This is a genomic window from Agrobacterium sp. CCNWLW32, from assembly GCF_037083425.1.
In the GTDB taxonomy this organism is placed as follows: Bacteria; Pseudomonadota; Alphaproteobacteria; order Rhizobiales; family Rhizobiaceae; genus Agrobacterium; species Agrobacterium radiobacter.
In genome coordinates this window covers 1-113,475 of sequence record NZ_JBAOJM010000006.1, presented here as the reverse complement: position 1 = coordinate 113,475, position 113,475 = coordinate 1, and the positions used below count along the sequence as shown (strand labels likewise).

Sequence of the window (113,475 nt, the reverse complement as noted above, 5' to 3'; positions counted from 1 at the left end):
GCTTTGGATATGATGATGCAGGAATCCATTCTTATTCAGGGCGAACTTCATGTTTCTTTCGGTCTTTGACGTCTTCAAGATCGGTATCGGTCCTTCGAGCTCCCACACGATGGGGCCGATGACGGCTGCAAACCGCTTCCTGGCGCTGATCCTCAGCGATGAGTGGCCGCGACCGGCGGGTGCAGCCGTTGCGCAGCTGAAGGTCAGCCTGCATGGCTCTCTCGCCTTTACCGGCATTGGCCACGGCACGGGGCGTGCCGTCATTCTGGGCCTCACCGGCGAGCGGCCGGACCTTGTCGACCCCGATGCGATGGACGCCATTATCGATGCGGTGGAGAAGGCCGGCACGGTAACGCCGCCCGGCCATCCGTCCTATGAGTTTCGGCCCGCAGAAGATCTGATCTTCGACAAGAAGAACCCGCTGCCCGGCCATGCCAACGGCATGATCTTCTCCGCCTTCGACAATCAGGGCAGGCTGCTCATCAAGCGCATCTATTATTCCGTCGGCGGCGGTTTCGTCGTGACCGATACGGAACTTGAGGCGATCAAGCAGCGCGGCAAGACCATCGATAATGGTCCGCGCGTGCCTTATCCCTTCGGGACGGCGCGGGAAATGCTTGAGATGGCGGCCCGTTCCGGCCGCACCATCGCCCAGATGAAGCGCGCCAATGAGGAGACGGTGGTTTCCCGCGAGGAACTGAACGAGCGCCTCGACCAGATCTGGGAAGCCATGAACGGCTGCATTGAGCGCGGTCTGAAAGTGGACGGCATCATGCCTGGTGGCCTGAAGGTGCGCCGCCGCGCCCGCTCCATTTACGAGAAGCTGAATGCGGAATGGCGCAGCAACCGGCTGAACCCTGTGATGGCCAATGACTGGCTGAGCGTTTACGCCATGGCCGTGAACGAGGAAAACGCCGCCGGCGGCCGCGTGGTGACCGCGCCGACCAATGGTGCGGCAGGTGTCGTTCCGGCGACCGTCAGATATTTCCGGCATTTCCACGAGGATGCGAGCGTCGACGACGTGCGCGACTTTTTGCTGACGGCGGCCGCCATCGGCGGCATCATCAAGCACAATGCCTCGATTTCAGGCGCGGAAGTGGGCTGTCAGGGCGAGGTGGGTTCGGCTTCCGCCATGGCGGCGGCGGGTCTTGCCGCGGTCATGGGTGGATCGCCGGAACAGGTGGAAAATGCCGCGGAGATCGCGCTCGAGCATCATCTCGGCATGACCTGCGATCCGATTGCCGGGCTTGTGCAGGTGCCGTGCATCGAACGTAATGCCATGGGCGCAGTGAAAGCGGTGACGGCAGCCTCGTTGGCGCTAAAGGGCGACGGCCAGCATTTCGTGCCGCTCGACGCCTGTATCGAGACGATGCGCCAGACCGGCAATGACATGAGCGAGAAATACAAGGAAACCTCCACCGGCGGCCTTGCCGTGAACGTTGTGGAGTGCTGAACGGGCAGGGCGTCCGGCATGGTTGCCATGCTTGACGCCCGCTGCAAAAAGGCATTGATAGAACCATGCCTTTACATCTCATCAAACTTTGCGTCGGCGCGGATTCAATCCAGGACTTGAGAGACTGGGTCGCGCATCGCGCGCTGACCGCAATTGCCGCAGGCCTCGAGCCGCATAGTGTTCACACCACCCGGATGATCCCGAAACGGGTCGAGGAATTGCTCGAGGGCGGTTCGCTCTACTGGGTCATCAAGGGACAGGTACAGGCGCGGCAGAAACTTCTCGATATCCGTTCCTTCAAGGGCGAAGACGGTATTTCCCGCTGCGATCTCATTCTCGGCCCAGAGGTCATCGAAACCTCACCTGCGCCAAAACGCCCGTTTCAGGGCTGGCGTTACCTGAAGGACGACGAGGCGCCCCGCGATCTCGGCGGCGGTGCAGGCGGCGAGGACATGCCTTCCGATCTCAGGCGTGAACTGGCCGAGCTTGGTCTGCTCTGACGCCTGACGGATGAAAACGAAAAAAGCCGGCCCCTTCTCGGGAGCCGGCTTTTTTCGTTTGGGGAGATGGGTTGTTTTCTGGCTTCAGTTGATGCCGCCGACCGCAGTGGTGGCGCGACCATCCTGAATTTTGACCCAGCGGCCGGGGTTGGCGGTGTCCTGGCGCTTCAGGTAGGTATATTCGGTTTCCGACCAGTTCATGACCTTGTTACGCATGTTGTCGAGAACGAAATCGCCACGATCGGTGCGGACGGTCAGAACGGCATGGCCTTCGCCATTCGGCTGCAGAACGACCGTGATCAAGAGGTTGGAGGCGGAGAAGCCCTTGTTCATCAGCATCTTGCGCTTCAGAAGCACGAAGTCTTCGCAATCGCCCACCGTGGTCGGATAGGCCCAGCGCTCTTCGACGCCATAGATTTCCATGTCGGTCATCGGCGTGATGGTGGTGTTGACGGTGTAGTTGACGTCGAGCATCGTCTTCCAGCGCTCTTCGGTCAGTTTCATCGGGCCGTTGTCCAGCGATGTCGGCTGGCATTCGCTCTGATAGGTCTGGCAGAATTCATAGTGGCCGATCGGCGGATTGGCCTTGCCGATGACGCGCATGACGGCGGCCGGCGACGCGCTTGCCTGATGCGCGAAGGCACTGACGATGAATGCGATCAGAGTGAAAACGAAACGGTTGTTCTTGTTCATTGCTTGTCTCCCCGTGTTGAGGAGACATTCGCAGGTATATTTTGACCCGGCGGAAATTTGCGAAGCGCAATTTGAGCTTAAATTTCAGCAAATTAGCCGTTGTTTTGAACTGTATTCGAATTAGTTTTTATGCGTGTTTGAAGCAAATTTTATTACAATTTTACGCATCTCACCCTTAGGCTTTTGGTAGCCATTTAGGCCCCTGTATTGAAAGCAATTTTCGGCACGGAGATATTTCCGGAGCGCTGTACAGCCAGTTGGCGAACGGTACCGAAGGCGTGGATTTCTCGTTTTGGGATGGCTGTTTCAGGCTGGGTCAGGCCGGAAAAAGCGGAAAAAAAACTTCAAAAAAACTGCATTTTTTCTGGAAAAAGTTCTGCGGGTCGATTTTCGTGCCGTGGATGATCTGATCAAGGGCGCGACATGTTCCGCCGCGTTTATCCTTTTCGCCGAATATGGTGGACCGATCTGCCGCACAGCTGTCCCTGGTAGTTACGTTTTCCGTCCGGCACGCTGAGCATGCGCAGGATGTCGTGCGCGGTCGGGGCATGAAAATGGAAAAGTTCGGCAGCGAGAAAGCAGAGAATGGAGCGCCGGAAGCTATCAGCGGCTCGTGAACCCGATACAGCCGCGAAGGACAAAGCATAGACTGCCAAACTGCGGTCCGGGAAACGTCTCAATCATGCGACTAGGTTGAGCGCAAAGCACGCCAAATGCCGTACGTATTCGTACGGGCGCAGAACCTGCCGCGTTTGGTGGAGCGTCCTAGAGAAATTCAATCAGTGCGTCGGGCGACTGGACGCGGTCGAATTCGACGGCGACGCCTTCCATGAAATGGCGCACGATCTTGCCGCTCATGTTTTTGCCGAGCTGGACCCGGCTTCCGAGCGGCGGCCGGTTTTCGATCTCGATTGCCGCACCCGACAGGGAAAGGTCAATCAGTCGGCAGGCGACAAGCACGCCGTCTTCCAGAACAAGCTGGGCTCTCGCGTTGCGCGGCGTCAGGCGGTCGTGGCGGCGGTCTTCCGGCAGGCCGAGCAATTGACGCTTGGCGATCCATGCCAGCTGGGCGGCAAGTTTTTCCCGCTTGCGCTCCGGCGCGTTGATGGCGATGAGAAAACCCGATGCGGTGAGCGATGTCACCGTGCCTTCGATCCGGCCGATATGCTGGAGATAAGCGATGACGCGGTCCCCGTGGCGGGCAATACCCGAGCAGGTGAACTGCGCTCTTTCGGCGGTCATCTCGGTCGCGGTGCAATCATATTCTTCATGGTCGGGCAACATGAGGCGGCCGGTGAAGGACACGCGGACGGCGTCGTCAAGATGAGCTTCCTCAACCGGACGCAGGATTTGGGCGGTGTTGACCGAACGGGACGAAAACATGAGCAGCGCAATTGTAATGAATGATGATGGTAAGTTTCTACCTTGCGCGAGTTAACAGACTGTATTGTTTAATCTCTACAATTTTTCTGATCGGCAATATCGTTACAGTTCTGACCTATTTTTTTGAGGTTTCGACGCCGCCGCACCTTTTCCAGACGGGTTTGGGAGCGGTGAAACAGGTCGGTCAGCAGCTTTCGGCGCGCTGCGTATCCATCGGATATTCTACGGGCGCGATGTCCAGGCGCAGCAGGCGGCTGCTTTTCATTGACAGATGCTGGATGGGCGCGGCGAATTCGTGTCGCGGCCGCTCCGCAAGCAGGGCCCCGAGCAACCTTGGAGCGGCGTCCGGATCCGTGCGCAGCGGCAGGAGCAACATTTCATATGCCAGCGGTGCGGCGCCATGGCTGTCCTCCGCCTCGAGATCGAAGACCACGGGCAACTGATGATGAAGGATGCCGCGCGCGACACGGCAGGGGAAGACGGCATTTGCCTGATGCCACAGTTCCGAAAACGGGCGATCCCGCAGCTCGCGGCCGAAGAGGTCGCAGAGACGTGTGCCGGCAAGGCGGAAGAACGGGGTGTTCTCTCCCTTGTCGGTGAGGATGAAAAGATCGCCCAGGTGATGTTTCAGCTTTGCGGGATCGATGTCCTCGCGTCGAGGGGCCGATCGCTTGCCGCGCAATTCATCCCAATAGGCATATATGTCCAGTCCGGCCATGCTCTTCATAGCATCTCTCCATGTTCGTTTTTGGGACATCATGTCCATCCGAACGTCTGTATTCTGAGGTGTAGCGATTTTCGTGCCAACTGGATTTGTTAAGGTTAACAAAGGGTTGATGTTGAATGGCGGCAATGGCCGTGGCATCGGTGCGGCCATGTCGGGGAAAGCTCCGTCAGCACAATTCGATGGCGCCGCCCGTTGTTTTACGGCGGGCCCGCAAGCCGGACCGTCCCTGGCCCGGCGTCTTGACCGATTGCGGTTTGGGCGTCGCGCGCTTCAAAGGCGGGACGGCTTTTTTTTCGTTCGGGCTTCCTATATTGCTCGGGGAACGCAAAATTCGACCAAGACAGGGATGGGATCATGTCCTACGGGGACGGCGAACAGCCGCCGGTTTCGGAAACACCGGAGCCGAAAGACGATACGAGTAATCCCGTCTTCAACCTGCCATCGCTGCTGGTCGGCATACTGGCCGCGCTGATCATCGCTTATGTGGTTCCCGCCTATCTTCTGTCGGAGGAAGGCAATGGCTGGTTCATCTTCACCTTTGGCTTCATTCCGCTGCGTTATGCGGTGCCTTTTTCGCAGCAGGGCCTGGAATGGCTCTGGACGCCGGTGACCTATTCTTTCCTGCATGGCGGCATAGAGCACATTCTCTTTAATGGCCTGTGGCTGATGGCCTTCGGCGCGCCGGTTCTGCGCCGGATCGGAACAGTGCGCTTCGTGCTGTTATGGTGCATTTCCGCCGCTGTTTCGGCCTTTGGTCATGCCGCGTTGAACTGGGGTGATGTGACGGTACTGATCGGCGCATCCGGCGTCGTTTCGGCGCTGATGGGGGCGGCCTGCCGCTTCGCTTTCCCTGCGCGTGGCGGATATAGCGCCTCCTTCGGCCATCTGATGCCGCGGCAGAGCATTCTTGCGGCGCTTTCCAACCGCACGGTGCTGATCTTCACGCTGATGTGGCTGTTCGGCAATGTGCTGATTGCGGTGGGCGTGCCGCTGTTCGGCGATGTCGGCGGTCAAATCGCCTGGGATGCCCATGTTTTCGGCTTTCTGCTAGGCTTTATGTTCTTCGGCCTTTTCGATCGACGATTGGTCTGAGCCGATCACGCTCCTTGTCGGCCATGGCGCAAATTTGCTTTCGCAAGTCCCATGCGGGATTGCATTCATGCGGGCCTCAGCGCACCATATCTCATGATTTGCAACCGCCGGGGGAGACTGCGGCACTGCGGATCGCTGAAAAGAGGAGGAAGGCATGCCAACATTCGTAAAGGATCTTCTCGACCGCAAGGGCCGGGACGTCGTGACTGTCGGTCCGGAGGTCAGCATCGGTGAAGCGGCGGCAACGCTTAATGCGCATAAGATCGGTTCCGTCGTCGTGACCGACGCCGACGGTGTCGTTCTCGGCATCTTCACGGAACGCGATCTGGTGAAGATCGTGGCGGGCCAGGGTGCCGCTTCCCTCCAGCAATCCGTTTCGGTGGCCATGACCAAGAATGTCATTCGCTGTCATCACAATTCCACCACCGATGAGCTGATGGAAATCATGACGGGTGGACGTTTCAGGCATGTTCCTGTTGAAGAAAACGGCCGCCTTGCCGGCATCATCTCCATCGGTGACGTGGTGAAGGCGCGGATCGGCGAGATCGAAGCAGAAGCGGAGCACATCAAGGCTTATATTGCCGGATGATTTTGCGTCCCGGCGTCAGATGGCTGGAAAAGGTTCAATCTCGGGCCGGGACTCACGCATCGCCCTTGGTAACAAGTCGCCATTGAAGAAAGTCGGCTATTTTCGCCGATATTTCCACGTAGAAGTTTTGCGTCTCATAATCAGAGCAGACAATTTCAACCCGATTGAACTGTGAAATGAATTTGCCGCTGCTGGACCAGTTGCCATCGGCCGCTTCTTTCACGATGACGATGTCGATCCAGGGCTGACCGTCCGCCGACGTAAAGGTGACGTCGCTTGTCCGTTTGAGCTCAGGCTGTCCCTCCAGAAACCCGATCAATCGATTCGTGTCGCACAATATGTTTTTGTCGGTCGGGGGCAGGACCGAGATATACCAATACATGGTCTCACCATCTCCGGGCGTTTCATCTATTCATTCTGGGCTTTGGAGACGTTTTTAAAAGTAGCGTATTAGCGCCGGAACGCCTGCTGCATGCGCTCAAGCTCCGGAATACGGGAGCGCGTCTCCTCATATCCGCGATCGATAGCTTCGCTGGCGCGATGGAATTCCGAGAGGCCGATATGGTTGATGCGGGGATGAAGCATCAGATCGGGCGGGTCGCCAGCCAGACGCGAGCGGGAAATCCGGTCCTGAATGATGTTGAAGGCCTGCACCATGACGCCGGGCAGGCCGGGACGCGGCGCCGTTTCCACCGGCGGTGTGCCGCCGCCATGCGGTGAGGCCGCGTGCTTGACCACGGCGGAACGGCCGAAGAGATCGTAGTTGAGGTTGACGGCGACGACCAGCGCCTGCTCATAGGCGCGGCAGACGGAAACCGGCACGGGATTGACGAGCGCGCCGTCAATCAGCGTGCGGCCGTTGCATTGCACGGGTTCGAAAATGCCGGGCAGGGCATAGGATGAACGCAGCGCGGTAACGAGGTCGCCCTGATGGATCCACACTTCGTGGCCGGTGCGCAGCTCCGTGGCGACGGCGATGAAGGGATGATCGAGGTTTTCGACGCGCAGGCCTTCGAGATGCTCCTGCATGCGCTTGGTCAGCCGCATGCCGCCAAAAAGGCCGCCGCCGCCGATCGTCAAATCGAGCAGGCCGGCAATGCGGCGCATCGTCAGCGAACGGGCGAATTCCTCCAGCTCATCGAGCTTGCCGGCGAGATAACAACCGCCCACGAGCGCTCCGATCGACGTGCCGGCGATCATGCCGATCTTCACGCCGGCCTCGTCCAGCGCCCGCAGGACGCCGATATGGGCCCAGCCGCGGGCCGCGCCGCCGCCAAGGGCGAGCGCTATGCGGTGTTTGTCGACGATCTGGGTGACGGGCGGCTCATTGCCGGTGGCTTCGGGATTTCCAGCCGCAAGATGATTGTGACGATTTCCCCATCCCAACATGACCGCACTCCCTGCCAATTCTGTGAAGCTCCGCCCTTATCCCCGGAGCCCGCTATATTGGTAGCAAATTGGTGCGGCCGATGGAAGGTGGCCGTTTATTTGTCCGAATAGGTGGTGGCCGGATCGAAATGGCGGGTGTCGTCGGTGATCTTCGTCACAGCATCGCCATTGGAGAGCTCGACGGTGCGATAAAAGCACGAGCGGCGACCGGTATGGCAGGTCGCATCATGGCCGGCGACGGAGACCTTCAGCCACACCGCGTCCTGATCGCAATCAGTGCGGAATTCCTTCACCGTCTGCAGGTTGCCCGATGTTTCGCCCTTCTTCCAGATCTTGTCGCGTGAACGGCTGTAATAGTGGGCGATGCCGGTCTCGAGCGTCAGCGACAGGGCTTGCGCATTCATATGGGCGACCATCAGCAATTCGCCGTCGCGTGCATCGGTAACCACGGCGGTGACAAGGCCGTGGGCATCGAATTTCGGCGAAAAGAGACCTGCGTTTTCGAGCACTTCCTTGTCCGCAGGCGCGGACGGAAACGAAATGGACATGGCTACCCCGGGAGAAAAGCGGAAGGTTTCAGAGCGGCGGGGAAAATGAGATCACTCCGCCACTCCAAAATTTGTCTGAGCATCGGGTTTTCAAAAACCCGCGCTACACTTTTCGGTCCGATGCCTAGCGGTTGCGCACCATGGTCATGAAGCGGACCTGCTCGGCCGGATCGTTCTTGAACGTGCCGGTGAAGCTGGTGGTCAGCGTCGTCGACCCCTGCTTGTTCACGCCGCGCATGGACATGCACATATGTTCGGCGTCGATCATGACGGCCACGCCGCGCGGTTTCAGGGTTTCTTCGATCGATCTTGCGATCTGCGCTGTCATGTTTTCCTGCGTCTGCAGGCGGCGGCCGAAGATTTCAACGACGCGGGCGATCTTCGACAGGCCGAGCACGCGGCCGGCCGGAAGATAGGCCACATGCGCCTTGCCGACGATCGGCACCATGTGGTGCTCGCAATGGGAGAAGAAGGGGATGTCGCGCACCAGCACCACATCGTCATAACCGCCGACTTCCTCGAAGGTCGTGCCGAGCACGTCCTGAACGTTCAGCTCATAACCGGCAAAAAGCTCGCGATAGGCCTTGGCGACGCGCTTCGGCGTATCCAGAAGTCCTTCGCGGGCGGGATTTTCTCCTGCCCAGCGCAAAAGAACGCGCACTGCTTCTTCCGCTTCGGCCTGGCTTGGGCGAGCTTCTGCCACGTCGGTTTTTGCGCCAGCGCCGGGGAAATTCTTCACGATCGCATCCATTCCGTCTCTCCCGATGCGGGTAAAGGCCGCACCTGAATTCGTTTTTCATCGCGAACATTTGTTCGCAGTTGCTGCTATCTGGTTGTTTTACAGCATTTTGGCAAGACCGATGCTGTTATTTCGGTATCGGAGCCGTTAATTTCATCACGGCTTGATGTCCAGAAAGCTCGTTAGCATATAATGAGAATGAAGGGCAGGAAAGCTTCACTGCGACAAACGCTGTGTTTGAAAAATTTGACCTGTCCTGTTTTTGGGCAATCTTGAGCGCGCCGGGCACCTGACGATGGACGACATCTACAATAATCGCATTCTGGACTTTGCCGGGAATATTCCGCTGACGGGTGTTCTTGAAGATGCCGACGCCAGCGCCGAAAAACACTCGCGCCTGTGCGGCTCTAAGCTCAAGGTTTATCTGAAGGTCGAAGGCGGCATCGTGACGGCGTTTTCCCACGAGGTGCGTGCCTGCGCGCTCGGCCAGGCCTCCGCCTCCATCATGGCGCATCACATCATCGGCGCTTCCAGCGGCGAAATCCGGCAGGCGCGGGAAGACATGCTCGCCATGCTGAAACAGGGCGGCGAAGGGCCGGCGGGCCGTTTCGAAGATATGCGGGTGCTTCAGCCCGTGCGCGATTTCAAGGCGCGCCATGCCTCCACCATGCTGACCTTTGAAGCGGTGGTCGATGCTCTCGACCAGATCGAAGGCCGGCCGGCTGTCAACGCTGCGGGTTAGGTGATGTGCGGCGAACCGGGCTGCCGGCATCAGCAGACGGCGGAAAAAGCGGGCCGATCCCGTAACTGGGCGGGCAGCTTTGCCAAAACGCCGGGGCGGTTGTTTGGTGTCGGCCTTATCCGGCTTTATCAATTGACGCTTTCCGGCTTCATCGGAAACTCCTGCCGTCACATCCCCACCTGTTCCGAATATGGCTATGAGGCCATCGCCCGCCACGGGCTGTGGGCCGGCGGATGGATGACCCTGTTTCGCGTTGCGCGCTGCGGCCCTGGCGGCACGAGCGGACTGGACCCGGTGCCGGAAGCGCTCGGCAGCACGAGGCGCTGGTGGGCGCCGTGGCGTTACTGGAGCCTGCATCGATGAAGGATCATGTGGCGCTGCTGCACAGCATCGTCCTTGGCGCGGGCAAGCGGCTCATCATGGCCGATCTGCGCGCAATGGCTGAAGAACTGGGATTTGCCGAGTGCCGGACGCTTGTAGCCACCGGAAACCTGGTCTTTCGTGCGGAGGATGCTCCCGTTCGCGAGATTGAGGACAGGCTTGAACGCGCCTTCGAAAAGCGTTTCGACAAACATGTCGATATCATGGTTCGCCCGGCTCGCGACTGGCTGAAACTGGCGGCTGAGAATCCGTTTCCGGATGGCAATCCATCCGATGTCTGCGTTCGGGTGATGCGCGAACCGCTTGGCAAGGACGTTCTCGGATTTCTCGAAAAATATCGCCGGCAGGAGAAGATCGCCGTGATTGGTGGCGATTTATGGATCGATTTTCTGGGAAAGCCGAGCGAGAGCCGGCTTCTCCCGGTCCTGACCACCAGGAGGCTCGGCATAGGCACGACCCGCAACGCCAATACCGTCAATGGTCTCGCGGAAATGCTTCGCTGAGAGACCCTTCACCTTTGACTGGAATGGCAAAAGCCTTTATCAGGCTGCCTGTCCGTTTTCAGCGGGCAGATCATTATTCCAACACCACCCGCATTCGTTGGCGGGACTGGACAGGAGCACTAGACGATGTCTGAAGCCATTTCCCTTACATTTCCCGATGGATCCGTCCGCAGCTACGCCCCCGGTACGACCGGCCGCGAGGTTGCCGAATCCATTTCCAAATCGCTTGCCAAGAAGGCCGTCGCCATTGCGCTTGACGGCACCGTGCGCGATTTGTCCGATACCATCACCGATGGCAAGATCGAGATCGTCACGCGTGAAGACAAGCGTGCGCTGGAACTCATCCGCCACGATGCCGCCCACGTCATGGCCGAGGCAGTGCAGGAGCTTTGGCCCGGCACGCAGGTGACGATCGGCCCTGTCATCGAGAACGGCTTCTATTACGACTTCGCCAAGAACGAGCCCTTCACGCCCGAAGATCTGCCGAAGATCGAAAAGCGCATGAAGGAAATCATTCAGCGCAACAAGGCGTTTACCCGCGAAATCTGGTCGCGCGAAAAGGCCAAGGAAGTCTTCGCCGCCAAGGGCGAGAATTACAAGGTCGAGCTGGTTGATGCGATCCCCGAAGGTCAGGACCTGAAGATCTATTACCAGGGCGACTGGTTCGATCTTTGCCGTGGCCCGCATATGGCCTCCACGGGGCAGGTCGGCACCGCCTTCAAGCTGATGAAGGTGGCGGGTGCTTACTGGCGCGGTGACAGCAACAATGCGATGCTGTCACGCATCTATGGCACCGCCTGGGCGACGCAGGAAGAGCTGGACAATTATCTGCATGTTCTGGCCGAAGCCGAAAAGCGCGACCATCGCCGTCTCGGCCGCGAAATGGACCTGTTCCATTTCCAGGAAGAAGGTCCGGGCGTCGTCTTCTGGCACGGCAAGGGCTGGCGCATGTTCCAGACGCTGACGGCCTATATGCGTCGTCGGCTCGCCAACACCTATCAGGAAGTCAACGCGCCGCAGGTGCTGGATAAGTCGCTGTGGGAAACCTCCGGTCACTGGGGCTGGTATCAGGAAAACATGTTCGCGGTGAAATCCGCCCATGCCTTCACCCATCCCGATGACGAGGAAGCCGATCAGCGCGTTTTCGCACTGAAGCCGATGAACTGCCCGGGGCACGTGCAGATCTTCAAGCATGGCTTGAAGTCTTACCGCGAAATGCCCGTCCGCCTTGCGGAATTCGGCACCGTGCATCGTTATGAGGCTTCCGGGGCCCTGCATGGCCTGATGCGCGTTCGCGGCTTCACGCAGGACGATGCGCATGTCTTCTGCACGGAAGAGCAGATGGCGGCGGAATGCCTGCGCATCAACGACCTCATCCTCTCCGTCTATGAGGATTTCGGTTTCAGCGAAGTCGTCGTCAAGCTCTCCACGCGCCCTGAAAAGCGCGTCGGTTCCGACGATCTCTGGGATCGCGCCGAAAGCGTGATGATGGATGTTCTGAAGACCATCGAGGAGCAGTCTGGCGGCCGCATCAAGACCGGCATTCTGCCGGGAGAGGGTGCGTTCTACGGGCCGAAGTTCGAATATACGCTGAAGGACGCCATCGGCCGTGAATGGCAATGCGGCACGACACAGGTGGACTTCAACCTGCCGGAACGCTTTGGCGCCTTCTATATCGACCAGAACTCCGAAAAGACGCAGCCGGTGATGATCCATCGCGCCATCTGCGGCTCGATGGAGCGCTTCCTCGGTATTCTCATCGAGAACTTCGCCGGCCACATGCCGCTGTGGTTTGCGCCGCTTCAGGTCGTCGTCGCCACGATCACCTCGGATGCGGACGATTACGGCCGCGAGGTCGCCGAAGCGCTGCGCGAGGCGGGCATGGCAGTCGAGACCGACTTCCGCAACGAGAAGATCAATTACAAGGTCCGCGAGCATTCGGTGACCAAGGTTCCGGTCATCATCGTCTGCGGCCGCAAGGAAGCGGAAGAGCGCACCGTCAATATCCGTCGTCTCGGTTCGCAGAACCAGACGTCGATGTCGCTCGAAGACGCGATTACAAGCCTCGTGGACGAGGCGACGCCGCCGGATGTGAAGCGCAAGCTTGCGGCGAAGAAGCAGGTTGCGTGATAAATGACAACGGCCCCTTCGGGGGCCGTTTTTGTTTGTGAACGATGTGCTGTAGCAGCGCTATGATTGGCAGAGGGCGGGGCATCCGCACTCCGTCACCCCGGACTAGATCCGGGGGCCAGTGCGATCAAGTCCTTGATCGCGAAAGACTCGTCCCTCACGGCGCAGACGCGCCGTGGCTGGATGCCGGATCTAGTCCGGCATGACGGAAGAGAAGTTTCGGACGTTATCGCTGGCGTCGCGGCCGGCTCAATCAGACTTACTCGAAATCCCCGGTCATATCTTCCGGCGCCTGATCTTTCATCAGCACTTCCACATCCGAATCCCGGCCCGACGTGACCTTGAAGTTACGCTGGTAGACCTTTTCCTTGTTACGGGCGATGGCGGTATATTCGCCTTCCGCCAGAACCATGGTCGAAAACGCGCTGACGCTTTCGTTCACCACATCGCCGCCGCCGTTCAGCACGGACCAGGCCGTATCGGCAATGGCTTCGCCGCCCTCTTCGGACACGAGCTTGAGGGTGATCTGCGCGGCCTGGTGCTGCAGCGTCGCTTCGGTCAGCTTGCCGGCTTCCACCTGAATGTCGGCGCGCACCACCGCATTGACGTTGCCGTATTCGGAAACCACGTGATAGGTGCCGGCATTCAGCCGCACGATGGTGTTGGGCTTGATATCGGCCATGACGAGGCCGCGTTCGCCATCCGGCCGGGCGTCCGACGAATAGACGGAAAATTTGAGCTGGGTGCCGGAAATCTGCTTGTCGGACCCTGCGACCGCGTTCAGCACGAAGCCGCCGGCATCGAGAATCAGCACCTGTTTCTGAACGTTGCCAGACGTTGGGATATTGAGTTTCTTGGTGACGCCGGCGCGGCCGAAGGCGACGTTGACGAAATATTCGCCGGGTACCAGATTGAAATGGGCCGAGCCGCCCTCGGAGCTTGCCAGCATCGGCAATTTGCCGTCAGCGCCGGGAATGGGGCTGAAAACGCGCCAGGACAGGCCTTCTTTCACCGCCTCGCCTTCGCTCGTCAGCTTGGCTTCCATGGCGATATCGCGGGCGGTGCTTGCGGGGGCATTGGGTGCGGAAGGGGCGGTGAAAGCGTTGAGTTTCGGCATTTTCGGCGTGCCGCCGAGTTGCTTGAAGTCTTTAAAGGCATCCTGCGAAAAAGCGGCCTGTGATAAAAGACCAAGCGCAGCACATGCAATGGCCAGACGTGCCGCGATTTTGATTGCCGACATTTTCGATACCGATTGACTTCTTGATTTTCCCGCATCACTTCAAAACCAATGCCATGGCTATTTCAAGGCCCATGTTTCGCGATGACAGCAGAATGGAAGATTTTTGATCATGACAAGTGATATCAAGCTCCTCGATTATCTCAAGGCTCGCCGCTCTACGCCGGCCCTGCAACTTGCCGAGCCGGGACCTTCGAAGGGGCAAATCGAGGAAATCCTGCGCCTTGCCGTGCGCGTGCCTGACCATGGCAAGCTCGCGCCGTGGCGTTTCGTGGTTTATCGCGGCGAGGAGCGTGTGCGTCTCGGTGAAACGGCGCTCAGGATCGCGCTTGAAAAGAACCCGGAACTGGACCTGCAACAGCAGGAAGCGGAGCGCACGCGCTTCACCCGCGCGCCCGTCGTTATCGCCGTCATCAGCACCGCCAAGCCGCATTTCAAGATCCCGGAATGGGAGCAGGTCATGTCCGCCGGCGCGGTGTGCCTCAACGTCATCTTCGCGGCCAATGCCAGCGGTTTTGCCGCGAACTGGCTGACGGAATGGCTTGCTTTCGATCCGGCATTCCTTGCTGAGACCGGCGTCGGCGGGGAAGAGAAGGTCGCGGGCTATATCCACATCGGCTCAACGACATTCCCGCCGGTGGAGCGGCCGCGGCCGGAGCTTGCCGATGTCGTCACCTGGGTCGGGGACGTCTGATGTTCTACACCACGGACACCAACCAGCATGGCCTGCCGCATGATCCGTTCAAGGCGATCGTCGCACCGCGGCCGATCGGCTGGATTGGCTCGAAGGGCAGGGACGGTTCCATGAACCTCTCGCCCTATTCCTTCTTCAACGCGATCTCGGACCGGCCGAAGCTGGTCATGTTCTCGTCCAGCGGCAGGAAGGACAGCCTGCGCAATGTCGAGGAAACCGGCGTCTTCACCGCCAATCTCGTCAGCCGCCACCTGGTGGACCGGATGAATGCGTCTTCTGCGCCTGTCGCTTATGACGTCGACGAATTCGCCCTTGCCGGCCTTACCGCCGTCGACGGGCGGGTGGTGGACGCGCCTTTCGTCGGCGAAGCCCTGGCTGTTCTGGAATGCCGGGTGACGCAGATACAGCAACTCGGGGATGTCGACGGCAAGCCGACGGATTCGTGGATGGTGATCGGGCAGGTCATGGCGATCCATATCGATGAAACGATCATTCGTGATGGTCGCATCGATATGGGGCTGTCGCGCCCCGTGGCGCGCATGGGCTATATGGATTACTGCGATGGCGGCAGCGATGTATTCCAGCTGCAGCGCCCCTCTACTGCGCCGTAAATATAGTCCTTCTTCGGATGCGGTTAATTTTTATGGTGAACCAAACGTAAACCATTTGCGCCTAGAGTTTTATACATGGTGGCGGCGATGATGCCGCCATCCATTGTATGAATGTGTTTCGAGGCTCAGGTGATCGTACAGGCATTTCTTCGCTGGTCTGAAAAGGCTGGATCGACCGAGCGGGCGAAAGCTGCCAATGCGCTCGGCCGTGCCTATCTGCAGTCCGACATGGCGCGGGAAAACCGCGATGCCGCCTATATGGCGATGACCTATCTTCTCGATGACCCTTCACCGCGTGTGCGGCTGGCGCTCGCCGAAGCGCTGGCGGATGCCCAAGACGCACCGCGCGCCATTCTCGTTTCACTTGCCGAAGACCAGCCGGAAATCGCCTGCACGGTGATTGCCCGCTCGCCGGTTCTCGGCGAGGCCGACCTGGTTGATCTCGCCGGGCGCGGCGAAAGCCTGACGCGCGCGCTCATTGCCGCAAGGCCCGGTCTGCCGCGCGGGGTCTGCGCCGCCCTTGCCGAAGTCGGCGATCTGCCTGAGACCATCATCCTGCTTGAAAACGACGATGCCTTCATCACGCCATTCTCGCTGCGGCGCATTGCCGAGCGCCATGGCTGCGACGCCGATATTCGCGACCTTCTGCTTCGCCGTGAGGCGCTGCCGGCCGATGCGCGCCACCTGTTGATGGGTCGCATCAGCGAGGCGCTCGCCGGCTCGGCGCTGGTTCACGCGATGATCGCGCGCAACCGCGCCGACAGTCTTTTTCGCGAGGCGGAAGATTCCGCCACCATTCTTATCGCATCAAGCGTTTCTTCGCCGGAACTGCCGGCGCTGGTGGAGCATCTGCGCCAGCGGCTGGAACTGACGCCGGCGCTGCTCATCCACGCCGTCTGTTCGGGCCGGCTGGAATTCTTCACGGCGGCGATGGTCAATCTCTCCGGTCTCGATGACCGCAAGGTGCGCGCCATTCTGGCGACGGGGCGGCCGCACGCGCTGAAGGCCCTGTTCCAGTCCGTCGGGCTTTTTGGCGATGTCGTTGACGTTTTCATCGAGGCGACGCTGATGTGGCGCCGTGCCGCCCGCTCGCAGCTTTCTGAGGCGGCGGCCTCCGTCTCGGCCGAGTTGCTGGCGCATTTCCGCGAGGTCAACGGTTCCGAGACATTGTTCGAACTGCTGCATGCCGTGCGCAAGCTGGCCATTGCCGAAGAACGGCAGAAGGCGCGGTATTATGCGGAAGCGCTGACGGTCGAGGCGGCGTAAGGTCCTGGGGGCCTCCAGACGCAATTGCTGCGTTCCCCGCAATTACTTGTCAAACCGCTTGGCGATCCACGAATAGCTGTTTTCGACCATCCTGACCGGCGTTCCCAGGAGGTGCTTTATGCCTTCTGTGGACGGCAGAATGCGGCTGACGCGGCCGATCGCCTGTTTGGTGAGGCTCTCTTCTTCCTTCGGCGTTACCTCTGCGGTCGCCTGCTGCGTTCCGGCAGGTGCCGCCGCGGCGGGAGGCTGCGCGCCGGGCGTATTGCTCGCCGTCTGCGGAGCCTGCTCGCCCGGTGTCTGGCACACGGCCACCACGACCGGGTAGGGCGCATTGGCGTAACGCTCCAGCTCCTTTTCCGACACGGCGTCACATAGCTCGATGCTCGTCCAGCGCTGCTGCGAGGTGGCGATGTAATGGCAATCGGTGGCGCTGTCGTCACAGCCAAGGAAGGTCATGAGAACGAGGGCTGTTTTCATGGGGTGTGTTGCCTCTGTCGGGAATAATGCTCTAGAAACTCATCTATCCCGATTGCAGTGACATTACGACGAAATACGCATTTTTATAGAGAAGGCAGGCATCGCATTGGCCACCGAAATCAAGCTTGAAACACCACGGCAGGACGCGGTTCTGCGCCTCATCGATCTCTCCAATACCTATATGGCGTCGCTTTATCCCGCCGAGAGCAATCATCTGGTCGATATCGGCCAGCTGGAAAAGGACAATGTCTCCTTTTTCGTGGTGCGACACGATGGCCGCGTGGTCGGCTGCGGCGCGCTGGTGGAGGCGGGTGATGGCACGGCGGAGGTCAAGCGCATGTTCGTTGATCCCGAGGCGAGGGGATTGCGGATCGGCAAGCTGATCATGGATACGCTTGTCGCGCGCGGTACCGAACTCGGCCTTTCCGCCATCCGGCTGGAAACCGGGATCAGCCAGCCGGAGGCGATCGGCCTTTACCGCAAGGCGGGGTTTGTGGAGATCGAGGCCTTTGCGCCTTATAAGCCTGACCCGCTCAGCCTGTTCATGGAAAAGGCGCTTTAAGGAGAAGGCACCGATCGGTCGGATGGGCTGGCGATGTGACTGTTTGAGGTATAGCCGCAGCATTCGCCCACGTCACCTCGGACTAGATGCGGGTCCAGCGCGATCAAGTCTTTGATCGCGGAAGACTCTTTCACTGCGCAGATGAGCCATGGCTGATGCCGGTATCCAAGCCCGGCATGACGAAAGAGAGGGAAGCGGCCTTGGCCTGTCGGCTGGCGCTCCACGTCATCGCCGCCCACCGCAGGCTTCACCAGTCAAAAAGCAGCTTTCCGAAATGCCGTCGTTTCCTCGCTATCCTCTTCGAGCGCGGCAACCTCATCAACGGGATCGTCCTCTGTTGGCGGCGGGGGCGGAGCCTCGGTGGTGGTGGCGGCGGACAGTTCCACCTCGCGCACCCATTCGCGCCAGATTGCCACCAGCAGCGCCATCAGCACCGGGCCGATGAAGAGGCCGAGGAAACCCATGGTCTTGACGCCGCCGACAAGGCCGAAAAAGGTGGGCAGGAACGGCAGCTTGATCGGTCCGCCGACGAGTTTCGGCCGGATGGTCTTGTCGACGATGAAGAGTTCGACCGAGCCCCAGACGAAGAGCGCCAGCCCGTGGGCGGGCGATCCACTGGCGACCAGATAGATCGACACCAGCGTAAACGAGAGCGGCGCGCCGCCGGGAATGAGCGCCATGACGCCGGTCAGCACGCCGAGCGTGACGGGCGAGGGCACGCCGGCGATCCAGTAGGCGATGCCGAGGATGATGCCTTCACCGATGGCGATCAGCGTCATGCCGGTTACGGTCGAGCTGATGGTGGCGGGCACGACCCTCGAAATGCGTTCCCACCGTGTCGGCAGGATGCGTTCGCCCACCAGATCGACCTGACGGGTGAAGCCTGCGCCGTTGCGGTAAACGAAGAACAGCGCGATCAGCATGAACAGCAGGGTCAGCACGAGATGGAACGCGCCGTTGCCGGCGGCGAGGATCGCCCGGTAGATATTACCGATATTGGCGCCGCTGACGAGCTGGATGAGCTCGCCGATGGCGCCCGGCGTGCCGATATATTTCACCCATTGTTCGCCGAGCCAGGGGCCGACGGCGGGAAGGGCGGCGATCCAGTCCGGCACGGGGGCGCCCGTCTTGTTGACGTGCACCGCCCAGCCGAACCATTCGCGGATTTCGGTTGCCGTATAGGAGGCGGCGATGAAGATCGGCACCACGAGGAAGGCAATGATGAGGATGATGGCGATGGTGGCACCGAGCGTCGTGTTGCCGCCCACCTGCCGCAGAAGCCGCGTATAGACCGGCCAGCTGGCGAAACCGATGACGAGCGCGGCGAGAACCGGAACCAGAAAGCCGTTGAAGAAATAGATGCCCGCAAGGACGACCAGAAGGAGCAGCCAGCGCGCAGCCGAAATAGGCGGGATCAGGGCGATCCGCGTCGGGCTGGCGGGACCAAGCCATCTCGGTTCGCCACTGGGCTTACGGCTGTCAATGTTACTCACGGCAGGCTCTTTCTCGCATTCTCCCCGCAAGGGGTGCATTCACTCTGTCACACCGATACATATAAGTGCAATATAACCCGATCACATTACCGTTGTGTGTTTATTGCTGAACCTATTGAACGATTTTGGTAAAAATAGAACATCGGTCTTGGCGCGCGCATTGAAATATGACAATTAAACTCCGTTTTTATTGCGGCGTAAGGTTGCCGCGCCCGATCTCCAGGTCATGCCATGCTGCGCCGTTTCTTCGCCTATTACCGTCCCTATCGCGGTCTGTTCATTCTCGATTTTTCCTGCGCGGTTTTGTCGGGCGTACTCGAACTTGGCTTTCCGATGGCCGTGAAGACCTTTGTGGACGTGCTGCTGCCGGGCGGTGAATGGGCCATCATTCTCGCCGCTTCGGTCGGGCTGCTCGTCATCTATGTGCTGAATACCGGGCTGATGGCGACCGTCACCTATTGGGGGCACATGCTCGGCATCAATATCGAGACCGACATGCGGCGTCTGGCCTTTGACCATCTGCAAAAGCTTTCCTTCCGTTATTTCGACAACCAGAAAACAGGCCATCTGGTCGGGCGGCTGACGAAGGATCTGGAAGAGATCGGCGAGGTGGCCCATCACGGCCCCGAAGACCTGTTCATCGCCATCATGACCTTCATCGGCGCCTTCCTGCTGATGCTGTCGGTGAATGTGCCGCTGGCGCTCATTACCGCCGCCGTCGTGCCCGTCACCGCCTGGGTGACCAGCCGTTACGGCGGCCGCATGACGCAGAATTTCCGCGCGCTTTATGGCCGCGTGGGGGATTTCAACGCCCGTATCGAGGAAAATGTCGGCGGCATGCGGGTGGTGCAGGCCTTTGCCAACGAGGACCACGAGCGCGCGCTGTTCGAGAAGGACAACCAGAAATACCGCCGCACGAAGCTCGATGCCTACAAGATCATGGCGGCCAGCACCTCGCTGAGCTACATGAGCATGCGGCTGACGCAGATGATCGTGATGATCTGCGGCGCATGGTTCGTGCTGACGGGCGGTCTCACGGAAGGCGGCTTCGTTGGCTTCCTGCTGCTGGTCGGCGTGTTTTTCCGCCCGGTGGAAAAGATCAATTCGGTCATCGAGACTTATCCGAAGGGCATTGCCGGTTTCCGCCGCTTCACCGAACTTCTCGACACAGCGCCTGACATTGTCGATGCGCCTGATGCGGTGGACGCGCCGCTGCTGCGCGGCGATATCGAATATCGTCATGTCGGTTTCGGTTATGCCGAGGGCAAGCAGGTTCTCACCAATATCGACCTGAAGATCAGCGCCGGCGAGACGGTGGCCTTCGTTGGTCCTTCGGGCGCGGGCAAGACCACGCTCTGCTCGCTTCTGCCGCGATTTTATGACGTTACCAGCGGCGCGATCACCATTGACGGCATCGATATCCGACAAATGAAACTCGCTTCGCTGCGCAACCAGATCGGCATCGTGCAGCAGGATGTCTTCCTGTTCGGCGGCACGATCCGCGAGAACATCGAATATGGACGGCTTGGCGCTTCGGATGCGGACATCATGGAGGCGGCGCGGCGCGCCCGTCTCGATGGCGTCATCGAGGCCATGCCGCTCGGGCTCGACACCGTCATCGGTGAACGCGGCGTCAAATTGTCCGGCGGCCAGAAACAGCGTCTCGCCATTGCCCGAATGTTCCTCAAGAACCCGCCGATCCTCATTCTCGACGAGGCGACCTCCGCGCTCGACACGGAAACCGAGCGCGCCATCCAGCAATCGCTGACCGAGCTTGCCAAGGGGCGCACCACGCTCGTCATCGCCCACCGGCTGGCGACGATCAGCGATGCCTCGCGCATCGTGGTGGTGGACCAGACCGGCATTGCCGAAACCGGCGCCCACGCCGAGCTGCTGGCCGCCAAGGGCCATTACAGCCGCCTGCATGAGGCGCAGTTTAGCGGCCATCTTGCGGGCTTGAGCTGAGAGCGGCGCGTTTGCGCCGCAGCTTACCCGCCGTTCTCCGCTGCCTGTTCCTCCACGATGCCGGGGTTTGGCTCCGGCTTGCCGGGATGGCTGGTGACGAGATAACCCATGGCAACCGCGGCGGCGACGATGAACAGCAGCACGATGCCGCTGATCGTCATCAGCCAGTCGCGCGGCCTTCGATACGCCATGATATATTTCGGCCATCGGCTCGGATGGTTCACCAGGCTGAATTTATGGCCATGTCGCATGAACTTCCCCGGTATTAGAGTGTTCCTGAAATATAAACGCAGACAAGTGCGGCGCTGTTCCGCAAGGGCGGAGCAGGGGCGATGACAAGGCCGTGAGCCCGGCTGGCTGTAGCTCCGTCGTCTACACCTGTCGGCATGGCGGTTTCCGTATTTGCTACCACCCTTTCTCATCCGACCTCCGTCATTCCGGCCCTGAGCCGAATTCAGCAGAGGCGCGTCTGCGCGGCAAGACGAGTCTTTTTAACGGCAGGAACTGGGCTGGGCACTGGCAAGGGTCGGAAGGACGGGAAGGAGGGGTGTCGGCCCCCCAACGGGAACGTGGAGGTGCGCCGGATTGCGTTCAAACCGTACAGGTTCCCCCGGCACCGTCTGCATGGCTGCAAAAACTCCCCTTGTCAGCCGCTATTGCTTATGCGAATGATTTGCAACTGCACCAATTCAACCTTCCCTTTGAAAGCGCATAAAATGGACAAGCCAGTCTTTGGATGGCGACGAAACGGCGACGACCTCTCGTTATCCGACGTTCACAGTTCGATCAGGATCAATCCGAATGCCGGCACGTTTCGCCGGGCGATGGCGTTTTTCGGCCCCGGATATCTCGTTGCCGTCGGTTATATGGATCCCGGGAACTGGGCGACGTCGCTCGCCGGCGGATCCAAATTCGGTTACACGCTGCTGACGGTTGCGCTGGTCTCGAACATCATGGCGATTGTGCTGCAATCGCTCTGCGCGCGTCTTGCGATCGCATCCGGCCGTGATCTTGCACAGGCCTGCCGTGACGCCTATCCGAAACCGGTGGCAATGGTGCTCTGGCTGCTCGCGGAAATCGCCATTATCGCCACCGATATTGCCGAGGTCATCGGCACGGCCATCGGCCTCAACCTCATCTTCGGCATTCCGCTCGAACTCGGCGTCCTCATCACCGCGCTCGATGTGTTTCTGATCCTCTATCTGCAGAAGCTCGGCTTCCGCTGGGTGGAGGCGCTGGTCATCACGCTGCTTGGCGTCATCGCCGTATGTTTCGCCATTCAGGTGGCGCTGGCTGATCCCGACTGGGGGCAGGTGATTCTCGGTTTTGCGCCGACGACTGAGATCGTCACCAATCCTGATATGCTCTATCTGGCGCTCGGTATTCTCGGCGCCACCGTCATGCCGCATAATCTCTATCTGCATTCGGGCATCGTGCAGACCCGCGAAATCGGCGAGACAGTTGCCGAAAAACGCGAGGCGCTGAAATTCGCCACCCTCGATTCCACCATCGCGCTGATGTTCGCCCTGCTCATCAACGCCTCGATCCTCATCCTCGCAGCGGCGACCTTCAACAAGACCGGGCAGACGAATGTCGCCGAACTCGGTGAGGCGCATAATCTGCTCGCGCCGCTGCTCGGCCTTGCCATTGCGCCGACGCTGTTCGGCGTGGCGCTCTTATGCTGCGGCATCAATTCCACCGTCACGGCAACACTCGCCGGCCAGATCGTGATGGAGGGTTTCCTCAAGATGCGGCTCGCCCCCTGGCTGCGCCGCCTCATCACCCGCGCCATCGCCATCATCCCTGCCGCCGGCGTCACCATCTTCTATGGCGACAGCGGCACGGCCGAACTCTTGATCCTGACGCAGGTGGTGCTCAGCCTGCAACTCTCCTTCGCCGTCTTCCCGCTCGTCATGTTCACCGCCGACCGGACGAAGATGGGCGAGCTGCGCTCGCCGCTCTGGCTTTCGGCCTTCGCCTGGCTGATCGCGGTGGTGATTGCGGCGCTGAATGTGAAGCTGCTGTTGGATTTTATGGGATGATAGAGGGGGGCGGGCCGCGCCTTTTCGAGGCGCGGCTGCCACATCCCGTACGACGTTACATAATCGTCTTGTCGGCCTCGATAATCTGCGTTATCCATCGATACAATAATTCAAGGATTGTTGAAATATGGATGAGCGTCAGGCCCTGCTGTCATTTTCGGCTCTCTCTCAGGAGACCCGTCTGTCCATCGTGCGAGCACTTGTTATCGCGGGACCTGAAGGATTGGCCGCGGGCGTGATCGCCGAGCGCATGGGCGTCTCGGCAACGAATGTGTCGTTCCATCTCAAAGAGCTGGAACGGTCTGGTTTGATCTCACAGCGACGCCTGTCGCGATCGATCCTCTATAGCGCGAGCTACGATACTCTGGCGTCCCTCGTGAAATTCCTGATGGAAGACTGCTGCGCCGGGCATCCGGCCGTCCGGGAGGATGTCGAGCGTGGCAACAGCTGCCACCCTGCCGATGGCCGTGCTGAAGAGGGCAACATCGTTGCGTGATTTCAGGGCGTCTGCGGCCACCGTTTCTGCGCTCGGCCTTACACAGATCGTGGGTTATGGCACCCTCTATTATAGTTTCAGCATCCTTGCGCCCGGCATGGCGAAAGATCTGGGCCTGACGCTTTCTCAGGTTTTTGCGGTTTTTTCGGTGTCCCTTTTTATCGGCGGTCTTTCGGCAACCTATATCGGTAGGCAGATGGACCGGATCGGCGCCGCAACCATGATGACAATCGGTTCGTTTCTTGCGGCATTGACACTGGCGCTCTGCGCTTTATCGCCCTCGGTTGCGATCTTTGCCGCTGCGGTCATCCTGCTCGAAATATCCTCCGGTATGGTGCAATATCAGGCGGCGTTTGCGGCTCTGGTGGAAAACAATCCTCGTTCGGCGTCCCGAAACATCACCTATCTCACTCTCATCGGTGGTTTCGCATCGACCATTTTCTGGCCGATCTCGGCTGCGTTAGCCGTCCACCTCGATTGGCGGGAGATCTATCTCGTCTTCGCGGGACTTAATCTTTTTCTTTGTATGCCGCTTCACTTCTGGATTATGCGCGCAGGAAAGACGGGATCGAGTGCCGACACGACGAGCCGCGCGCGCGAGACCGTCGTGGGTGCGCTCCCTTCGCATACGAGACGCCGTGGGATGATCTTGGTCTCCTTCGCTTTCGCGATACTGGGTTTTACTCTCTCCGCCATCCTCGCCCATATGGTGCCGATGCTTGGAACCGTGGGGCTGGGAGCGGCAGCTGTCGTGATCGGCTCTCTTTTCGGTCCGGCCCAGGTTCTCAGTCGCTTGATCAACATGATCTTCGGCAAGAGCCTCCCGCCGCCAGCACTTGCGGTGCTTTCCGCTGTTTTAATCGTGCTGGGCATATTGATCCTGCTGGTGACAGCCAGCTGGCTACCGGGGGCGGTTGCCTTCGCCATCTGCCTTGGTCTGGGCTCAGGCATCAACAGCATCGCACAGGGAAACCTGCCGCTCTATCTATTCGGATCCGAAGGCTATGGGGCAATTACAGGAAAGATGGCAGCCGCTCGGCTTGCGGTGGGTGCCGGCGCGCCGTTCGTCTTTGCGGCGCTTACGGAGAATCTTGGCTTGAGCTTCGCACTGACGCTTAACGCGTGTCTCGGGCTGGTCAGTATTGCCGCATTCGTTGCGGTTGCGGTTTATGCGAAGGCATCTGGAACGCCAACTATTTGATCCAATCGATGTCAGACTAATGGCGCTTCAAGGCCCGTTGCTTCTTAGCCGCTCCGGTGTAGCGGGTCGCAGGTGGCAGGTCATGGTCATTCTAAAAGAAAAATCCGGGCACTTTTCAGTGTCCGGATTTCCATCATTTGCGCGATTGGCCAATTTCAGGTGCCGAGAAACCTTGTTGCCCCTGCTTAGCTGCAACCACTCGTCGCACCGCAGGTATCGCACTTCTCGCAAGTGCCGTTCCGCACCATCGTGAAGTTCTGGCATTCCGAGCACATGTTGCCCGTATAACCCTGTGCAATGGACCGCATGCGGCGTTCGTTTTCCTTCTTCTTGGCTTCCGCCTTGGCCGATGCCGCGTCGGCGGCGGCCTTGTCGGAGAAGAGGGCGGTGGCGGTCTGCTTGGCTTCCTGAACCACGTCGTCGATTACCTCTTCGGCAATCTCTTCCGCCAGTTCCTTGGCGCGTTCTTCATAATCGCGCTTGAAGGAGACGATTTCCGAGGTGGAGATCGCGACTGTCGGTTCCAGCTTGCGGGCGGCTGAGCCTGCAAAGGAAGTGACGTTGGCCGAGGCGCGGGCGGGGGCTGCCGTTGCCGAGCCCTTGGGTTCGGAAGCAGCACGTTCGCCTTCGTTGTTGGAAACCAGCGTCGGCTTGTAACCGCGTGTCCAGCCGGTGGAGAGCAGATTGGTCTTGCCTTCCTGGATACCCTTGCCGAGTGCCGTATTGGAGAAGTCAGACGTATCGACATGAGCGAGGTCGTGGCGGCCGAGATAGGATACGGCGAGTTCGCGGAACACGTAGTCGAGGATCGACGTGGCGTTCTTTATCGCGTCGTTGCCCTGCACCATGCCGGCCGGCTCGAACTTGGTGAAGGTGAAGGCCTCCACATATTCTTCCAGCGGCACGCCATATTGCAGGCCAAGCGAAATGGCGATGGCGAAGTTGTTCATCATCGCACGGAAGGCAGCGCCTTCCTTGTGCATGTCGATGAAGATTTCGCCGATGCGGCCGTCACCGAATTCACCGGTGCGCAGATAGACCTTGTGACCGCCCACCGTTGCCTTCTGGGTGTAACCCTGACGGCGGTTCGGCAGCTTTTCACGCTCGCGCGATACCCGCTCGATGACGCGCTCGACGATCTTTTCGGTGATCGTCACGGCCTGCTGGGCGAGCGGCTGCTGGACCAGTTCCTCGACGAAATCTTCGTCGTCCTCGTCTTCCACCAGCGAGGCGTTGAGCGGCTGGGAAAGCTTGGAACCATCGCGGTAAAGGGCGTTGGCCTTCAGCGCCAGCTTCCAGGACAGCATGTAGGCTGCGCCGCAATCTTCCACCGTCGCGTCATTCGGCATGTTGATCGTCTTGGAGATTGCACCCGAGATGAAGGGCTGTGCCGCCGCCATCATGCGGATGTGCGATTCGACCGAGAGGTAACGCTTGCCGATCTTGCCGCAGGGGTTGGCGCAATCGAAGACCGGCAGGTGCTCGTTCTTCAGGAACGGTGCGCCTTCCAGCGTCATCGCGCCGCAGACGTGAACGTTCGCCGCTTCGATGTCCTTCTTGGCAAAGCCGAGATGCTCCAGCAGGTTGAAGCTCATGTCGGAGAGCTGCTCGTCGGAAACCTTGAGCGTCTCCTTGAGGAAGTCAGCGCCGAGCGTCCACTGGTTGAAGACGAACTTGATGTCGAAGGCGCTCTTCAGCGCAGCGTTGACGGCTTCGATCTTCTCATCGGTGAAGCCCTTGGCCTTCAGCGTGGAGGGGTTGATGGCCGGCGCCTGGTTGAGATTGCCATGGCCGACGGCATAGGCCTCGATCTCGGCGATCTGGCTTTCGGAATAACCGAGCGAACGCAGGGCATCCGGAACCGCGCGGTTGATGATCTTGAAGTAACCGCCGCCGGCGAGCTTCTTGAACTTCACCAGCGCGAAGTCGGGCTCGATGCCGGTCGTGTCGCAATCCATCACGAGGCCGATCGTGCCGGTCGGCGCGATAACTGTCGTCTGGGCGTTGCGGTAGCCGTTCTTTTCGCCAAGTTCCAGCGCCTTGTCCCAGGCGGCTGTCGCATGGGCGATAAGGTCCTGATCCGTGCAATCGGCGTGGATGAGTGCAACCGGGTTGACCGAAAGGCCCTCATAACCATCCGACAGGCCATGGGCGGCGCGGCGGTGGTTGCGAATGACGCGCAGCATGTTGTCGCGGTTCGGCGCAAAGCTCGGGAAGGGGCCAAGCTCGCCGGCCATTTCAGCCGAAGTTGCGTAGGAGACACCGGTCATGATCGCGGTCAGTGCACCGGCAATGGCGCGGCCCTCATCGCTGTCATAGGGAATGCCCGACGACATCAGCAGGCCGCCGATATTGGCGTAACCGAGACCAAGCGTGCGGTATTCATAGGAGCGTTCGGCAATCTGGCGCGACGGGAACTGCGCCATCATCACGGAAACTTCGAGCACAACGGTCCACAGGCGGACGGCATGTTCATAGTCGGCGATGTCGATGCGCTTCGTCGCCTGATCCTTGAACTGCAAGAGGTTCAGCGAGGCAAGGTTGCAGGCCGTGTCGTCGAGGAACATGTATTCCGAGCACGGGTTCGAAGCGCGGATCGGGCCTTCGGCCGGCGAGGTGTGCCAGTCGTTCATGGTGGTGTTGAAGTGCAGGCCGGGATCGGCCGACGCCCAGGCGGCGTGGGAAATCTTTTCCCAGAGGTCGCGGGCCTTCAGCGTCTTCATCACCTTGCCGTCCTTGCGGGCGGTGAGGTTCCAGTCACCGTCATTCTCGACAGCGCGCAGGAAGTCATCCTTCAGCGAGACGGAGTTGTTGGAGTTCTGGCCTGAAACCGTGAGGTAGGCTTCTGAATCCCAATCCGTGTCATAGGTCTTGAACTGGATGTCCTTGTAACCCTGTTCGGCGAACTGGATGACGCGCTTGACGTAGTTTTCCGGCACCATGTCCTTCTTGGCAGCGCGGATCTCACGCTTCAGGGCAGGGTTCTTGGCCGGGTCGAAGCAGTCACCATTGTCAGCTTCGCAATTGACGCAGGCCTTCATGATCGCCTTCAGGTGCTTGGCGACGATCTTGGAGCCGGTGACGAGCGCGGCAACCTTCTGCTCCTCGTTCACCTTCCAGTCGATATAGGCTTCGATATCGGGATGGTCGGCATCAACAACCACCATCTTGGCGGCGCGGCGGGTGGTGCCGCCGGACTTGATGGCGCCGGCTGCGCGATCGCCGATCTTGAGGAAGCTCATCAGGCCGGAGGAGCGGCCGCCGCCGGAAAGCTTTTCGCCTTCGCCGCGCAGATAGGAGAAGTTGGAGCCGGTGCCGGAACCATATTTGAACAGGCGCGCTTCCCGCACCCACAGGTCCATGATGCCGCCTTCGTTGACGAGGTCGTCTTCGACGGACTGGATGAAGCAGGCATGCGGCTGCGGATGTTCGTAAGCGGACTTGGACTTGGTCAGCTTGCCGGTGAAGGGATCGACATAGAAATGGCCCTGGCCGGGGCCATCAATGCCATAGGCCCAGTGCAGGCCGGTGTTGAACCATTGCGGGGAATTCGGCGCAACGCGCTGGGTGGCGAGCATATAGGCAAGCTCGTCGCGGAAGGCGAGGGCATCTTCTTCGGACGAGAAATATTTGCCCTTCCAGCCCCAATAGGCCCAGGTGCCGGCCAGACGGTCGAAAACCTGACGCGCATCGGTCTCGGAGCCGAAACGTTCGGCTTCCGGAACGTCCTTCAACGCCTTTTCATCGGGAACGGAGCGCCACAGGAAGGAAGGAACGTCGTTTTCCTCGACCTTCTTCAGGAACTTCGGCACGCCGGCCTTGCGGAAATATTTCTGCGCCAGAACGTCGGTGGCAACCTGGGAAAACTGCGCGGGAACGTCGATGTCAGCCAGACGGAACACGATCGATCCATCCGGGTTCTTGATTTCACTGACGGCCTTGCGGAAGTCGATTTCCGCGTAAGGCGATTGGCCGGGCTTCGTGAAGCGGCGTTCAATGCGCATGGTTTCTGTCCTCGTCCATTGGGCGCCCGGTGAAGGGCGCAAAAATCCGGTCCAGCCGTGCGATGCCTTCGCGCAGCCGGTTGTTGCCGATCTGTAAGGGATGTTCATCCTTGGATGTCATCCCTGTATCTCGTGGCTTATTCGGCTGCAAGCATGTCATGGAATACTAAATATAGTATCAACAGCTTCCTGCCGCCAGTCCCCGCGTCATGTTTTTGGCGGTTTCCGAAAGGCGCGCAAAAGCCTGCGGCGAACCGCCCCCTCATGGTCGGGACCGCCGTTTGGACATGCGCGCTGAAGATGGAGAGGAACCGGCCTCGTTACTTTCCGGTCCGTTGCCGCCGCAACATAAGTGTCACTTTCCTCTCGCGGCACAGATTCGTCAAGCCATAGATTGAAACCCATTTTTAACCACAAGATATTGTGTGAAGTGCCTGTGGAAAACGGGGATAGGAAAAGCGATTAGAAAAATCAGTGACTTGGCGGGAAAATTTGAAGCTTGCGCGAGACTGGTTTCCGCAACGGAAAGACAAAACCCCGCATTTCCGGGGTGAGGCATAATGGCGACACTGCGGTTTTTCCGTGTTTTTCCGCCGTCATCAAAGAAGGATTTTCTCCCAAAAAAACCGCCCTCGGCGGGGCGGTTTTTCCTGTCCGATTTTTTAATGACGGCCGGCAATCAGCCGCGCGATCCCTTGGCGATCGGCTCCTGATAGGTGAAGCCCATGTCCCAGGGAAAATAAATCCAGGTATCCTGGCTGACTTCGGTGACGAAGGTGTCAATGGTCGGCACGCCCTTCGGCTTGGCGTAAACACAGGCAAAATGCGCCTTCGGCAGCATTTCACGCACTTCCAGCGCCGTCTTGCCGGTGTCGGTCAGATCGTCGACGACGAGCACGCCTTCGCCGCTGTCGGACATCAGCTCCGGCGCTACGCCCTTCAGCAGAACCGTATCGCCCTGGTTGACGTAATCGTGGCGGGTGGCGATGCACACCGTGTCGATCATGCGGATGTTGAGTTCGCGCGAGATGATCGCCGCCGGAACGAGGCCGCCGCGGGTGATGCAGACGATTGCCCGGAACTCTTTGTCGAGACCGGCAAGACGCCAGGCAAGCGCACGGGCGTCGCGGTGGAACTGGTCCCAGGAAACGGGAAAGGCTTTATCGGGAAGGGACATGTCGTCTACCATCTGGTCAAAATTGTCGATGGCTTTGGCTAATAGCCGCAAGACCGGCAAAAAGGCAAGCTTTCCGCATAACAGGCGTTGTTTTGATTGCGAGATCGCGCCTTGTTTCTTCTCCCCGCCGGGAAAAGGTGGCCCGATGGGGGGAACGTTGACTAATATCTCTACCCTTGCCACCTCATCCCGCTGCCGCGGACTTCTCCCCGGCGGGGAGAAGAAACAAGCGGTAGTCGCTCGCTCCATGCGGGATGCCGAGGGAGCTTGCGGCGCTGTTTGCGCCGCATCCATTTTTAACGAGACAGCAGCGTCATCGCCGTCATGGAATCGAGCAGGGTGCGCGTCACGCCGCCGAACAGCAGCTCCCACCAGCGGGAATGGCCATAAGCGCCCATGACCAGAAGGTCGATGCTGTTGTCCGACAGGCGGTTCTCGATGGCGGCCTGCGGCGAGATCCCTGCGATCTTTTCCTGCGAGGTGACGGTGACATTGACGCCGTGGCGGGCGAGGGTGGCGGCCAATTCCGCGCCGGCAAGGCCGGAAGACTGGGTTTCGCTTTCGGCCTGATCGACGGAGAAAATCTCGACACTGTCTGCGGCCTTCAGGAAGGGCAGGGCGTCGAAGGTGGCGCGGGTCGCCTCGCGGGAGCCGTTCCATGCGATCAGGACGCGCTTGATGGGTTTCGCAACGGTCAGCACATGCGGCACGAGGAGAACGGGGCGGCCGCTTTCATAAAGGAAACCGTCAATATCTGAGCGGCTGTCTGAAAGTGCAGAGGAGTTGCTCTGGCGGGCGACGATGAGATCGGCGCAGCGCGCGCTGTCGATCGCCGATGCGGAGGCGTAACCCACCGAGGTGACGAAGCTGCGCCATTCATGCGAGATGCCATTGGCGGACAGGGTGTGCTCGAAAGCGGTTCCCACGTCGGTGGTTTCCTTGTGCGCCACATCCTGCAGCGCCTGCACGGTGGCGGGATCGGGAATTTCCATCGGAGCGACAAGCGGAACGGCGGCCAGCGTTTCCATGTGCAGGCCAATCACATGCGAGGAAAACTGGTCGGCAAGGCTCACCACGAATTCGCCGAGCTTTTGCGTGTTCGCAACATTGTCGACCACTGCCAATATCGTTTTGTAACCCATTTCTCTCTCCTCGGTGACATCTAGTTTCTAGGGGGAGAGTGGCCGTCTTCGCCGATGGCCACCTTGATTTTGGTCAAACCTTTTCGTCTCAGGCCTTTTCCGTTTCAGGCGGTTGCGTCGCCCTGGCTTGCCGCCAGTCTTTTTTCCTGGCCGATGGTTTCGATCATGGCCGCAACCGCTTCGGTTGCCGCCTTCAGCACGCCGGCGTCGCGGGCGCGCACGACGATCTCGGTCGAAAAACGCTGCCCGTCATATTTCGGATAGGAGCCGATGCTGGTTTCGGGATGGGCTTTCTGGATGGCTGTCAGCGGCGTGCCGATATCACCTTCGCCATAGGGCGAACGCACCGCCTGCGACATGACTTTCGCGCCGGTGCGCAGCGTCGGCATGACATTGTCGAGCATGGCCTGGAACACCTGCGGCACGCCGGCCATGACGTGGACATTGCCGATGACGAAGCCGGGGGCGACGGAAACGGGATTGGCGATGTGGGCGGCGCCTCTCGGCATGCGCGCCATGCGCTTGCGCGCCTCGGTGAATTCCATCTCGCGGACGCGATACATGTCACCGAGCAGGCGCAGCGCCTCGGCGTCGTGTTCGCAGGGCAGGCCGAATGCCGCAGATACCGCATCCGCTGTGATGTCGTCATGGGTCGGGCCGATGCCGCCCGAGGTGAAGACATAATCGTAACGGCTGCGCAGCGCGTTCAGCGCTTCCACGATCGCTTCCTCCTCGTCGGCGACGATGCGCACTTCCTTCAGGTCAATTCCGGACATGGTGAGCACATCCGCGAGGTGCCCGATATTCTTGTCCTTGGTGCGGCCCGAAAGCAGTTCGTCGCCGATCGCAAGCATGGCGGCGGTAACAACGGAGGAGGTGGAGGAGGGGTTGGACATGGGTGCACTCGTCATCTGTTTTGTCAGACGTTAACGCCGCGCCAGTGCGAATGCAAAGCGGTTTTAAAGAAACGCAAAACGGGGATTGGTTGACGATGGCATCGAGTGTTCACTCATCGTGAACAGTGCGTATGCCAATCCCCGGCTGGCGAGAGACCGATCCGTCCGCTACGTTTTTGTCATACGGTTTTTACAGGTCAACGCCGATGATCATCGAGTTTTTAAAGAAGCTTGTCGCCGGTACGCCGGAAACAGTTCCAGCAAAGGAAACGAAGAGAATGACGAAGGTTTTGGTACTTTATTACTCCTCTTACGGCCATATCGAGAAAATGGCCTATGCGGTTGCCGAGGGCGTGAAGTCCACCGGCGCGGAAGCCGTGGTCAAGCGCGTTCCCGAACTCGTTCCGGAAGAGGTTGCCAAGTCCTCCCACTTCAAGCTGGACCAGCCGGCTCCGGTGGCGACGGTGGACGAACTGGCGGATTACGATGCGATCATCGTCGGCGCCGGCACGCGTTTCGGCACGGTGGCGTCGCAGATGCGCAATTTCTGGGACCAGACCGGTGGCCTGTGGTTCAGTGGCAAGCTGGTCGGCAAGGTCGGCTCGGCCTTCACCTCGTCCGCCACCCAGCATGGCGGTCAAGAATCCACCATTCTCGGCTTCATCCCCACCTTCCTGCACCACGGCATGGCCGTTGTCGGCCTGCCCTATGCTTTCCAGGGCCAGATGGGCGTTGATGAAATCAAGGGCGGTTCGCCCTATGGCGCCTCCACCATCACCGATGGCGATGGTTCGCGTCAGCCTTCCGAAATCGAGCTGGAAGCCGCTCGTTATCAGGGCGCCCATGTCGCCAAGCTGGCCGCCAAGCTTTCTGCCTGATGTGATGATTTGTTGAAACAGAAATGCGGCCCAAAAGGCCGCATTTTTTATGCCGGAACGTCAAGTCGCCGGTTCTGTCGGAGATAGATTTTTGAGGTGGGTCAAATCGGCAGGTTGACCATGAAAAGGCAGCTTGCGACCACGAAGCCGATCATCGAGATTTCGAGAAAACCGTTCAATCCGTCACGCATTCCAACCCTCCTCCTGTTGAGTGAAAAGAGAACGGTCAAAGTTTATCGCGGTTCCATAACGAAAGAATGAAATTCAGGAAATTCTAAAATCCAGCCTCTCCGCCTTTCGACGGAGGGCGTTTTCACGCTTCAGCCTGTGACGACGAAGGCGACCACGAGGTGGCCGAGAAGGCCGATCGCCAGGCAGGAGAGGAGAAAAATGAACAGGGCTTTTTTCATGTTTCCGGAAGCTTCCATCTGTTGCGATCCATCGAACCTGTCTTGTTGAAAACGTAGCGCTGCAGGCGGCATTTATAGTCTGCGGCCCCAGTTATTGCGCCATCAGGCCTTGATATCGAGGCCCGCTTCGATTGCGGCTGCGATGAAGGCCTTGCGCGCGTCCTCGGGCTTTTTCCGGCCTGCATCGACGGCGGCGCAGATCAGCAGCGCCTTGTCCAGCGCATCACCGTCTTCTATCGGCCAGTCCTCGATCAGCGCCCAGGAGGCGGCCTGCGTGGTTTCGATGCTCGTGTAATCGCCCGGCGTTTCGAAGGCGATCAGGACGGGTTTTTGCCAGCGCGTATTCATCGCCTATCCATCTTGGTTGTTGCGCCCGGCTCTAAACGAACCGGTCAGGATGCGCAATCCCGTTGCGGATGCGTTTCTGCCGGTTGCGGTGCGGTCAGTCGTCGCGCCCGAACAGCCAGTCGCGAATGATGCGCCGGTCGATGAGTTCCAGCGAGCGGTCGGGCGCAATGCGATAGGTTTCCACCGCCCTTGTGCTGCCGTCGATGCGGAATTCATGGCTGAAGGTACTGCCGATCGGCGATTTCGTCAGCTTGGTGCGCGGCTGGCCCCTGTAGATGATGCTGCCGGGGATGGGTTCGACATAGGGCGCGGGGCCTACATAAGCGGTCGGGCCGGCGGTGCATCCGGCAAGTGCCAGTGCAAGCGCGATAGTGGCCGATGATGCGAGCGTTTTCATCCTGTCCTCCGAAGTGCGTCTGTGAAAACGAGATGGAGGCGCGGCGGTTCCCGGCGGGCAAGGGGCCGGAGAGGATTTCCCCGACTATTTGCTTTTCGGATTCTGAATGTCGCGCGCGACCCAGCGAAAGAAAAAGTAGACGAGCAGGCCAAAGATGAAAAGCGGGATGAGGTTCGCAAAACCGGACATATGATTCTCGTTTCTCCCTCCCTGCACGGGGTCTAACCGGACTGAAACCGGCAAGGCAAGGCAAAGGCGTGACACGACCGGTAAAATATCCGTGTGCCTGCAAAGGAGAATTTGAGGGCCTTGGGGAGGGGCGGGAGAGATCTGGCGCACTGCCAGTGATGCCAGATCTCTCTGTCTCCCGCCAGTTTCAGGGTACGGGGGACTGGCCCTTAATATGACGGACAACTGCCGATAGACATAGGCCGAGAAATTACCACGAATAAATCGCTGGTTTGGTGGGTCCGCGTGAAGGCTGGCCTGTCATTCGCATCCCGAGCTTCCCGCCGCGATATAATTAGCCAGAGAATTACTTCAGGAGAGGAGAGAATGGGCCGTATCCTTGAATTGCCGGTGTAACCCGTTGAAACGGAACAGGATGCCCATCTGCAATTATGGTGCCGGACCCGCAGGAAAGGGAACTTTTTGCGCGTTTCATCATTCAATCAGGCAGACACATGCCAACAGCGGAGGGTTAAACATGCTCGGCACCATCCTCGTCATCCTGCTCATTCTTTTCCTGATCGGCGCGCTGCCCAGCTGGGGTTACCATAATTACGGCTACGGCCCCTCAGGTGGTCTCGGACTGGTTCTGGTCATCGTCTTGATCCTGGTCCTGCTTGGACGGATCTGACCGATCGGCATATAAGATGCAGTATTGCCCGCGACGGCGCAAACGCGCCGGATGCGGGCTTTGTTTTCTTCCGAGATATGAAGCAGATACAAAAAGCTTCGGAATCTTAAGCGCTTAGGTGACCCACCTTTGCTGCGTGCCGGTCCTATCCGAAAAAACACTACATTCGGAACGAACCCTCTTGCGCCCATAATGGATTCGTTCTAAATGCCCGCCATCGCTTGATTGATGAGCGTGTGAGGCCTCGTGGCGGAGTGGTGACGCAGAGGACTGCAAATCCTTGTACCCCGGTTCAATTCCGGGCGAGGCCTCCAAATTTCTCCACCATCGGCCTTACATCAGATCTGCGACCCGTAGATGACGCGCATGCGCGCTGTTTTTTTGGCCAGAATGCAGGAGAAGAGCGTGGATCAGGATCGGCAGGACAAGGCGGGCAACGGCGGGAAGCGAAGGCTCTGGCCATGGCTGCTCCTCGGTGTCGTGACTGTCTTGGCGATCTATGCCTATGTGACGACGATCCAGATGATCGAGGACCTGACGCAGCTTTGGAGCGATCTCGTTCAGCTTTTCTGGTGGATCATGCCGGATATTCCTGCTTCCTGACGATGCGATTCATGCCAATCGCGGGAAATTTGCATCACCCTCCGGTGCTTTTTAGGACCGCAGCCAATGAGCGCGCTTGAAAGCGCAGCCTCTGGCAATTATGAGATTGTTTTAACGGTCGGCTGCATCTTCCGACTTGGGCTGGTTTTTGGCCCCTATCCGTGAAATTGAGGCGATAAGAACATGATGGATTTCGAAACCGCACGCGCCAATATGGTCGACAGCCAGTTGCGCACGACCGACGTGACGTCGCATTCCGTGCTGAAGGCGTTTTTGAGCGTGCCGCGCGAGGCTTTCGTGCCGGCGGGCGTGCGGCAGATTGCCTATGTGGACGAGGATCTGCAGATCTGTCCCGCCCGCGATGGCCGCCCGGCCCGTTATGTCATGAAGACTTCGCCGCTGGCGAAGCTGCTGCAGCTTTCGGCCGTATCGAAGGAAGACGTCGTCCTGGAAGTCGGCGGTGGTGCAGGTTATGCGGCTGCCATTCTTTCCCAGCTTGCCGGTTCGGTGGTCTCGCTCGAAAGCGATGAGGCCCTGGCCGCGCAGGCGACCGAGACGCTGGTTTCGCTCGGATATGACAATGTCGCCGTCGTGACCGGCGATCTCGAAAAGGGCTATGCGGGCGAAGCGCCCTATGACCTCATTTTCATCAATGGCTCGGTGGAAGAAGTGCCGGCGGCGTTGACCGACCAGCTGCGTGACGGCGGACGTCTGGTTGTCGTTGTCGGATATGGCGGAGCCGCGAAGGCCACCGTCTATCGCCGCGATGGCAACGGCACATCGGCCGCTACCTTCTTCAATGCGTCGGTCAAGCCGCTGCCGGGTTTTGCCAAGGCGGCTGAATTCGTTTTCTGATCGGCAAACGATCATTGTCTTTTTGACGCCGGGGTGGACTTTCCGCCCCGGCGTTTTTGCGTTTGGTTTGCCGGAAGAGCGCTTCCTTCCGGCCGCTCTCACAAAGCTGTGCATCATCACGAAACTTGTCGAATCAGTGATTTAGTTCCTCGCTATGCTGACCTAAACTAAGGGTGATTCGGGGTGTGCGTATTTCTGCCCCGCATGATCCTGCGACTAGGACGGCAAAATTGCTCAAGCGCTTTGGCCGACCATGTTTCAGAACATCGGTTTGACGATCGATTTTGGTTGTCTGAAACGCGATGTGCGAATTGAACAGGTCAAGGAGCGCTTTATCCGATGTCCGTGGGATGCGGTAGGGCGCTCGAAGAGTGGAAACCGGGGATTGATATGGCTCAGCCAAGCGTAGCGCGTGAACCGTCCATGGAAGAGATTCTGGCGTCTATCCGCCGGATCATCGAAAGCAACGAGACCGGACCCACCGGCGCGTTTTCCGGGCAGTTGCCGCCGGTCTATGACGATGAAGACGAGGCTGCAAGCGAAGCGGCTTTCGTGGCGGAGCCCATCAGCCCGCCGGCACGCGTCCCCCCCGCCGCAAACCAGGCTTTTGGCGCACGGCCTGCGCAGGATTTTTCGCCGATTTCTGAAGGGCCCATGGTTGAACGGCAGGAAAGCTCTGCCGAAAAGACCATGTCGCTTGCCGATGTCGCCGCCCGCGTGCGTGCCGCCGCCGACCGTAACGCCGCCATGGGACCGCAGGCTTTCGCCGCGCAGGCGCAGCGTGGCGCGGCTGAGACCGCGTTGCCGGCCGCAGCCGCCCCGAATGTATCGCAGCCTTCGTCGGTATCGTCTTCCGACCGCGCCGCGCCGCAGCGCCCGACGGATGTTCGGCCGCTGATGGCAGCCGTGACGGCCGCAGGTGTGAACGAGCAGCCGGCGTCTTTTGCCGCTGAGGATCGCGCCGCCGCTGCCGCCGTCGAAAGCGCGCCTTCGGCCGAAAGCCGCTTCGATCAGCTTACGCTGCGCGGCGCCATTGAAACGCCGCTGACAGCGGAGCGTTTCGACATCGCGGTGCTGAACCCTGTCGGTGAGACGCCGACATTCGATCTGGCCGAGGTGCAGGCAAAAGACGAGGCGGATGTTGAGGGCGGCCTGTCGCTCAATCTGCTTTCCGCCGCTGCCGGTGCGCAGATCGCCCGTTCCTTCAACGAGCTGGCGGAGGTTTTTGACGGTGTCGAGCGGCGCTCGATCGAGGATATGGCCGCCGAGATGCTGCGCCCGATGCTGCAGGACTGGCTGGAAGACAATCTGCCGACGCTGGTGGAGCGTCTCGTGCGCGAGGAAATCGAGCGCGTGGCGCGCGGTTCGCGCCGCTAAGTCCCGCTCTTGTCGCATCTGCAATTGCTGATGATGCGATGAAACAGCGGCCGCTCCGGCAACGGGGCGGCTTTTTTGTTGAAGATGAAGGTGTTATGGGGTCATAGTCACCCGTGGGTCCGCTCAATGGTTGGCTCGCGGGCGGGTTTCTGTTGACTCTCTCCCGTCCATCCTTATTTAAAAAAATCCACACAAGAACTCTAAAATTCAGGTCAGGAAATGCTCGAAAAGACCTACGATTCCGCATCCGTCGAACCGAAGATCGCCAAAGCCTGGGACGAGGCTAATGCTTTTCGTGCCGGCGCCAACGCCAAGCCGGGCGCGGAAACCTTCACCATCGTCATCCCGCCGCCGAATGTGACCGGCTCCCTGCATATGGGCCACGCGCTCAACAACACGCTGCAGGATATTCTGGTCCGCTTCGAGCGTATGCGCGGCAAGGACGTGCTGTGGCAGCCGGGCATGGACCATGCCGGCATCGCCACGCAGATGGTCGTCGAGCGCAAGCTGATGGAAAGCCAGCTTCCGGGCCGCCGCGAGATGGGCCGCGAGGCTTTCGTGGAGAAGGTCTGGGAATGGAAGGCTGAATCAGGTGGCCTGATCTTCAACCAGCTGAAACGCCTTGGCGCATCCTGCGACTGGTCGCGTGAGCGCTTCACCATGGATGAAGGTCTCTCCGAAGCTGTACTCGAAGTTTTCGTCACGCTCTACAAGCAGGGCCTGATCTATAAGGACAAGCGTCTGGTCAACTGGGACCCGAAGCTGCTGACCGCGATTTCCGACATGGAAGTCGAGCAGATCGAGGTCAAGGGCAATCTCTGGCACCTGCGCTACCCGCTCGAAAAGGGCGTTACCTATCAGTATCCGATCGCTTTCGATGAGGAGGGCAAGCCCACCGAGTTCGAGACCCGCGATTATATCGTCGTCGCCACGACGCGTCCGGAAACGATGCTCGGCGATACCGGCATTGCGGTGAACCCTGAGGATGAGCGTTACAAGGGCATTGTCGGCAAGCATGTCATCCTGCCGATCGTCGGCCGCAAGGTCCCGATCGTTGCCGATGACTATGCCGATCCGACCGCTGGCACGGGCGCCGTGAAGATCACGCCTGCGCATGACTTCAACGATTTCGAAGTCGGCAAGCGCTGCAGCCTGCGCGCCATCAATGTCATGAATATCGACGGCACGATCACCATCAAGGAGAACGAGGATTTCCTCGAAGGTCTCAGCCATCCCGCTGCGCTGCACGGCGCATGGGATCGTCTGGAAGGACAGGATCGCTTTACCGCGCGCAAGATCATCGTTGAAATCTTCGAAGAGGCCGGGCTGCTCGACAAGATCGAGCCGCACAAGCATGTGGTGCCGCATGGCGACCGCGGCGGCGTGCCGATCGAGCCGCGCCTGACCGACCAGTGGTGGGTGGACAACAAGACGCTGGCGCAGCCGGCGATTGCCTCGGTTCGCGAAGGCCGCACCAATTTTGTGCCGAAGAACTGGGAAAACACTTACTTCCAGTGGATGGAGAATATCCAGCCGTGGTGCATCTCGCGGCAATTGTGGTGGGGACACCAGATTCCCGCATGGTATGGCCCGGACGGGCAGGTCTTTGTTGAGAAGACCGAAGAAGAGGCCCTGCAGGCCGCCATCCAGCACTATATCGCCCATGAAGGTCCGTGGAAGGCCTGGGTCGAGGAGAAGCTCGAGAACTTCGCGCCGGGCGAAATCCTGACGCGCGACGAAGACGTGCTCGACACCTGGTTCTCGTCGGCGCTCTGGCCGTTCTCGACACTCGGCTGGCCCGAACAGACGCCGGAACTGGCGCGTTATTACCCGACCAACGTGCTGGTCACCGGTTTCGACATCATCCCCTTCTGGGTGGTGCGGATGATGCAGATGGGCCTGCATTTCATGAAGGACGACGCCGGCAATCCGGTTGAGCCCTTCAGCACGGTCTATATCCACGCGCTGGTTCGCGACAAGAACGGCCAGAAGATGTCGAAGTCCAAGGGCAACGTCATCGACCCGCTGGAACTGATCGACGAATACGGCGCGGATGCGCTGCGTTTCACGCTGGCCATCATGGCGGCGCAGGGTCGCGACGTGAAGCTCGATCCGGCACGTATCGCCGGTTACCGCAACTTCGGCACCAAGCTTTGGAACGCTACGCGCTTTGCCGAGATGAATGGCGTCAAGCGCGATCCGCACTTTTTGGCTGAAACCGCGTCGCTGACCATCAACCGCTGGATCCTGACCGAGCTTGCCAATACGGCGCGCGACGTGACGGCGGCGCTTGAGAATTTCCGCTTCAACGATGCGTCAGGCATTCTCTATCGCTTCGTCTGGAACCAGTTCTGTGACTGGTATCTGGAACTGCTGAAGCCTGTCTTCAGTGGCGAAGACGAAAAGGCGAAGCGGGAATCCCAGGCCTGTGCGGCCTATGTTCTGGAAGAAATCTACAAGCTCCTGCATCCCTTCATGCCCTTCATGACCGAAGAGCTGTGGGCGCACACGGCGGGCGAGGGCGAGGAGCGGGATGATCTGCTGTGCCTCACCGACTGGCCGACGCCGGAGTTTCGCGATGATGCCGCAGCTGCGGAAATCAACTGGCTGATCGATCTCGTCTCCGGCATCCGCTCCGCGCGCGCCGAAATGAACGTGCCGCCGGGCGCCACCGCGTCGCTTGTGGTCGTCGGTGCCAATACCTCCACCGAAGCACGGCTCGACCGCCACGCCGCCGCCATCCGGCGTCTGGCGCGGGCGGATGAAATCCGTGCCGCCGAGGTTGCGCCGAAGGGTTCCGCGCAGATCATCGTCGGCGAGGCGACGGTATGCCTGCCGCTCGGCAACCTCGTTGATCTCGCGGCTGAGCAGACCCGTCTCGAAAAGGCGATCGGCAAGGTGGATGCGGAAATGGAACGCATCGACAAAAAGCTGTCGAACGAAAAATTCGTGGCCAATGCCGATCCGGAAGTGGTTGCTGCCGAGCGCGAGCGCAAGGCCGAGCTGGAAGTGCAGCTTGCAAGCCTGAGAACGGCGCTCACACGGGTCAGCGAAGCGGGGTAATACCGCTTACGGCTTTGGAGAAACAAAAACGCCCCGTTTGAAACGGGGCGTTTTTTTGCTTTGGCGTAACAAGTCGTCTCGATTGATTGCTGCACTGCAATGGCGAATCATGTGCGCTCGAATGAGCGATTATTTCACGCCATTTTCAGCAAGAAACTGTCCGAACAGTTAAAAAAGCCAACAAAAACGGCCTGATAAGCGCGTTTCCTCGGGAAACCCGTGAGTGTGGTTATTTGGAGACAATTCCTGTCTCAAGTGGGAATTTGTTTCATTTTATGTCGGATTGCTTCAATTGGATTAGAAAAATAACCTAAAATGACTATGCAAGGGGATCGACATCAAATTCTTACGTAAAAAATGGAGAAGTGTCGCAGAACTGTGCCAGTGTGCGGCAGATTGTCATTTGCTGCGAAGCGCTTCACTCTTTTGATGATCACATTGCCTTGATTGGGGAGAGAGATGGCAAAAACTGCAATTTTTCGCGGCGCGGTATGTTTCGCAGTCAGCATCGCGGCGGTAACGCCTTCACTGGCGGGTGGCCTTGAGCGCGGTGGTTACAATATCGACCTGCTGTTCGATCCGTCCGATTATGTTCTCGACAGTTCCGCGACCTTTGTCGCGCCGCAGCGCAAGGTGGAGAATGCGCGTGACAATCCGCTGAAGAGCGGTCCTTTGCCTGCGGCCTGGTCAAGAAGCGCAGATGACTCTGAAAACTTCTGGTCGACCCGCGTCGGCGCCAAGGCGGCAATCGGCGATTTCGGCGACTGCATGTTCGACTATTCGCAGCCATGGGGCGCGCATCTCAATCCCGGCATCTGGCAGGGATCGAGCTACAATATCGAAACCAAGGTCAAGTCGCACAATTACGCCACCACCTGCCGGGTGAAGTTCGATCTTGGCAAGGGTGACTTCTCGATCATCGGCGGCGGCTTCTATCAGGAATTGAGCGGTTATAAATACCGTCAGGTTCTCGGCCCGGCCGTTCTGGGCCTCAATCCGGCCTGGTCCAGCTTCAGCGGCGTCGGCAAACTTGAGATGGAAGGTGACGGCTGGGGCTGGCGCGCCGGCATGGCCTATGAGATTCCCGAGATCGCGTTCCGTGCGAGCCTCGTTTATAACAGCGCTGTCGATCACGATTTGACCGGCTTCGCCGATGTGAGAGCGATCCCACAGACACCGCCGTCCATATCTCCGACGCTTGCAAAATACGGCGGCAAGCTCGTGCCGATCTATGGCTCTGTTTCCATGCCAGACAGTATCGAACTCAAGCTGCAATCCGGTATTGCGCCGGACTGGCTTGCTTTCGGTTCGGTCAAGTGGACGGACTGGAGCCAGATTCAGGTCATTCCTTTCTGCGCGGTCGGCACGTCGCCCTGCGTTCCGAGTGGCGCAGACACGCTGAATACGCTCGACCTGTTCTATCGCGACGGCTGGACGATTTCCGGCGGCGTTGGTCACAAGTTCAACGAACAGTGGAGCGGTGCTGTGAGCCTGACCTGGGATCGCGGTACATCGACCGTCATCGGTACCCAGACCGACACCTGGACGCTGGGTACGCAGATCGTCTACTCCCCGAACAAGAACATCGAGTTCAAGATTGCCGGTGCTCTCGGCCTTCTCACCTCGGGTAGCTCGTCCATCAATGGCGGACCGTGCGGCGCAGGCTTCACCTGCGGCAACGAGGCGGGCTACGACTTCGGTAACGACCTCGTCGCAGCAATCTCGACCGGCGTGAAGGTCAAGTTCTGATACCATCCTTCCGCAGATGCTAAAATAAAGGTCCGGTTTACCAACCGGGCCTTTTTTTATGCGCGACTATGATTCTTGCTCGATAAAATTTTCTAGCCCGAAAGTTTTGTGACGATTTGGCAACACTTTTCTGCAAGCGTGTGGTCGCGTTGGAATGTGAGCATATCTGTCCATTTCCCGCCACAAACAGGGTGCTTGGCTTATGTTTAGGGACGCGGGAATGAAAGAACATGCAGGCGTTTGATGTGGTGGTGCGCAAGGCCGGAAAGTGAAAACGGGTTTGGATTCAGGGTTTAAGCAAGTAATACGGGAATTTGGTCCGGCTTTCTTGCTTGGCGCTGACCGGTGGACGGTGAAATGCCGTTATATTGCCGGAAATTATGCCTATATCTGTCTCACTGGAAAATGAGGGCAATTGCCGCAGATGACCACCGGTGGTGCGCTGGAAAGTGCTGCCGGAAAGACGCAGTGTGTTCGAAAAATCGCGACCCGGCGGAGTTCGTATTCCGCAAGTATTGGCTATATGCCGGGAAGAGTGAGAGAAGTTCGCTGAAATGCTGAAATGTGAAGCCAACGTTTTAAAGCCGCTCCTCATGGGCATGTTGCTTGCGTCGCTCGCAATGCCTGCTGCGGCTTTTGACATCAATGCGGGCGTGACCAAGGAATCCGGCCCCTTCGACCTGTTCAAGTTCGGCTTCAAAGCCTACAAGAACGGTAACAAGGGTGAAGCCGTCGAGGCCTATCGCTACGCGGCTGAAAAGGGTCATACCGGCTCGCGCTGGGCGCTGGCCAATATGTATGCCTATGGCGACGGCGTCGCCAAGAACGACTTCGAAGCTTTCAAGATCTACAGCGAAATCGCCAATCAGGGCGTCGAGCCGGGTTCGGAAGATACCGGCTTCTTCGTCAATGCGCTGCTTTCTCTCGCCGATTATTACCGTCACGGCATTCCCGGCAGCCCTGTCAAAATGGACCTTTCGCAGGCCCGACAGCTTTATTTCCAGGTGGCCTCCACCTTTGGTGTTGCTGAAGCGCAGTTCCGTCTGGCGGAGATGATTCTCGCCGGCGAGGGCGGCCGTGCTGACGTGCAGCAGGCCAAGAAGTGGCTCAATCAGGCCCGCAAGCACGGCCATGCCGGCGCCATGTCGATCTTTGGCAACCTGATCTTCCAGGAAGGCCAGACGACGCAGGGGCTGGCCTTCATGACGGCCGCGCTCGACAAATGCACGGCGGCGGACTGCACCTGGATACAGAACCTGCAGGAGCAGGCTTTTTCGCTCGCCGGCGAGAATGATCGCCGCGCGGCAATCGCCATGGCGCAGAACATGCAGTTCAACGATCCGGATTGAGAATCGCGATCAGGGCGGCTTTTTCCGCCTGAAGAGGGCCGGTCGTCAGCCGGCAGGACTGAACGCGAAATAACCGCAGACCGGCACATGGTCGGACGGTTTTTCCCAGGCCCGCACATGTTTTTCGATGCTGACGGATTGCAGCCTGTCGGCAGCTTCCGCCGACAACATCAGATGATCGATGCGGATGCCGTTGTTTTTCGGCCATGCGCCGGCCTGATAATCCCAGAAGGAATAAAGTCCTGCTTCATCCGTCGTCGCCCGCGCGGCATCGGTGAAGCCCAGATTCTCCAGCTTGCGGAAGGCTGCGCGGGTCTTTGGCAGGAACAATGCGTCGCCTTCCCACACGCGTGGGTCGTGGCAATCGAAGGGCTCGGGAATGACGTTGTAGTCGCCGGCCAGAATGAGAGGTTCCTCGAGCGCGAGGCGATCTTCGGCAAAACGCCGCAGCCGCTCCATCCAGGCAAGCTTGTAGGGATATTTGACCGGATCGTCAGGCGGATTGCCGTTCGGCAGATAGAGCGAGCAGACGCGGATCGCGCCGCCTTCCACGGAAAACACGCCTTCGATGAAACGCGCCTGTTCATCGGCATCGTCACCCGGCAGGCCGCGATTGACCTCGTCGGGCTTTACCTTCGAGAGCAGCGCGACGCCATTGAAGCCCTTCTGGCCGTGAGTCTCGACGTGATAGCCGAGCGCTTCCAGCTCAAGCCGGGGAAAACCCTCATCGACCGATTTGATTTCCTGAAGGCAGACGATGTCAGGCGATGAATCCTTCAGCCACTGGCAGAGGTTTTCGATACGCGCCTTGACGCCATTGATGTTCCAGGTGGCAATCTTCATCGGAGTTTCCCTTTTGTGAGGGTACTTTTACCCGATGCAAAATCGATTGCCACCGTTTTTGGGAAATGGCCGTGCGGATGTGGTGGAAAGACGCCGGGCGGGCGGCATCGCTGCGTTTTTTCCTCCCTCATTCCTGTGCTTGGCACAGGAATCCAGCCAATCCAAGTCCTTGGGGTGAAGGACACTTCCCGCCGCACAGACGTGCGTCGACCGGCCTCCTGCGACAGGCACAGGAATGAGGGGAGGAGAGAGATGCGAGTTATTTCAAAGCTTGGTGGCTGGCGTGCGGATTGCGCGCCGGTATTTCCCACTCAAATCGAGAAGCTCGTGCCACAGCCGCAGCTTGCTACGGCATTGGGGTTCTTGATCTGGAAGGATTGGCCGAGCAGATTATCCACAAAGTCGATTTCGGAGCCGGCCATATAGACAACCGACAGGCTGTCGATCAGCACCTTGGCGTCGCCGCGCGCAATCACGATGTCGTCATCGGCTTTGTCTTCGGCCAGATCGAACTTGTAGGAGAAGCCCGAGCAGCCGCCGCCTTCCACCGAAACGCGCAGCGCCTGTTTGCCGGCGTCGGCCGCGACGATCTGGGCGATTCGCTTCGCCGCTGCTTCCGAAAGGGTAATGTCGCTGTTTTCCATGTCGTTTCTCCTGCCGGGGTCAAGAACCGGAGAGCAATAATCTCGTTGTCACCATTATAAACCGGTCAAATTACCGGTCTATAGCCTGTGTGAAGGCGGTCAGCGCGGCGATGATGCTTTGCGCTGACCTCTGCGATAGGTATGAAGGGTGAATGAAAAGGTCAATGGCCGAGACCAAAGGAAGTGCCGGCCAGAGAAGACAACAGGTGGATGCATGATCATAGACCAGCGCGCATTGGGTTTCGGAAGCGGCGAGAGGGCGGTTTTCGCCTCTGATCCATGGACCACGCGCGGACGTCTTTTTCCGGAAGAGGGAAGCCTGACGCGTTCCGAATTCCAGCGCGACCGTGACCGCATCGTCCACACGACAGCTTTTCGCCGCCTGAAGCACAAGACGCAGGTCTTCATCAGCCCTGACGGCGACCATTATCGCACGCGTCTCACCCACACCATCGAAGTCGCGCAGATTGCGCGAGCGCTTGCCCGCGCGCTGAAGCTGGACGAGGATCTGGCTGAGGGCGTGGCGCTGGTGCATGATTTCGGCCACACGCCTTTCGGTCATACCGGCGAAGACGCGCTGGATGCCGTGCTGTTGCCCTATGGCGGTTTCGACCACAATGCGCAATCGCTGCGCATCGTCACCAAGCTGGAGCGCCGCTACGCCGAATATGACGGTATCAACCTCACATGGGAAACGCTCGAGGGTCTCGTCAAGCACAACGGCCCGCTGGTCAATGCCAAGGGCGAGGGGATCAAGGGACCGGTTCCGCTGCCCATCCTCGAATATTGCGAGCTGCAGGATCTGGAAATCGGCAGCTATGCCAGCCTCGAGGCGCAGGTCGCGGCGATTGCCGATGATATCGCCTATAATACCCACGACATCGATGACGGCCTGCGCGCCGGTTATCTCACCTTCGAGATGCTGGAGGAGGTGCCTTTCCTCAGTGGACTGATGGCGCAGGTGCGGGCGAAATATCCCGTGCTCGACAAGGAGCGTTTCGCCAATGAGATCATGCGCCGGCAGATCACCCACATGGTCGAAGATGTGATCGGTGTGGCGCAGCAGAATCTTGCCCGCCTGAAACCGCGAAGCGCCGCCGATATCCGCGCTGCCGATTTCACCGTCGCGACCTTCTCGCCTGAAATGGCCGAAACCGACCGGCAGATCAAGAAGCTGCTGTTTGGCCATATCTACCGGCATCCGGAAATCATGCGCATCCGCGCCGGTGCGACACAGATCGTTACCGATCTTTTCCACCGTTATATGGAAACGCCGGCGGAAATGCAGAGCCACTACTGGGTGGACAGCATTTCCGGCATGAGCGTGGCCGCAAAAGCCCGGCATGTGGGCGACTATCTGGCCGGGATGACCGACAGTTATGCACTGCGCGCCCACCAGCGCCTGTTTGACCACACCCCCGATTTGAGATAGGGCAGCGGGCAATCGCGGAGCCGACCCGGTTATGATGGCCGGACATAAACAGAAGCCCTTCGCGCAGGTTGGAACGATGAACATTTTTGCTGATTTCGATACCAGGATCAAAAACGCGCTCGAGACCCTCGATCTCGTGAAAGAGAACCGCGAAAAGGTCGATTTCAGTCGAGTTACGGTCGAATCCCCGCGTGATCTGAGCCACGGCGATGTAGCAACCAATGCCGCCATGGTGCTGGCGAAGCCGCTCGGCACCAATCCGCGCGCGCTTGCCGAACTCATCGTGCCCGCACTTCAGGCGGATGGCGATGTCGACAGCGTCAATGTCGCCGGTCCGGGCTTCATCAATCTCAAGGTTTCGGTCGGTTACTGGCAGCGTCTTCTGGCCGATATGATCAGTCAGGGCATCGATTTCGGCCGCTCCACCGTCGGTGCTGGCCAGAAGATCAACGTCGAATATGTCTCCGCCAACCCGACCGGCCCGATGCATGTCGGCCATTGCCGTGGCGCCGTTGTCGGCGACACGCTGGCGAACCTGCTCGCTTTTGCGGGTTACGGCGTTACCAAGGAATATTACATCAACGATGCCGGCTCGCAGATCGATGTGCTGGCCCGTTCGGTGTTCCTGCGTTACCGCGAGGCGCTTGGTGAAGATATCGGCACCATTCCGTCCGGTCTCTACCCCGGTGACTATCTCGTTCCCGTTGGCCAGACGCTGGCGGATGAATATGGCATCAAGCTGCGCGCCATGCCCGAGGAAAAATGGCTGCCGATCGTAAAGGACAAGGCGATCGACGCGATGATGGTGATGATCCGCGAGGATCTGGCCCTGCTCAACGTCAGGCACGATGTGTTCTTCTCGGAGCGCACGCTGCATGAGGGCAATGGCGGTCCGATCCTCTCGGCCATCAACGACCTCACCTTCAAGGGCCATGTCTACAAGGGCACCCTGCCGCCGCCGAAGGGCGAATTGCCTGAGGACTGGGAAGACCGCGAACAGACGCTGTTCCGCTCCACGGAAGTGGGCGACGATATGGACCGCGCGCTGATGAAGTCGGACGGTTCCTACACCTATTTTGCCGCCGACGTTGCCTATTTCAAGAACAAGTTCGATCGCGGTTTCTCCGAGATGATCTATGTGCTCGGCGCTGACCATGGCGGTTACGTCAAGCGTCTTGAAGCCGTTGCGCGCGCCGTCTCCGAGGGCAAGTCGAAGCTGACGGTTCTTCTGTGCCAGCTCGTCAAGCTGTTCCGTGACGGCGAGCCGGTGAAGATGTCGAAACGCTCCGGCGACTTCGTCACGCTGCGCGATGTTGTCGATGAAGTGGGTCGCGATCCCGTGCGATTCATGATGCTTTATCGGAAGAATTCCGAGCCGCTGGACTTCGATTTCGCGAAAGTGACCGAACAATCGAAGGATAATCCGGTTTTTTACGTGCAATATGCGCACGCCCGCTCAATGTCGATCTTCCGGCAGGCGCAGGAAGCGTTTCCGGGGCTTGCTCCCTCTGCGGAAGAGATGGCGGCATCTGTCACTTTGATCAGTGATATCAATGAGTTGCAGCTGGTTGCAAAGCTCGCCGAATATCCGCGCCTGATCGAATCCGCAGCCCTTTCGCATGAGCCGCACCGGCTTGCTTTTTACCTCTATGATCTCGCCAGTTCCTTCCATGGACACTGGAACAAGGGTAAAGACCAGCCGGAATTACGTTTTATTAACGATAAAAACCGAGAATTGAGCATTGCCAGACTTGGGCTGGTGAATGCTGTCGCAAATGTTTTGAGGTCCGGCCTTACGCTTTTAGGAGCGGACGCACCTGCTGAAATGCGATAACATATCACCATTATTTGCTCACAATACGCTGGCAAGAGCTGCAATGCGTAGATGGTGGAACACGTAATGGTCGAAAAAAATGTCGCGTATAACCGGGACACCCGGTCCGAAGGCTTCGCTGACAACGATCCTCTGGCAGAGCTGGCACGTATCGTCGGCTTCGAAGATCGTCCTTCGCATGCGGGTTCCGAAGCTGCGCCACGCGCTGCCTCACCGGCAACCCGCCGCGAACCCGAATTCAACCTCGAAGACGAGCTGCTTCGGGAGTTCGAGGTTTACGATGCGCCGCACGCCGATCCGGTCGTTCTTGATCCGGCAAACGATGTCCGTGCGGGCATCCATCCCAACGATTTCATGCAGCGTGTCGAATCCGTTTTCGCCCGCCGCGAGCCGGAGCTTGCGCCGGTGGCCGAACCCGTGGCCGCGTCTGCGCCAGAGGTGAGGGAAGAGCCGCTTCCGGAAATCGATCAGGCCTATATTCACAACTACGTCGAAACGACCACCCAGGATATTCGCGCGGATTTCCGTGATGATGCCGGCGCGGTGGCCGAAGTTTTCGATGTGCATTCGCGCCAGTCGCGTCCCGCCGAGCCGATGGTTTATCAGCCGGCCGCCCAGCAAGTGGCATGGGAAGAGCCGCAGGCCGCTGAGCCCGTGCAGCCCGAATGGCACGCCATGCCGGAGCTCCCGGCCGATGTTTCGAGCAATGTTCAGACCTATGCGCCGGAGCCGCAGGCTTTCGATCTCGCCGATGAGGTGGAAATAGCTGTCGCCGAGGAAGCGCCCGCACCGATTTCCGTGCGTCCGCCGTCGCATGGCGGCCGGTCTTCGCTGGAATTCTCCAGCCTGCGGCTGCCGCTTGCCAATTTCGGCGCGCGCCGGGATGTTTCGGCTGTCGATCCGAAGCGGGTTGAGCCGCGCTCCGAGCAGCAGCCTGCCGCGGCCCGTATCGAGCCGCAGGTCGAAGCCGCTCCCGCACCTGCCTTCGTTCAGGCGGAAGACACCGCTCCGTCCTTTGCACCGCCGGTTGCCGAGACCTTCACGCCTGCCGTGGAGCCTCTGGCGTTTGAGGTTGCCGAGAAGCCGGCATCGAAACATCTCTCGCCGATGGACGAGCTGATTTACGACGTCGCGAAATATTCCATTCCCGGTCGCGGTGAAACACCGCTCGTGCAGGACGTTCCCGCTGCGCAGGCTGCGGAAGTGGAGCTGCCCGTGGTCGCCGCCGCGCCGGTGAAGGCAGCGCCGATTGTCGCTGCTGCGCCCGCAGCACCCGTCGAAGAGTTGGATTTCACGGATTTCGCTGGCTTCAACGATGATGATTTCGAGCTCGCGCTCGACGATCTCGATCTTGATCTGGATTTGTCTGAAATCGTCGAGGCGGAGGTTGCACCTGCGCCCGCGCCGCAACCCGTTCGCCAGCAGCCGGCCGCTCCGGTTGCCGTTGCTGCCGTCGCGCCGCAGCCCGTGAGAGAACAGCCCGCGCCGCAGCCGCGCCCGGCTCCCGTTGCCGCACCGGTCGCTGCTGCTGTTCAGCCGCGTCCCGCTGCTGCAGCACCGCAGCCGGCACCACAGACGCTGGAAAGCCTGCCTTTCGATCCTTCGCAGATCGGCGAGACGGAAGAACATCCGGAAACCATCGTCGAAATGGATGTGCCGGAACTGCCGGTCGGGGTTTTTGAACCCAAGCCGGCCGCGCGCCGTCACGAAGAAGATCTCGATATCGATACCGAGCTTGCGACGCTGTTTGCGCCTGCTGTCGCCGGTGGTCTCGACCGTCACAAACATGCGGAAAATCGCGGCGCCGCCCAGGCGCGTCCTGTTCAGGCTCCGGAAGAGGCCGATGAATTCGAACGGGCGCTGGAAGAGGATTTCCGTCGTTCCATGCAGGAGGCTGCGGCGTCCCGTGGCAACGCGTCCCGCGACGCCGAGAATACCTATGTGGAGCATCCGGCGGCTTATCGTGACGAGGATGAACGCGGCGGTCGCCGCTGGATCATGCCGGTTGCAGCCGCAATCGGTCTGGTGCTGATCGGTGGCGGCGTTTACGCGCTGGTTTCCGGCGGCTCGTCCAGCACGGGCTCCAATGGCGCACCTGTCATCATCTCCGCCGACAATGACCCGATGAAGGTCGTGCCGGAAAATCCGGGCGGTCGCGTCGTGCCAAATCAGGACAAGGCGGTTTATGACCGCGTGGCTGGCGGCAGCGCTGCCGATCCGAAGCAGCCGGCGCTGATTTCCAGCAACGAGCAGCCGGTGGATGTGGTTCAGCGCACGCTGATCCCCGAACAATTGCCGCTTGAAGGCGAAAACGACGCGGATATGGAAGCCGCCGGCACGCCGGTTGGCGAGACCGAGGATCCGCGTCTGCTTTCGCCGGAAGAAAAGGCCGCACAGAACGAAGGTTCGGCTGCAACCGGCGTTTCGCCGCGCAAGGTCCGCACCATGATCGTCAAGCCTGATGGCACGCTGGTTGCCCAGGAGGTCGAGGTACCTGCAGCCCAGCCGCCGAAGGCCGACAAGGTCGAGGAGCTTGCAGCGCCGCAGACCGCGAAGCCCGGTGAGGGCGCTCCCGCCGTCATCGCCGCATCGCGGGTTCCGGTCGCGCCGGAGCAGGCTCAGCCGCAGGCCAACACACCTGCCGCCGCCGCCAAGCCGGCAGCGCAGTCGGCAGCACCGCTTCCAGCGGCACGTCCGTCCTCGCAGCCTGCCAATGTGGTGGCAACGGTGACCAACCAGGGCAATGTGCGCCCCGCGACCGCTCCGGCACAGCCGCAGGCCGCGCAGCAGCAGGCGGCAGCCGCGACCCCGGCAGCGACCAGCACGCCTTCTGCCGGTGGCTACTACATCCAGATCGCCTCGCTGCCGAGCCAGGCGGAAGCCCAGAAGTCCTACCAGAACATGTCGGCCAAGTTCGGCTCGGTCATCGGTGGACGTGGCGTCGACATCAAGGCCGCCGAAATCGCCGGCAAGGGCACGTTCTACCGCGTCCGCATCCCGGCGGGTGACAAGAACGAAGCTGTGGCGCTGTGCGAAAAGTTCCGCTCAGCCGGCGGCAGCTGCCTGGTAGCGCGCTGATAGAGGCTGATCCGGCGTAGAAAGATTGGGGCTGCCGCATGAGGCAGCCCTTAGAGTATTTGGACCTTCCATCACACTCTGCATCATCCTCGGGCTTGTCCCGAGGAACCACAACCCGGAGCGATGAATCCTCGGATCAAGCCCGAGGATGACGGCGGAGAGGTTATCGGACGATTTTCGCAGTCCCGATGGCGCAGTCTCCTTACCCTTACCCCTATCTTCCCTGAGAGCGTGACATCATGACTGATTGCAAAGCTATGATCCTCGGATGCAGCGGGCTTTCGCTGACCGCCGACGAGATTGCCCTTTACCGCGATGAACAGCCCTGGGGCTTCATCCTGTTCGGGCGCAATATCGGCGAGCCGCAGCAGATCACCGATCTCGTCGCCGCCATGCGCGACGCCGTCGGGCGGCCAGACGCGCCGGTTCTGATCGATCAGGAGGGTGGGCGTGTTCAGCGCATCAAGCCGCCGATCCTGCAGGCCTATCCGAATGCCCGCATTCTCGGTGAAATCTATGAGCGCGACCGGGGGGCGGGTCTGCGTGCCGCCTGGCTGATGTCGCGCCTGCATGCCTTCGACCTCATGAAATTCGGTATCAATGTCGATTGCCTGCCGGTGCTTGACGTGCCGGTGGAAGGCGCCAGCAACGTCATCGGCAACCGCGCCTATGGCTACACGCCGACCATGGTGGCCGAGATGGGGCAGGCGGCCGCCGATGGCCTGAAGGCGGGCGGCATGCTGCCTGTCATGAAACATATGCCGGGTCACGGTCGCGGCATGGTGGATTCGCATCATGAACTGCCTGTCGTCGACGTACCGCTCGATGAGCTGGACGCCCATGATTTTGTGCCGTTCCGGGCGCTGAACCACGAATTGATGGCGATGAGCGCGCATCTGGTATTCAATGCCGTCGACCGCGAACGGCCTGCTACGACCTCGCCGAAGGTCATCGAGGAGATCATTCGCGGTCGTATCGGCTTTGATGGCCTGCTGATGTCCGACGACAGTTCCATGAACGCGTTGAAGGGTACGCTGGGCGAGCGGGCTGCGAATATTGTTGCGGGTGGCTGCGATATAGTCTTGCATTGCAACGGCGTGATGGGTGAAATGCTTGAAGTCGTGAAGGAGGTTCCCGTTCTTTCCGGCCGCTCGCTGGAGCGGGTGCGGGCAGTTGAAGCGGGTTTCCCGACTGCGGACCCGTCCGACGAAGCGGAACTGAGAGCCGAATTCAACGCCATGTGGGCCGTTTCCTGACGATCTTGGGGGCGGCCGCTCACTCGGGATCAAGGCCGGACGCCCGGCGGATGGAACAATGGCCGCAGACAAGTCTCGCAATTCAACGCCGATGGACAAGCTCTGGCAGGATGTGACGCCGGAGCGGTTGACGGGTGAGGCCGGGCTGGTCATCGATGTCGCGGGTTTTGAAGGCCCGCTCGATCTTCTCCTGCATCTTGCCCGCACGCAGAAGGTCGATCTGTCGCGCATTTCGGTGCTGGCGCTCGCCGAACAATATCTGCAATTCGTGGAAAGTGCGCGCCGCGTGCGCATCGAGCTGGCGGCCGATTATCTCGTGATGGCGGCGTGGCTCGCCTTCCTCAAATCCAAGCTCCTCATTCCGCAGCAATCCAAAGATGAAGGCCCCTCGGGCGAGGAAATGGCCGCGACGCTGGCCTTCCGGCTGAAACGCCTGGAGGCGATGCGCGAGGCGGCGGAACGCCTCGTCAACCGCGCCCAGCTCGGCCGCGATGTTTTTGCCCGTGGCGCGCCGGAGCATATTCCGCATATCAACCGCTCGGCCTATGAGGCCAATCTTTACGATCTGCTCAGCGCCTATGCCAATCTGCGGCAGCGTCAGGCGATTACCCAGGTCACGATTGAAAAACGGCAGGTCTGGTCGCTTGTCGAGGCGCGCGAGCTTCTGACCCACCTCCTTGGCGATGTCGGGGAATGGACCGTGCTCGATCAATATCTGCTGCAATATGTGCCCGATCCGGCCATGCGCGTGACGGCGATTGCCAGCGCCTTTGCCGCTTCGCTGGAGCTGGTGCGCGAGGGCTCGCTGCAAATCCGGCAGGACGGTGCTTTCCAGCCCATCTATATGCGCCGCGGCGCAAGGGACGACCGTGCCGTGAATGCCGAAAGGACTGATAATGATGAATGACGATGAGACCGCCGAGGCCACCATTGCGGCAGATGGGGCCGAGCCCGAACAGACGGTGTTTTCCGAACGGCAGGTGAAGGAGGCCGAGCGGATCGCCGAGGCTTTGGTCTTCGCCTCGTCCGAGCCGGTTTCTGTCGGTTTCATCGCCGAGCGCCTGCCGCGCGGCATGGATGTCGTCGCCATTCTGCAGCGTCTCAAGGTTCTCTATGCGGAGCGGGGCGTCAATCTCGTGCAGGTGGGCGGGCAATGGGCTTTTCGCACCGCCGGTGATCTTTCTTTCGTCATCCGCGCCGAGGAGAAGGAGCCGAAGAAGCTGTCGCGCGCGGCGCTGGAAGTTCTTGCGATTATCGCATATCATCAACCGGTGACACGCGCCGAAATCGAGGAAATCCGCGGTGTTCAGACCTCGCGCGGCACGCTTGATGTGCTGATGGAGGCGGGCTGGGTCAGGTTCCGTGGCCGCAGGCGTACACCCGGCCGGCCCGTGACGATCGGCACCACGGTGGAGTTTCTCGACCATTTCGGCCTTGAGGAACTGCGCGATCTGCCGGGCCTTGAGGAATTGAAGGGCGCAGGGCTGCTTTCCGGCCGCATTCCCTCCAATTTCGGCGTGCCTCTGCCGATGATGAGCGACGAATTGCGTGAGGACGAAGACCCGATCACGCAGCTTGATCTTGAGGAACTGGGCCTGCTTGCGCCTGGCGGCGGCGATGGCGACGATTGATATCGCCATCCTGTTGGCGCGGCCACGAAAACTTTATGCGCACTCGCTGTTGAAGCGACGATTTGTCGTTTGAAAAAGCCTTTCAAACGTCTTACATCGTCTGAAAGCGAAATTCAGGAGTTTCAGTTATGGGTTCTTTTAGTGTGTGGCATTGGCTCATCGTGCTGGTGATCGTTCTCGTCCTCTTCGGACGCGGCAAGATTCCGGAATTGATGGGTGATGTTGCAAAGGGCATCAAGAGCTTCAAGAAGGGCATGGCTGACGAAGACCAGACGCCGCCGCCGGCCGATGCCAACACGAAGACCGTCGACCACAAGGCTGACGAGATCAAGTAAGCGGCCTTGCCGCTTGGTGTGAGACTGACGGGCGTTAGGGTCTCGGGAGCATTTTGATGTTTGATATCGGCTGGAGCGAGCTTCTGGTGATTGCGGTCGTTTTGATCGTGGTCGTCGGACCGAAAGACTTGCCGCCCATGATCCGCGCCTTCGGCAAAACGATGGCCGGCCTTCGCAAGATGGCGGGGGACTTCCGCACGCAGTTCGATGAGGCGCTCAAAGAGGCCGACATGGACGATGTGCGCCAGACGATCTCCGATGTCCGCAATCTCAACCCCACCAACTCGCTGCGCGATGCGATGAACCCGCTTCGCCAGCTCGGCAACGAGATCAAGTCCGATCTTCAGAAGGCGACGGCTGCGCCGGATGGCCTTTCGTCCACGCCGGCGCCGGCGACAAGCGAGCCGGTCGCGCCGCTGGTCAGCGTGCCTGAGCCTGAAATGAAGCTGCCGGATGCGCCGCCTGTTGTAGCCGCACCCGCTGCGCCGGTTGCCGCGGCCCTCGCTGCGGAGGAGAAGCCGAAGCGCGCGCGGGCGAAATCTATTGCTACTGTTGAGGCCGAAGCGGTTGCCGCCAAGCCGAAACGTGCAGCCCGGAGCAAGGTTGCCGCAGCGCCCGAAACCGCCGTCACCGCGAAAACCAGTGAGCCCGCCGCCTCGAAGCCCGCCGTGAAGACCGTCGCCAAAAAGGCGGCCGTCCGGAAGTCTTCCGCAGACAAGGCGGCGGTGGCCGATGCCAAGCCGGCGAAGACGGCAAAAACCAAGGCTGCAAAGCCCACAAAGGATGAAGTATGAGCGGGGATATCGAGGATAAGCCGCAGCCGCTTATTGAGCATCTCATGGAGTTGCGCACGCGGCTGATCTGGGCGCTCGGCGCGTTCTTCATTGCCTTCATCGGCTGCTTCGCCGTTGCCAAACATCTCTTCAACCTGCTTGTCATTCCCTATAAATGGGCAGTGCTCTGGGCGGGGCTGGATGTGACGAAATCGTCACTGATCTATACTGCGCCGCAGGAATTCTTCTTCACGCAGATCAAGGTTGCGATGTTCGGCGCCATGGTGATCTCCTTCCCGGTGATCGCCTCGCAGCTTTACAAATTCGTGGCGCCCGGTCTCTACAAGAACGAGCGCGCCGCCTTCCTGCCATTCCTCATCGCTTCCCCGATCCTGTTCCTTATCGGTGCGGCGCTCGTCTATTTCTTCTTCACGCCTATGGTCATGTGGTTCTTCCTCGCCATGCAGCAATTGCCGGAAGATGGCGAAGTCGCGATTTCACTGATGCCGAAGGTGTCGGAATATCTGAGCCTCATCATGACGCTGGTGCTGTCCTTCGGTCTGGTGTTCCAGCTGCCCGTCGTCACCACGCTTCTGGCGCGCGTCGGTCTTCTGACCAGCGACTGGCTCAGGGAAAAGCGCAAGTTCGCCATCGTCATGGCCTTTGTGGTTGCCGCCGTGCTGACGCCGCCCGATCCCATGTCCCAGATCGGTCTTGCACTGCCTGCGATCATTCTCTACGAGATTTCCATCTACATGGCTCGACTCGTGGAGAGGAAGCGCGCTGCGGAATCCGCAAGCACGGAGCTGGAGGAGACCTGATTTTCCTGAAGGTCTCGCCGCTCTGAAAATCTCCTCGCGCCGGGTTCATGCCCGGCGTTTTGCTGTAAAACACGGGCAATGCAACAACGGTCTGGAACGACGATGCACGACATTAAATGGATACGCGAAAACCCCGAAGCCTTTGATGCGGCGCTTGCGCGCCGCGGCGCGGAGCCTGCCGCCAGCGGCCTGATCGCGCTCGATGAAAAGCGCCGTTCCGTCATCCAGTCCCTGCAGGACATGCAGTCGCGCCGCAATGCCGCCTCCAAGGAGATCGGCGCCGCCATGGCGCAGAAGAACATGGAGCTTGCTGACAAGCTCAAGGCCGAAGTCGCCGACCTCAAGGACAACATGCCGCGCGCCGAGGAGGAGGACCGTCAGGTCACCGCCGAGCTGAACGACGCGCTGTCGCGCCTGCCCAACATGCCTTTCGACGATGTGCCCGACGGCAAGGACGAGCATGACAATGTGGTCGCCCGTGTGGTCGGCCAGAAGCCCGGCTGGAACCATGAGGCAAAGGAGCACTTCGAGATTGGCGAAGCGCTCGGCTATATGGATTTCGAGCGTGCCGCCAAGCTTTCCGGCGCACGTTTCACCGTGCTGACCAGCCAGTTGGCGCGTCTGGAGCGAGCGCTCGGCCAGTTCATGATCGACCTGCACACCAGCGAACATGGCTATACCGAAGTCTCCTCGCCGCTGATGGTGCGCGACGAGGCGATGTTCGGCACCGGGCAATTGCCTAAATTCTCCGAGGACCTGTTCAAGACCACGGATGGCCGCTGGCTGATCCCGACGGCGGAGGTGACGCTGACCAACCTCGTGTCCGGCGAAATTCTCGATCAGGAGAAGCTGCCGCTGCGCTTCACCGCGCTGACACCGTCCTTCCGTTCGGAAGCGGGCTCGGCCGGTCGCGACACGCGCGGCATGCTGCGCCAGCACCAGTTCTGGAAATGTGAGCTCGTCTCCATCACCGATGCGGAAAGCGCCGTTGCCGAGCATGAGCGCATGACGGCCTGCGCCGAGGAAGTGCTGAAGCGTCTTGGCCTGCATTTCCGCACCATGACGCTCTGCACGGGCGATATGGGCTTCAGCGCCCGCAAGACCTACGATCTGGAAGTGTGGCTGCCCGGCCAGAATACCTATCGCGAAATTTCGTCCTGCTCGGTCTGCGGCGATTTCCAGGCGCGGCGCATGAATGCGCGTTATCGCGGCAAGGACGACAAGGCGACGAAGTTCGTTCATACGCTGAACGGTTCCGGCACCGCCGTCGGCCGCTGCCTGATCGCCGTTCTCGAAAATTATCTGAACGACGATGGTTCCGTCACAATTCCGGACGTGCTGCTGCCCTATATGGGCGGGCTGACGCGGATCGAGAAGGCGGCCTGATTGGCCGTCTGTTAATCGGCCGTCCTACCGGCCTTGCGCCGGTATCCAGCCAGCCCAAGTCATTGGGCTGAAGAGACTCTTCCCGCCGCGCGGATGCGCGTCGACTGGATTCCGGCTCAAGACCGGAATGACGGGTATGGGGGGTGCTTCTGTGAGAGAAATCATTGTGTCCTCATAGCGGGATACAGCAGCGGAGGAAAACATGCGGATTTTGCTGACGAATGACGACGGTATTCACGCCGAAGGTCTGGCCGTGCTGGAGCGTATCGCCCGCACGTTGTCGGATGATGTCTGGATCGTTGCGCCGGAAACCGACCAGAGCGGGCTTGCCCATTCGCTGACGCTTTCCGAACCGCTGCGTCTGCGTAAGGTTTCCGACAAACATTTCGCGCTGCGCGGCACGCCCACCGATTGCGTTATCATGGGCATTCGCGAGGTTCTGCCGGAAAAACCCGATCTCGTCCTCTCAGGCGTCAATGCCGGCGCCAACATGGCCGATGATGTCACCTATTCCGGCACCATTGCCGGCGCCATCGAAGGCACGCTGCAGGGCGTGCGCTCCTTTGCGCTGAGCCAGGCGTTCAGCCACGCCGAAGGCCGCGTCGTGCCTTGGGAAGTCGCTGAAACCTATGCGCCCGATCTCATTCGCAAGCTCATTGATGTCGATCTGCCTGACGGCACCTTCCTCAACCTCAATTTCCCCAATTGTGCGCCAAAGGATGTGCAGGGCGTGTCCGTCACCGGGCAGGGCAAGCTCGATTTCGGCCTGACGGTGGAGGAGCGGCAGGATGGTCGCGGTCTTCCTTATTATTGGCTGCGCTTCGGCGAGCGCCTCGGCACCTTCCGCGAGGGCACGGATATTCACGCCTTGAAGCACGGCAAGATTTCGGTCACACCGCTTAAGCTTGACCTGACGGACTACACGGTGAAGGATCGGGTTGCGCAAGCACTTGGATTCGGAGTCGCCGATTGAAATCCGCAATGGTCGAAAAGGAAGGTTTTGCCGCTCTCGTTCTCCGCTTAAGGGGCGAGGGGATTTCCGACCTTGACCTTCTGACGGCGGTTGAGCAGACGCCGCGTTCCAAATTCGTGCCGCCGCAATTTGCGGCTGACGCCTATTCCAGCCGTACCATTCCGATCGACTGCGGCGCCTTCATGGAAGGCGCTGACATGGCGGTGAAGATTCTCGCCCGCCTGCAGCTGAAACCCGGCCAGCGCGTGCTGGAAATCGGCACGGGCAGCGGTTTCATGACGGCGATCATTGCACGCCGGGTGGAGCGCGTCTTTTCGCTGGAGCGCTACAAGACGCTGGTGCAGCAGGCGCAGAACTGTCTCGATGATCTCTCCATCCGCAATGTCGTCATCCGCCAGGCGGATGGCAGCAATGGTCTGGTGGGCGAGGGAACCTTCGATCGTATCGTCTCCACCGCCGCCTTTACCACCATGCCCCGCTTCTTTGCCGAGCAGATCGTTTCGGGCGGCATGATGATCGCGCCGATCATTCTTGAAGGCGACCGTTGCGTGATGACGCGTTTCTCCAAGACCGGCAGCCGCTTCGAGAAGGAAGAGCTGTTCGAGGCGCCTTATCTGCCGCTCAGCACCCATATTGCGCGTCATTTGTGACAAAATGAAAATTTTGGAGACATTCTATTTTTGTCTCCTAATGTTCTGAATTTTCGCAACTATCTGATTTTTAATATCATTATTGTCTCAACATGACGCATCTGGTTTCCGTCATGGTTATCGAAGTGTCAAAAAAGCACTGAGCGGCTTAACGTTTTAACGGCGTGGTAACACTAACGCGCTTTAATCATAAACATCGACGCATGGTTTTCCCCACCTCGGGAAATGGGCCTTGCAAGAAGTGAAATTTGTGCCGGATCGCATCTAGATGCGGCGGGTTGGCGTCAGTGTAGATCGAGTCATGCGTATGAGACATTCGTCTAAAATCGGAAAATCAGTCGCAAAAATGTTCGCAGCGGCATTGCTGGCAAGCGTCGCAACGGGCTGTAGCTCGGATGCAACGCGGTTCAGTGGCCTCTTTTCCAGTGGACCGGATCGGATGACAACGGCGTCAATTCCTGCCCGTCAGGGCGGCGGTGCTTACGGGCAGGTCCCGGTCCCGCAGGGCGACATGAATGGCGGTTACGCCTCTGCCGCGCCGCAGGGTGGTTACGCCAACCAGAACATGGCCGGCAACTCCTATCCGCAGTCCGGTGGCTATGGCGGGGTTCAGCCTTCCACGGCCCGCGCGTCGGCCTCGCCGGTGCAGCGTTCCGAGCTTTCGGCCCCAACCGCCGTGGCAAGCCGCGATCCGTCGACCCGCAACGAAGCCATGGCCCAGCCTTTCCCGTCCGCTCAGCCCAAGGCCGCGCCGTCGCTTGCTGCGCCCGCCCAGCAGGCTGCTGCTCCCGTCGCCGACAACCTGACCACGGCAACTGTTCGTTCCGACAAGAATGGCTGGCACACCGATGGCGCTTCCTCCGTGACCCTGCGTCCCGGCGAAAGCATCGCGACACTCTCCAACCGTTACGGCGTTCCGGAAAAGGAACTGCTGCGCGTCAACGGTCTGAAGACCGCATCCTCGGCGCAGGCCGGCCAGTCGATCCTCATTCCGAAATTCGGCCAGGCCCGCAATGCCGCCAAGGATGCTGCCGGCAATATCGCTCTCAACCGCAATGGCGACCAGCCGACCCCGCTGCGCGGCCCCGAGGGGAACGTAGCCGTGCTGCCGTCGCAGACCGCCGTGCGTGACAAGGTTTCCTCCGAAGCCGGCAAGCTGACGCCTCCGGGCGGTAAGCCGTTGCCGCCGACCGGTGGTTACAAGGTTCAGCCGGGCGACAGCCTGGCGAAGATCGCCCGCGAAAACGGCGTATCGGTTGCTGCCTTGAAGGCCGCGAACGGTCTCGGCAATGAAAGCATCCGCGTCGGCCAGACGCTCAACATGCCGGGCGCTTCGACGGATGCCATCAAGACAGCTTCCGTTCCCGCCAAGGAAGCGGCGAAGGCGGTCGAAACCGCATCGGTCAAGCCTGAGCCCTACAAGGCTCCCGCTGCTGCCGCCGCTCCGACTGCGCCTGCCACACCAGCCACGGCAAGTGTCAGCGATATCGAGAAGAAGGCCGACATGGCCTCCATCGCACCGGAATCCACCGGTATCGGCAAATATCGCTGGCCGGTACGCGGTGCGGTCATCAACAATTTCGGCGACAATGTCGAAGGCAGCCGCAACGATGGCATCAACATCTCCGTTCCCGAGGGCACGCCGATCAAGGCCGCCGAAAACGGCGTGGTCATCTATGCGGGCAACGGCCTGAAGCAGCTCGGCAACACGGTTCTCGTCCGTCACGACGACGGTAAGGTCACGGTTTACGGCAACGCCGCCAATCTCGACGTACAGCGCGGCCAGAAGGTCCAGCGCGGCCAGACCATCGCCACCTCAGGCATGACCGGCAGCGCCAAGCGTCCGCAGGTTCACTTCGAAGTCCGCAAGGATGCGACGCCGGTGAACCCCTCCAGTTTCCTTGAATAGGTATTGCGTCTCAAGGAATGATGAAGCCGGGTGAAGAACCCGGCTTTTTCATTTTTGGGGTGGTGCGTGCGGAGAAGGTGCTGGAATGGGTGCCACGGGCTTAGTGGGTGTTGGTTTCCTCGCGGTTTTCTCCTCCGTCATGCCGGACCCGATCCGGCATCCAGTCGACGCGCGTCTGCGCGGCGGAATGAGTCTCCTCAGCCCAAGGACTTGGGCTGGCTGGATACCGGCTCAAGGTCGGTATGACGGATGTGGGGATGCAGCCCAAGTCACGTCGATCCGCTACATGTCTAGCCCCTGACCAGCCCCACCGTCTTCTCGATGAAGTCTGCGATCGTGGCGGTATCGTCGAGATCGAAGACGGGAAGGGTGGCGTCCGCCACCTCATGATCGGCGGCAATCGCGACGATATGCGGATCGAGCGGCGCAAGCGGTTCGGTCTTGGCGGCCTCCAGCCGGCGCGCCTCGATCTTCGGCACCGGCTCATATTTGTAACCTTCGATCAGCACCAGATCGCAGGGGGCGAGGCGGGAGAGAATATCCTCGAAGGAGGGTTCCGGTTCGCCGCGCAGTTCATGCATGATGGCGAAACGGGTGCCGGAAACGATGGTAACCTCGTGCGCGCCGGCCTGCCGGTGACGCCAGCTATCTGCGCCGACCTTGTCGATGTCGAAATCATGATGGGCGTGCTTGATGGTGGAGACGCGGTAGCCGCGCGCCGTCAGTTCGGTGACGATGCGCACCGCAAGGCCTGTTTTGCCCGAGTTCTTCCAGCCGGCAATGCCGAAGACCTTTTGTGCCGTCATGGTTCCATGCTCTCCAGATAGCTGCGCGCCAGCGCCAGTTCATCCGGCGTGTTGATGTTGAAGAACGGATCGAGGCTGCCCTTTGCCGTTTCCAGCGGCGGGAAAGCCACGCCGATGGTGACATGCCGGGCAAGATAGGCGCGGATGCGCCGGTTCGCATCGTTCTTCAGCCACGCCTCGAGATCATCGGCGAGGGCCACCGGCCACAGCGCAAAAACCGGGTGAAGCTGGCCGCTGGAGGCGGCGATGACGATCGCATGATCTGACACGTGCTCGCAAAGGCGCGCCACAAGGTCGTCAGGAAAAAATGGGCTGTCGGCGGGCGCGGTCAGGAAGTGGCTAGCCGCTTTTTCGCGGTGCTGGAAATGGCGCATGCCAGCCAGAATACCCGCGAGCGGCCCAGCATGGCCGTTCAGTGTATCGGGCAGCAGCGGCAGGCCGAAACTCTCCGCCCAGCCATTGGCAGCATTGATGGTGACATCGCAGACCTGCGGCGTGATGCGGCTGATGACATGAGAAATGAGGGGGCGATCGCCCAGCTGCACCATCGCCTTGTTGCTGCCCATGCGCCGCGAAAGCCCGCCGGCGAGCACGAGACCGGGTATTTCAAAAGGGGCCGTCATTCCCGCTTTTCCTGCAGCCTTACGATATAGGTGGTGAGGAGGGCGACAAGGCCGGTCGCCAGCATCACGAGAAGAAGAGGCCAGGTTCCATCCTCTTTGGACAGGACCGAGGAGGCAAGCACTGACAATGCCGCGCCGCCGCCAATGGTCATCGCGCCGCCAAGACCGGAGGCGGAACCGGCCAGATGCGGCTGGACGCTGACCATGCCGGCATTGGCGCTGGGCAGCGTTACGCCGTTGCCGACGCCGATCAGGGCAAGCGGCACGAAAAACGCATAGGCGCTTTCCGCCCCGGCCGAGATCAACACCATGGTCGTGACGATGCCCGCAATGGCGATGACATTGCCCGACAGCATCATGCGGGTGATGCCGATTTCGCTGGCATAACGGCCGGAGATGAAGTTGCCGAGCATATAGCCGCTGGCCATGAGGAAGAATTGCAGGCCGAGCATGGCCGGTGCAAGCCCGTAAAGCACGCTGCCGACGAAGGGCGCGCCGCCGAGGAAGGAGAAGAACATGCCTGAGGAGAAGGTCGAGGTCAGCGCATAACCCCAGAAGAGCGGCGAGCGCAGCAGCTCCGGCCAGGCGTGAAACTGCTGGGAAAAACTCGCCGATTTGTTGTGGTTGGTTTCTCCGAGATCGAACCAGGCGAGCACCAGAATGCCGATGCCGAGCAGGCAGAGGAGGGCAAAGCTCGACTGCCAGCCGGAGATGTCGTTGAGCAGGCCGCCAACCGTCGGCCCCACCATCGGCACCACGGACATGCCCATGGTCACGTAGCCGATCATCGAGGCCGCCTGTTCCATCGGCACCATGTCACGCACGATGGCGCGCGCCAGCACGAAGCCCGAAACGACGGCCGCCTGCGCCACGCGCCCGATCATGAAAACGGTGATGTTGGGTGCGAGCATGCAGACGAGCGTTGCGACGATCATGATGGCGATGCTGACGAGCATCACCGGCCGGCGTCCGAAGAGATCGGAGAGCGGGCCGATGACGAGCTGCAGGCAGGCGGTGGCGGCAAGATAGCCCGAAACGGCAAATTGCATCACGGCATAATCGGTCTCGAAATAAAGCGCCATGGCCGCAAGCGAGGGCAGGAATACGTTCATGCAAAGCGCTGCGACACCGGCGATGACGACTAGCGTGATGATGTGGGGCGGGGTGGTCCTGTCGAGGAAACGGCCGCTGTTCATCTCATTCTCCCGCTTCTTCCGTTACGGTAGTTTTCGTTACGGAAGCCGGCCGCACCGTGGTTGCGGCGGTGGGTGTCGCAGCCGAGCGCTTGGCCATCTGCGAACGCTTGCGCAGGCTTTCGCGATAGAAGGTATAGAGGCCCGAACCGATGACGATCATGGCGCCAACGATGGTGTAGCTGTCGATTTTCTCGTTGAAGAAGAACACGCCAATCATGAAACCCCAGAGCAGGCTGGTGTAACGGAATGGCGCGACAAAGGAGATTTCGCCTGATCTCATCGCGAGAATGATCGCCTGATAGCCCACCAGCACCAGGATCGCGGAACCGGCGAGATGCGAGAGAATCATGAAATTCATCGGCTGCCAGCCGCCGAAGGGCACGATCAACAGGCCGCCCACGGCCATGTTGACGAAAGCGGTGATGACGGTGATGGCGAGTGAGGGCACATCCGCATACATCTTCCGGGTCAGCAGGTCACGCGCGGCGGTGACCGCAAGCGATGCGACGACGAGCAGCGCCCCCGGCGTGAAGCCTTCAGGGCCCGGGCGAATGATGATCAGCACGCCGATGAAACCGGTGATGATGGCCGCCCAGCGCCGCCAGCCCACGGGTTCGCGCAGGAAAAGGGCAGCCCCCAGCGTCACCACCAGCGGCAGGGATTGCAATATGGCCGAGGCATTGGAAAACTCGATGAGGCCGAGCGCCGTCAGATAAAGCACGGCGGCTGTCACCTCGCAGAGACAGCGCAGGATGATGATGGGCCGCAGCAGGGTTTTGAGCGGCCGGAGCGCGCCGAAATGGCGTGCGGCGATATAGATCAGCACCACGGTCATGATGCCGCGGACGAACATGATCTGGCCGGTGTTGATATAGGGAGTGACGGACTTCGTCAGCGCATCATTGGCCGTGAAGCTTGCCATTGCGAGCGCCATGAAAAGTGCGCCGCGCGTATTGTCCGTCAATGCCATTCCCAAATATCCCAGACCATGCGCGGTTTACTCCGTCCGCCCTTGCGGGCGATCTGGAGCCGCCGTTCCGGCGCAACCACGCATTCCTCCATGCAAAGAGACGTGGCACGGCACAGCCGGTATTTCAACCGCTTATATGGGCGGGTGGACGAGAAAGAGGCTCAGCCGCCGGTCACGCTCATGTGGCGGGAGACGGTGGGGCGGTTATGGGTCCGGTCGATGATGAAATCATGCCCCTTCGGCTTGCGCAGCAGGGCTTCATCGATAGCGCTCGAGAGATAGGCGTCGCTGTCGGAGGCGCGCAGCGCCGTGCGCAGATCGGCGGCGTCGTCCTGGCCGAGACACATATAAAGCGTGCCGGTGCAGGTGAGGCGCACGCGATTGCAGCTTTCGCAGAAATTATGCGTCATCGGGGTGATGAAGCCCATCCGGCCGCCGGTTTCCTTCACCGTCACGTAACGGGCGGGGCCGCCGGTCTGGTAATCGCTGTCGATGAGCGTGAAGCTCTTTTCGAGATCGGCGCGCAGCTGCGAAAGCGGCAGGTAGCGGTCAGTGCGATCTTCCTCGATCTCGCCCATCGGCATGGTTTCGATGACAGTCAGGTCCATGCCGCGGCCATGGGCGAAACGCATCAGATCGGGAATCTCGGCGTCGTTGAAGTCCTTCAGCGCCACGGCGTTGAGCTTGACCTTGATGCCCGAGGCCTGGGCGGCATCCAGCCCTTCCATCACCCGGTCGATATCGCCCCAGCGGGTGATATGGCGGAATTTATCGCGGTCGAGCGTATCGAGCGAGACATTGATGCGGCGCACGCCGCAATCGGCAAGTTCGGCGGCGAATTTCGCAAGCTGCGAGCCGTTGGTGGTCAGCGTCAGTTCGTCGAGCGCGCCTGTGTGCACATGCCGGCCGAGGTTCCTTACCAACGACATGATGTTCTTGCGAACCAGCGGCTCGCCGCCGGTCAGCCTCAGCTTGCGCACGCCGCGCGCGATGAAGACGGAACAGAGCCGGTCAAGTTCTTCGAGCGTCAGAAGGTCCTTCTTCGGCAGGAAGGTCATGTGCTCGGACATGCAATAGGTGCAGCGGAAGTCGCAGCGGTCGGTCACGGAAACCCGTAGATAGGTGATGGCGCGGCCGAAAGGGTCCACCATCGGTGTGCTGTTTTCCGTCAGGGTTTTCGCTTTTTCAAGCGAGCCGGGGAAACTGTTCACGTCTCCATCCTCATTGCGCCTTGCGCCGGGCACACATGCCTGATGTGTGCTCTATTAGGTGATGTAGTGGCTTGCCTATCGTGAGGCAAGTCCGTAATTCTGACGCATGTGACGAGCTTGCGGAAGTGAAAAATGAGTGATGCCTGGCCGACCGAGCTGCTTGTGTCGAAAGACCGGCGCGAATTGACTGTTTCCTTTGATGATGGAAGCGTTTACCGGCTTGGCGCCGAGATGCTGCGCGTGCTTTCGCCCTCGGCGGAAGTGCAGGGCCACGGGCCGGGACAAAAGGTCACGGTGCCCGGCAAACGCAATGTCGCCATCCGTTCCATGGTCGCGACCGGCAATTATGCGGTTCGCATCGTTTTCGACGATGGCCACGATAGCGGCATCTACACGTGGAAATATCTGAAGGAATTGGGTGAGACCGGGGATGCGCTGTTTGCCGATTATGAACGGCAGCTCGCCGAAAAGGGCTTGAGCAGGGAACCGCGATTCCGGTAGGCGCTTACTTCCCTCATTCCGGTGACAAGCACAGGAATGAGGGTGGGAGCAAAGGACATCTGAAGCACCATGTCCCGGCAGCAAATAACCCGTTGAATCTGCGCGCCGTCCGTCAGTAAAATCGTTTTCGCTTTTCCCGTCGATGCGCTAGGAAGTGAGGGAGGGAACACCCTCGTCTTATTGATTTTCAGCGGGGTGGCGTGTGGCTGTAGAAGCGAACGGAAATGATCTGGCCCAGGTGGTCGTATTGTTGGCGGCAGGCGTTGTCGCCGCGCCGATCTTCAAGCGCATCGGCCTCGGCTCGGTGCTCGGTTATCTGGCCGCCGGCCTTGTGATCGGGCCTTATGGTCTCGGTTTCTTTTCCGATTCGCAGGCCATTCTGCATATAGCGGAACTCGGCGTGGTGATGTTCCTGTTCATCATCGGCCTTGAAATGCAGCCCTCGCGGCTGTGGTCGATGCGGCAGGATATTTTCGGGCTGGGTGCTTTGCAGGTGCTGGTCTGTATGGCGGGTCTGACGCTGGTGGGCGTCAGCCTCGGCTTTCCCGTCATCATGTCCTTCGTCGCCGGCACCGGTTTCGTGCTGACCTCGACGGCGATCGTCATGCAGATGCTGCAGGAACGCAACAGCATGTCGAGCCTTAAAGGCCAGCGCATCATAGCGATCCTGCTGTTTGAGGATCTGGCCATCGTGCCGCTGCTGGCGCTTGTCGCCTTCCTCGGTGCGGGCGGCGAACATGTGACGGCGTCGGAGCGCTGGGTCTCCGTCGGCATCGCGCTTGCCGCCGTCGGCGCGCTCATTCTTGCCGGGCGTTATCTTCTCAACCCGTTTTTCCGCCTGCTCGCCGCTTCCGGCGCGCGTGAGGTGATGACGGCCGCGGCGCTGCTGGTGGTGCTCGGTTCGGCGCTTCTGATGCAGGTCAGCGGTCTTTCGATGGCCATGGGCGCTTTCCTTGCCGGCGTGCTTCTGTCGGAATCCTCTTTCCGCCACCAGCTTGAGGCGGATATCGAGCCGTTTCGCGGTATTCTGCTCGGGCTGTTCTTCCTCGGCGTCGGCATGGCGATCGACCTTGCCGTCATTGCCTCCAACTGGCAGCTCGTGCTGGTTAGCGTCGTCGCCTACATGCTGCTCAAGGCCTTCCTGATCTATGGCGTGGCGCGGGCGCTTGGCACTACCAGGCGCGAAAGCCTGGAACGGGCGGTACTGATGGCGCAGGGCGGTGAATTCGCCTTCGTGCTTTATTCGGCCGCCGTCAGCGCTGGTATTCTCGACCGGGAGGCGAACGCCATCCTGACGGCGACCATTATCATCTCCATGGTGCTGACGCCGCTAATGGTCATCCTGCATGACCGGCTGGTGCCGGCGGCGGTTCCCAATACCGACGATCTCGACGTGCCCGAGAATGTCGAGGGCAGCATTCTCCTGATCGGCTTCGGGCGTTTCGGCCAGATCGTCAGCCAGCCGCTTCTGGCGCGGGGCTATACGCTGTCGCTCATCGACAAGGATGCCGAGTTCGTGCGCGATGCGGCGGAATTCGGCTTCAAGGTCTATTATGGTGATGGTTCGCGGGCGGAAATCCTGCATGCGGCCGGCGCCAGCACGGCGCGCGCGGTTCTCATCTGCGTCGATGACAAGGAGGCGGCGGTCAGGATCGCGGAGATCGTCAAGCACGAATTCCCGCTGGTGCCCGTCCTTGCCCGTGCTTACGACCGTGGCCATGCCATCGATCTGCTCAAGGCGGGTGTCGACTACCAGATCCGCGAGACGCTGGAATCGGCGCTGAATTTCAGCGAGGAAGTGCTTGGCGCCATGGGCGAGGAGCGGGAAGACGCCGCCCGTCTGGTGGAGGAATTCCGAGACCGCGACGAGGAACGTTTCGCCATGGAAGTCGTCGGCGGCATCTATGCCGGCCGGTCGCTGATCCGCGGCAACGCCCAGCCGGCCGATCTGGTTGCCGCCCGCACGGCGCGCGAGCGGGCCGAGCGGGAAAAGGCGGAAGCGGCAGAGGAATAGGACGCGCCGATCTTTCGATGTCGGCAAAGGGAATTCGTATGGATAGGAACGGATATGACGATCATTCGCACGGTTGAGGAATTGAGGGCCATCTATGACGGCACGAGCGAGGCATCGATCGCCAAGGTGACAGCCACGCTGACGGCCGAATACAGGCTGATGATCGAGACTTCGCCGTTCCTCGCGCTGGCGACGGTCGGGCCGGAGGGCATGGACTGTTCACCGCGCGGCGACAAGGGCGGCGTGGTCAGGGTGGCTGATGACAGGACGGTGCTTCTGCCGGACTGGCGCGGCAATAACCGCGTGGATTCGCTTTTGAACATCGTGCGCGATCCGCGCGTGGCGCTGATGTTCCTGATCCCCGGCTCGAACACGACGATGCGCATCAACGGCCGCGCCGTGGTCTCCGTCGCTCCCGATCTGCTGGAGAGCTTCGAGATGGATGGCAAACATCCGCGCACGGTTATCGTGGTGACGATCGACGAAGTCTATTTCCAGTGCGCCCGGGCGCTGATGCGCTCCGAGCTGTGGAACCCCGATAATTTCGTCGATCCGGCGGCGCTCCCGACACCCGGTCTTCTGCTCAAGGCGGCGAAGGCGGAGTTCGATCAGGAAACCTATGACCGCGAATGGGCGGCGCGGGCGGCGAAGACCATGTGGTGAGGCGCAATAAAGACGCGACCGTCGGGCCGCTGAGGCAAGCCTCGCAAGGCTTACGCCATTGGCGAAAGCGGAGTGTCTCACTCCGTCACCCCGGACTGGTCCGGGGTCTAGCGCGATCAAGTCCTTGATCGCCAGAGACTCTTTTCACGGCGCAGACGCGCCGTGACTGGATGCCGGATCAAGTCCGGCATGACGGGGGAGATAGTGGCGCGTACGCCAACATCCTCAAGTCCGATAAATCAGCCAGTTCTTCCCGACATAGTTCTTCTGCATGCCGTCCTCATAATAGACGGAGCGGTTCCGGCCGGTTTCCTTGGCATGGTAGAGCGCCGTATCGGCATGGCCGTAAAGCTCGCTCGGATTGGTGGCCTGTGCGGCGGAGGCGAAGCCGATGGAAATCGTCACCGTGCCATAGTCGGCGCCTGATCTCGAATTGCGGAACGGCGTGCTTTCCAGCGACAGGCGGATGCGCTCGCACGTCACCATCACCTCTTCGGGCGTGTTGCCATCCAGAATGATGGCGAATTCCTCGCCGCCGCTTCTGGCGACAAAACCATCCTTGCGGACATTGGCGCGGATGACCGAGGCGACGGTGGCGAGAATCTTGTCGCCGACCGGATGGCCGAATGTGTCGTTGACCCGCTTGAAGTGATCGATATCGAGCAGAACCAGCGTGGTATATTGCAGGCCGATGGAGCTGTCATAAACCGATGCCAGCCGGTCGTCGAAGGCGCGCCGGTTGGAGAGGCGCGTCAGCGAGTCGGTATTGGCGATGCGCTTGTATTCGTCCAGTTCGAGGCGCACCTGATGCATTTCCTCGGCATGGCGATTGACGTCATTGAACGCCTTTTCGCCGTCGATGATTTTCGAGCCGGTGGCTTCGGCCAGCAATGAGATTGCATTCCTCAGAATATTGCTGCTGGCGGCGTTCTTGTCGTCGATGCGCTGGCGCGTTTCGCCGAGAATCCTGTTGTAGTTTTCGATGGAGGATTGTTCGCGCCTCAGCGTTCCCAGCAGACCCTCCAGTTCACGCCGCAGCTTGTCATGCGCATCGTCGATCGACCGTGCGGGATTACCTTCGCCGTAGCGTGAGGACAGCTCGTCCAGATCTTCCTGCGTCACCCGGTTGCCGAGCGCGGCCAGATCCTTCGTCAGGGCAGGGTTCGAACCGATATAGGCTTCGTAAAACAGGCTGTAGTTACGCGGGATCGGCGAAACACCCATGCTCCGCATGGCATAGGCAATCTGCCCGGCAATGTCGGGCCCCGTGGTTTTGGGCGTGGATGCCGTGTTCATCAAGAAACTCCAGTGAGTCTGCTTATCGACTATGATTATTATTATGAAGCTAGTTTTGGAAAGCTTAATTTACGGGAAACTAATTTTTGTTTCCAGAAACTCGTTTTTCGCCAATTTTTATTTTAGTTAATTGATAAATATAAGTAATTTCCATTTTGAAGAATTCCGGAGCTTTTTATCTCTACTATTCGTCTTGGTGACAGCATCGCATTTATTCTGTCAATCCCAATAACGGGGTTGGTGTGATTTATTTTGGCACAACAATAAGGAAAGATATTGCCGGGATGAAAAGAGATGAGGTTTTTTGAGTTGGGAGAGACACCGCCTATAGGCGGCGTTTCCTGTCATCCGTGTCGGGATACAGTAACGTTACAGTTTTATTTGCGGCTCCCATGCCATGCGGGATGCGGCAGTGCCATTTTGTGACGGCGCGGCAACCATTCGGCAAATTTTGCGAAGGGATCAATTATGCTTCCGGCCGCAGCTTCGGCCGCACCGACTGCGTGTCAGGATTTCAGCCTTATGACCGGGCATTCCGCCCCGGCGGTTGCCGCCGGCGCATGTGGCGGGCGCACGATCAGGCCATCGGAATGGGCCAATATCTTCATCATCGATGAATCCTGCTTCGCGTAGGCTTCCGCCACCAGCATGCCGTTTTCGTCCGTGCTGAAACGGGCGCGCAGATAGTCCTGCCGTTGGTCATTCGCCTTCAGCGGTGTGGCGGTGCGGGCTGTAGCTTCGCGTTGCAGGGGGGCGCGGCGGGCGATGCTGCGGACCAGGGGTTCGAGGAACAGCAGGCCGCAGAGGAGGCTTGCAACCGGGTTTCCAGGCAGGCCCAGAACCTGCATGGCGCCAATGGCGCCGACCATCAGCGGTTTCCCCGGACGCATGGCGATGCGCCAGAAATCGAGCTGCATGCCTTCCGCCTTCAACGCGGCCTGCACGAGGTCGTGGTCGCCAACGGAGGCGCCGCCGAGCGTCACCAGCACATCGACCTTCGCCGCGACGGCCTTGCCGATGGCCGCGCGGATCAACCCCTCGTCATCGGCAATGATGCCGAGGTCGAGAACCTCTGCGCCGGCCTGCCGGGCAAGGGCTGCGACACCGAAGGTGTTGGAGGCGATGATCTGGGCGGGCTGCGGTGCGCTTCCCGGCGGCAGCAACTCATCGCCGGTGGCGAGGATGGCGATGCGCGGCTTGCGATAGACGGTCAGCGCGGCATGGTTCATCGCCGCCGCCAGTGTGAGGTCGGTGAAGCCAAGTTCACGCCCGGCCTTCAGCGCCGTTTCGCCTTCGGTAAAATCCTGCCCGCGCGGGCGGATATGTCGCCCGGCAGTGACGTCGAAGGCGGTGCGGATCTTTCCGCTCTCCAGCACTTCGGCATCTTCCTGAGTGAGGACTGTATCCGCACCCTGCGGCACCGGCGCGCCGGTGAAGATGCGCACGGTCTGGCCTTCACCAACAGTGCCGGCAAAAGCATGGCCGGCGGCGGCCTGACCGATGACAGTGAGAACCGAACCGATATTGAGCGCATCGGCGCTGCGCAGGGCATAACCATCCATGGCCGAGGCATCAAAGGGCGGCTGGGCGAGACGCGCCGTAAGGTCGGCCGAGAGAACGCGACCATCACATTCGGCAAGCGGCAGGATCTCGCTTTCGGTCACCGGAACCGCTGCCTCCAGAAGGCGTGTTATGGCCTCATCCACGGGCAGCAGCGGTTTCATTCAGGTCTCCTGTCGCCGGAAATCGCCGGATTTGCCGCCGCTCTTTTCGAGAAGGCGTATATTGACGATTTCCATCGCCTTGTCGGCGGCTTTCGCCATGTCATAGATCGTCAGGCAGGCAATGGAGACGGCGGTCAGCGCTTCCATCTCCACGCCCGTTTTGCCAGACAGTTTCACCATGGCCTCGACTCTCAGGCCGGGCAGGGCGGTATCTTCGGTAATATCGACCGCAACCTTGGTCAGCATCAGCGGATGGCAGAGCGGAATGAGGTTTGCCGTCTGCTTGGCGGCCATGATGCCCGCCAGCCGGGCAGTACCGATGACATCGCCCTTCTTGGCATTGCCGTCGCGGATGAGCGCCAGCGTTTCCGGCTTCATCTTCACGAAGCCTTCGGCCACGGCGACGCGGACGGTCTCGGCCTTGTCGCCGACATCGACCATATGCGCTTCGCCGCTCGCATCGATATGGGTGAGCTTTCCCGTCTCGCTCATCGGCGCTTTATTCCGCTGCCAGAATGCCGGATTGGCCTGTCAGCAGCGCTTTGGTCGCCGCCGTCACATCATCCTTGCGCATCAGGCTTTCGCCGACGAGGAAGGTGCTGATGCCGCTCTTTTCCAGACGCTGGCAGTCCTCGAAGGTGAAGATGCCGCTTTCGCCCACCAGCAGCCGGTCAGCCGGCACGAGGCCCGCCAGCTTCTCGCTGGTTTCGAGGCTGACTTCGAAGGTGCGCAGGTTGCGGTTGTTGATGCCGAGAAGCGGCGAGGCGAGTTTCAGCGCCCGTTCGGTTTCTTCGGCGTCATGCACCTCGACCAGCACATCCATGCCAAGCGCAAAAGCCTCGTCTTCAAGACGTTTCGCCTCGTCGTCGGAAAGCGAGGCCATGATGAGGAGAATGCAGTCCGCGCCCCAGGCACGGGCTTCATGCACCTGGTAAGTATCGAACATGAAATCCTTGCGCAGCGCCGGCAAAGCGCAGGCATTGCGGGCGGCGGTCAGGAATTCCGGTGCGCCCTGAAAGCTCGGCGTATCCGTCAAAACCGACAGACAAGCGGCGCCACCGGCTTCATAGGCGGCGGCCAGCGCCGGCGGATCGAAATCCGGACGGATCAGGCCCTTGGAGGGGCTCGCCTTCTTGATTTCGGCGATCAGCCCGAACTTGCCTTCGGCCTGCTTTGCCCTCAGCGCTTTATAAAAGCCGCGGGGCGCGCTCTGGTCTGCGGCCATGGCCTTCAGATCGGCCAGCGAAACCTTCGCCTTGGCGGCGGCGATTTCCTCGCGCTTGTAAGTCTCGATCTTTTTGAGAATGTCGCTCATGATCTCGCTCTCATTCTTCGTTGGACACGGCAACCAGACGGTCGAGCGCGGCTGCGGCCTTGCCGCTGTCCAGCGCCTCGCTGACGATCGCCATCGCCTCAGTGAGCGTTTCCGCCTTGCCGGCAATGACCAGCGCTGCGGCCGCGTTGCACAGCGACACGTCACGATAGGCGTTGCGTTTGCCGGACAGGACCTCGCGCAGTGCTGCTGCATTGGCAATGCCGTCGCCGCCCTTCAGGTCTTCCATGGAAGCGGGCTCGACGCCGAAATCCTTCGGCGTCAGGTCGAAAGTGCGGATCTTGCCGCCTTCCAGCGCCGCCACATGGGTAACGCCCGTGGTCGTCACCTCGTCCATGCCGTCGCCATGCACGACCCAGATGCTTTCAGAACCGAGATCGCGCAGCACTTCGGCAAGCGGCACCAGCCAGCGCGGCGAGAAGACGCCGAGCAGTTGGCGTTTTGCGCCTGCCGGATTGGAGAGGGGGCCAAGCAGGTTGAAGATCGTCCGCGTGCCGAGTTCGACGCGGCTGGGGCCGACATGGCGCATGGCCGAATGGTGCAGCTGCGCGAACATGAAGCCGAGACCCGCCTCGCTGATGCAGCGGGCGATGAGCTCAGGACCGATATCGAGCTTCACGCCAAGCGCGGAGAGTGCGTCTGCCGTGCCGGATTTGGAGCTTAGCGCCCGGTTGCCATGCTTGGCGACCGGCAGGCCCGTTCCGGCGACGATGATCGAGGCGAGTGTCGAGATATTATAGGTGCCGATGCCGTCACCGCCGGTTCCGACGATATCGATGGCATTGGCGGGAGCCGAAACCGGCAGCATGCGGGCGCGCATGGAGGAGACGGCGCCGACGATTTCGTCCACCGTTTCGCCGCGCACGCGCAGCGCCATCAGGAAACCGCCAATCTGCGACGGCGTGGCTTCGCCCGACATCAGAACGTCAAAAGCCGCCCGCGATTCCTCGCGGTTCAGGCTTTCTCCATTTGCGACCTTGGCGATCAGCGGCTTCAGTTCGGCCATCTTGTCGCCCCCCGGGTTAGAAGCCGACCATCGCCTGATCGGCGAGGGCCTGATTGATGGTGACACCATAGTCATTCTGCAGGCGGTTGACCATCTGGTCCAGCATGTCGTCGCCGGCCGCGCGGGCAATGGCGGCAAATTGCTGGTCGTCATTGGCAAGCGCGTCTGCCGGGGCATTGGTGTCGACGGAGGTGACCTTGAAGAGGATGCGGCTGGAACCCTCGGCATCGGCGGCAGTGCCGACCACGCCTTCGGCGCCCGAGAAGACCGCGGCGATGGTCTGCCGTCCGAAAATAGCGTCCTCGCTGGTGCGGCGCAGGCCGGATTTCTGCTCGACGGCAAGGCTCAGCTCACCGGCCACGGCTTCCAGCGTGTCGCCCTTTTCGACGCGCGCCTTCAGTTCCTCGGCCTTGGCGGCAAGCGCGTTGCGCTGCTGTTCCGCCGTCCAGTCGGCCACGACATCGTCGCGGACTTCGGCAAGCGTGCGGTCGCGGGCGGCGATGATCTGGTCGACATCGAACCAGATGTAGCCTTCACGGCCGAGATTGATCGGCAGGGCTTCCGTGCCGGGTTCGGTCTTGAAGACCTCCTGCGCGAGCTGCGGGGAGGGCAGGCCCTGAATCGCATCGCCCTTCTCATCGAGGCCGGAAGCGTCGATGGCGGCGATGGTGACGGCCTTCAGGTTCAGCTGCGTTGCCGCATCCGCGAGCGAAGAGCCGCCGGCGCGCAGGTCCTCGTAACGGTCATGAACATTGGTGATTTCTTCCGCAGCGGCGGCGGTGGCGAGGTCCTTGCGGATATCCTCTTTCGCCTCTTCCAGCGTGCGGGTGGTTTCCGGCTTGATGCCGGTGACGCGCAGGAGCACCGGGCCGAAGGAACCTTCGACCACCGGCGATACGCCGCCATCCTTCTGGATGGCGAAAGCGGCATCGGCAATCGACTGGTCGGGGATGGTATCCTTGGTGAATTCGCCGAGCGTGACGTCCGACGCGGCCTTGCCCTGATCCTTCACCACCTGGTCATAGGTGGTATTGCCGAGGCGGATCTGTTCGGCGGCTGCTTCGGCCATTTCCTTTTCAGGGAAGGTCAGCTGCTCCACCGTGCGGCGGCCGGCGGTGCGGAAGCTGTCCTTGTGGCTGTTGTAATAATCAGCGATCTGGGCGTCGGTGACGGAGGCCTGATCGGCAATGTCCGACGGTTCCAGCTTCACATAGGTGAACTTGCGGAACTCGGGCGCGCGGTATTTCGTCTTGTTGGTCTCGAACCAGGGCGTGAGCACATCGTCGCCCGGCGCCTTGACCGGCGGAATGACGGCGTTCGAAAGAATGACGTAGTCGACCGAGCGCTGTTCATTACGATATTGCTTCAGCGCATCCACCAGCACCTGCGGTGCGGCAAAACCATCGGAGACGGCTTCAACGATCTGGCTTCGGACGGCAACCTTGCTGCGTTCCTTGATATAGTCGTCCTCGCGGAAGCCGGAATTGCGCAGGCGCTCGCTGAAGAGATTACGGTCGAACTGGCCGTTGACTGACTTGAAGGCCGGGTCTTCGGCGATGAGGTTGGCGAGGCGGTTTTCCGAAAGGCCGAGATTCATCTTCGCGGCCAGCTCGTCAAGGGCTGCACCGGCCGCAAGCTGGCTGAAGACCTGACGGTCGATGCCGAAGGCCTTGGCCTGTTCGGTCGTCAGCCGGGTGCCGAACTGGCGGCTGAGATCGGAAATCTGGCGCTGATAGGCGAGACGGAACTCCTCAGGGCTGACCGTCTGGTCGCCCACCGTCATGACGGCGTGGGAATTGGCGGTGACAAGCGATGCGGAGACGCCCCAGACGCCAAACGAAACAACAAGCAGGAGAAGCAGCAGTTTGGCTGCCATGGTTCGAGAAGCATTTCTCAGGGAATCGAGCATCGTTATGCAAACCTCACAGGAACGTCATCGCGGTCGCCGGCTGTCCGGCCCGCAACGTATCGGCGTTCCTTAAATCAATCCAAACGGAAATTGAAGGGAATTTGCCTTGGAAAAACGGGGTTTTGAAAACGGTTGTGTGATTGGAGGCGCCGAAATGGAGGCGACGGTTCGATATCGGCTGCCTCTTCTTCCCTCATTCCTGTGCTTGTCACAGGAATTAAGCCAGCTCAAGTCCTTGGGCTGAAAGGACTCCTCCCACTGCACGAGAGCCACATCGGCCGGTTTCCCGTGACAAGCACAGGAATGAGGGAAGGAGGGGCTGGCGGCTTGGCAAAACAAAACCGCCCGGAAGGTCCAGGCGGTTGAAAAAGAATCATTTCTAAGGGGCCGTCGGGTCGGTTCGCCGCGCTCAGAAGGCGCGGTCGCGCCGGATCGTCGCCTTGAATTCCTCATCCTCCCGCCGCATCTCGGCGACGACTGATATCATCGATGTCACGAACATTACGCTGATCAGGGCCAGAAGCATCGTCAGAAATGTGAACATTGATATCGTCTCCGGGAGTTATGGGGAAATTCTCCCCGTTCCTCAGTAATAATTCATATACTGGTAACGGGCGGTCAGCTGCGGGTAGTCCGGTCCCTGGGTTTCAGGCTTCTGCTCATAAAGGCTAAACGTCGTTGCTACCATTGCGATAACCAGTACTGTCCAGGCGGTGCTGATGACGCTGATTTTCGCCGAAGTAGACTGTTTTTCTCTTACAAACATCTGTCCGTTCCTTTGGTTCTTTCTTAACGCGCCATGTCTCGACATGTTCCGCGTCAACCGTAAAAATCGATTAGCATCGCGCCTGTGAAACTTCCTTGAATGGCTCGTTCATCTGGCGTTCAGGAAACTGGCTGAGGCCGTCATTCGAGAAAAAGATACTCGGCAGCGAATGATGCGATGATCGAAAGGACGATCATGAAGGCCAGCATTTTCAATTCTCCGGATGCTTAACGAGTGAGGGGCGTTTCGGTTTCCCGATGTTGTGCATTTAAACAAAATAGCTGTGAAACCGCACTGAACGGCCCATTCATCCCGGGTTCACGCCGCAGCCGGGCTTGTGAGGGATGGTTATAAAGTCTTGCGCCGCGTGCCTCTCCATGACAAAAGGCGGGCACATGATACCCAGCATCGAAGCGCGCCCACCACCTGAGAGCGATATGACGATTGCCTTTTATCCAGGATCCTTCGATCCGATGACCAACGGACATCTGGATGTGCTTATCCAGGCGCTGAACGTGGCGTCGAAAGTCATCGTTGCCGTCGGCATCCATCCCGGAAAAGCGCCGCTGTTCAGCTTCGAAGAGCGGGCGGCGCTGATAAAGCAGGCGCTTTCCGAACAGCTGCCCGATGAGGCGGCGCGCATGGAAGTCGTTTCCTTCGATAATCTGGTCGTCGACGCCGCGCGCCAGCACGGCGCGCACCTTCTGTTGCGCGGCCTGCGTGACGGCACCGATCTCGATTATGAAATGCAGATGGCCGGCATGAACCGCCAGATGGCGCCTGATATTCAGACCGTGTTCCTGCCCGCCGGCACGTCGTCGCGACCCATTACAGCCACATTGGTCCGGCAGATCGCCGCCATGGGCGGCAATGTCGACGCCTTCGTGCCCAAGGCCGTGCTTGAAGCCCTCAACGCCAAGCTGAAGCGCTGACTTCAGCCCCACATTCTGGAGCCAATCCGATGAAACTCGTTCGATTTGCCTTTGCCGGCGCCATGTTTGCAGGCGCGCTTGCCGCCAGCACCTTCGCTTCGGCCGCCGAACTTCTCACCGTCCAGCTGAAGGATGGTCCCGTTGTCATCGAGCTGATGCCCGATGTTGCGCCGAAGCATGTTGCGCAGATCGAGGCGCTGGCCAAGAAGGGCGCTTATGACAACGTCGCCTTCCACCGCGTCATCGACGGCTTCATGGCGCAGACCGGCGACGTGCAGTATGGCAACATGGAGAAGGGCTTCAGCGCCCAGCGCGCAGGTACGGGTGGTTCCGATCTGCCGGATATTCCGGCCGAATTCTCCAAGGTTCCGTTCACGCGCGGCGTGGTCGGCATGGCCCGTTCGCAGGATCCGAATTCCGCCAATTCGCAGTTCTTCATCATGTTTGCCGATGGTCCGTTCCTGAACGGGCAATATACCGTGGTCGGCAAGGTCGTGTCCGGCATGGAAGCCGTTGACAAGATCAAGCGCGGCGCCGGCGGCAACGGCGAAGTTTCCAACCCCGACCGGATGATCAAGGTCACCGTCGGCAAAAAGTAAGGTAGGGCAATAGAGCCCGAACAGAGGAGAATAACCATGGCCGAGATCAAGGATCCGGAAAACACCATCATCATGGAAACGACGACCGGCAAGGTCGTGATCCAGCTGCTGCCGGAAGTTGCTCCGGGCCACGTTGCCCGCATCAAGGAACTCGTATCGGAAGGCGCTTATGACGGCGTCGTGTTCCACCGCGTCATCGAAGACTTCATGGCCCAGACCGGCGACGTGCAGTTTGGCAAGAAGGGTTCCGACAGCTTCAACCCGGCCCGCGCCGGCATGGGCGGTTCCGACAAGCCGGACCTGAAGGCTGAATTCTCCGCCATCCCGCACGTGCGCGGCACCTGCTCCATGGCCCGTTCGCAGAGCCCGAACTCCGCCAATTCGCAGTTCTTCATCTGCTTCACGGATTCTCCGTGGCTCAACAAGCAGTACACCGTCTGGGGCCAGGTCATCGAAGGCATGGAAGCCATCGACAAGGTCAAGCGCGGCGAGCCGGTGAAGGATCCCGATTCGATCGTTTCCATCAAGCTCGCTTCGGCGGCCTGATTTTCGGAAGTTGCAGTTTGACCCGTCCCGCAGTTTATGCGGGGCGGGTTTTGATGTTTATTGACGGTGCTTGATGTGGAGGACGGTGCGGCGGATTTGACGATTGCTGTTCTTTGCGCCGTTTCCTTTTTCCCTCATTCCCGTGCTTGTCACAGGAATCCAGCCAGCCCAAGTCTTTGGGCTGGAAAGACTCCCTCGCCACGCAGACGCGTGTCGACTGGATTCCTGTGACAAGCACAGGAATGAGGGGAGTGGGCGGGATGCGGCGGACCGAAATTCACCGTGCCGTGTAAAGTTTTGATGTCTGGAAGACCCTTGCAATGCGTGTAGACCTGTTCGATTTCGATCTGCCCGAGGAGAATATCGCCCTTCGCCCGGCGAACCCGCGCGACAGCGCGCGCCTGCTGGTGGTCGATCCGAATGAAAACCGCTTGGAAGACCACCGCGTCTTTGACCTGCCGACTTTTCTGAAGCCGGGCGATGCGCTTGTCTTCAACGACACCCGCGTCATTCCCGCCCAGCTTGAGGGCGTTCGCCTGCGCGAAGGTGCGCCGGAGACTGCGGTTTCGGCCACGCTGCACATGCGTGCCGACCAGTCGCGCTGGAAGGCTTTCGCGCGCCCCGGCAAGCGCATCAAAGAGGGTGACCGCATCCGTTTCGGTTATGAGCGCGACAATGCCTGCGGCCTTGCCCATCTGGAGGCCATCGTCGAGGAAAAGGGCGAAGAGGGCGAAATCACGCTGCTTTTCGACGTTTCCGGCCCTGTTCTGGATGAGGCGATCGCCTCCGTCGGCCATATTCCCTTGCCGCCCTATATTGCCGCCAAGCGGCCGGAAGATGCGCAGGACCAGACCGATTACCAGACCATCTATGCCCGCGAGAAGGGCGCCGTCGCCGCCCCCACCGCCGGACTGCATTTCACGCCCGATCTGTTCGAAGCTCTTGATAAGGGGGGTATCGAGCGGCATTTCGTGACACTTCACGTTGGGGCAGGCACCTTCCTTCCGGTGAAGTCCGACGATACCGACGATCACAAGATGCATTTCGAGATCGGCCATGTGTCGCAGGAAACCGCCGACAGACTGAATGCCGTGAAGGCGCGCGGCGGGCGCATCGTCTGCGTCGGCACCACCTCGCTGCGGTTGATCGAAAGCGCTGCCTCCGAAGACGGCGTCATTCACCCATGGTCGGGGCCCACAGGCATCTTCATCACGCCCGGATATCGCTTCCGCGCGGTGGATATTCTGATGACCAATTTCCACCTGCCGAAATCGACGCTGTTCATGCTCGTTTCGGCTTTCTGCGGTCTCGAAACGATGCGTGACGCTTATAAGCACGCCATCGAAACCGGATACCGCTTCTATTCCTATGGCGATTCCAGCCTGTTGTTCCGGAAGAACTGATGCACGAGAAATTCACCTTCACCCTGAAAGCCACGAGTGGCGGCGCACGCCTCGGCGAAGTCGCCATGCCGCGCGGCGTCATCCGCACGCCCGCCTTCATGCCTGTTGGCACGGTCGGCACCGTCAAGGCCATGTATCTTGATCAGGTGCGCGAGCTGGGGGCCGATATCATTCTCGGCAATACCTATCACCTGATGCTGCGGCCCGGCCCGGAACGCGTGGCAAGGCTTGGCGGCCTGCATGAGCTGATCCGCTGGCCACATCCGATCCTCACCGACAGCGGCGGTTTTCAGGTCATGTCGCTTTCCGGCCTGCGCAAGCTGGACGAGAAGGGCGTGACCTTCAAGAGCCATGTGGACGGCTCGCTGCATCATATGTCGCCGGAACGCTCGATCGAAATCCAGGGCATGCTCGATTCGGATATCCAGATGCAGCTCGACGAATGCATCGCGCTGCCAGCCGAGCGCAAGGAAATCGAGCGCGCCATGGAAATGTCGCTGCGCTGGGCGGAACGCTGCCGCGTTGCCTTTGGCGAACAGCCTGGCAAGGCCATGTTCGGCATCGTGCAGGGCGGCGATCAGCCGGACCTGCGAATTCGTTCCGCCGAAGGCTTGAAGCAACTCGATCTCAAGGGTTACGCCGTCGGCGGTCTGGCCGTCGGCGAACCGCAGGATGTGATGCTGGGCATGCTCGACATCACGCTGCCGGTGCTGCCCACTGAAAAGCCGCGTTACCTGATGGGCGTCGGCACGCCTGACGATATCCTGAAATCCGTCGCGCGCGGCATAGACATGTTCGACTGCGTGATGCCGACCCGTTCCGGCCGTCACGGGCTTGCCTTCACCCGTCGTGGGAGGGTCAATATCCGCAATGCCCGCCATGCCGAGGATATGCGGCCGCTCGACGAGCAGTCCAACTGCCCGGCCTCGCGCGATTATTCCCGCGCCTATCTGCATCATCTCACGCGCTCCAACGAGGCGCTGGGCGGCATGCTGCTCTCCTGGCACAATCTTGCCTATTATCAGGAGCTGATGCAGGGTATCCGCAAGTCGATCGAGGAAGGCCGTTTCGCCGATTTTTATGCGGAAACCATAGAGATGTGGGCGAGGGGCGACATAGACCCGATCTGATTTTTCCCGACCCTTTCTCCTGTTCGGACGCTTTCCTTGGCACATGCGCCTTCCGTTCTTTTCCGGGATGACACGACCGGCACGGTGACAGCCTTCACCGAGCCGGAGGAGATCATCGTCGCGGATGAGCCAGAGGCGTTTTTCGCGGCGCTGAAACGCATGGAGCAGCTGCGCCGCGCCGGGAAATACCTTGCCGGCTATATGTCCTACGAGGCGGGTTTCCTGTTCGAGCCGAAACTTGCGGACTTTGCTGCCGAGCCTCGCAACGTGCCGTTCCTTCGCTTCGGCGTCTTTTCCGGCCCACAACCGGATGAGGGGCGATTTGCGCGGCCCGAAAGTCTGCCGGATGCCGATGCGTTCCTGGCCGATCCCGCGCCCGCATGGAGCCTTGAAGACTATTGCCAGCGCTTCGAGCGGCTGCACGGGCATCTGCGTCGCGGCGACTGTTATCAGGGCAATCTGACGATGCCCGTTCATGCTCGCTGGAGCGGCGATCCGCTCACGGCCTTCTGGTCATTGGTTGAGCGCCAGCCGGTCAAATATGGCGCGCTGGTCGATCTCGGTGGACCGGTGATCCTGTCGCGCTCACCGGAACTGTTTTTCTCGGTGGACGGGGAAGGTTTCATTGAAACCCACCCGATGAAGGGAACGACGCCGCGCGGTGCGAATGCGCAAGAGGACCGGGCGATCATCGCGGCGATGCTTGAGGATGAAAAGACGCTTGCCGAAAACCGCATGATCGTCGATCTCCTGCGCAACGATATTTCCCGCATCACCGAGGTCGGCAGCCTCCATGTGCCGCGACTGTTCGATATCGAGACCTATCCCACCGTGCACCAGATGGTCAGCCATGTGCGCGCGAAGCTTTTGCCTGATGTGACGGTGGAGGATATTTTCGCGGCGCTTTTTCCCTGCGGTTCGGTGACCGGCGCGCCGAAAATGTGGGCGATGAAGATCCTGCGCGAACTGGAACAGACGCCGCGCGACGCCTATTGCGGCGCGATCGGCTTCATGTCTCCAGCTGGTGAAATGCGTTTTTCGGTGGCGATCCGCACGCTGACCCTGTTCGATGGCGGCCGCGCGATCTTCAATGTCGGCGGCGGCATCGTTTTCGATTCGGATGCCGAGGCGGAATATGATGAGTGTCTGCTGAAATCCAAGTTTGCGGTTGGGGACAGACTGTTACGGGGGTGATTATCCCGTGCGTTGCGTCTCAGTTTACCGGTATTGCGAATCTGTAGGGCGGACATCCCGAAAGAACGATTTAATCTTATCCTGCACATTCGCGTCAGGCGTCGTTACTTCATAGAAGCTACTGTCGATTGCCCGAATGGTCACCCATTCCTGATCCAAGGCTGGCGACAACGCAGTAAACTGCCCCCATATCACTTGTTTCGCCTTCTTCGCGAGGTCGGCCAGAACGGCGCCTGAAATACGCGCATCTTTCTGGGCCAACATCTCGAGGTCATCTCGCGATTCACCCACCACCTCAAACCATTCATCGGCGGATTGCAGAGACTTGACCGTGGAAACGACCCAAGTTGCCGTTTGAGAGGCCGGTGCGAGGAGATGAAGGAGGTCGTAAAGATCGGCTGCAATTACGCCCTCGCGAATGTCATAAATTCTTAGTGTTTGATGGGGATTTTCGGATATGAGGGTAGCAATATTGTCTCCAGCCTTATCTCGAGCCGACGTGACAATGGCGATGTCACCATCCTCGATCAGCACTTCCTTCGCCGCCGGATGGCTGAGAAAACCCGAAGGGCTAGCGGTGGCGCCATAGGCGCCCGATTGCAGGATTGCCAGGAGATCACCAGCCTTCAGCTTCGGCAGGGCCGCATTGCGGGCCAGGGTGTCGAGCGGTGTGCAGAGCGGGCCGACGATGGTTGCCGTTTCCTCATAGTCTGCCTGCATCATGGCCGGTGCGACGATGGGGTAGTTGCGCTTGACGATCTGGCCGAGATTGCCGGAGGCGGCGAGGTGATGGTGCATGCCGCCATCCATCACCACGAAGGTAGTGCCGCGCGAGGTCTTTACCGAATTCACCTCCGCCACATAGACGCCGCCGGGACCGGCGAGGAAACGGCCGGGTTCGACGATGACATGGGCGTCTGCGACTAGCGGATGCGCCTTCAGAAGCGCCTTGAGGTCGGGAATGGCGGCGCTGACTTTCTCAAGATCGAGCGGTGTTTCCCCGGCGAAATAGGGGATGCCGAGACCGCCGCCAAGATCGATGGTCTCGAGCGGCTTGCCGAGCATCTCGGCCATGCGCGCGGCAAGGGAAATGCCGTGTCGCCATTGGGAGACGAGCATGTCGGCATCGAGTATCTGCGTGCCGCCGTAAATATGGACGCCGATGAGATCGATATGGCGGGCGTCCTTGAAGAGTGGCAGGACATTTTCCAGCTCTTCCTCATCGAAACCGAAGGCCGTGGCCTTGCCGCCCATGCGCATCGCGCCCGCTTGTGCATCCGGCACCGGATTGATGCGGATCGAGGCTTTGACCGGCTTGCCGATCGCCTCGATGCGGCCAATTTCCTCGGCGCTTTCGATGTGGATTTCGCCGATGCCGCCCTCGATCACTTCGCGCAATTCGGCTTTGCTTTTGCCGGGGCCGGCGAAGATGATTTTTTCCGGTGCGACACCGGCCTTGATGGCGGCGCGGTATTCACCGACGGAAGCGATTTCCGCACCGGCGCCTTCCTGGCGGAAAAGCGAGATGATGGCGGGCAGGGGATTGGCCTTCACCGAATAATAGATGTCGGCAAAGCCACTGAGCGCCGTTTCGAGATTGCGATAGGCGCGGCGCATGGCGCTGGCGTCATAGAGAAAGCATGGTGTTCCGGTTCCGGCGACAATATCGCGCACGGGAAGTCCACCGATCATCAGATCGTTTTCGCTTATGCCGAATAACGCGGCTGCAAAGGCCGGGCCGTGGCTCTGGGGTTTATCCGTTGGCGCCATTGTCCGTCCGTTCGCGCACCAGCGCGCGGTAATCCACCTTGCCATTGGCCGTTATCGGCAGTCGTTCCACCAGTTCGATGGCGCGCGGGATCATGAAGGGGGCGAGCATTTCGGCGGCTTTTTTAAGCGCGGCCGAAACATCGATATTCTGGTTGGCGGCGGTTGCCACGGCATGCACCTTTTCGCCCGCAAAGGGGTCGGGCAGGCCGATAACGGCGACCTGCTGGAAAAGCCCTGTCGACATCAGGCTCTCCTCGACCTCGGTCGGGCTGATGCGATAGCCTGAAGATTTGATCATCGCATCGTTGCGGGCAACGAAACTGAAGAAACCGTCCTCGTCCTCCACCGCGAGATCGCCGGAATAACACACGGTTTCGCCGCCCAGTGCCGCCGGAATGAAGGGGTGAGGACGCAGCACCTTGGCCGTGTCCTCCGGCCGGTTCCAGTAACCCAGCGAGACGGTCGGGCCGCGATGCACGAGAATGCCGGGTTCACCCGGTTTTGCCCTCTGTCCCTCAGCGGTGACGATGAAGATTTCGCATTCGGGAATGGCCTTGCCGATGGAGGTCGGGCGGCGGTCGATTTCATCAGGCGGCAGGAAGGTGGAGCGGAAGGCCTCGGTGAGGCCATACATCAGGTAGATTTTCGTGTCCGGCAGCTTCTCGCGCAGCGCCTTGACGGTTTCCTGCGGCACGCGTCCGCCGGAATTGGTGATGTAGCGCAGATGCGGCAGCGGTGTCTTTGTGAGCGACGGGGCCGCTTTCGTCAGGATCGCCCAGATCGTCGGCACGCCGGCCAGACCCGTGATGGCGTGGTCGCGCAGATCGCGGACGATCTCATCGCCCAGCCGGAAGGTGGAGATAACAGTGGCCGCGCCCTGTTCCACCGCTGTCAGCAGCTGGTTCAGGCCATAATCGAAGCTGAAGGGCAGGAGGGAAAGAATGCGGTCCCTGCCGGTGATGTCCAGATAGGTGCGCACGATGCGCGCGCCGGCCAGAAGATTGCGGTGCGACAGCATCACGCCCTTGGGCGAGCCGGTGGAGCCGGAGGTATAAAGAATTGCGGCCAGATCTTCGCCGATCGCCGCCGAAGGCCGGGCGGGTGCGCCGGTGCGGGTCCCAATCTCCTCCGCCAGCAGGATCGTGACATCGGGAAGGTCTGCCAATGCTGCATTCAGCTCATTTATCATCGCAGCGTCGCTGATGACGATCTTTGCGCCGCAATCCCTGATGATATGGCGGATCTGCTGCGCCTTCAGCAATGCGTTGACAGGCACGAAGACGCCGGCCGCCATGCTCACGCCGAAGATCGACCAGCATTCCTCGATGCCGCGCGGCAGATAGATGACGACGCGGTCACCGCGTTGTGTTCCGGCTTCCTGCAATGCCGCTGCACAACGGGCTGCTGCCTCGGCGAATTCGCGATAGTTCAGCGATCGGTCCTTGTGGACGACGGCCGGATCGTCGCTCGCCGCGCGCGCGGTAAGAAGATGGTGCAGCAGGAAATGGGGTGTCATCTCCTCCGTTCCCTGAGGACGAAGGCGATGAGATCGGCCGGCGTGCCGAGATTGTCGGGGGTGAAATGCTCGTCATCGAGAATGATGCCGAAACCCTCCCCGAGGAAGATCATCAACTCAAGAAACCCGAGCGAATCGATCACACCGCCTTCGAGAAGCAGCGTGTCGGCGGAAAAGGGGGCATAGGCGGGAAAACGATTGGAGAGGTAGGAATAGATGGTATCAGCAACGTCGATTTCACTCTTTTGCGCTGCAAGCATGCTCGTTCTCCGATTTCCCTCGTGTTCCCCAGAAGACTGCCCGGAACGGCGCTTTGTCTGTAAAGGCCAAGATTCCGTTGAGTCGCGCAAGAATCACTAAAATACCTACGGTGGCAATAACACCAACTCTGAGTATGTTTCGTTAATAAATTGTGGGTTCCATACGCCTTTTACTTGTATGGGTGCAGATTTATGTGCGGCAAGGCCGCCGGCCTTTCGCTCTCCCTCAAGCGCCGCCATGGTCAGCGCAACCCGGCCGTGGCCAAGAAGGTGGCGGGCAATTGCGGATATGTGCCTTTGCGCAACCTGCCGGTCGTCGCAATGGATGAGGCGCGCGGATGGCAGTCTTCTGGTTGTGGTTTTCAGGAAGACCAGCGGGTGGTGGCGGTTCTCCGCCTCCATCAAGGCCACGATGCAGCCGAGGCGGGCGTGGTCTTCCAGCATGCCGCGCGTTTCGGCGGACAGTATTTCCGGTTTTATGTCCGCAAGCGGGCGGAGCCGCGCACTTGCCGGGCGAAGTGCAGCAAAGGGCAGCGGATAAAAAAGCGTGCAATCGGTCACCGTCGCAAAGCCCAGCCTCTCATTCAGCCTGCAGGCTTCGGGAGAGGGGGTGAGATCGGTGAAGATTTCGTCCTCATTGGATGAGGCCATCTGCAGCATGCGCGGTGCGAACCAGCGGCAGGAAGGCTCCACATACCAGCTGGACAGGTTGACGATGATCGTGCCGGTACCGGGCAGGCGGCTTTTGATCGTCAGTAGCACACCTGCGGCATCGTCGCCCTTCATCAGCAATTGCCCGATCGGACCCAGTTCGCGCCGCTCGTGATGTTCTCTGATGAGCGACAACCCACGCGACCAGAAGGCCTCGCTTTTTTCCGGGAAGCCTTTCGCCAGAAGAGCGACGGCGGCGACGCGGTTTCCGTTGTCGATCGGTACGATTTTCAGGGTCGCTCTCCGCTGGTCTGGCGCCGTTCTGGGCGGGGAGGGATTTTCAACTCCACCGCGCAGTATCGGCTTACGACGATAGATTTACCGTCCAGTTAATCGCAATGGCTGCAGGCGGTTGGAGGCGATCACATTTGCATGAAAGGCGGGCGCGCGCGGTTACGCGCGCCCGCCTCTGTCTTATCCAATCAATAAACCACGACGCCGCGGATGCTTTCGCCCTTATGCATCAGGTCGAAGCCCTTGTTGATGTCTTCGAGCGGCATGGTGTGGGTGATCATCGGGTCGATCTGGATCTTGCCTTCCATGTACCAATCGACGATCTTCGGCACATCCGTGCGGCCGCGCGCACCGCCAAAAGCGGTGCCCATCCAGTTGCGGCCGGTGACGAGCTGGAACGGACGCGTGGAGATTTCCTGGCCGGCGCCGGCAACGCCGATGATGACCGACTTGCCCCAGCCGCGATGCGAGGCTTCCAGCGCCTGGCGCATGACCTTGGTATTGCCGGTGCAGTCGAACGTGTAATCCGCGCCGCCGATCAGGTCGCCATTACGCTTCGTCATGTTGACGAGATAGGGCACGATGTCCTCGCCGACTTCCTTCGGGTTGACGAAATGGGTCATGCCGAACTTCTCGCCCCAGGCCTTGCGGTCGGGGTTGATGTCGACGCCGATGATCATGTCCGCGCCGGCAAGACGCAGGCCCTGCAGAACGTTGAGGCCGATGCCGCCAAGGCCGAAGACGATCGCCGTGGAGCCGATCTCGACCTTGGCGGTGTTAATGACCGCACCGATGCCGGTGGTGACGCCGCAGCCGATGTAACAAACCTTGTCGAAGGGCGCGTCCGGGTTGATCTTGGCCAGCGCGATCTCCGGCAGGACCGTATAGTTCGAGAAGGTCGAGCAGCCCATGTAGTGATGGATCTTGTCCTTGCCGATCGAGAAGCGCGAGGTGCCGTCAGGCATCACGCCCTGGCCCTGGGTGGCGCGGATTGAGGTGCAGAGATTGGTCTTGCGCGAGGTGCAGGAATAGCACTCGCGGCATTCCGGCGTGTAGAGCGGAATGACATGGTCGCCCTTCTTGACCGAGGTGACGCCCGGTCCGACATCCACCACGATGCCCGCGCCTTCATGGCCAAGAATGGCCGGGAACAGGCCTTCCGGATCCGCACCCGACAGGGTGAAATCGTCTGTATGGCAGATGCCGGTCGCCTTGACCTCAACCAGCACTTCGCCGGCGCGGGGGCCTTCGAGTTGAACGGTCATGACCTCAAGCGGTTTTCCGGCCTGAATGGCAACTGCGGCGCGAACGTCCATATCTTATCTCCTGGCATTGTCTTGTGATTGAACAGGGCTGTTTTGCCCGAGCTTGGCTGGAGGGACAAGGGGCAAACCCCGGTTTGTCGCCCCGAAGAAAACTGCATTGCCGAAATCGGCCCCGTCATGCACGGCATGATGGCCACAATTCATACGTTCTAATTTATTAATAAATGAATTAAGCATATGAATTTACAGCATATTTTCAGGTTTTTGTTGGCCTTTGGTTTACGGTTTCCGTGCTAATGACCCCGTGGATTTTAAGAGGTCGGCGAGAACTGCTCCCGAAAAAGCGTTCGCCAATCGACAGGCAATTTTCAGCACCCGGCGGCAGGCCGGATATTTTTTAGCGTGGCAGAAAGCCCGGCGCACCGCTTTTCACAGTGCGCCTTTCCCGCCGCGATGAGCGACATGAGACGGTGTTTTCAGGATGAGCAGGCGGATAAAAAAAACGGCACGGAAAAGGAGCCTTTTTTCGTCGCTCCTTAGAGACCACTCGGGCACCTTCGCCATCATGACCGCGCTGCTGCTGCCGGTCTTCATCATTTTGCTGGGGCTGCTTTTTGAAGGCGGCAGGGCGCTGGCATATTACAACCAGTCCAAGCGGGTCATGGCGATGGCGTGCGAAAGAGCCACCAAGCCCACGCGCACCCATACGTTGCTTGACCGCGTCAGGCGTGACAATGTGGCCGCGGCCTTCGATGCCATGATTCAATCCACCAAGCAAAAGGTCCTCTCGCGCCAGGTGGAGGTGGACTGGACCACGACGAAGATCAAGGCTGAGTTCAGTTACGGTTTGATTTTCTCGGAGATGTTCAATCTCGATAAGCTGAAATATCGCCTAGATGAGTCCTGCGAAGGCATCCCGCCCTATCCCGAGGACGATGCGGTCATCATTGACAATATGTTCGAGAGCAACGCTCTCGGCGTCGAGCGAGTTCTGAAAAACGGCGTCACCAAGGAAACCCCCGGCGGCTGCTGGGGGGTCTATCCATTTTCGGAAATCGGATGGGATGGCGGGACCGGACCCGGCGTCGAGTTGCAGGACTGGAGCAGCCCCTGCTGCCGCCGCAATCACAACTGGCAGGGTTATCCGCCGGGCATGGAGAGCAAGAAACTCAACGGGGCTCCCACCGCGAACGACTTGGCCTGCACGCTGAAGGAGGCCAATAAGGTAAAGACCACCGACAAGAACGAAATTGAAAAGAAGGCGGGCACCGAGCTCTCATTGCCAACCCGTTATGTCATGGAACTCGACAGCGACTGGGGACCGCCTGCGCCCGGCAAGAAAAAAAATATCGAAGCCAATAGCTCGATCTACAAGGATGTCGAGCTTCACCCCGGGATATATAAGATCATGGTTTGGTATAATGGGCGCCGCGCCGTCGAGGACGTCGAAAAAACAAACGGAATCAAGATTTCGCTACAGCAACGGCTCCCCACCCTGAAACCTCAGCAGAAGGTGTGGGAAATGGCTCAGGATAAAAACAATATCGCTTGGACGCCGAGGGATTACAGTTTCAGGGTCAAGGCTTACTCCATCTATCGGGTGACGATCGAGGCTACCGGACTGAGCGACAGCTTCGGCGGCATCATCACGGGCTTCCAGCTTATCTATGTGGATCGAATGGAAGAAGGCTGAGATGAAGTCTTTTCTTTCCCCGCGTCAGGATAAAAGCTGCGGCGACCCGCGCGGATGCCGGTTCACGCATGGGGCATGGTACCGGCTGTTTGGCGACCGAAAGGCGGCAACGGCGGTGGAGACGGCGCTGCTGTTGCCGCTGTTTTTTGCGCTGATTTTCGGGACGCTCGAAATAGGCCTGCTGATGCTCTATTATCTCTATCTCTCTTTTGCCTCGAATGCGGGCATCGAGTATCTCCGAAAGGCGGCGGCGGACGGCAAACCGGCGACCGAGATCGCGTTGCGCAGGGCAATCGCCTCTCATTTCATCGGAGGGACGGACGAAACCAATCTCAAGATTGCCCTTTTGCCGATTCCCGACGACGATATTGCCGAAGCCAAGGTGCCCATACCGATCGTGAACGATTTCCGCCCGCCCGCCGATACCGCCGGGCAGTACATTCTGGCGATCGGTTACAAATGGAATTTTTTGATGCCGACGACGCGTATCCTCGTGCCGGACACGGGGGGCATTCATCAGTTGCGCAGCATTTCCCTGGCGATCACTGCCGTGCGGGTGACCGAATGAAAAAGACGACACGGTTTTTGCGTCTTGCTGGTTTTGGCCGTTGCCGCTCTGGCGCTGCGGCGGTGGAAATGGGGCTTCTGGCACCGCTGCTCGTCCTTATGCTTGCGGTGGTCATTGAGATCGGGCGGGGCTGGCTGAGCTATGACCGGTTCATGACGATCGTCGACAATTCAGCGCGCTGGGCGGCAAGATTTCCTGAATTCGAGGAAAGGGTGCGCACGGGGGTTCCGAGTTTCGTCGTGCTTTCCGGCAGCGGCATTCTCCAGACGGGCAAACTCGACCTGACGTTGAGAAGCGTCAAACTGGTGGATAAGGTCGCCCGGCTGCAATTTCCCGCCCACAATTTTCTGGGCTCCGCCGAAGATGTGCCGTGGGAGAAAACCGTGATTGCCAACGGTTTCGTTGCTCAGGAGGCTGTCATCGTCGTCTCCGGTCGCTACAGCTACCAGCCGCTGATCTCGGTCCTCGCCGATATCACGCTCAAATTCGAATATGTTGCAGCTGTTAACCCGTTCTTTTCCCAGCGATATCCGTACCAGACGGGCAAATCGGATTTCGCAAAGTGGAATCTCAAACGCTCACCATTCAAAGCCGACTGAGCGGCCTCAAAGCGCGTGTGTCTCGTTCCTGTTTCCGCCGAGCCATTCCGCGCAATCCCTCAACGCCCGCGCTGCAATCAGCTGACGTTTCATGATCGTCTTGTCCTTGCCGCGAAAACGCTTCACGCCTTCAGGCTTGACGATCGAGCCCGGCGCCAGTTCCGGGAAGAGGCCGAAATTGATGTTCATCGGCTGGAAGGAACGTTTGCCCGGCTCATCATCGGAGGAGAGGTGGCCGCCGGTGATGTGGTTGAGAAGCGAGCCGAGCGCGGTGGTGGCCGGCGGCAGGCTCGGGGTCTCGCCCTTCTGTTCGGCGGCGGCGAAGCGGCCGGCGAGAAGGCCGACGGAGGCGCTTTCCACGTAACCTTCGCAGCCGGTAATCTGGCCGGCGAAACGCAGGTCCGGCCGGGATTTCAGCTTCAGCGAGCGGTCGAGCAGGATGGGGGAATCGATATAGGTATTGCGGTGCAGGCCGCCGAGGCGGGCGAATTCCGCATTTTCGAGGCCCGGTATCATGCGGAACACATCCGCCTGAACGCCATATTTCAGCTTGGTCTGGAAACCGACCATGTTGTAGAGCGTGCCGAGCGCATTGTCCTGGCGCAGCTGGACGACGGCATAGGCCTTGACGGTGGGGTTATGGGCGTTGGTCAGGCCCATCGGTTTCATCGGGCCGTGGCGCAGTGTCTCGCGGCCGCGTTCGGCCATGATCTCGATCGGCAGGCAGCCGTCGAAATAGGGCGTACCTTCCCATTCCTTGAAACCGACGGTATCGCCGGCGATCAGCGCATCGATGAAGGCGTTATACTGTTCCTCGTTCAGCGGGCAGTTGATGTAATCCTTGCCCGTGCCGCCGGGGCCGACCTTGTCGTAACGCGACTGATACCAGCAGATATCCATGTTGATGCTGTCGCGGTGCACGATGGGGGCGATGGCGTCGAAAAAGGCGAGCGCATCCTCACCCGTCTCGGCCTGAATGGCGGCGGCGAGATCCGGCGAGGTGAGCGGGCCGGTGGCGATGATCGAGTTGCCCCATTCCCTCGGCGGCAGGCCGTTCACCTCTTCGCGCACGATCGTCACCAGGGGGTGACTTTCCAGCTCTTTCGTCACGGCTTCAGAAAACCCGTCTCGGTCGACGGCGAGTGCACCGCCGGCCGGCACCTGGTGTCTGTCGGCGCAGGCCATGATCAGTGAGCCGGCGAGCCGCATTTCCGCATGGATGACGCCGACTGCGTTCGCCGTTGCATCGTCGGAGCGGAAGGAGTTGGAACAGACCAGTTCCGCCAGTGTATCGCCCTTATGCGCGTCCGTGCCGCGCACGCCGCGCATTTCGTGCAGGATGACGGGGACGCCGCTTTGCGCGATCTGCCATGCGGCTTCCGAACCGGCCAGTCCGCCGCCCACGACATGAATGGGAGAAGTGGTCTTGTCTTGCATTTCGGTGTCCATAGGCGGCCGCGGGGCAAAGGCTCCCGTCCGGCGGCTGTCTTTCGAGTGATTGTTCCGCGCGGGTCCCGAAGGACGCTGCATTGTTTGCGGATGCACTAGCATGCATGGCCGGGGCAGCCAAATGTTTTTGGGGTGAGGATTACGACGGAGGGGATGTGGTCTTTATGCTAGCAGGTCGCCCAATGTGATTGGTGACCTCGTCTTCGTCTGGATGTGTAATTTGCTGTGATGGTTGGCAGCGTTTTTTTTGTAGGGGGCCATCTTCCTCCGTCATTCCGGCCTTGAGCCGGAATCCAGCCAGCCCAAGTCTTTGGGCTGAAAGGACTCTTCCCACGGCGCAGACGCGCCGTGACTGGATGCCGGATCAAGTCCGGCATGACGGGAGAGGAGTGTAGCGGAAGAGCAACCGACAAGGAGGGGGCGACACCACATGGCGTGGTGTGCTGATGTCCTTCAACCGCCGACTGGCGAGAATTTCCAGCATATTCCGCCAGAATCAAAAACGGCGCCAGAGGCGCCGCTTTTTTAACCTGTCGCTCGATCGTCGCGCCCTGGAGGTCGGGCAGCGGGACGATCGTTTACGCCTTAGCGGAACGAACGGGCTGCTACGTTACGGATGTCGTAACGGGTCAGGCCGATGTCGCTCAGAGCCTGGTTGGACAGGCTGCCAAGTTCGTTGATCGTGCGGCGGTAGGAGATCCAGTTCTTTGCGATGCGGATGGGGTTCATGGTCGTTTCCTCAATCTATCTCTGTTGATTTCGTCTGCCGGCTCAGTGTTTCTCTGTGCTCTCGGCTGTTGAGGTTTATATATAGACATTGAGCCATGTTGTGCAGTGCAGAATTTAGGCTACTGCCATGCATTTGTGCACTATGTCGGCTAAATTTGCGGCTTTGAATATCATCTGGGCAAAATATGAGCGGAAATGCCTGCGTTTCAGGCAGTTTTGACTGATTTGGCAGCCTTTGGCGGCGCAGGAGAGGCTTTCCGGCGTCAAAAGCAGGCTTGGGAGAGGCTCCAGCGCGATCCAGGTCTGTGCAAATGGTCGGCCCATCGATGCATTTTTCATCTGCCGATGCGGCGAGTGGCTGTGCAGTCGCCCAAAACGAAAAAAGGCCGGAGGCGGAAGCCTCAGGCCTTTTTGGGTAGGTCGTCTCGCATCCGCCGCAATAAGCGGCGGGGCGTATAATTAGATGCCGACGGCGGTGCGGGCGACGCGACGGATGTCCTGACGGCCGATGCCGAGGTCATTCAGTTCGCGGTCGGTCATGCGGCCGAGTTCGGTTACGGTCTGACGATACTTGCGCCAGTTGGTCAGCGAGCGTGTGATGTTCATTTTCATCTTCCTCTTCGTGCTGTTCAGTCTCTACGGCCAGTCTTGGGAGGCTTTGGTCCGGGGCTGAACTCGATCTCTGTATGACCATGAATATAATCGGTTTAATCAAAACAAAAACAGACAAAGCAAGATGTCACCTATGCATTAAACGCAAGGCAAGTGGAGAAATCGACCCGATTGCGGCGATCCGTGCATAATTTGTGACCAATTTGTGTGCTTTTGGTGATCGAATGGGGTTGGGCGTTGCGAATCCGGGAGGCATGGCCGGATACGGGGTGGGCGCGGCGCAGAAGCCTCGAATTGCAGATATGAAGCGGGGGGGCGGCAATCCGGCAATGTCGGTTGCGGGAGAGGCTATATATAATGTCAATGTAGCCGCATAAATATTGCCTGCTTCCCCGCCTGCTTCCATGCGGATGTGCCGCTTGGGGCGGGCCGGCAAGGAGAGGGGGCGGATGCCCCGCGGTTTCCCGTTTCCAGCCCAGAATCGCCCAGTCCGATCCTTGCGCCTCATCCCCTGGCGGCGGCGGCAAATAAGCTTAGGGGGCGGCTGCCTCTCCCCGCCGGCGCGGGCAACAAGAAAAGTCCGGAGGAAACGAAAGGCGGGGGAACGGCGTGCTTGACCCTTTCAGAACATTGTGACATACCGCCGCCCAACGTGCGGGTATGGCGGAATTGGTAGACGCATTGGTTTTAGGTACCAACGCTTCGGCGTGGGAGTTCGAGTCTCTCTACCCGCACCACAAGCAAGGCATGGCTGTGCCACGCTTGCGCCAGAGTGCATCTTTATAAGATGCGGGGAGCTTCGGGGTTCTTTTCTCCCCTTTGGTCTTTGGTCTCCGGTGCAGGCGCAAAGGTGTGCGGCAGGCGCTTGTGTAAAGAAATAAGGGAAGCCACGGCCGGGGAACGAAGTTTCCGGCGCAGTGCTCGAAAGTAAACCAACGGCTGTCTGAGCACCGCCGCCATGATGTGAAGGTTTGAGAAAATGCAGGTTATTGAAACGCTCGCTGAAGGGCTGAAGCGCGAACTCAAGATCGTTATCCCGGCTGCCGACATGAAGGCCCGTCTGGACGAGCGCCTGGTTGACGCCAAGGACAAGGTTCGCATCAACGGTTTCCGTCCCGGCAAGGTGCCGATGGGTCACCTGAAGAAGATGTATGGCAAGTCCATCATGGCCGACCTCGTCAACGAGCTGGTTCGTGAAAAGCCTTCCGAAATCCTTTCCAGCCGCGGCGAGAAGTCTGCTACCCAGCCGGCCATCTCCATGACCGAAGACGAGCAGGAAGCTGAAAAGATCCTGTCGGCCGAATCCGATTTCGAATTCACCGTTGCCTATGAAATCATCCCGGCCATCGAACTGAAGGCCAATGACGGCATCAAGGTTACCCGCGAAGTTGTTGAAGTCTCCGAAGACGAAATCAACGAGCAGATCCTCAAGATCGCCGAAAGCGCCCGCACCTACGAGGCCAAGAAGGGCAAGGCCGCCGATGGCGACCGCGTCACCATGAACTATCTCGGCAAGGTTGACGGCGTTGCCTTCGACGGCGGCGCTGCTGAAGACGCTGAACTGGTTCTCGGTTCTGGCCGCTTCATCCCCGGCTTCGAAGACCAGCTCGTTGGCGTCAAGGCCGGCGACGAAAAGACCATCACCGTGACCTTCCCGGCCGACTACCCGGCTGCGAACCTCGCGGGCAAGGAAGCCAACTTCGACATCACCGTCAAGGAAGTTGCTGCTGCCGCTGCTGTTGAAATCAACGACGAACTGGCCACCAAGCTCGGTCTCGAATCGGCTGAAAAGCTGAAGGAAATCGTCAAGGGCCAGATCGAAAGCCAGTACGGCAACGTCACCCGCCAGAAGGTCAAGCGTCAGATCCTCGACCAGCTGGACGAGATGTACAAGTTCGACACGCCGGCTGGCCTCGTCGACGCCGAGTTCGATAACATCTGGCGCCAGATCAACACCGATCTCGCCCAGTCCGGCAAGACCTTCGCTGACGAAGACACGACCGAAGAAGAAGCCCGCGAAGAATATCGCAAGCTTGCTGAGCGTCGCGTTCGTCTCGGCCTCGTTCTCTCCGAAATCGGCGAAAAGGCCGGCGTTGAAGTGACCGAAGAAGAAATGCAGCGCGCGCTGTTCCAGCAGCTGCAGCAGTTCCCCGGCCAGCAGAAGGAAATCCTCGATTTCTTCCGCAACACCCCCGGCGCTTCCGCTTCGCTGCGCGCTCCGATCTTCGAAGAGAAGGTCATTGACAAGCTGCTCTCCGAAATCTCGGTAACGGACAAGACCGTTTCCAAGGAAGAGCTGCTGGCTGACGACGGCGAAGAAGAAACGGAAACCAAGAAGAAGGCTCCGGCCAAGAAAAAGGCTGCTGCCAAGGCTGACGCCGCCGCTGAAGGCGAAGAAGCCGCTCCGAAGAAGAAGGCTCCGGCCAAGAAGAAGGCCGCCGAAGGCGACGCCGAATAATCTTCTTCGGTGCAAGCTGATTGAACAAAGGGCCGCGGCGAAAGCTGCGGCCTTTTTGTTTGGGCGCCGGTTTTCTGGCAGTATTGCTCGCCCGGTTTCGGGCTTTTGACATCGTTGCGTCATTCTGAATCATTATCGTTAGAGACCGTGGCCGCCGAACCGGAAATATAGGCACCATCGCCACGACGCCGGGGAATGTTGAAGGGTCGTGTTATGGGTGTCAGAAACTGTTTGATCGAGGGTGTTTCCGGCACCGGTAAAACCTCGGTGGCAACCGAACTCCAGCGACGTGGCTATCATGTCATCCACGGCGACCGTGAACTTGCCTACAAAGGTGATCCTGAAACAGGCGAACCGGTCGATCTCTCGCTGTTTCAAGGGGATGGGGATATTATCTACCGTCATCGGCATCATATTTGGGATGTCAAAAAAGTGCAGGCGCTGGTGACTGATCGACGTCACGCGATCACGTTCTTCTGCGGCGGCTCAAGGAACTTTGGGCGTTTTATAGACCGCTTCGATCAGGTCTTCGTTCTGGATATCGACGTCGCGATCTTGCGAAGACGGTTGATGGAGAGGCCTGAGGACGAGTTCGGCGGAAAGGCGGCCGAACGCGAATTTGTCTTGCAACTCCATGCGACGAAAGAAGACCTTCCCGCCAATGCAACGGTCATTGATTCATCGAGGCCTTTAGACGTGGTGATTGATGACATCCTGACCCGCTGCGTTGGACCGACCTCAGGAAATGAGCAGCACGGGGATTCTTCGTTTTGATCACAATGCGGTGCAGCATGATTTTTTGCTGCATCTGCTCTTGTTCATCTCCCGTTCATCTGGCACCCTGCGCAGCATGATTTGCCCCGGTCGCTGAACGCGGCCGCTCGGGTACTGTGCGCCGCTTTTATGCGGCCTCATCGCTGCCAAACCATTGGCCTTGAGCTTTTACCGTGCCTGCCGGGTCTTCCGGCGCGCCCTTAATCTGCCAGGGGACAAGTATGTCGCTCCGAACGGGTTCTGCCCTTGTATTGTCGTTCTTTACCGCCGCCACGGCCGCTCATGCCGATGAGGCCGGGCTGATCTGGAAACCGGTCAAGAATTCCGATCGCTCCTACACGGCGCGCATCGGCGCCAAGCTGCCGGTCGATACGCCGATCCGGGCGGGGCTGGAAATGGGCATGAATGCCTCGAGGACGGGGCAGGTGGTGGATACGCCGGTTCGGCTGTGGGGTAATGTCACGCTGCTGGCGGAACAGCTGCCCGGTGTCTCGCTTGCACGCGATGTCGGTGTCATCGTCAATGCATTGACGGGGTCGAGCAGCCTCTCCATGACATCACAGCAGAAGCGCATCGTCACGCCGGAACTGGATATCGAGGCGAACCGCAATTTCACCGTGCGTTACGACGGCACGGCGCAGCAATGGAACGGTCTTGATGTGTCGCAGTCGTTGCGCCTGTCCCGCTCGGAAACCGGCACGGCCTTCGTGCTGACGGGGGCGAGCCGCAACAGCTTCAACGAGTTCAGCAGCGGCGTGGCGGTGGAGCAGAAGATCGGCGATAATCTGACGGTGCGCGGAACGCTTGACCAGGGTTTTGCGGATCATTTCCGGCCGGGGGTGAGTGCGCGGTATAGTATTCGCTGGTGAGGGGGGCGGGCTGCTTGGGCCGGGATCATCTCTGGACAAGAGGAAAGATGCAGGTGAATGTCTCTCTTCCGTCATGCCGGACCTGATCCGGCATCCAGCCACGGCGCGTCTGCGCCTTGAGGCGAGTCTTTTCAGCCCAAGGACTTGGGCTGGCTGGACCCCGGATCAAGTCCGGGGTGACGAGGAGAGGAGGCTACGACCTTACCACAAGCGCCCGTATGGCGTTGTGCCGTTCCGCTGAATACTCTCTCAATCCTTCTTGATCTCACCCATGCGGTTCCACGCATCCAGCCCGGCAATCTTGTAGGCTTCCGCGAGCGTGGGGTAATTGAACGTATTCTCCACGAAATATTCCACCGTGCCTTTGAGATTCAGCACCGCCTGGCCGATATGCACCAGTTCCGTTGCGCCTTCGCCGACGATGTGGACGCCGAGCAGGCGGCGGGTTTTCAGCGAGAAGATCATCTTCAAGAGCCCGCTGTCGAGACCCATGATGTGGCCGCGGGAGGTTTCGCGGAAATGGGCGATGCCGCATTCATAGGGAATGGCGCGTTCGATGACTTCTTCTTCCGTCAGGCCGCAGGTGGAGATTTCAGGCACGGCATAGATGCCGTAGGGGAAGAATTGCGGCGGTTCGCCGGCCGGTGCACCGACGGCATGGCGGGCGGCGATGCGGCCCTGTTCCATGGACGTGGATGCAAGGCTCGGGAAACCGATGATGTCGCCGGCGGCATAGATGTTCGGCACCGAGGTCTGGAAGGTCTCGGGATCGACCTTCAGGCGGCCGCGGCTGTCGGCCTCCAGCCCGCAGGCCGAAAGGTTGAGCGTATCGGTAGCGCCGACGCGGCCGGCGGCAAACAGCACCGTCTCGGCCTTGAGGACGCGACCATTGCCGAGCGAGACGAGGCATTTGCCGCTGTCGTCACGCTCCACCTTTTCCGCCTTCTGCCCGAAGATCAGCTTCATGTTGCGGTCGCGCAGCTGATAGGCGAAATCCTCGACGATTTCCTTGTCGATGAATTCCAGCATCGTTTCGCGCGGCTCCACCACCGTCACCTGCGTGTCGAGCGCGCTGAAGATGGTGGCGTATTCGATGCCGATGACGCCGGCGCCGACAACGATCATCGAGCGCGGCAGTTCCTTGATCTCGAGAATCTCGTCCGAATCGAGCACCGCTTCGCCATCGAAGGGAATATGCGGCGGCCGGTAGGGGCGGGTGCCAATGGTCAGCAGGATGGATGTCGCGGTAACGGTCATGATCTCACCATCGCTTTTCACCACCTTCATGGTGTTGGCGTCGATGAAGCTTGCCGTGCCGCGAATGTGCTGGACGCGGTTGCGGGCGAACTGGTGCTCCAGCACTTCCACTTCGTGATCCAGCGTGATGAGCAGGCGGCGGCGCAGGTCTTCGGCGTCGATCTCCTGCTTGACACGATAGGCGCGCCCGTAAAAACCGCGCTCGCGCCAGCCGGTGAGGTTGAGCGCCGTTTCGCGCAGGGTCTTCGAAGGGATGGTGCCGGTGTGCACCGAAACGCCGCCGACGCGGCTGCCCTTCTCGATGACCAGAACCTTCTTTTCGAGCTTGGCGGCCTGAATGGCGGCCCGTCTTCCCGCCGGACCGCTGCCGACAACAATCAGATCGAACTGGTGCATGAAAAACCCCGGAACAGAATTATTGCAATGACCGGATGTCGCATCCGGCATGGCGTCGCCGCGAAATGGTCGTGATGCCATTTTGATGATGGGGAGTGATTCCCCCTTCAGCCTTGCCCGCAAGAGTGCAATGCAACAAACGCCTGCGTCAATCTGTAGCGTAAGAATCTGACGGATTCGTAACTGGGGGGTGAGGTTTCAGGAGGTTGTGCGATTCTTAGTGGCGCGGAGGTGCGTGGAGCTTACCCCCCTCTGCCCTGCCGGGCATCTCCCCCTCAAGGGGGGAGATCGGCAAGAGGCTCTTTTACTGCTCCATTCTCAAGCGTTGAGATGGGCGAGGCCTTGCCGCAGATCGATCTCCCCCCTTGAGGGGGAGATGCCCGGCAGGGCAGAGGGGGGGTAAGCTCCACGCACCTCCCTTCACTCCTGAAAAAGCCTCAAAAACCCAACAGCTTCATCCCGCCCAGCGTTGCCGGTCGGGGATACCCAGCGTGCGTCGGGCGATTGCCCGGCTGCGCTTTGGTTGGGGTTGGTGTGGGTCGGATGCGTTGCGCAGCCGGGTCTTTCACCATGCCGTATTTCGCAAAGGGCCGTGCACCGCCTGTTGCGAAATGGTCCTTTCCACGAACGTTGCCAGCGTTCCCACCACAGGACCGTCCCTTGGTTTCCGCCACGTCTGGCAGCCACCCGGCAGGACTGCGTTCACTCTAACAGCGCGCCGCGGAGCGGGGAAAAGCGGGGACGATTTTTTCCGGCTTCAGTCTTCTTTGCGGGTAACGTGACGGTGGAGCGCGGCAAGGTCCTGGCGGAGCGCCGCCAGTTCGGCCAGCACTTTCACATCGATCTTTTCATGCAGGGAAAGAACCTCGAGCTCGGCCTTCAGGTTCACCTCATAATCCTTGGCGGCCTCAAAACGGTCGCGGGCGGCCTGTCGGTTCTGCGACATCATGATGATCGGCGCCTGAATGGCGGCCAGCATGGAGAGCAGCAGGTTGAGGAAGATGAAGGGATAGGGGTCGAAGGCGCGCGTCGTCAGCACGATGGTGTTGACGATGGCCCAGACCACCAGGAAAAAGCAGAAGCTGAGGATGAAACCCCAGGAGCCGCCGACCTTGGCGATATTGTCGGCCAGCCTGTCGCCGAGGCTGGCGCCGGCGGAAAATTCCGCGTTGATGTCGCTCGAAACCAGCTTTTTCTGGTGCGAGAGTTCGAGAATACGCTGCTCCACCTCGCCGATTTCGCGGGAGGAGCGCTTGAAGTGCGAAACGATATAGTCGGAGATATCTGACACGGTGTTTCTCCGGTTCTGATGGGGCGATGCGGATGTTTCCCGAGATAAACCCGCATGGCGGTGGAATTCAAACGATTTCCACCACCATGCGGTTCAGGCGTCCCCGCCGAAAACCATCAGACCGACGGCGCGCCCTCATGCAGCCAGTTGAAACCGGGGAAGAAGCGCTCGCGGCCATATTGCTGGCCGAACATCATGTCGAACTGCAGCAGGCGGTAATCGCGCACCACGTCGGGAATGGAATTGGGCGCGATCGACCAGTCGGGCAGGGCCTTGCCGTCGGTCGCCACCAGCATATGCCGGTCGATGACGGAGAAGGCCTTCTGCACCTCGCCGAGCGTGCCGGTATAGAAGGGATCGGAGAAGCCGGCCGTCTTCAGCACATGATAGGGCAGAAGCGCCGGGCTGATGGTGCCGATATTCTTGCGCACGCCCTTCTTGGAGGACCAGACGACGAGCGGTGTCTCGTGTTCCTTCTTCATCACCTCCAGCGGCGCACGGCGGCTTGCCACCATGCCCGGCATGTAACCGCTTTCCACGAAGGTCTGGCCGAGCGGCGGCAGGTGATCGCCGAAGAGGACGATGATGGTTTCACGGTCGCGTTTTTTTGCCCAGCGCATCAGTTTCAGCAGCGCTTCATCGGCTTCCGCCACCCCTTGCGAATAGGTGGCAAGCGCCTGCGAGGCGGAGGCGGAGAGATCACCTTCGACGCCGATGGTGTTTTCGGCGTAACGGGTGGCCTCGTAAGGACCGTGTCCCTGCAGGGTGACGGCGAAGAGGAAAAGCGGGTTCTGCGTCCGGTCCGCCGTCGCCATGATCTCATCCATCAGCGCATCGTCGGAGGCGAAGTTGCCGCGTTTTTCCATGGCCGGCAGCGTCTCTTCCGAGCGGAATTCCTCGAAGCCGAAATTCCTGTAGACCTGCTTGCGGTTCCAGAACCATTCCTGGAACGGATGCATGGCGATGGCGGAATAGCCTTCGCCGCGGAAGAAACTGGCGAGCGAGGGCACAGGGCGGCGAATATATTGCTGGTAGGGAATGCTGCCATAGGGCAGGAAGGCGTTGGAAAAGCCGGTCAGCGCCTCGAATTCCACATTCGCCGTCATGCCGCCGAACTCGGGCGAAAAGACGTTGCCCGACTGTTTGGCGCGGATGGTCGGCATCGGATCGGCCGAGAGCTTCACGTTTTCGAGCCGCGCCGGGTCCCAGAGCGATTCGCTCATCAGCATGATGACGTCAGGGTAGTCGCCCTTGTTGGCGGCGAAGGCGGCGGGTTCGGACGTCAGGTCGGCGATGCTGTTTTCACCGTAACCCTGTGGCGCCGAGACATTGGCCATCGGAATATTGAAGGCGAAGGCCATCAGGAAGCCGTTGTGGCGGTAGTTTTCCTGCTGATCCCACATCATGGGTATGATGTTGAGACGGTCACGTGCCCAGGAATAGTGCGAATAGTCCATCAGCGAGGCAAGACTGGCAAGAAGCGGCAGCGCCAGCGCGAGACCAGCCGCGCGTTCACGCCAGCGCAGGACGGGCGAATGGCGGCGCGCCAGCAGCCATAGCGCCACAAGTGCCGCAATGGCGGCGCAGATGCCAAGCCCGAGCAGCACGGCCGTCAAGGGCTGTGCTTTCAGCATGGTCGGCAGAAGCTCGAGGATCTGCCGGCCGAACAGCAGGTCGGAGGGGTAAAGCGGATCGGAAAGATAGGTCTGTTTCTGCGCGGAGATCAGCCCGGTCATCGCGCAGAGCGGTGCAATGGCGATCAGCGACAGGTAACGCCGGCCAAGGATGGCATCCAGCGCCACGAGAAGGGCGAGCACGGCGGCAATGGTGGTCATGCCGGGGCGTGCGGATGAGGTGAGGAAAGCACCGACATCCGTGAGCGAACCGCGGGCGATCCACTCCAGCACCACAACGAGCACAACGGATGCGACCGTCAGATTGGCAAGCGTATAGGCCGTGCCCGAAAGCTTCGAAAGGCTCCTAATCCCTGCAGGCGAAAAGACAAAACCAGCCTTTTCGGAAGCCGTTGTTTTTGGCGCCGAATGTCTCAAACCCATACTCCGGTATTTCAGGCGGCACGGCCGATCCGGGGAGGTGAATCGGGTGTCGCAAAAGTGTCATGTAACTGTCACATAAGCGCGATGAACGCGACATGAACTTTGCGCAGCCTGGCCGGTGCGGCGATAACCTTAGCGTGAACGCGCGCGCCCGATGCGTAACGGGCGCCGCCATGCAATTGCCGCGTTGCGGAGCGGGCACGGGCGCGGTATTGAAAAGCCATGAGCGACAGACACGATATCCAGAACCATCTCCGGATTGCCGTCGGGCAGTTCAATCCCACTGTTGGCGACGTGGCGGGCAATCTCGCCAAGGCGCGCGAGGCTAGGGCCGATGCGGCAACGCAGGGCGCAGACCTTCTGCTTCTGACCGAACTCTTCATTTCAGGCTATCCGCCTGAAGATCTGGTGCTGAAGCCGGCTTTCCTGAAAGCATGCCTGAAAGCGGTGGAAGAACTGGCGGCGGAGACCGCCGATGGCGGACCGGGCGTCGTTATCGGTTTTCCGCGACAGGGCGAGACGGGACGACACAATTCCGTGGCGCTTCTGGATGGCGGCAAGATCATCGCGCTGCGCGACAAGATAGACCTGCCGAATTACGGTGAATTCGACGAAAAACGTGTTTTCTCCGAGGGTTCGATTTCCGGTCCCTATAATTTCCGTGGGGTCAGGATCGGTATTCCGATCTGCGAGGAAATCTGGAACGATATGGGTGTCTGCGAGACGCTCTCCGAAAGCGGGGCGGAAATCCTGCTGGTGCCGAACGGTTCGCCCTATTATCGCGGCAAGCTGGATGTGCGCCATCAGGTGGCGCTCAGGCAGGTGATCGAAAGCGGCCTGCCGCTCGTTTTCGCCAACCAGCTGGGCGGGCAGGACGAGCTGGTATTCGATGGCGCAAGCTTCGGTTTCAATGCCGACAAGACGCTTGCCTTCCAGATGAGCCAGTTCGAGGCCACACTTGCCGTCACCGACTGGAAACGCATGGCAGATGGCTGGCGCTGCGAAAGCGGGCCTTTCTCGAAGATTCCCGAAGGTGAGGAAGCGGATTACCGCGCCTGCATGCTGGGCTTCCGTGATTACGTCAACAAGAACGGCTTCAAGAGCGTGGTTCTCGGCCTTTCCGGCGGCATCGATTCGGCGATCTGTGCCGCCCTTGCCGTCGATGCGCTGGGCGAGGAGCGGGTGCGCTGCATCATGCTGCCTTACCGTTATACCTCGGAAGAATCGCTGAAGGACGCGGCCGATTGCGCCAGGGCGCTGGGCTGCCGCTACGATATCGTGCCGATCGTGGAACCGGTGGAAGGGTTCCTCTCGGCGCTGTCCGATCTCTTCGAGGGCACGGAAGAGGGCATTACCGAGGAAAACCTGCAGAGCCGCACGCGCGGCACCATCCTGATGGCCGTCTCGAACAAGTTCGGCTCGATGGTGGTGACGACGGGCAACAAGTCTGAGATGTCAGTGGGTTACGCCACGCTCTACGGCGACATGAATGGCGGTTTCAACCCCATCAAGGACCTCTACAAGATGCAGGTCTATGCCATTTCCAGCTGGCGCAACGCCCATGTTCCGCCGGGTGCTCTCGGCCCTTCCGGCGAGGTGATCCCCGCCAATATCATTTCCAAGGCCCCGTCGGCCGAATTGCGTCCCAACCAGACCGACCAGGATTCGCTGCCGCCCTATCCGGTGCTCGACGATATTCTGGAATGCCTTGTCGAGAAGGAAATGTCGGTCGAGGAGATTCTCGCACGCGGCCATGATGTGGCCACCGTGCACCGGGTGGAGCATCTGCTTTATCTCGCCGAATACAAGCGCCGGCAATCGGCTCCGGGTGTTAAGATCACCAAGAAGAACTTCGGCCGTGACCGGCGTTATCCGATCACCAACCGGTTCCGGGATCGGTGATTGAGGGCGCGCGCCATTGATTTCTGGCGGGTGAGTTAAGTGCCTTTCTCCGTCATCCTCGCCCTTGAGGCGAGGATCCATGCGCGGTTGAGATTGTGGGTCCTCGGGTCAAGCCCGAGGATGACGTCGCGTGTGAGGAGCTTTTTGACAACGCATAAACGGCGCGGAGAACACCCCGCGCCGCTCGCTCATCTCAAATAACCTGCCCCACATCGATACGGTTGCCATCGGGGTCTTCAAAGACGAAGGCGCGCAGGCCGTAATCCTTGTCCTGCAGGCCCTTGATGATGCGCAAGCCCTGGCTCTTGCAGAGCGCGTGCAGCGCATCGACATCGCTCACCATCATATGGGCCACGTTGAAGGGCGCTGCCTTGTGCGTGGGCTGCAATGTCAGATGCAGCTCGGCATTGCCCTGTTTCAGGATCATGAAGCCGACGGGGTTGCCGTTTTCGAAGGTCTTTTCAAAGCCCAGCACGCCAACGTAAAAATCATGGGCCGTTTCGATATTTTTGACAGGAAGCATTGCGGCGATCCGGCCGAAGCGGATGCCGTGATCGGCGATGGTATTCATCGCGGAACCTCGGATCTGGGAGAAACGGGAAGCGGCGCGGACGGTGCCGGAGCGCTGGCGTTTTTTCCGGTTTGAATTTGCAGGACGGTGCCTGCCGCCCTAGGATCATAATCGAGGCGATGGCGGATGCAAACGGAATGTCTGCATTGCCCAGCGCTTTGAACGAGAACACGGACACGCCCGGGAGGCAGAATGCGCAGTTCCATCGAAATCTTCAACATCCGCACCCGGCAGATGCGTGTGGTGTGGCAGACGCCTGATCTCTTTGAAGCGCCGAACTGGTCGCCGGATGGGAAATATCTGCTGTTGAACAGCGAAGGCCTGCTTTATCGCCTGTCTCTTTCCGGTGATATTGCGCCGGAAAAGGTCGATACCGGCTTTGCCACGCTGTGCAATAACGATCACGGCATTTCGCCTGACGGGTCACTCTATGCCATTTCCGACAAGGTGGAATTCGGCAAGAGCGCCATCTATCTCATGGCCTCCGTGGGCGGCGCGCCACGGCTGATGACGAAAAACCTTCCCTCCTACTGGCATGGCTGGTCGCCGGACGGGAAGAGCTTCGCCTATTGCGGCATTCGCGATCAGGTCTTCGATATCTACTCCATGGATATAGAAAGCGGCGTCGAGACGCGGTTGACCCATGGCGAAGGTCGCAATGACGGGCCGGATTATTCGCCTGACGGTGCGTGGATCTATTTCAATTCCAGCCGCACCGGGCGGATGCAGATCTGGCGCGTACGGGTGGATGGCTCCGCCGTCGAGCGCATCACCGACAGCCCCTATGGCGACTGGTTTCCGCACCCGTCTCCGAAGGGAGACAAGGTGGTGTTCGTCTCCTATGACGGCGACGTTTTCGACCATCCGCGCGATCTTGATGTGCGGGTGCGGCTGATGGGTATGGATGGTGGTAATGCCGAGACGCTGTTTGAGCTTTTCGGCGGGCAGGGAACGATGAACTCGCCTAACTGGTCACCTGAGGGGGACGAGTTCGCCTATGTCAGGTATTTCCCGGTGTAATGGGGGAGGCAGGCCACATTGCCGCACCACCGGCAGAATACTTGCATTCGCAAACTTTTTTGCCCATAGCTTCCTTTGTCAGGTGCCCGCCCTTGCGGCGGGAGAATCGGGAATCCGGTGAAAGCCCGGAACGTGCCCAGCGCTGTGAGGCGGACGCTCTTTTTTAGAAGCCACTGAAGCAATTCGGGAAGGCGAAAAGGGCGGATGAAGCCAAGTCAGAAGACCGGCCTGACGGGATAGACCGAACCGCGCGGACGGCGGCAGGTTGTTGTCGAGGTGGGGTGTATGTTTGCGCCCGGCCTTCGCATTGTTGGGGATAAACGATGCCAGCCGATCCGTCCGTGAGCAATCCGCCCGGCGCCAGTTCTTTCGATCATGCGCTGTCACCCGCCCGCCCGTTTTCCGGTGAGGAGCGCGAGGCGATTTACCGCGCCATTGAAACCCGTCGTGACGTGCGCGATCAGTTCCTGTCCGATCCGCTGCCGGATGATCTGGTGGAGCGTCTCCTGAAGGCGGCCCATTCGGCACCCTCGGTCGGTTTCATGCAGCCGTGGAATTTTACCCTCATCACCGATGGCGCGATCCGTCAGGCGGCCTTTGTGGCCTTCAGCCGCGCCAATGAGGAGGCGGCGGCGATGTTCGAGGGCGAGCAACAGGCTCTCTACCGGAGCTTGAAACTTGAAGGCATCCGCAAGGCCCCGCTCAGCATCTGCGTCACCTGCGATCCCACGCGCGGCGGCAAGGTGGTGCTGGGCCGCACCCATAATCCGCGCACGGATGTCTATTCCACCGTCTGCGCCATCCAGAATCTCTGGCTCGCAGCCCGCGCCGAAGGCATCGGCGTCGGCTGGGTCAGCATTTTCCACGATAGCGACATTCGCACCATTCTCGGTATTCCCGACCACATCGAAATCGTCGCCTGGCTCTGCGTCGGCCGTGTCGATGCGCTCTATACCGAGCCGGAACTGGCGGTGAAAGGCTGGCGGCAGCGCGTGCCGTTGGAGGAGCTTGTGTTCCGCAACCGCTGGGGCGGGGTGTAAGACAGATAAAAGTTCTGCGAGGGAAGCGGGGCGTTGCTGCTTGTTCTTCTCCCCGGCGGGGAGAAGATGGCCCGAAGGGTCAGATGAGGGGGCAAGCTCTCAGCATATCTCTACCGTAGCCCTCTCATCCCGCTGCCGCGGACTGAAGAAACAAGCGGCGTCCGCTCGCTCCACGACGGCTTCACTGCTGCGGCTGTATACCCTTCAATGCCGGGTTCTTCAGGTCGATCCGGCCTGTCTGGTCCGGCAGAAATTTGGGGCCAATGACGCGCACTTTCGTATCGTTCGGGTCATAGTCGCGTTCGGGAACGGGTTGTTCCGGCGGCTTGGCGGCCTGCTGCTGCTCGGCGGGTTTGGGGGCGGCCTTGTCACCTTGCGGTGAGGGGATTTTCGTGATGCCGGAATAGGGCGTTTCGGATTCCGGCCGGGAGGCTTCTTCCTGCTTCTGCATTTCTTCGTGATAGGCGGCCATGTTGCAGGCGCAGCCCGGCGCTTTCGCCGGGGCGTTCCTGTAGGCGAAGGCGGTCGGCAGGTCCCTGTAAGGTTTTCCGGTTTCCGCAGACACCATGTCGGCGGTTTCCTGATCCGTCATGGAGTGGAAATAAAGTTCCGTCTCCGTCCCCGGACACATTTTCTGGCATTGCTCGGCCTGGGCGCGGAAATCGAGCGGCGAGGCATTGGCGGCGATGGGGAAGAACGAGCCGTCGCAGGTGCGCACGCACAGTGTGCGAAGCCCGCCTTCAGCGGCGGCGTTGGGGTAGGGGGAAAGCCCCGCCTGTCCCGGCTCACCGCCATTCTGCCGGAAGGCGTCGGGGTAACGCGTCACATCGGAAGGCGACGGCAGCTGCGCTTCCGTCTGCGGTGCGGTGCCGCAGCCATTTGCATCGAGGGCGGCGAGGATACGCTGGCGCCTGATATCGCCATCGTTGTCACGCACGGCCGCCATGGCGTCGTCGCGATCACGGATGATGGCGTCGCGTTCGTTTTCCGCTTCCGCCAGCGCATCGCCGATCTCGGCGCAGACACCGGCATTGGGATTGCCGTAGACGATGACGCTGCCAGACGAGCAGCCATAGCCGCGCAGGTCGTTCCTGATCTTGCGAATGACGATGTTCTGGCGGGCGAGCGCATTGGCGTAACGCCGCACCTCGGCCGTATTGCCGATGACGCGTGGCGGCTCACGCAACTGCGCATAAAGCGTATCGCAGACCTGATCCGCGAAAGCGGTGGCCGGAGCAATGAAAACAAGGGGAAGCAGGAGGCCGATGATGCGGCTGCGCCGGGTCAATTGTGCGATCCGTTCGATGTCCCCGACCGGTGGCAGGGGCGTTATACTTCACGAAATCCGTGTTTCAGGAAGATAACATAAGCTGTTGCCGCAATGCGGCAACAGCTTGTTCAAAATTGCGTTAATGCGGCCTCTATCACACCGAAGGATGCGAGGCCTGCACCACGGCAAACGCCGCCATGTTGACGACGCCGCGCGAGGTGACGCTGGGCGACAGGATATGGGCGGGCAGGGCGCTGCCGAGCAGGATCGGGCCGACATGCAGGCCTTCCGTCAGCGTGCGGGTGACGCCGAGCGTGATGTTGGCGGCATCGAGGTTCGGGAAGACCAGAAGGTTCGCCTCGCCCGTCAGCACGCTGTTCGGCATCGCGCGCTTGCGCAGCGCTTCCGAAAGTGCGGAGCCGCCCTGCATTTCGCCGTCCACTTCCAGTTCCGGTGCTGCCGCCTGCACGATCTTCAGGGCGCGGCGCATCTTGCGGGCGCTTTCGGAATCGCGCGAGCCGAAATTGGAATGGCTGGCGAGTGCGATCTTCGGCGTGATGCCGAAACGGCGGATTTCCTTGGCCGCGAGAATGGCCATCTCAGCCACTTCCTCTGACGTCGGGTCGTTGTTGACGAAGGTGTCGGTGAGGAACAGCGCACCCTGCTGGGTGATGAGCAGGCTGAGACCCGCAAAGGAACGCACGCCTTCCTGCTTGCCGATGATCTGGTTCACGTCGCGCAGGTGCCGGTCATAACGGCCTTCGAGACCGCAGATCAGCGCATCCGCCTCGCCACGCTTCACCGAAAGCGCGCCGATGACGGTCGTGTTGGTACGCACGATGGTACGCGCCGCTTCCGGGTTGATGCCGGCGCGGCCGACAAGGGCGAAATAATCATCGACATAATCGCGGTAACGCGGATCGTCTTCCGGGTTGACCACGGCAAAATCCGTATGCGGACGGATGCGCAGGCCGAAGCGCTTCAGGCGCGTCTCGATGATCTGCGGGCGGCCGATGAGGATCGGGATGCCGGTGCCTTCTTCCAAGAGCACCTGGGCGGCGCGCAGCACGCGCTCGTCTTCGCCTTCGGCAAAGATGATGCGCTTCTTTTCGGCGGCTTTCGCGGCATTGAAGACCGGCTTCATGATGAAGCCGGAGCGCCAGACGAAACGGTTCAGCTGGTCGAAATAGGCTTCGAAATCGGTGATCGGCCGGGCGGCGACGCCGCTCGCGGCCGCTGCACGGGCGACAGCCGGTGCGATGCGCAGGATGAGGCGCGGATCGAAAGGCGAGGGAATGAGATAGTTCGGGCCGAAGACCGGTGTTTCACCGCTATAGGCTTTTGCCGCGACTTCCGAGACTTCCTCACGCGCAAGCTCGGCGATGGCCTGCACGGCGGCCATCTTCATTTCCTCGTTGATCGTGGTTGCGCCGCAATCCAGCGCGCCGCGGAAGATATAGGGGAAGCACAATACGTTGTTGACCTGGTTCGGGAAGTCCGAACGGCCGGTGCAGATCATCGCATCCGGGCGGGCCGCACGCGCCGCTTCCGGCATGATTTCCGGATTGGGGTTGGCAAGCGCCAGGATCAGCGGGTTTTCCGCCATGCGCTCCAGCAGTTCCGGCTTCAGAACACCGGCGGCCGAAAGGCCGAGGAAGACGTCGGCGCCGTCGATGGTTTCGGCCAGCACACGCTTGTCGGTCTTCTGGGCGTAAACTTCCTTCCACTCGTCCATCAGCTCGTTGCGGCCATCGTAAACGAGGCCTTCGATGTCGTGGACCCAGATGTTTTCCTTCTTCGCGCCCATGGCGACCAGCAGGTTGAGGCAGGCAAGCGCCGCAGCACCCGCGCCTGACGCGACGATCTTGACGCTTGAGAGCGACTTTCCGGCCAGTTCCAGAGCGTTGGTGACAGCGGCGGCGACGATGATCGCGGTGCCATGCTGGTCATCATGGAAAACCGGGATATTCATTTTTTCGCGCAGCTGGCGTTCCACCTCGAAACATTCCGGCGCCTTGATGTCTTCAAGGTTGATGCCGCCGAAGGTGGGCTCCAGCGCTGCGATGGTGGAAACCATGTCGTTGATGCCGGGCGCATCGATTTCGATGTCGAAGACGTCGATACCGGCGAATTTCTTGAAGAGAACGGCCTTGCCTTCCATCACGGGCTTGGAGGCGAGCGGGCCGATATTGCCAAGTCCGAGAACCGCCGTGCCGTTGGAAATGACCGCGACGAGGTTGGCGCGGGCGGTATATTCCGCTGCCATTTCCGGATTTTCATGGATGGCGAGGCAGGGGGCGGCGACGCCGGGTGAATAGGCAAGCGCCAGATCGCGCTGGTTGCCGAGCGGCTTGGTGGCCTGGATTTCCAGCTTGCCGGGGCGCGGGTAGCGGTGGAAAAAGAGCGCCTGTTCCTCGATGTCGGCCTTTGCCGTGTTGGCGGGCGTGTTGTTCTTATCGTGAGAGGTCATTCTTCCACCGTCATGTCTGGTTCAATTCCGGCCCCCTGAATACAACAAACTTTCCCATGGTACAGCCGTTATTTACCGCCCCCTTATGCAAATGCGGCCATGGCTTATTCGCGTTTTCGTGAAGGTCTTCGTCATATTCCCTATAAAAACCGGCGTTTGTCATGTTGCTGCAACACGAGTCTGGTTCTGAGAGGTAAGAAAGCCGCAGGGACGCAACCGAACAGGGGGATGAAATCCGTGGCCGGTCAAATCGAAACCAGACAGTTCAGAACGCTTTTCATTTCGGATGTTCATCTCGGCTCCAAGGCGGCCAAGACGGACTATCTGCTCGACTTCCTGAAATATCACGAGGCCGAGACGATCATCCTCGTCGGCGACATCGTCGACGGCTGGCGCCTGCGCCGCAGCTGGTACTGGCCGCAGGGCTGCAACGACGTGGTGCAGAAGCTTCTGCGCAAGGCCCGCAAGGGAACCCGCATCGTCTATATTCCCGGCAATCACGATGAATTCCTGCGGGAATTTCCGGGCATGCATTTCGGCGGCATCGAAGTGGCCGAGCGCATGATCCACGAGGCGGCCGACGGCAAGAAATATCTCATCATCCATGGCGACGAGTTCGACGTGGTGGTGCGCAACGCCCGCCTGCTCGCCTATCTCGGCGACTGGGCCTATGACGCTGCGATCGCGCTCAACATCGTCATCGCCGCCGTGCGCCGCCGCATCGGCCTGCCTTACTGGTCGTTCTCGGCCTGGGCCAAGCTGCAGGTCAAGCACGCCGTCAACTTCATCGGCGAATTCCAGCGCGTGGTGGCTGACGAGGCGCGCCGCAACAATGTCGACGGCGTCATCTGTGGACACATTCACCATGCTGTCATGGAAGACATGGACGGCATTCGTTACATCAACACCGGCGACTGGGTGGAAAGCTGCACGGCGATTGCCGAAAATGCCGATGGCAGCTTCGAGTTGATCACCTGGATGCAGACAAGCGACGTTATCGTCGAACAGGCATCGGATGAGATGGAGCCGGTGGATATTCCGGGGCTGATCGGGAAACACGCGGCCTGATTGGGACATGCCAACCTTTGCCGCGACGGCGCGTTTCGTTGGGGATGCGCTGGCTGGGTGATGCGGGCTAAGGCGATGGCGTGATCTCGCCGATGTTGCCTACATACTCCGAATAGCTTGTTTTCTTCATCCTCGGGCTTGACCCACTGCTGTCCGGTTTAAATTTGGTGGACATGGCGCACGGTGTTGATTCTACTCGTATTCGAGCGTTTGGCGACG

Annotated in this window: 104 protein-coding genes, 2 tRNA genes, 1 pseudogene and 1 riboswitch (1 of these 108 only partly in view); of the genes and pseudogenes, 58 read left to right on the top strand and 49 right to left on the bottom strand. The window is 60.0% G+C overall.

The features are described 5' to 3' along the window. Positions 1 to 51: the 5' end (the start) of a hypothetical protein gene (locus V6R85_RS15040; RefSeq protein ID WP_161974088.1), read on the bottom strand. Its footprint begins 339 nt before the window's first position; the window shows 51 of its 390 coding nt (coding positions 1-51); it begins with the start codon at positions 49 to 51; its stop codon lies beyond the left edge, outside the window. On the opposite strand from V6R85_RS15040, the gene V6R85_RS15035 reads away from it, so the two are divergent. After that, positions 50 to 1,453, top strand: coding sequence for an L-serine ammonia-lyase (locus tag V6R85_RS15035; RefSeq protein ID WP_003508052.1), 1,404 nt, complete (start codon positions 50 to 52; stop codon positions 1,451 to 1,453). The two genes, V6R85_RS15040 and V6R85_RS15035, sit on opposite strands and share 2 nt — an antisense overlap. Before the next feature lie 65 nt (positions 1,454 to 1,518). Beyond that, the gene (locus V6R85_RS15030) at positions 1,519 to 1,953 is read left to right on the top strand and encodes a DUF1489 family protein (RefSeq protein WP_020012781.1); all 435 of its coding nucleotides are present in this window, start codon (positions 1,519 to 1,521) and stop codon (positions 1,951 to 1,953) included. An 84-nt stretch (positions 1,954 to 2,037) separates the two neighbouring features. Here V6R85_RS15030 and V6R85_RS15025 read toward each other — a convergent pair whose 3' ends face one another. The 3 genes from V6R85_RS15025 to V6R85_RS15015 form a co-directional block, all read right to left on the bottom strand. Then, positions 2,038 to 2,646 carry a transglutaminase-like cysteine peptidase gene (locus tag V6R85_RS15025; RefSeq protein ID WP_003523403.1) on the bottom strand — a complete coding sequence of 203 codons (609 nt, stop codon included), beginning with the start codon at positions 2,644 to 2,646 and terminating at the stop codon, positions 2,038 to 2,040. Positions 2,647 to 3,411: 765 nt separating this feature from the next. Next, positions 3,412 to 4,029: a PilZ domain-containing protein gene (locus V6R85_RS15020; protein WP_003508056.1), complete on the bottom strand. Its 618-nt coding sequence runs from the start codon at positions 4,027 to 4,029 to the stop codon at positions 3,412 to 3,414. A 184-nt stretch (positions 4,030 to 4,213) separates the two neighbouring features. Continuing rightward, positions 4,214 to 4,756: a PAS domain-containing protein gene (locus tag V6R85_RS15015; RefSeq protein WP_003508057.1), complete on the bottom strand. Its 543-nt coding sequence runs from the start codon at positions 4,754 to 4,756 to the stop codon at positions 4,214 to 4,216. A gap of 354 nt (positions 4,757 to 5,110) precedes the next feature. Between V6R85_RS15015 and V6R85_RS15010 the strand changes: the two genes are divergently transcribed. After that, positions 5,111 to 5,848 (top strand): rhomboid family intramembrane serine protease, encoded by a 738-nt coding sequence (locus V6R85_RS15010; protein WP_003508058.1) that lies wholly within the window; start codon positions 5,111 to 5,113, stop codon positions 5,846 to 5,848. Between the two features lie 154 nt (positions 5,849 to 6,002). Further along, positions 6,003 to 6,437, top strand: coding sequence for a CBS domain-containing protein (locus tag V6R85_RS15005; protein ID WP_003508059.1), 435 nt, complete (start codon positions 6,003 to 6,005; stop codon positions 6,435 to 6,437). A 52-nt stretch (positions 6,438 to 6,489) separates the two neighbouring features. Here V6R85_RS15005 and V6R85_RS15000 read toward each other — a convergent pair whose 3' ends face one another. The 4 genes from V6R85_RS15000 to folE all read right to left on the bottom strand — a co-directional run bounded on the left by V6R85_RS15000 (position 6,490) and on the right by folE (position 9,125). Beyond that, positions 6,490 to 6,819: a hypothetical protein gene (locus V6R85_RS15000; RefSeq protein WP_003508060.1), complete on the bottom strand. Its 330-nt coding sequence runs from the start codon at positions 6,817 to 6,819 to the stop codon at positions 6,490 to 6,492. A gap of 68 nt (positions 6,820 to 6,887) precedes the next feature. Continuing rightward, complete coding sequence (locus tag V6R85_RS14995; RefSeq protein WP_003508061.1) at positions 6,888 to 7,826, bottom strand: patatin-like phospholipase family protein; 939 nt, start codon at positions 7,824 to 7,826, stop codon at positions 6,888 to 6,890. Positions 7,827 to 7,921: 95 nt separating this feature from the next. Then, positions 7,922 to 8,374 carry a phosphoribosyl-AMP cyclohydrolase gene (gene hisI / locus V6R85_RS14990; protein ID WP_020811294.1) on the bottom strand — a complete coding sequence of 151 codons (453 nt, stop codon included), beginning with the start codon at positions 8,372 to 8,374 and terminating at the stop codon, positions 7,922 to 7,924. A gap of 124 nt (positions 8,375 to 8,498) precedes the next feature. Beyond that, a complete protein-coding gene (folE, locus tag V6R85_RS14985; protein WP_003508063.1) occupies positions 8,499 to 9,125 on the bottom strand; it encodes a GTP cyclohydrolase I FolE in 627 nt (208 codons plus the stop codon). Between the two features lie 283 nt (positions 9,126 to 9,408). Between folE and V6R85_RS14980 the strand changes: the two genes are divergently transcribed. The 4 genes from V6R85_RS14980 to thrS all read left to right on the top strand — a co-directional run bounded on the left by V6R85_RS14980 (position 9,409) and on the right by thrS (position 12,869). After that, positions 9,409 to 9,855, top strand: coding sequence for an iron-sulfur cluster assembly scaffold protein (locus V6R85_RS14980; RefSeq protein ID WP_111834540.1), 447 nt, complete (start codon positions 9,409 to 9,411; stop codon positions 9,853 to 9,855). A 3-nt stretch (positions 9,856 to 9,858) separates the two neighbouring features. Further along, positions 9,859 to 10,218 carry a membrane protein insertion efficiency factor YidD gene (gene yidD / locus V6R85_RS14975; RefSeq protein WP_003508065.1) on the top strand — a complete coding sequence of 120 codons (360 nt, stop codon included), beginning with the start codon at positions 9,859 to 9,861 and terminating at the stop codon, positions 10,216 to 10,218. Then, complete coding sequence (locus tag V6R85_RS14970) at positions 10,215 to 10,739, top strand: DUF1697 domain-containing protein (protein WP_111834466.1); 525 nt, start codon at positions 10,215 to 10,217, stop codon at positions 10,737 to 10,739. The genes yidD and V6R85_RS14970 overlap by 4 nt, the downstream gene beginning before the upstream one ends. Positions 10,740 to 10,865: 126 nt before the next feature. After that, complete coding sequence (gene thrS, locus V6R85_RS14965) at positions 10,866 to 12,869, top strand: threonine--tRNA ligase (protein ID WP_111834465.1); 2,004 nt, start codon at positions 10,866 to 10,868, stop codon at positions 12,867 to 12,869. Positions 12,870 to 13,128: 259 nt separating this feature from the next. On the opposite strand, the gene V6R85_RS14960 is transcribed toward thrS, so the two are convergent. Next, positions 13,129 to 14,109 (bottom strand): hypothetical protein, encoded by a 981-nt coding sequence (locus V6R85_RS14960; protein WP_003508068.1) that lies wholly within the window; start codon positions 14,107 to 14,109, stop codon positions 13,129 to 13,131. Between the two features lie 109 nt (positions 14,110 to 14,218). Here V6R85_RS14960 and V6R85_RS14955 point away from each other — a divergent pair, with 109 nt between their 5' ends. The 3 genes from V6R85_RS14955 to V6R85_RS14945 all read left to right on the top strand — a co-directional run bounded on the left by V6R85_RS14955 (position 14,219) and on the right by V6R85_RS14945 (position 16,677). Next, positions 14,219 to 14,800: a nitroreductase family protein gene (locus V6R85_RS14955; protein WP_060724317.1), complete on the top strand. Its 582-nt coding sequence runs from the start codon at positions 14,219 to 14,221 to the stop codon at positions 14,798 to 14,800. Continuing rightward, a complete protein-coding gene (locus V6R85_RS14950; RefSeq protein ID WP_020809325.1) occupies positions 14,800 to 15,411 on the top strand; it encodes a flavin reductase family protein in 612 nt (203 codons plus the stop codon). The genes V6R85_RS14955 and V6R85_RS14950 overlap by 1 nt, the downstream gene beginning before the upstream one ends. A 111-nt stretch (positions 15,412 to 15,522) precedes the next feature. After that, positions 15,523 to 16,677, top strand: coding sequence for a DUF2336 domain-containing protein (locus tag V6R85_RS14945; protein WP_111792197.1), 1,155 nt, complete (start codon positions 15,523 to 15,525; stop codon positions 16,675 to 16,677). Between the two features lie 42 nt (positions 16,678 to 16,719). On the opposite strand, the gene V6R85_RS14940 is transcribed toward V6R85_RS14945, so the two are convergent. After that, positions 16,720 to 17,154: a hypothetical protein gene (locus V6R85_RS14940; RefSeq protein ID WP_111784313.1), complete on the bottom strand. Its 435-nt coding sequence runs from the start codon at positions 17,152 to 17,154 to the stop codon at positions 16,720 to 16,722. Between the two features lie 106 nt (positions 17,155 to 17,260). On the opposite strand from V6R85_RS14940, the gene V6R85_RS14935 reads away from it, so the two are divergent. Beyond that, entirely contained in the window at positions 17,261 to 17,716 is a 456-nt protein-coding gene (locus V6R85_RS14935) for a GNAT family N-acetyltransferase (protein ID WP_080866211.1), read from the top strand. A 254-nt stretch (positions 17,717 to 17,970) separates the two neighbouring features. Here V6R85_RS14935 and V6R85_RS14930 read toward each other — a convergent pair whose 3' ends face one another. Then, positions 17,971 to 19,209, bottom strand: coding sequence for an AI-2E family transporter (locus V6R85_RS14930; RefSeq protein WP_080866210.1), 1,239 nt, complete (start codon positions 19,207 to 19,209; stop codon positions 17,971 to 17,973). A gap of 231 nt (positions 19,210 to 19,440) precedes the next feature. Here V6R85_RS14930 and V6R85_RS14925 point away from each other — a divergent pair, with 231 nt between their 5' ends. Next, the gene (locus V6R85_RS14925) at positions 19,441 to 21,174 is read left to right on the top strand and encodes an ABC transporter ATP-binding protein (RefSeq protein WP_336377076.1); all 1,734 of its coding nucleotides are present in this window, start codon (positions 19,441 to 19,443) and stop codon (positions 21,172 to 21,174) included. A 23-nt stretch (positions 21,175 to 21,197) separates the two neighbouring features. Here the strand turns inward: V6R85_RS14925 and V6R85_RS14920 are convergent, their stop codons facing one another. Beyond that, entirely contained in the window at positions 21,198 to 21,425 is a 228-nt protein-coding gene (locus tag V6R85_RS14920; RefSeq protein ID WP_003508088.1) for a hypothetical protein, read from the bottom strand. A gap of 465 nt (positions 21,426 to 21,890) precedes the next feature. Here V6R85_RS14920 and V6R85_RS14915 point away from each other — a divergent pair, with 465 nt between their 5' ends. The 3 genes from V6R85_RS14915 (at position 21,891) to arsK (ending at position 24,913) form a co-directional block, all read left to right on the top strand. Continuing rightward, positions 21,891 to 23,216, top strand: a complete 1,326-nt coding sequence (locus V6R85_RS14915; protein WP_162695531.1) for an Nramp family divalent metal transporter — start codon at positions 21,891 to 21,893, stop codon at positions 23,214 to 23,216. A gap of 127 nt (positions 23,217 to 23,343) precedes the next feature. Next, positions 23,344 to 23,712 (top strand): ArsR/SmtB family transcription factor, encoded by a 369-nt coding sequence (locus V6R85_RS14910; protein WP_020809330.1) that lies wholly within the window; start codon positions 23,344 to 23,346, stop codon positions 23,710 to 23,712. Next, positions 23,678 to 24,913 (top strand): arsenite efflux MFS transporter ArsK, encoded by a 1,236-nt coding sequence (arsK, locus tag V6R85_RS14905; protein WP_173992186.1) that lies wholly within the window; start codon positions 23,678 to 23,680, stop codon positions 24,911 to 24,913. Before V6R85_RS14910 ends, arsK begins: the two co-directional genes overlap by 35 nt. Positions 24,914 to 25,098: 185 nt before the next feature. On the opposite strand, the gene V6R85_RS14900 is transcribed toward arsK, so the two are convergent. From V6R85_RS14900 to V6R85_RS14875, 6 genes are all read right to left on the bottom strand, one after another. Then, on the bottom strand, positions 25,099 to 28,917 hold the full coding sequence (locus V6R85_RS14900; RefSeq protein WP_087744134.1) for a vitamin B12-dependent ribonucleotide reductase: 3,819 nt from the start codon (positions 28,915 to 28,917) through the stop codon (positions 25,099 to 25,101). After that, entirely contained in the window at positions 28,907 to 29,038 is a 132-nt protein-coding gene (locus tag V6R85_RS14895) for a hypothetical protein (protein ID WP_262514456.1), read from the bottom strand. Before V6R85_RS14895 ends, V6R85_RS14900 begins: the two co-directional genes overlap by 11 nt. Positions 29,039 to 29,299: 261 nt before the next feature. Next, positions 29,300 to 29,596 (bottom strand): hypothetical protein, encoded by a 297-nt coding sequence (locus V6R85_RS14890; RefSeq protein ID WP_162691787.1) that lies wholly within the window; start codon positions 29,594 to 29,596, stop codon positions 29,300 to 29,302. After that, positions 29,597 to 30,094 (bottom strand): xanthine phosphoribosyltransferase, encoded by a 498-nt coding sequence (gene gpt / locus V6R85_RS14885; RefSeq protein WP_003508098.1) that lies wholly within the window; start codon positions 30,092 to 30,094, stop codon positions 29,597 to 29,599. A gap of 296 nt (positions 30,095 to 30,390) precedes the next feature. Then, the gene (locus V6R85_RS14880; RefSeq protein ID WP_003509757.1) at positions 30,391 to 31,236 is read right to left on the bottom strand and encodes a universal stress protein; all 846 of its coding nucleotides are present in this window, start codon (positions 31,234 to 31,236) and stop codon (positions 30,391 to 30,393) included. A gap of 104 nt (positions 31,237 to 31,340) precedes the next feature. Continuing rightward, positions 31,341 to 32,132, bottom strand: a complete 792-nt coding sequence (locus V6R85_RS14875; RefSeq protein ID WP_111834463.1) for a competence/damage-inducible protein A — start codon at positions 32,130 to 32,132, stop codon at positions 31,341 to 31,343. Positions 32,133 to 32,410: 278 nt separating this feature from the next. Here V6R85_RS14875 and wrbA point away from each other — a divergent pair, with 278 nt between their 5' ends. Continuing rightward, entirely contained in the window at positions 32,411 to 33,010 is a 600-nt protein-coding gene (gene wrbA / locus V6R85_RS14870) for an NAD(P)H:quinone oxidoreductase type IV (RefSeq protein ID WP_003509751.1), read from the top strand. Positions 33,011 to 33,522: 512 nt separating this feature from the next. Here the strand turns inward: wrbA and V6R85_RS14865 are convergent. Together V6R85_RS14865 and V6R85_RS14860 are read right to left on the bottom strand one after the other, a co-directional pair. Beyond that, positions 33,523 to 33,768 carry a DUF982 domain-containing protein gene (locus V6R85_RS14865; protein WP_003509748.1) on the bottom strand — a complete coding sequence of 82 codons (246 nt, stop codon included), beginning with the start codon at positions 33,766 to 33,768 and terminating at the stop codon, positions 33,523 to 33,525. Between the two features lie 94 nt (positions 33,769 to 33,862). After that, the gene (locus V6R85_RS14860) at positions 33,863 to 34,165 is read right to left on the bottom strand and encodes a hypothetical protein (RefSeq protein WP_107675619.1); all 303 of its coding nucleotides are present in this window, start codon (positions 34,163 to 34,165) and stop codon (positions 33,863 to 33,865) included. Positions 34,166 to 34,871: 706 nt separating this feature from the next. On the opposite strand from V6R85_RS14860, the gene V6R85_RS14855 reads away from it, so the two are divergent. From V6R85_RS14855 to exoR, 8 genes are all read left to right on the top strand, one after another. After that, positions 34,872 to 35,024 carry a DUF3309 family protein gene (locus tag V6R85_RS14855; RefSeq protein WP_003495626.1) on the top strand — a complete coding sequence of 51 codons (153 nt, stop codon included), beginning with the start codon at positions 34,872 to 34,874 and terminating at the stop codon, positions 35,022 to 35,024. A gap of 240 nt (positions 35,025 to 35,264) precedes the next feature. After that, positions 35,265 to 35,338, top strand: a tRNA-Cys gene (locus V6R85_RS14850). 43 nt (positions 35,339 to 35,381) lie between these two features. Further along, on the top strand, positions 35,382 to 35,627 hold the full coding sequence (locus tag V6R85_RS14845) for a hypothetical protein (protein WP_162695530.1): 246 nt from the start codon (positions 35,382 to 35,384) through the stop codon (positions 35,625 to 35,627). 183 nt (positions 35,628 to 35,810) lie between these two features. Continuing rightward, entirely contained in the window at positions 35,811 to 36,482 is a 672-nt protein-coding gene (locus V6R85_RS14840) for a protein-L-isoaspartate O-methyltransferase family protein (protein WP_111797814.1), read from the top strand. Positions 36,483 to 36,872: 390 nt separating this feature from the next. Next, entirely contained in the window at positions 36,873 to 37,859 is a 987-nt protein-coding gene (gene popZ, locus V6R85_RS14835; RefSeq protein ID WP_111834462.1) for a cell division protein PopZ, read from the top strand. Between the two features lie 219 nt (positions 37,860 to 38,078). Then, positions 38,079 to 40,922, top strand: a complete 2,844-nt coding sequence (locus V6R85_RS14830) for a valine--tRNA ligase (RefSeq protein ID WP_111834461.1) — start codon at positions 38,079 to 38,081, stop codon at positions 40,920 to 40,922. Positions 40,923 to 41,381: 459 nt separating this feature from the next. After that, positions 41,382 to 42,671: an outer membrane protein transport protein gene (locus tag V6R85_RS14825; RefSeq protein ID WP_111834460.1), complete on the top strand. Its 1,290-nt coding sequence runs from the start codon at positions 41,382 to 41,384 to the stop codon at positions 42,669 to 42,671. Positions 42,672 to 43,225: 554 nt separating this feature from the next. Next, the gene (gene exoR, locus V6R85_RS14820) at positions 43,226 to 44,020 is read left to right on the top strand and encodes an exopolysaccharide production regulator ExoR (protein ID WP_003509731.1); all 795 of its coding nucleotides are present in this window, start codon (positions 43,226 to 43,228) and stop codon (positions 44,018 to 44,020) included. Positions 44,021 to 44,065: 45 nt separating this feature from the next. Here exoR and xth read toward each other — a convergent pair whose 3' ends face one another. After that, positions 44,066 to 44,863 carry an exodeoxyribonuclease III gene (gene xth, locus V6R85_RS14815; RefSeq protein WP_020811523.1) on the bottom strand — a complete coding sequence of 266 codons (798 nt, stop codon included), beginning with the start codon at positions 44,861 to 44,863 and terminating at the stop codon, positions 44,066 to 44,068. Between the two features lie 311 nt (positions 44,864 to 45,174). Beyond that, positions 45,175 to 45,507 (bottom strand): iron-sulfur cluster insertion protein ErpA, encoded by a 333-nt coding sequence (erpA, locus tag V6R85_RS14810; RefSeq protein WP_003509729.1) that lies wholly within the window; start codon positions 45,505 to 45,507, stop codon positions 45,175 to 45,177. A gap of 214 nt (positions 45,508 to 45,721) precedes the next feature. Between erpA and V6R85_RS14805 the strand changes: the two genes are divergently transcribed. The 13 genes from V6R85_RS14805 (at position 45,722) to V6R85_RS14745 (ending at position 61,585) form a co-directional block, all read left to right on the top strand. After that, the gene (locus tag V6R85_RS14805; RefSeq protein WP_003509728.1) at positions 45,722 to 46,939 is read left to right on the top strand and encodes a deoxyguanosinetriphosphate triphosphohydrolase; all 1,218 of its coding nucleotides are present in this window, start codon (positions 45,722 to 45,724) and stop codon (positions 46,937 to 46,939) included. A 76-nt stretch (positions 46,940 to 47,015) separates the two neighbouring features. Further along, positions 47,016 to 48,773: an arginine--tRNA ligase gene (gene argS / locus V6R85_RS14800; protein ID WP_111834539.1), complete on the top strand. Its 1,758-nt coding sequence runs from the start codon at positions 47,016 to 47,018 to the stop codon at positions 48,771 to 48,773. Between the two features lie 66 nt (positions 48,774 to 48,839). Further along, entirely contained in the window at positions 48,840 to 51,851 is a 3,012-nt protein-coding gene (locus V6R85_RS14795) for an SPOR domain-containing protein (protein WP_111834459.1), read from the top strand. A gap of 239 nt (positions 51,852 to 52,090) precedes the next feature. Beyond that, on the top strand, positions 52,091 to 53,107 hold the full coding sequence (gene nagZ, locus V6R85_RS14790; RefSeq protein ID WP_003509725.1) for a beta-N-acetylhexosaminidase: 1,017 nt from the start codon (positions 52,091 to 52,093) through the stop codon (positions 53,105 to 53,107). A 58-nt stretch (positions 53,108 to 53,165) separates the two neighbouring features. Continuing rightward, on the top strand, positions 53,166 to 54,014 hold the full coding sequence (locus tag V6R85_RS14785; RefSeq protein ID WP_003509724.1) for a segregation and condensation protein A: 849 nt from the start codon (positions 53,166 to 53,168) through the stop codon (positions 54,012 to 54,014). Further along, positions 54,004 to 54,738: an SMC-Scp complex subunit ScpB gene (gene scpB, locus V6R85_RS14780; protein ID WP_099085363.1), complete on the top strand. Its 735-nt coding sequence runs from the start codon at positions 54,004 to 54,006 to the stop codon at positions 54,736 to 54,738. Before V6R85_RS14785 ends, scpB begins: the two co-directional genes overlap by 11 nt. A gap of 128 nt (positions 54,739 to 54,866) precedes the next feature. Further along, positions 54,867 to 55,073 (top strand): twin-arginine translocase TatA/TatE family subunit, encoded by a 207-nt coding sequence (locus V6R85_RS14775; protein ID WP_003509722.1) that lies wholly within the window; start codon positions 54,867 to 54,869, stop codon positions 55,071 to 55,073. Between the two features lie 56 nt (positions 55,074 to 55,129). Further along, the gene (tatB, locus tag V6R85_RS14770; RefSeq protein WP_087744120.1) at positions 55,130 to 55,867 is read left to right on the top strand and encodes a Sec-independent protein translocase protein TatB; all 738 of its coding nucleotides are present in this window, start codon (positions 55,130 to 55,132) and stop codon (positions 55,865 to 55,867) included. After that, the gene (tatC, locus tag V6R85_RS14765) at positions 55,864 to 56,667 is read left to right on the top strand and encodes a twin-arginine translocase subunit TatC (protein ID WP_003509720.1); all 804 of its coding nucleotides are present in this window, start codon (positions 55,864 to 55,866) and stop codon (positions 56,665 to 56,667) included. The genes tatB and tatC overlap by 4 nt, the downstream gene beginning before the upstream one ends. 102 nt (positions 56,668 to 56,769) lie before the next feature. After that, on the top strand, positions 56,770 to 58,053 hold the full coding sequence (gene serS, locus V6R85_RS14760; protein ID WP_111834458.1) for a serine--tRNA ligase: 1,284 nt from the start codon (positions 56,770 to 56,772) through the stop codon (positions 58,051 to 58,053). Positions 58,054 to 58,255: 202 nt separating this feature from the next. Beyond that, positions 58,256 to 59,026: a 5'/3'-nucleotidase SurE gene (gene surE, locus V6R85_RS14755; protein WP_003509717.1), complete on the top strand. Its 771-nt coding sequence runs from the start codon at positions 58,256 to 58,258 to the stop codon at positions 59,024 to 59,026. Continuing rightward, a complete protein-coding gene (locus tag V6R85_RS14750) occupies positions 59,023 to 59,676 on the top strand; it encodes a protein-L-isoaspartate(D-aspartate) O-methyltransferase (RefSeq protein ID WP_026364136.1) in 654 nt (217 codons plus the stop codon). The genes surE and V6R85_RS14750 overlap by 4 nt, the downstream gene beginning before the upstream one ends. A 346-nt stretch (positions 59,677 to 60,022) precedes the next feature. Continuing rightward, complete coding sequence (locus tag V6R85_RS14745; protein ID WP_065695407.1) at positions 60,023 to 61,585, top strand: LysM peptidoglycan-binding domain-containing M23 family metallopeptidase; 1,563 nt, start codon at positions 60,023 to 60,025, stop codon at positions 61,583 to 61,585. Positions 61,586 to 61,875: 290 nt separating this feature from the next. On the opposite strand, the gene mobB is transcribed toward V6R85_RS14745, so the two are convergent. The 5 genes from mobB to moaA all read right to left on the bottom strand — a co-directional run bounded on the left by mobB (position 61,876) and on the right by moaA (position 66,391). After that, a complete protein-coding gene (gene mobB / locus V6R85_RS14740) occupies positions 61,876 to 62,391 on the bottom strand; it encodes a molybdopterin-guanine dinucleotide biosynthesis protein B (RefSeq protein ID WP_111794190.1) in 516 nt (171 codons plus the stop codon). After that, positions 62,388 to 63,014 carry a molybdenum cofactor guanylyltransferase MobA gene (gene mobA, locus V6R85_RS14735; protein ID WP_111834457.1) on the bottom strand — a complete coding sequence of 209 codons (627 nt, stop codon included), beginning with the start codon at positions 63,012 to 63,014 and terminating at the stop codon, positions 62,388 to 62,390. Before mobA ends, mobB begins: the two co-directional genes overlap by 4 nt. Continuing rightward, complete coding sequence (locus V6R85_RS14730; RefSeq protein ID WP_111834456.1) at positions 63,011 to 64,210, bottom strand: multidrug effflux MFS transporter; 1,200 nt, start codon at positions 64,208 to 64,210, stop codon at positions 63,011 to 63,013. The genes mobA and V6R85_RS14730 overlap by 4 nt, the downstream gene beginning before the upstream one ends. A 1-nt stretch (position 64,211) precedes the next feature. After that, complete coding sequence (locus V6R85_RS14725) at positions 64,212 to 65,180, bottom strand: DMT family transporter (protein WP_060726306.1); 969 nt, start codon at positions 65,178 to 65,180, stop codon at positions 64,212 to 64,214. 161 nt (positions 65,181 to 65,341) lie between these two features. Then, positions 65,342 to 66,391 carry a GTP 3',8-cyclase MoaA gene (gene moaA / locus V6R85_RS14720; RefSeq protein WP_111834455.1) on the bottom strand — a complete coding sequence of 350 codons (1,050 nt, stop codon included), beginning with the start codon at positions 66,389 to 66,391 and terminating at the stop codon, positions 65,342 to 65,344. A gap of 132 nt (positions 66,392 to 66,523) precedes the next feature. On the opposite strand from moaA, the gene V6R85_RS14715 reads away from it, so the two are divergent. From V6R85_RS14715 to V6R85_RS14705, 3 genes are all read left to right on the top strand, one after another. Next, complete coding sequence (locus tag V6R85_RS14715; RefSeq protein WP_003509699.1) at positions 66,524 to 66,892, top strand: gamma-butyrobetaine hydroxylase-like domain-containing protein; 369 nt, start codon at positions 66,524 to 66,526, stop codon at positions 66,890 to 66,892. Between the two features lie 202 nt (positions 66,893 to 67,094). Next, entirely contained in the window at positions 67,095 to 68,906 is a 1,812-nt protein-coding gene (locus V6R85_RS14710; RefSeq protein WP_035213526.1) for a monovalent cation:proton antiporter-2 (CPA2) family protein, read from the top strand. Positions 68,907 to 68,960: 54 nt separating this feature from the next. Further along, a complete protein-coding gene (locus V6R85_RS14705) occupies positions 68,961 to 69,569 on the top strand; it encodes a pyridoxamine 5'-phosphate oxidase family protein (protein WP_060725735.1) in 609 nt (202 codons plus the stop codon). A 225-nt stretch (positions 69,570 to 69,794) separates the two neighbouring features. Here V6R85_RS14705 and V6R85_RS14700 read toward each other — a convergent pair whose 3' ends face one another. The 8 genes from V6R85_RS14700 to V6R85_RS14665 all read right to left on the bottom strand — a co-directional run bounded on the left by V6R85_RS14700 (position 69,795) and on the right by V6R85_RS14665 (position 77,603). Then, positions 69,795 to 70,865, bottom strand: a complete 1,071-nt coding sequence (locus tag V6R85_RS14700) for a GGDEF domain-containing protein (protein WP_003509694.1) — start codon at positions 70,863 to 70,865, stop codon at positions 69,795 to 69,797. Positions 70,866 to 71,371: 506 nt separating this feature from the next. After that, positions 71,372 to 72,589, bottom strand: coding sequence for a molybdopterin molybdotransferase MoeA (locus V6R85_RS14695; protein ID WP_111834454.1), 1,218 nt, complete (start codon positions 72,587 to 72,589; stop codon positions 71,372 to 71,374). After that, complete coding sequence (gene moaC / locus V6R85_RS14690; RefSeq protein WP_020012722.1) at positions 72,590 to 73,081, bottom strand: cyclic pyranopterin monophosphate synthase MoaC; 492 nt, start codon at positions 73,079 to 73,081, stop codon at positions 72,590 to 72,592. Positions 73,082 to 73,088: 7 nt separating this feature from the next. Beyond that, complete coding sequence (trpC, locus tag V6R85_RS14685) at positions 73,089 to 73,904, bottom strand: indole-3-glycerol phosphate synthase TrpC (RefSeq protein WP_060726301.1); 816 nt, start codon at positions 73,902 to 73,904, stop codon at positions 73,089 to 73,091. A 10-nt stretch (positions 73,905 to 73,914) separates the two neighbouring features. Next, complete coding sequence (gene trpD, locus V6R85_RS14680; RefSeq protein WP_003503036.1) at positions 73,915 to 74,928, bottom strand: anthranilate phosphoribosyltransferase; 1,014 nt, start codon at positions 74,926 to 74,928, stop codon at positions 73,915 to 73,917. A 16-nt stretch (positions 74,929 to 74,944) separates the two neighbouring features. Next, positions 74,945 to 76,837, bottom strand: a complete 1,893-nt coding sequence (locus tag V6R85_RS14675) for a peptidylprolyl isomerase (RefSeq protein ID WP_080866176.1) — start codon at positions 76,835 to 76,837, stop codon at positions 74,945 to 74,947. A 409-nt stretch (positions 76,838 to 77,246) separates the two neighbouring features. After that, positions 77,247 to 77,381, bottom strand: a complete 135-nt coding sequence (locus tag V6R85_RS14670; RefSeq protein WP_003503032.1) for a hypothetical protein — start codon at positions 77,379 to 77,381, stop codon at positions 77,247 to 77,249. A gap of 42 nt (positions 77,382 to 77,423) precedes the next feature. Beyond that, complete coding sequence (locus V6R85_RS14665) at positions 77,424 to 77,603, bottom strand: hypothetical protein (protein ID WP_003503030.1); 180 nt, start codon at positions 77,601 to 77,603, stop codon at positions 77,424 to 77,426. Positions 77,604 to 78,040: 437 nt separating this feature from the next. On the opposite strand from V6R85_RS14665, the gene coaD reads away from it, so the two are divergent. From coaD to V6R85_RS14635, 6 genes are all read left to right on the top strand, one after another. After that, positions 78,041 to 78,535 carry a pantetheine-phosphate adenylyltransferase gene (coaD, locus tag V6R85_RS14660; RefSeq protein WP_060726298.1) on the top strand — a complete coding sequence of 165 codons (495 nt, stop codon included), beginning with the start codon at positions 78,041 to 78,043 and terminating at the stop codon, positions 78,533 to 78,535. A 29-nt stretch (positions 78,536 to 78,564) separates the two neighbouring features. Then, positions 78,565 to 79,134, top strand: coding sequence for a peptidylprolyl isomerase (locus tag V6R85_RS14655; RefSeq protein WP_020810244.1), 570 nt, complete (start codon positions 78,565 to 78,567; stop codon positions 79,132 to 79,134). 36 nt (positions 79,135 to 79,170) lie between these two features. Then, complete coding sequence (locus tag V6R85_RS14650; RefSeq protein ID WP_003503025.1) at positions 79,171 to 79,680, top strand: peptidylprolyl isomerase; 510 nt, start codon at positions 79,171 to 79,173, stop codon at positions 79,678 to 79,680. Between the two features lie 320 nt (positions 79,681 to 80,000). Next, entirely contained in the window at positions 80,001 to 81,083 is a 1,083-nt protein-coding gene (queA, locus tag V6R85_RS14645; protein WP_111834452.1) for a tRNA preQ1(34) S-adenosylmethionine ribosyltransferase-isomerase QueA, read from the top strand. Further along, positions 81,083 to 82,213, top strand: a complete 1,131-nt coding sequence (gene tgt, locus V6R85_RS14640; protein ID WP_099085369.1) for a tRNA guanosine(34) transglycosylase Tgt — start codon at positions 81,083 to 81,085, stop codon at positions 82,211 to 82,213. Before queA ends, tgt begins: the two co-directional genes overlap by 1 nt. A gap of 36 nt (positions 82,214 to 82,249) precedes the next feature. After that, positions 82,250 to 83,407 (top strand): aminodeoxychorismate synthase component I, encoded by a 1,158-nt coding sequence (locus tag V6R85_RS14635; protein ID WP_111834451.1) that lies wholly within the window; start codon positions 82,250 to 82,252, stop codon positions 83,405 to 83,407. A 501-nt stretch (positions 83,408 to 83,908) separates the two neighbouring features. On the opposite strand, the pseudogene V6R85_RS14630 reads toward V6R85_RS14635, so the two are convergent. The 5 genes and pseudogenes from V6R85_RS14630 to V6R85_RS14610 all read right to left on the bottom strand — a co-directional run. Next, positions 83,909 to 85,177: pseudogene (locus V6R85_RS14630) on the bottom strand (type III PLP-dependent enzyme); the annotation flags it as partial. After that, positions 85,161 to 86,693 carry an AMP-binding protein gene (locus V6R85_RS14625; RefSeq protein WP_111834450.1) on the bottom strand — a complete coding sequence of 511 codons (1,533 nt, stop codon included), beginning with the start codon at positions 86,691 to 86,693 and terminating at the stop codon, positions 85,161 to 85,163. The pseudogene V6R85_RS14630 and the gene V6R85_RS14625, both read right to left, overlap by 17 nt. Next, positions 86,690 to 86,953 (bottom strand): acyl carrier protein, encoded by a 264-nt coding sequence (locus tag V6R85_RS14620; protein WP_003503006.1) that lies wholly within the window; start codon positions 86,951 to 86,953, stop codon positions 86,690 to 86,692. Before V6R85_RS14620 ends, V6R85_RS14625 begins: the two co-directional genes overlap by 4 nt. A 105-nt stretch (positions 86,954 to 87,058) precedes the next feature. Further along, a complete protein-coding gene (locus tag V6R85_RS14615) occupies positions 87,059 to 87,799 on the bottom strand; it encodes a DUF922 domain-containing Zn-dependent protease (RefSeq protein ID WP_162695529.1) in 741 nt (246 codons plus the stop codon). 287 nt (positions 87,800 to 88,086) lie between these two features. Beyond that, positions 88,087 to 89,214 carry an S-(hydroxymethyl)glutathione dehydrogenase/class III alcohol dehydrogenase gene (locus V6R85_RS14610; protein WP_003503003.1) on the bottom strand — a complete coding sequence of 376 codons (1,128 nt, stop codon included), beginning with the start codon at positions 89,212 to 89,214 and terminating at the stop codon, positions 88,087 to 88,089. A 514-nt stretch (positions 89,215 to 89,728) separates the two neighbouring features. Between V6R85_RS14610 and V6R85_RS14605 the strand changes: the two genes are divergently transcribed. The 3 genes from V6R85_RS14605 (at position 89,729) to V6R85_RS14595 (ending at position 92,023) form a co-directional block, all read left to right on the top strand. Beyond that, entirely contained in the window at positions 89,729 to 90,856 is a 1,128-nt protein-coding gene (locus V6R85_RS14605; RefSeq protein WP_111834448.1) for a pilus assembly protein, read from the top strand. 115 nt (positions 90,857 to 90,971) lie between these two features. Then, positions 90,972 to 91,424 carry a TadE/TadG family type IV pilus assembly protein gene (locus V6R85_RS14600; RefSeq protein WP_336377075.1) on the top strand — a complete coding sequence of 151 codons (453 nt, stop codon included), beginning with the start codon at positions 90,972 to 90,974 and terminating at the stop codon, positions 91,422 to 91,424. After that, positions 91,421 to 92,023 carry a TadE/TadG family type IV pilus assembly protein gene (locus V6R85_RS14595; protein ID WP_111834446.1) on the top strand — a complete coding sequence of 201 codons (603 nt, stop codon included), beginning with the start codon at positions 91,421 to 91,423 and terminating at the stop codon, positions 92,021 to 92,023. The genes V6R85_RS14600 and V6R85_RS14595 overlap by 4 nt, the downstream gene beginning before the upstream one ends. 6 nt (positions 92,024 to 92,029) lie before the next feature. On the opposite strand, the gene trmFO is transcribed toward V6R85_RS14595, so the two are convergent. The 3 genes from trmFO to V6R85_RS14580 form a co-directional block, all read right to left on the bottom strand. Continuing rightward, a complete protein-coding gene (gene trmFO, locus V6R85_RS14590) occupies positions 92,030 to 93,472 on the bottom strand; it encodes a methylenetetrahydrofolate--tRNA-(uracil(54)-C(5))-methyltransferase (FADH(2)-oxidizing) TrmFO (RefSeq protein ID WP_162695528.1) in 1,443 nt (480 codons plus the stop codon). 585 nt (positions 93,473 to 94,057) lie between these two features. Continuing rightward, entirely contained in the window at positions 94,058 to 94,201 is a 144-nt protein-coding gene (locus tag V6R85_RS14585; protein ID WP_003495735.1) for a DUF1127 domain-containing protein, read from the bottom strand. A 459-nt stretch (positions 94,202 to 94,660) separates the two neighbouring features. Beyond that, the gene (locus tag V6R85_RS14580; protein WP_003502992.1) at positions 94,661 to 94,807 is read right to left on the bottom strand and encodes a DUF1127 domain-containing protein; all 147 of its coding nucleotides are present in this window, start codon (positions 94,805 to 94,807) and stop codon (positions 94,661 to 94,663) included. Positions 94,808 to 95,467: 660 nt separating this feature from the next. Here V6R85_RS14580 and V6R85_RS14575 point away from each other — a divergent pair. The 4 genes from V6R85_RS14575 (at position 95,468) to V6R85_RS14560 (ending at position 98,914) form a co-directional block, all read left to right on the top strand. Further along, positions 95,468 to 95,550, top strand: a tRNA-Leu gene (locus V6R85_RS14575). 242 nt (positions 95,551 to 95,792) lie between these two features. After that, positions 95,793 to 97,271 (top strand): trigger factor, encoded by a 1,479-nt coding sequence (gene tig / locus V6R85_RS14570; RefSeq protein ID WP_060725748.1) that lies wholly within the window; start codon positions 95,793 to 95,795, stop codon positions 97,269 to 97,271. 213 nt (positions 97,272 to 97,484) lie between these two features. Beyond that, on the top strand, positions 97,485 to 98,045 hold the full coding sequence (locus V6R85_RS14565; RefSeq protein ID WP_111834443.1) for a nucleoside kinase: 561 nt from the start codon (positions 97,485 to 97,487) through the stop codon (positions 98,043 to 98,045). Between the two features lie 221 nt (positions 98,046 to 98,266). After that, a complete protein-coding gene (locus V6R85_RS14560) occupies positions 98,267 to 98,914 on the top strand; it encodes a hypothetical protein (protein WP_111834442.1) in 648 nt (215 codons plus the stop codon). Between the two features lie 249 nt (positions 98,915 to 99,163). Here V6R85_RS14560 and sthA read toward each other — a convergent pair whose 3' ends face one another. The 3 genes from sthA to V6R85_RS14545 all read right to left on the bottom strand — a co-directional run bounded on the left by sthA (position 99,164) and on the right by V6R85_RS14545 (position 103,915). Further along, positions 99,164 to 100,567 (bottom strand): Si-specific NAD(P)(+) transhydrogenase, encoded by a 1,404-nt coding sequence (gene sthA, locus V6R85_RS14555; protein WP_111834537.1) that lies wholly within the window; start codon positions 100,565 to 100,567, stop codon positions 99,164 to 99,166. 757 nt (positions 100,568 to 101,324) lie between these two features. Further along, positions 101,325 to 101,858, bottom strand: a complete 534-nt coding sequence (locus tag V6R85_RS14550; RefSeq protein ID WP_003502984.1) for a DUF1003 domain-containing protein — start codon at positions 101,856 to 101,858, stop codon at positions 101,325 to 101,327. Between the two features lie 116 nt (positions 101,859 to 101,974). Continuing rightward, complete coding sequence (locus V6R85_RS14545; RefSeq protein ID WP_161974078.1) at positions 101,975 to 103,915, bottom strand: LTA synthase family protein; 1,941 nt, start codon at positions 103,913 to 103,915, stop codon at positions 101,975 to 101,977. 222 nt (positions 103,916 to 104,137) lie between these two features. Between V6R85_RS14545 and V6R85_RS14540 the strand changes: the two genes are divergently transcribed. Beyond that, the gene (locus V6R85_RS14540; RefSeq protein WP_111834441.1) at positions 104,138 to 105,817 is read left to right on the top strand and encodes an NAD+ synthase; all 1,680 of its coding nucleotides are present in this window, start codon (positions 104,138 to 104,140) and stop codon (positions 105,815 to 105,817) included. 193 nt (positions 105,818 to 106,010) lie between these two features. Here the strand turns inward: V6R85_RS14540 and V6R85_RS14535 are convergent, their stop codons facing one another. Further along, positions 106,011 to 106,388, bottom strand: coding sequence for a glyoxalase superfamily protein (locus V6R85_RS14535; protein WP_020012695.1), 378 nt, complete (start codon positions 106,386 to 106,388; stop codon positions 106,011 to 106,013). Positions 106,389 to 106,580: 192 nt separating this feature from the next. On the opposite strand from V6R85_RS14535, the gene V6R85_RS14530 reads away from it, so the two are divergent. Next, a complete protein-coding gene (locus V6R85_RS14530) occupies positions 106,581 to 107,408 on the top strand; it encodes a TolB family protein (protein WP_111834440.1) in 828 nt (275 codons plus the stop codon). A gap of 63 nt (positions 107,409 to 107,471) precedes the next feature. Further along, positions 107,472 to 107,654: riboswitch (cobalamin riboswitch) on the top strand. A 77-nt stretch (positions 107,655 to 107,731) separates the two neighbouring features. Continuing rightward, positions 107,732 to 108,448 carry a 5,6-dimethylbenzimidazole synthase gene (bluB, locus tag V6R85_RS14525; RefSeq protein WP_003502978.1) on the top strand — a complete coding sequence of 239 codons (717 nt, stop codon included), beginning with the start codon at positions 107,732 to 107,734 and terminating at the stop codon, positions 108,446 to 108,448. 181 nt (positions 108,449 to 108,629) lie between these two features. On the opposite strand, the gene V6R85_RS14520 is transcribed toward bluB, so the two are convergent. Together V6R85_RS14520 and V6R85_RS14515 are read right to left on the bottom strand one after the other, a co-directional pair. Beyond that, positions 108,630 to 109,736: a DUF2865 domain-containing protein gene (locus V6R85_RS14520; protein ID WP_162695527.1), complete on the bottom strand. Its 1,107-nt coding sequence runs from the start codon at positions 109,734 to 109,736 to the stop codon at positions 108,630 to 108,632. A 136-nt stretch (positions 109,737 to 109,872) separates the two neighbouring features. Further along, positions 109,873 to 112,188: an NADP-dependent malic enzyme gene (locus V6R85_RS14515; RefSeq protein ID WP_003502976.1), complete on the bottom strand. Its 2,316-nt coding sequence runs from the start codon at positions 112,186 to 112,188 to the stop codon at positions 109,873 to 109,875. 228 nt (positions 112,189 to 112,416) lie between these two features. Here V6R85_RS14515 and V6R85_RS14510 point away from each other — a divergent pair, with 228 nt between their 5' ends. Beyond that, positions 112,417 to 113,256 carry a UDP-2,3-diacylglucosamine diphosphatase gene (locus V6R85_RS14510; RefSeq protein ID WP_060725756.1) on the top strand — a complete coding sequence of 280 codons (840 nt, stop codon included), beginning with the start codon at positions 112,417 to 112,419 and terminating at the stop codon, positions 113,254 to 113,256. Positions 113,257 to 113,475: the final 219 nt, after the last annotated feature.

Bases quoted from the DNA above. Each gene is read 5' to 3' on its own strand.
- sthA (WP_111834537.1), bottom strand. From the start codon at position 100,567: ATGCACCAGTTCGATCTGATTGTTGTCGGCAGCGGTCCGGCGGGAAGA.
- V6R85_RS14730 (WP_111834456.1), bottom strand. From the start codon at position 64,210: ATGAACAGCGGCCGTTTCCTCGACAGGACCACCCCGCCCCACATCATC.
- V6R85_RS14705 (WP_060725735.1), top strand. From the start codon at position 68,961: ATGACGATCATTCGCACGGTTGAGGAATTGAGGGCCATCTATGACGGC.
- V6R85_RS14700 (WP_003509694.1), bottom strand. From the start codon at position 70,865: ATGAACACGGCATCCACGCCCAAAACCACGGGGCCCGACATTGCCGGG.
- serS (WP_111834458.1), top strand. From the start codon at position 56,770: ATGCACGACATTAAATGGATACGCGAAAACCCCGAAGCCTTTGATGCG.
- V6R85_RS15010 (WP_003508058.1), top strand. From the start codon at position 5,111: ATGTCCTACGGGGACGGCGAACAGCCGCCGGTTTCGGAAACACCGGAG.
- V6R85_RS14895 (WP_262514456.1), bottom strand. From the start codon at position 29,038: ATGACATCCAAGGATGAACATCCCTTACAGATCGGCAACAACCGGCTG.
- surE (WP_003509717.1), top strand. From the start codon at position 58,256: ATGCGGATTTTGCTGACGAATGACGACGGTATTCACGCCGAAGGTCTG.
- V6R85_RS14530 (WP_111834440.1), top strand. From the start codon at position 106,581: ATGCGCAGTTCCATCGAAATCTTCAACATCCGCACCCGGCAGATGCGT.
- V6R85_RS14670 (WP_003503032.1), bottom strand. From the start codon at position 77,381: ATGTTCACATTTCTGACGATGCTTCTGGCCCTGATCAGCGTAATGTTC.
- argS (WP_111834539.1), top strand. From the start codon at position 47,016: ATGAACATTTTTGCTGATTTCGATACCAGGATCAAAAACGCGCTCGAG.
- tatC (WP_003509720.1), top strand. From the start codon at position 55,864: ATGAGCGGGGATATCGAGGATAAGCCGCAGCCGCTTATTGAGCATCTC.
- V6R85_RS14910 (WP_020809330.1), top strand. From the start codon at position 23,344: ATGGATGAGCGTCAGGCCCTGCTGTCATTTTCGGCTCTCTCTCAGGAG.
- V6R85_RS14620 (WP_003503006.1), bottom strand. From the start codon at position 86,953: ATGCTTGCAGCGCAAAAGAGTGAAATCGACGTTGCTGATACCATCTAT.
- V6R85_RS14875 (WP_111834463.1), bottom strand. From the start codon at position 32,132: ATGTCCAACCCCTCCTCCACCTCCTCCGTTGTTACCGCCGCCATGCTT.
- bluB (WP_003502978.1), top strand. From the start codon at position 107,732: ATGCCAGCCGATCCGTCCGTGAGCAATCCGCCCGGCGCCAGTTCTTTC.
- V6R85_RS15020 (WP_003508056.1), bottom strand. From the start codon at position 4,029: ATGTTTTCGTCCCGTTCGGTCAACACCGCCCAAATCCTGCGTCCGGTT.
- V6R85_RS14745 (WP_065695407.1), top strand. From the start codon at position 60,023: ATGTTCGCAGCGGCATTGCTGGCAAGCGTCGCAACGGGCTGTAGCTCG.
- V6R85_RS14785 (WP_003509724.1), top strand. From the start codon at position 53,166: ATGGCCGCAGACAAGTCTCGCAATTCAACGCCGATGGACAAGCTCTGG.
- coaD (WP_060726298.1), top strand. From the start codon at position 78,041: ATGACGATTGCCTTTTATCCAGGATCCTTCGATCCGATGACCAACGGA.
- V6R85_RS14715 (WP_003509699.1), top strand. From the start codon at position 66,524: ATGAGTGATGCCTGGCCGACCGAGCTGCTTGTGTCGAAAGACCGGCGC.
- V6R85_RS15015 (WP_003508057.1), bottom strand. From the start codon at position 4,756: ATGAAGAGCATGGCCGGACTGGACATATATGCCTATTGGGATGAATTG.
- queA (WP_111834452.1), top strand. From the start codon at position 80,001: ATGCGTGTAGACCTGTTCGATTTCGATCTGCCCGAGGAGAATATCGCC.
- V6R85_RS14920 (WP_003508088.1), bottom strand. From the start codon at position 21,425: ATGCGACATGGCCATAAATTCAGCCTGGTGAACCATCCGAGCCGATGG.
- tatB (WP_087744120.1), top strand. From the start codon at position 55,130: ATGTTTGATATCGGCTGGAGCGAGCTTCTGGTGATTGCGGTCGTTTTG.
- gpt (WP_003508098.1), bottom strand. From the start codon at position 30,094: ATGTCCCTTCCCGATAAAGCCTTTCCCGTTTCCTGGGACCAGTTCCAC.
- tig (WP_060725748.1), top strand. From the start codon at position 95,793: ATGCAGGTTATTGAAACGCTCGCTGAAGGGCTGAAGCGCGAACTCAAG.
- moaC (WP_020012722.1), bottom strand. From the start codon at position 73,081: ATGAGCGAGACGGGAAAGCTCACCCATATCGATGCGAGCGGCGAAGCG.
- V6R85_RS14855 (WP_003495626.1), top strand. From the start codon at position 34,872: ATGCTCGGCACCATCCTCGTCATCCTGCTCATTCTTTTCCTGATCGGC.
- V6R85_RS14860 (WP_107675619.1), bottom strand. From the start codon at position 34,165: ATGAAAACGCTCGCATCATCGGCCACTATCGCGCTTGCACTGGCACTT.
- V6R85_RS14605 (WP_111834448.1), top strand. From the start codon at position 89,729: ATGACCGCGCTGCTGCTGCCGGTCTTCATCATTTTGCTGGGGCTGCTT.
- folE (WP_003508063.1), bottom strand. From the start codon at position 9,125: ATGGATGCGATCGTGAAGAATTTCCCCGGCGCTGGCGCAAAAACCGAC.
- V6R85_RS14675 (WP_080866176.1), bottom strand. From the start codon at position 76,837: ATGCTCGATTCCCTGAGAAATGCTTCTCGAACCATGGCAGCCAAACTG.
- tgt (WP_099085369.1), top strand. From the start codon at position 81,083: ATGCACGAGAAATTCACCTTCACCCTGAAAGCCACGAGTGGCGGCGCA.
- wrbA (WP_003509751.1), top strand. From the start codon at position 32,411: ATGACGAAGGTTTTGGTACTTTATTACTCCTCTTACGGCCATATCGAG.
- V6R85_RS14545 (WP_161974078.1), bottom strand. From the start codon at position 103,915: ATGGGTTTGAGACATTCGGCGCCAAAAACAACGGCTTCCGAAAAGGCT.
- V6R85_RS14865 (WP_003509748.1), bottom strand. From the start codon at position 33,768: ATGAATACGCGCTGGCAAAAACCCGTCCTGATCGCCTTCGAAACGCCG.
- V6R85_RS14915 (WP_162695531.1), top strand. From the start codon at position 21,891: ATGGACAAGCCAGTCTTTGGATGGCGACGAAACGGCGACGACCTCTCG.
- V6R85_RS14960 (WP_003508068.1), bottom strand. From the start codon at position 14,109: ATGTCGGCAATCAAAATCGCGGCACGTCTGGCCATTGCATGTGCTGCG.
- V6R85_RS14725 (WP_060726306.1), bottom strand. From the start codon at position 65,180: ATGGCATTGACGGACAATACGCGCGGCGCACTTTTCATGGCGCTCGCA.
- V6R85_RS14655 (WP_020810244.1), top strand. From the start codon at position 78,565: ATGAAACTCGTTCGATTTGCCTTTGCCGGCGCCATGTTTGCAGGCGCG.
- V6R85_RS15025 (WP_003523403.1), bottom strand. From the start codon at position 2,646: ATGAACAAGAACAACCGTTTCGTTTTCACTCTGATCGCATTCATCGTC.
- yidD (WP_003508065.1), top strand. From the start codon at position 9,859: ATGTGCGGCGAACCGGGCTGCCGGCATCAGCAGACGGCGGAAAAAGCG.
- V6R85_RS15035 (WP_003508052.1), top strand. From the start codon at position 50: ATGTTTCTTTCGGTCTTTGACGTCTTCAAGATCGGTATCGGTCCTTCG.
- V6R85_RS14880 (WP_003509757.1), bottom strand. From the start codon at position 31,236: ATGGGTTACAAAACGATATTGGCAGTGGTCGACAATGTTGCGAACACG.
- V6R85_RS14980 (WP_111834540.1), top strand. From the start codon at position 9,409: ATGGACGACATCTACAATAATCGCATTCTGGACTTTGCCGGGAATATT.
- thrS (WP_111834465.1), top strand. From the start codon at position 10,866: ATGTCTGAAGCCATTTCCCTTACATTTCCCGATGGATCCGTCCGCAGC.
- V6R85_RS14560 (WP_111834442.1), top strand. From the start codon at position 98,267: ATGTCGCTCCGAACGGGTTCTGCCCTTGTATTGTCGTTCTTTACCGCC.
- V6R85_RS14925 (WP_336377076.1), top strand. From the start codon at position 19,441: ATGCTGCGCCGTTTCTTCGCCTATTACCGTCCCTATCGCGGTCTGTTC.
- V6R85_RS14535 (WP_020012695.1), bottom strand. From the start codon at position 106,388: ATGAATACCATCGCCGATCACGGCATCCGCTTCGGCCGGATCGCCGCA.
- V6R85_RS14840 (WP_111797814.1), top strand. From the start codon at position 35,811: ATGATGGATTTCGAAACCGCACGCGCCAATATGGTCGACAGCCAGTTG.
- V6R85_RS14580 (WP_003502992.1), bottom strand. From the start codon at position 94,807: ATGAACATCACACGCTCGCTGACCAACTGGCGCAAGTATCGTCAGACC.
- hisI (WP_020811294.1), bottom strand. From the start codon at position 8,374: ATGTCCATTTCGTTTCCGTCCGCGCCTGCGGACAAGGAAGTGCTCGAA.
- V6R85_RS14945 (WP_111792197.1), top strand. From the start codon at position 15,523: ATGTGTTTCGAGGCTCAGGTGATCGTACAGGCATTTCTTCGCTGGTCT.
- V6R85_RS14775 (WP_003509722.1), top strand. From the start codon at position 54,867: ATGGGTTCTTTTAGTGTGTGGCATTGGCTCATCGTGCTGGTGATCGTT.
- V6R85_RS14595 (WP_111834446.1), top strand. From the start codon at position 91,421: ATGAAAAAGACGACACGGTTTTTGCGTCTTGCTGGTTTTGGCCGTTGC.
- trmFO (WP_162695528.1), bottom strand. From the start codon at position 93,472: ATGGACACCGAAATGCAAGACAAGACCACTTCTCCCATTCATGTCGTG.
- V6R85_RS14585 (WP_003495735.1), bottom strand. From the start codon at position 94,201: ATGAACCCCATCCGCATCGCAAAGAACTGGATCTCCTACCGCCGCACG.
- popZ (WP_111834462.1), top strand. From the start codon at position 36,873: ATGGCTCAGCCAAGCGTAGCGCGTGAACCGTCCATGGAAGAGATTCTG.
- V6R85_RS14695 (WP_111834454.1), bottom strand. From the start codon at position 72,589: ATGAAACCGCTGCTGCCCGTGGATGAGGCCATAACACGCCTTCTGGAG.
- trpD (WP_003503036.1), bottom strand. From the start codon at position 74,928: ATGGCCGAACTGAAGCCGCTGATCGCCAAGGTCGCAAATGGAGAAAGC.
- mobA (WP_111834457.1), bottom strand. From the start codon at position 63,014: ATGACGGCCCCTTTTGAAATACCCGGTCTCGTGCTCGCCGGCGGGCTT.
- erpA (WP_003509729.1), bottom strand. From the start codon at position 45,507: ATGGAAAACAGCGACATTACCCTTTCGGAAGCAGCGGCGAAGCGAATC.
- V6R85_RS14515 (WP_003502976.1), bottom strand. From the start codon at position 112,188: ATGACCTCTCACGATAAGAACAACACGCCCGCCAACACGGCAAAGGCC.
- scpB (WP_099085363.1), top strand. From the start codon at position 54,004: ATGATGAATGACGATGAGACCGCCGAGGCCACCATTGCGGCAGATGGG.
- V6R85_RS15005 (WP_003508059.1), top strand. From the start codon at position 6,003: ATGCCAACATTCGTAAAGGATCTTCTCGACCGCAAGGGCCGGGACGTC.
- V6R85_RS14610 (WP_003503003.1), bottom strand. From the start codon at position 89,214: ATGGACGTTCGCGCCGCAGTTGCCATTCAGGCCGGAAAACCGCTTGAG.
- V6R85_RS14625 (WP_111834450.1), bottom strand. From the start codon at position 86,693: ATGACACCCCATTTCCTGCTGCACCATCTTCTTACCGCGCGCGCGGCG.
- V6R85_RS14955 (WP_060724317.1), top strand. From the start codon at position 14,219: ATGACAAGTGATATCAAGCTCCTCGATTATCTCAAGGCTCGCCGCTCT.
- trpC (WP_060726301.1), bottom strand. From the start codon at position 73,904: ATGAGCGACATTCTCAAAAAGATCGAGACTTACAAGCGCGAGGAAATC.
- V6R85_RS14830 (WP_111834461.1), top strand. From the start codon at position 38,079: ATGCTCGAAAAGACCTACGATTCCGCATCCGTCGAACCGAAGATCGCC.
- V6R85_RS14940 (WP_111784313.1), bottom strand. From the start codon at position 17,154: ATGAAAACAGCCCTCGTTCTCATGACCTTCCTTGGCTGTGACGACAGC.
- V6R85_RS14795 (WP_111834459.1), top strand. From the start codon at position 48,840: ATGGTCGAAAAAAATGTCGCGTATAACCGGGACACCCGGTCCGAAGGC.
- nagZ (WP_003509725.1), top strand. From the start codon at position 52,091: ATGACTGATTGCAAAGCTATGATCCTCGGATGCAGCGGGCTTTCGCTG.
- V6R85_RS14900 (WP_087744134.1), bottom strand. From the start codon at position 28,917: ATGCGCATTGAACGCCGCTTCACGAAGCCCGGCCAATCGCCTTACGCG.
- arsK (WP_173992186.1), top strand. From the start codon at position 23,678: ATGGCCGTGCTGAAGAGGGCAACATCGTTGCGTGATTTCAGGGCGTCT.
- V6R85_RS14805 (WP_003509728.1), top strand. From the start codon at position 45,722: ATGATCATAGACCAGCGCGCATTGGGTTTCGGAAGCGGCGAGAGGGCG.
- V6R85_RS14845 (WP_162695530.1), top strand. From the start codon at position 35,382: ATGACGCGCATGCGCGCTGTTTTTTTGGCCAGAATGCAGGAGAAGAGC.
- V6R85_RS14540 (WP_111834441.1), top strand. From the start codon at position 104,138: ATGAGCGACAGACACGATATCCAGAACCATCTCCGGATTGCCGTCGGG.
- V6R85_RS14510 (WP_060725756.1), top strand. From the start codon at position 112,417: ATGAAATCCGTGGCCGGTCAAATCGAAACCAGACAGTTCAGAACGCTT.
- V6R85_RS15000 (WP_003508060.1), bottom strand. From the start codon at position 6,819: ATGTATTGGTATATCTCGGTCCTGCCCCCGACCGACAAAAACATATTG.
- V6R85_RS14565 (WP_111834443.1), top strand. From the start codon at position 97,485: ATGGGTGTCAGAAACTGTTTGATCGAGGGTGTTTCCGGCACCGGTAAA.
- V6R85_RS14995 (WP_003508061.1), bottom strand. From the start codon at position 7,826: ATGTTGGGATGGGGAAATCGTCACAATCATCTTGCGGCTGGAAATCCC.
- xth (WP_020811523.1), bottom strand. From the start codon at position 44,863: ATGAAGATTGCCACCTGGAACATCAATGGCGTCAAGGCGCGTATCGAA.
- V6R85_RS14650 (WP_003503025.1), top strand. From the start codon at position 79,171: ATGGCCGAGATCAAGGATCCGGAAAACACCATCATCATGGAAACGACG.
- V6R85_RS14950 (WP_020809325.1), top strand. From the start codon at position 14,800: ATGTTCTACACCACGGACACCAACCAGCATGGCCTGCCGCATGATCCG.
- V6R85_RS15030 (WP_020012781.1), top strand. From the start codon at position 1,519: ATGCCTTTACATCTCATCAAACTTTGCGTCGGCGCGGATTCAATCCAG.
- V6R85_RS14825 (WP_111834460.1), top strand. From the start codon at position 41,382: ATGGCAAAAACTGCAATTTTTCGCGGCGCGGTATGTTTCGCAGTCAGC.
- V6R85_RS14970 (WP_111834466.1), top strand. From the start codon at position 10,215: ATGAAGGATCATGTGGCGCTGCTGCACAGCATCGTCCTTGGCGCGGGC.
- V6R85_RS14665 (WP_003503030.1), bottom strand. From the start codon at position 77,603: ATGTTTGTAAGAGAAAAACAGTCTACTTCGGCGAAAATCAGCGTCATC.
- exoR (WP_003509731.1), top strand. From the start codon at position 43,226: ATGCTGAAATGTGAAGCCAACGTTTTAAAGCCGCTCCTCATGGGCATG.
- mobB (WP_111794190.1), bottom strand. From the start codon at position 62,391: ATGACGGCACAAAAGGTCTTCGGCATTGCCGGCTGGAAGAACTCGGGC.